Here is a 115343-nt window from a genome sequence, read left to right on the forward strand (position 1 = left end):
GGTGAGTGAGGCTTTTTTTCAGCAGAATATTGAAAACAGATTCTTAGCAAGGTACTGTACATAATTACAGTAAATGGAGATGGGATAAGAATTAATGAAAGAATCTGTTTCTTTATCTGCACAGCGAGTGTGGCAGGATACACCTTATCCGGGGATTCGTTATGCGTGGCTGCACCAGTCGGAACCCGGCCCGAATATAGCATTACTCCAACTGGAACAGGGCGCTTGTCTTCCGCGACATTTTCACCCGGGCTGGGAGCAAATCTATGTGATTTCTGGTCACATCGAAGTGAACGGGTGTCACCTGTTTGCAAACGATCATATATACATCGGAAAAGAGCAGGCACATGAAGTCATTGCCCGCAAAGCGTCACTCTATCATGCCGTTTCTGAGGTTCAGGGCGTGACGATTTGTGATACGTCACCTGCCTCGCTGAACAACTAACGTTCCATCGCTGCCAGTTTTATCCCCATCAATACAAACAGTCCGGCAAAGCTTTTCTGGATCCGACGGACAATTTTGGGTGACTGGATGATGGCATGACGGATTTTATTGGCCAGCAGGCCATAGATGACAAACACGACGAAGGTCATCAACATGAACACCAGACTCAGGATCAACATGTGCAGTATCGGAGCCGTTTGTTGCGCAGGGACAAACTGAGGCAGAAAGGCGAGAAAAAAGATCGACAGTTTCGGGTTGAGTAAGTTAATCAACACGGCTTTGGACGCAATAGCAAGATAACCCGTTTGATGCGTGTTTTCATTCTGAAGTGTCAGTGCCCCGGCGTCTTTCCACATGCCCCAAGCCAGATAAGCCAGATAAAACACGCCGACATATTTCAACAGCTGAAACAGGACTGCACTGGTATGTAAAATGGCCGCCAGCCCGAAAACGCTGGCAACCAGATGCGGAATAATACCGGCAGTACAGCCGAGCGCCGCATAGAGGCTGGCTTTGGCACCGCGGGTCAGGCCAATCGATACGGTATATAACACACCGGTACCGGGGAGCAGAACAACAATCAGTGAAGTCAGAAGAAATTCAATTGGCATAAACTATCCTTGTGCTGAGCCAGCATGATTTGAAAAGAATAAAATAAGCATATCGTAGTGGTGAAGCTTTGACCATGATTGTTTGATTTGAGGGGATAGATTGGATAGATGTGAAAGAAAGGGCTTTAAACGTTCTTAGCAACGGTGCCACATGGGCTCTCTGTCATTTGGCAACAGAATTACAATCTGACGATAAGTGATGTTCCGATGGATTACGAGGACATTCAGCTCTGTTTGTTGTGGCATAAAAGACAGATTCAGAATGCAGCGCTGAGCTGGCTTTTAGCACATTTGCAGCAAGCGATGAACGATTGATAGACCATTCATAAAAAAGCCAATCACAATGGTGTGATTGGCTATCGATATGAACAATTTGGTTCACTAACAACGTCAGTTGGCTAGGTGACCCTCGGCTTAATAAGGGTCACTAATACTATTGCACTATGTGTGCCAATTTTAAAATTGTTTTAACTAATTGATTTATTTGATTTTGATTAAATAGTAGTCAGTATTCAATACAGTCATGCTCATATCTTTATTGCAAAATGCAATTATGTTTTTATTTTGCAACAACAGGCAGCAAGAGTGAGTTTGATAATTAAAAATGGACGGGCCACTCATTAAAGTGACCCGTATTAAGTGAACACACTGGCTTAACCTAATATCTCGGCCAGCCGTTGCTATCCCAGTTGAGTGTGCTAATCAGCAGTTTAGCATTACCGTCATCAGTCGCATCATAAGCATGACGGACAATCACATCGGTGTTGGCAATATCCTGACCACCGGGGCCAATCCATCTATTGCTGCCGCCATCGAGTAAAGTCCCGCCGCCTTTCATCATGTCTTTACCACTTTTATCCAGATACGGGCCGGTAATATCGGTAGCCCGGCCATAACGGATCTGGTAGGTGCTGTCGACGCCACGACAACAGCGACCTGTGGATACAAACAGATAATAGTAACCGCGACGATAAACAATACTGGGGGCTTCAATTCCACCGGAACGACTTGCCAGGCTCGACAGATCGCCAATCGGTTTCATGGTGATTGGATTGAGGCGGACCAGCTTGATACCCGAGCCAAAAGAACCAAACGTCAGCCATGGGTCACCGTCTTTATCAATCACTAAGTCAGGATCAATGGCATTGTAGTCATTGGCAGCGGTGGTATGAATCACCATTCCGTGATCTTGCCAGTCACCGGTTGCTAAACTTGAGACTGAAGCCAAACCAATTGCCGACACGCGAGAACCAAATGTTGAAACAGCATAATAGAGCCAGACTCGGCCATTATAATATTTCACATCCGGAGCCCATACGTCATCGTTTTGCAAATCGGGTACATAGGTGTACCACCAACGTAAGCCATTCGGAAAAACGGATGGTCGCGGATTCCAATCCAAGCCGTTATCACTGACTTTGCCATAGATTCCTTTACCGGTTTGAAATTCCCACCAAGTCCCGTTTTCATAGGCAATCGTCGGATCGTGTGTTCCTAAGTTACCGCTCAGTGGCCAATGGTTGGTTATGCCATTGGTGGATGAGGTATCCACCGGCTTGCCACCAGAGGCCTGAACTAAACTCAAGTGAAACTGTTGTACATCAAGATTGTTGACCTCCCACTGATCAATATTGGCTCCGTCAGATGTGTCCCAGTCCCATAAATCCAGCGCTTTACCGCTGTTTTTATTCACCAGCACATAATAGTTGTTATTCAGATCCCGAATGTCCCACTTTTGGTTATCACTGCCCCCATACTGCCATTGTGAAACATTGTCGCCATTCGCCTTACCAGCGCTGTATACTTCCATTGCTTTGGCACTGTTAAGATTAATGATGGAGTAGTAGCCGTCATCGCGCTTGGTAATGAGCCAACGTTGTGTGTTATGGCCGTTATCCGGCCATTGACTGATGTTGGCACCATTACTTTTGTCAGCATTTGCGACTTCGACGAATTTACCACTGACCTTCGACTGAATGGTATACACACCATTTCTGACGCTTGCTTGCACAGTTCCTGCGAGCGTGATGCCCGCAAGAAATATAATGTAGAGCGTTCTCATCAGAACTCCTTCACTATAATGAGAGGTCAAATATCAACTGTTACTTGACGGTATTTGAGTCCCACAACCGTTGTAACATATCCCATTTCTCAGTTTCGAAGCCTGTCCATTCACCCCAGCCTGATGTGTTGGTCCGTGCATCGTAGGCGTGGCTGTACAAACCACCGGTGTCGTCTGATTCTGGGTTGATACTCCAGTAGCAGCCTTCAATGTTCTTGTCTGACATGTAGTCAACAAACGCATTTTGCCATTTTTTATCGTAATCAGAACGAGGGAGGTAACCCCACATATCTTGAATACGGACTGCGCCAGACTCCGGCCAGTCATAGTGACCACCGAACTCACCGATCACAATCGCATAGCCTTCATCTTTGAGGTAACCGAAGTGTTCTTCCCAGCCCTGTCTGAGCAATTCTGGGTTAATCACAATGTTACATTTTGCTTTTGCAGCATCATCTTCAGACAAGCCGGCACATTCTGGCTGAGCCGGATCCATAAACTGTTTCTGTACGGAAACAGAAGGGCCGTAAGTATGTGGTGACAGCACTAAACGATCTTTTGGAATGTCCAGTGGGTTGGTTGCCATGGAAAAGAAGTTTTCTCCCCAGTTTGGATTGGTTGCTTCATCACCGTGAGGATTTTGTGTACCGTCTGATTTGACGCTACCAATCCCTTCAACCCAGATCAGAACATTTTTGTTTTCTTCGTTGATGGCCTGATATGCATGTTCAGCCAGCGTTTTCCAATCGGTCCAAGTGTAATCCCATGGTTCGTTAAAGATATCGATCCCGAGGATGTTGTTCACTTTCAACTCATCCGCGAAACGGGCCAGTTGACGAAGGTCTTCCAGCCATTTCTGTTCGTTGTATTCTTGAACAATCACGCCAGAGCCGACATCTGTACCACAGGAGTAGCCTTCACGTTTGTAGATGTAGTTATCACGATTGGCATCTGCGTAAGGTGGGGTTGCATCCAAACGTCCGGCACGCCAACCGAGATAATTCGAACATGAGTGGATATCGAGCAGAATATCGAGTCCATTTTTGTCAGCAAGTTTGATGAAATCTTCCAACGCCTGACGCGCATTGGTTGCACGAACAGATTGGTGGTTTTTAAAGACGCGAGGCTGACCTTGAGGGTCATCTGGATCCAGTGTTTGCGGTGCGATAGGCAGACGAATCAGGTTGATGCCTTTCGCTTTGATTTCATCCATGGTTTGTTGAATCGTCCGGCCTGTTCCCTGACTGTTGTTCGCCCAGAAAGTGTTACCCATGTAGAGTTCCATCGGAGCACCATTTGGGTTGACAGAGTCGTTTGGCAGTTCATGACGGCCTTCCAGACCAAACCACGAGCCACAACGCACAGGTTTGACGACATCATCTTTGGTGATGTGACCATTTTCATTCACACGGAAGACAACTTGGTTACCTTCGCCACCACCGTTGTCGCCACCGCCGTTATCGCCGCCGCCATTGTCACCACCATCACCATTATCACCGCACAGTGAACCGGTTAGGGTTGGGACTTCAGATGTACCAGTACCTTGAAAGCCGAATGTGGTGCTGGATCCGGGCTGTAGACTACCGTTTGAGGGAGTACTGCTGGCAGTGTATGGGTTACTGCCTGACAGGACAGCGTTCCAGATATTGGTGATGTTAGCACCTTTGGTGAACTCCCAGCCCACGTTCCATGCTGATACAGCGCTGGAAGTATCATTTTTAACAGTCACGTTAGCAACGAAACCTGAGCCCCAGTCACTCTGAACTTCATAGGTACATCCTGCATACGCAGAACCGGATAAAGCAGCCAGAGCCAGACTGATCCCAATACTGAGGGTCTGTTTCTTACAACTGATGTTTTTGAAAACTTGCTGTTTTCTCATTTGTTACTCCTTTCAATTATTTTTTAAGTATTTATTTTTATTGCTGAATATGATCTGTTGTTATCCATAAATGAATGCTCATCCACCCCCTGACTCGACCCTGAGTCTATAAATTGAGATAAAAATTCATATTTGCTTGTCATTGGTGACAACTTGCAGAGCTATAGATTTGTCAGTAAAAAACTGAAAATAAACTGAAGTCAAATAGTCTCATCAAACACATTAACAATTAGCGATAGAATAACGGCCTGTCAAAACCTGAATGTGTTATCTGTGGAATTAATTATTGAACTGTTATTTTTATCGTAAAAAGTAAGCGAATAATCTATATGCCTATCATCATAAATTATTGTGTTTCAGTGTTATTTGGTTGGGTAATTAAATAAATTTTTCGTGATGTTTATCAAGTAATAAATAAAATGTCATACGTTATGTTGAAGATGGGATGAATCCATTGAATAACGGATGTTATGTGTTTTTTGGTTCGATTTTGTGAATTCGAATCTGTTTATATATATGATTTATATGTATTTTTTGTATTCGCATTGTTGATGGCGTTCATCGGTAGTGATGATGGTTGTTTTGATTTTTTTGAAATGTATCATTATGTTAAATTATTCGTAAAATATTTAATGATATTTTTGATATTGTGGGTTTATGTTATTTAACAATGGCATTGATAAATTTTGTTTTTTAAATGAAATAATATTTAAAAATGGTCGTGAAATATAAAAATGGAAGGTATATCATGTTTTTGTATGATTGAAAATTACAGGCGGGCATTCAGTTTAAAGCGGTGGTTTATCATCAACTCTCGGTGAGGAATTTAAATGATTGATCTGAATTATTTAATCAAGGACTGTATCCGTATGTATTGAAACGGCAAGTCGTTTATCATGATAAAAATTAGGCCGAAGTGATGTTGCTTCGACCATAAATTTTGTGGTTCATCAATCATGCCGATGATCAAGATTTATATTGATGTTTTATCGTAGGCTTTAATTAACACCGAAGTGTCCATCCGTCCCAGACCTCGATCCTGAAGTTTTGCGTACATGCTATCCACTTCTTTTGTCATCGGGAGCTCAATCTGGTGACGAGCCGCTTCATTCAGGCAGAAGCCTAAATCTTTTCTCATCCAGTCGATAGCAAAGCCGAAATCAAATTTATTTTGTGACATTGTCACAGCGCGATTCTCCATCTGCCAAGAGCCGGCAGCACCGTGTTTGATCACATTGACCACTTGTTCAATATCCAGATTGGCTGCTTGTGCCAGCTGTAATGCTTCACTTAGCCCTTGGAGGACTCCGGCAATACAAATCTGGTTGACCATTTTACAGCGTTGGCCCTGCCCGTGCGTACCGAGAAGCTCCGACTGTTTGGCGTAATGGGCCATAACGGGTTGGATTTGGCTGAAGACCTCAGCTTCACCGCCACACATGATTGTCAGTGTGCCATTCTCAGCGCCGGCTTGTCCTCCGGATACGGGAGCATCGACAAATGAGATGCCTTTTTCCCGACATGCCTGAGCCAGCTCAAGTGCAAGTTCAGCAGAGGTGGTGGTGTGATCGACGATAATTGCACCCGGTTTAGCTCCGGCAATAATCCCATCATCACCATACATGACGCTGCGGACATCCTGGTCGTTACCGACACAGAGAAAAATGGCTTCACAACCTTCAGCAGCAAGTTTCGGGGTTGGATAAGATTTACCGGAATAGTGTTGTTCCCAAGTTTCCGCCTTGGTATGCGTACGGTTATAGACGTGAGTTTGATAGCCTGCCTTGGCAAGATAGCCAGCCATCGGGTATCCCATTACACCTAAACCGATAAATGCAACATTGGTAATATTCATGAATGCTCCTTGTACTACAAATAATTGATATATGTCATTGCGCCTGTTTAATTCGGATAACAGATACAAGCGAATTGATATGCTTTTCTGTGAACAGTAGCGACTATAAATGATTTCATTGACATATGTCAATTGGTGTTTGTAAATGACAGCTTCTGAAATGAGTGTGGATCGTTTCATCACGGATGAACACCCAATTCAGCGATCGAGGTGGTCCGATTCCATCGTTAATGATGTGAGCGTACTCTGATGAAAAGTGGTTATGTCAAAAGCAGATAAACTGAGAGATCACTCAGTTATTTCGTGCATATGATTCAAATAATGAACACTTTTGGTATAGAATTGCACAATAATTTCCAGTCATCTCATGATGACCCTGTATAGGTTGTATTGAATTTCGTGAACTAAACTGTCATTAAGCACGAAAATAATCAGTATTATGATTGCATAGAGTCGGGAGGTTACTCGGTTGGTATTACCTAAGTACGGAAGTCGCAAACTAGGATTTTATATGGCAGAACACCCATCCGACAAGCTGCACAAGACAAGCAGAATCAGATTATACGGCTTAGTTTTGAAACAGCCGATGCAATTGATAGTTCTTACGAGCCTCTTTCTGGGCATTTTTGCGCAGATGATGATGACGACATTTCATCGTGAAGAAATGAAAAATGTGGCTCATCTTACCCTCAGTCATGCAACCCAAATTGCAACACAATTAAATCAGGCAATACAATTGCTGGCTGACAGTGATACGGTTCCATGTAGTCAGGAAGATGAACATTTGATGCAGGACATTCTGCATGTTAACCATTTTATTGCCGATATTGGCCGGATCGAAGGCGGGATGATTCAATGCCTGACACTCAAAAAGTTAGAGACGCCACTCCGGCTGCCAGAAGCACAATATATGTCGAATGGTTATTCTTTTGTAAAACGTTACCAGTTTGAATCGTTGCCGAATCATGTTCCGATTGATCTGACTTTTCGCGATAACGTCATTACGATGACCGCTCCCCGGGTCTTTGAGGGCTTTGAAATCTCGAATAATTATACGGTGGAAATTCGCAGCGCGAGCCTGAAGTATGTTTTTGAACGGTTGGGAGATACCGTGTTGCCGGAAATTCAACCGGACGGGAATTTGTCCCGCCGCTTGTCGGTTGAAAAACAGTGTAGCAATACACCGTCGCTCTGTGTGTTGGTCAGAGATAATCATCCCTTTCTCTATCATGCTTTGAATGGCCCGACCCTGAGTGCCTTTGTCGTTGTGATCTTATTTATCTTACTCAGCTATAAAACATGGGGAATGCCCGCCTCTAGGGATAAACAGCTGAAGAGTCGCTTACGTAAGGCGATTGCACATCGGCAACTCTCGTTGGTATATCAACCCAAATTTATGCTAAAAGATGAACGGATTCAAGGGTTTGAAGTGTTATGTCGCTGGCATGACCCACTGTTGGGGAACATCAGTCCAGAGGTCTTTATTCCTTTGGCGGAACAGACGAAGCAGATTCGCCAACTGACACTGTTTGTTGTCGAGCAGTCGATTCAAGATATGGCGCGAGTTTTACAAAAGTATCCGGAATACACCTTGAGCATCAACTTGGCTGTGGATGAGTACCTGACCAAGCCTTTCATTGAACGCGTGACTGAAATCGTGAACAAGTATTCAGTCAATGTGAATCAGATCATGTTTGAAATTACCGAGCGCTCGTCCTTTGGTTGTCAGGATGTTGTTTCCGTGTGTGATTCGCTCCGACTGCGTCATTTCCGAGTGTCGCTTGATGATTTCGGGACAGGATATTCGAATTTGTCGTGGCTCAGTGATATTTATACGGATGAGATTAAAATTGACCGGATGTTTACCAGTGCGTTAGGGACTGACACGATTGCTGGACGAACCGTTAACATGATGTTAGATCTGCTGGAAGGTTTTGAGGATGTCACGATTGTGTTGGAGGGGATTGAAACCCCCGAACAGGTTGATTATCTGCGTAAACGAGATATCGCGGTGATCGGGCAGGGATGGTATTACGCCAGACCGATGCCGATTGAGGAGATTAAAGCCTTTATTCATCGTCATTCGGTCAGAAACATCATTTAAGATCAACACTCAAAACCAGACCCATTCACGGTCTGGTTTTGAGTGTTATCGTATTGATTCTGTCATGTCCGACATCACTAACATGGAGGGAGGTTTGAGTGAGAGAATCCGGACAAATTGACATTTACCGGTTAGGAGAGCATAGCTATGTGCTTCAGGCACCGGATCCGGTGACGTTATCTCAGCAACAGAAAATCTGGGCAATCGCGGAACAGCTGAAAACCAGACCGGAAATGGTCGATGTTGTCCCCGGTATGAATAATCTGACGGTTCGTGTTCAGCCATACATAACCGACAACAAGCCGGATGAATATGACTCTGTATGCGAGCTGTTCCATCACTACTGGGCTGCCGACGACATGGTACAGACTGACGGACGGCAACTAGAAATTGCCGTGACATTCGGCGGCGATAATGGTCCTGATTTGGCGCATGTTGCGGATCATGCCGGATTGAGTATTGATGCGGTGATTCGTCTTTATACTGAGGCGGAATATCGCGTTTATTTTTTAGGCTTTCAGCCGGGTTTTGCTTACCTTGGCGGGTTACCTGAAGCGCTGCATACGCCCCGACATGCCTCACCCCGAACAAAAATTCCAGCGGGTTCCGTAGCGATTGGTGGTGCGCAAACCGGAGTTTACCCCAATGCATCTCCCGGAGGCTGGCAAGTGATTGGACGAACTGACGTAGTTTTGTTTGATCCACAACGTGCGCAACCTTCTTTTTGGTTACCGGGGGATAGGGTCACGTTCACCGTTGCGGAGGTTGATTGTGATTGAAGTGCGACAGACCGGCCCGCTGGTGAGTGTTCAGGATTTGGGGCGTGAGGGATTTCGTCATCAAGGGGTATCCCGTGCTGGTGCGCTCGATGCTCTGGCGCTGACGATTGCCAATCGATTAGTCGGTAATCCCGATAATACTGCCGGGTTGGAAATCATGTTCGGGACCAGTACGTTTCTCTTTCAGACGGATGTTTGTTTTGCGCTGACCGGAGCGGATTGCTTTGCCCGATGCGATGATCTCCCAGTTTATCCGGGTTGGCGTTATCGCGCCTACGCCGGACAGCAATTAAAACTCTACATGCCTAAGCGAGGATTGTGTGCTTATCTTGCGGTTCAAGGGGGGATCGATGTGCCGCTGGTGATGGGCGCTGCTGCAACCGATTTACAGGCTGGTTTCGGCGGTGTTGATGGACGGCCGTTGCGCAAAGGTGATCGGCTGCCTGTAGGAAAAAACCGCCACATCCATGATGCGGTGTCCGATGAGCACTTTGGTATTTTACTGCCGGTTCCCGATGCGATCATTCGTGTCTGTGTCGGACCGGAATTCGGACACTATTCTCTCCATGCTCAAGAACAGTTTTTCACCACCGCGTGGCAAGTGAGTCCCAATAGTAATCGGATGGGATTCCGACTCGAAGGTCCGCCGATTGAGGCGCAATCTGAGATCAAGCTAGTGTCTCATGCGGTTTTCCCTGGCGTGATTCAATTGCCACCGGATGGGCAACCGATTATTCTGGCGGCTGAAGGGCAGACGAGTGGGGGCTACCCGAGAATGGCTGTCGTCATTGACAGTGACTTGTGGCGTTTAGGTCAACTGCGACCGGGGGAGCAGGTGTATTTTCAGCTTGTCTCTCTGGCTGAAGCCCGTATGGCTACCGCAGTTCAGGCGCGTTATTTACAACGCGTGGCACTGGCCTTGGCTTCTCGCTGAACGGGAATGACAAAGGTTCAGGTTATCTACCGAATTAAGCAGTGAGGACAATATGAACAGAGTCGATCTGAATTGTGACATGGGAGAAAGCTTCGGGGTGTATTCGCTCGGCAATGATGTGGCATTGATGGATTTTGTCAGCTCTGTAAATATTGCTTGTGGCTTTCATGCCGGTGACCCGTGTGTGATGCGCGAGACAGTCAGACATGCATTAGAGAAAAGTTTATCCATTGGTGCACATCCGGGATTACCGGATCTCGCTGGATTTGGTCGTCGGATGATGGCGATTTCTCCTCAGGAAGCGTACGACATGGTCGTTTACCAGATTGGAGCGTTGCACGGGTTTGTTCGTGCTGCCGGCGGATATTTGCATCATGTGAAACCGCATGGTGCTTTATATAATATGGCTGCTCAGGATGCGTTGTTGGCTGCAGCAATTGCTCAGGCGGTGAAAGATGTTGATCCAACTTTGGTATTGTATGGATTATCCGGCAGTGCACTGATTCGTGCCGGAGAAACCGAAGGGTTGCGTGTGGCCCATGAAGTTTTCGCGGATCGCACATATCAGCCTGATGGTACGTTAACCCCACGCGACCGACCCGATGCCTTGATTCATCATGACGATGCGGCCTTGACTCAAGTGCTTGATATGGTCTGCCAAGGCAAGGTTCGGACAACCGACGGGCAGTGGATCGATATTCAAGCCGACACTATCTGTATCCACGGAGATGGTGCCCATGCACTTGAATTTGCGGCGAAGATCCGTCAGGCGTTGCAGCAGTCAGCGGTGGTTCAGTCGATGTAAATGGCGGTGTCGTGATTGTCATTCATTGATAAAGGTTCTGACAACGCGTCGAGTCAACTGAATTACCAGTTCATATGGAATTGTTCCGACTAATTTGGCAACTTGTTCGACCGGGACATGATTACCCCAAAGTTCAACACGGTCTCCAACCTGATCGGTTGCGTTCGGTCCCAGATCGACGGTTATCATATCCATGGATATCCGGCCGGCTATCGGCACAATACGGCCATTAATATAGACGGGGGTTCCATTCGGGGCCGATCTCGGATAGCCGTCACCGTAGCCCATTGCGACCACACCAATGTAAGTGTCTCGATCTGAGGTCCAATTTTCACCATAGCCGACGGGTTGGTTTGCCTGGTGCCGACGAACAGCAATTAACTTGGACTGTAATGTCATCACCGGTGTCAAATGACGTTGCTGACCAATTTCATCAATACTCGGGGCAATGCCGTACAAGGCAATCCCGGCCCGGACAGCGTCAAAGTGAGCATCTGGCCAGAACAAAATGCCGGCGGAGTTAGCCAGTGTTTTCATCCCTTGATACGCTTGTGTCTGCGCTTTAAAACGTTCAAGTTGAGCCAGTGTGGAATGTGAATTCAGGTCGTCAGCACAGCTGAAATGGCTGATAAAACCAACATCGCCTGCAATTTTTCCGCTTTTTTCCAAGCGTGTGATGTACGCACTGATCTCATCGGGCTGAACGCCGAGGCGGTGCATTCCGGTATCTAATTTTAACCAAACCGGGGTATGTTGCGTCAGTGGCGTTTGCTCGAAATCTCGTAGTTGCTCAATACAGTGGATCGTGGTGTGAAAATTGAGCTGTGCGGCCAGCTGGAGATCCTCCGGGCAGAAGCAACCTTCCAATAATAAGATGGGTTGAAGAATATCTGCCGAGCGTAATTCAATCGCTTCTTCAATCCGGGAGACAGCAAACATGTCGGCATGTGGTAGTGCGTGTGCGACTCGGATGGCGTTGTGCCCGTAAGCATCACCTTTTAAAACTGCGATCAGTTTGGTACCACTATCACAGTGGGATTTTAATAAGGTGAAATTATTCCTTAATGCATTTAAATCAATAACCGCTTCAGCAGTAATCATAATCGTTCCTGATTTGGGCAAACATAGAGATCATCTTTAATTTTCTGTTACAACAGTGTATATCGCCTGCTTGAGCAATGCATATATTAATCATTAACGTATTAATAATGCGTATCCTATCGCTTCACTCAACAAGCATGCCATCAGCAGATGAGATTTGTGTAATTTTCACTAACTTTCATCATATCCAAATAGCAAGGCAGAAGAAGCAATATGCAGGCCAGTGCTTTGAGATTACGGGAAGCTTTCTGACTGCTTATTGGGGTGAGGAAGCCCTATATGTGCGGTATGTGTTTGGGAAATGTTGTTAACGACATCAGTAATGATATGGTCTTTCATTTTATGCTGTAAAGTTTGTATTTTTTGGTTTTAAATTTCAATTCAGTGAGAGAGCAATTCTATAGGTTACCGGTCAGACACATAAGTGAACATCATGTGATTTCTATTTTGAGGATCTGTCTTGACCGACAATATATTGATATTAAGCACCAATATAGGGCAATTTGCACCATTTAAAGTCACTCCTAGAATCGGGAGCGATAGATATATACATAAATTATCATTATTTTAGTGACTATAGTCACATATTTGTAAGATTTTGTTTAGCTCACTTTAATAGTTTGAATCACTGATAAATGACCGATTCTGTAAAATTATATAAATTTGAAAAAGGAGTGTAGGCCGTGCATTTTTCTGATTCAGTCAGTGGGTTTAGAATAAGACTCTGAAAAAATACACAGGACTGGCGGTTTCTATTATATGCGTATTCTGCAATTGAGTGAATTTTTATTCTTTTATGTGTTTATTATTGAATTTTTATTCATTAATGGTGCGCAAAAATGATTTTGTTGCTCATTTCCTTTCCTTCATGTTGTCATGTATTTTGCTCTGTAAATGATGATTAACCCATAATGAACATTTTATATTTATGCTGACTTGGATGGAGTGATTGCGAGATGGAACTGAAGAAACCGTATTTATTGTTTTTAGGTGATGCAGCTGATGCATTAGCTGCGAAGGTTGCCCAAGGCATCAAGACATGGCGCCCAGAGTATTGTGTCGGACAGTTTCGTTTAGAAAACTGCAATGCCGATTGTGGCTTGCCTGATATGAGCATATCGGACGCAGTGGCAGCCGGGGCAAAAACGCTGGTGATTGGTGTTGCAAACCGAGGCGGCATTATTTCTGATGAATGGATTAATGTATTGGTTGAAGCGTTAGAAGCGGGAATGGATATTGCGTCGGGATTACATAATAAATTGACCGATATTCCCGCTTTGGTCGCGTGCGCAGAGAAACAAGGTTGTGCTTTGTTTGATGTGCGCTATCCGACTCAGGTTTATCCGGTCGCGAATGGTAAAAAACGGACGGGTAAGCGTTTGCTAACCGTAGGAACCGATTGTTCCGTAGGAAAAATGTATACGTCGCTTGCGATTGAGAAAGAAATGCGTGACCGCGGGATGGATGCCGATTTTCGGGCAACCGGTCAGACCGGGATTCTGATTTCCGGGGAGGGGGTCAGTGCTGACTGTGTGGTGTCTGACTTTATTTCTGGTGCGATTGAGACGATATCTCCTGCCAACAGCCCTGATCACTGGGATGTCATCGAAGGGCAGGGCTCTTTATTTCATGCGTCGTTTGCCGGCGTTACCACTGGATTGATTCATGGCTCTCAGGCGGATGCGCTGGTGTTGTGTCATGAGCCAACGCGTCAGCATATGCGGGGGTTGCCGGATTATGCCTTGCCGGATATTGATGCCTGTATGGCTGCCAATCTGACGACAGCGCGTTTAACTAATCCGGATGTTCAGTTTGTCGGGGTATCGATCAACACGTCTGGATTGGATGAGCAAGCGGCATTGTCTTATATGACAGCACTTGAAGAACAGCTTGGATTACCGGTGGTTGATCCTTTCCGCCAAGGCGTCGGACGTATTGTTGATCAGTTGGCGGTGTTCTCGTGAATATTCGTCTCTACCGAAAAAGCTGGCCGATTCGCGGTAGTTTCACGATTTCCCGCGGCAGTAAGACCTCCGCGGAAACAATCGTAGTTGAGATGGAAAAAAATGGTTTCATCGGGCGGGGAGAGTGTGTTCCCTATCATCGTTATGGCGAGTCTGTCGACAGCGTTATCGCACTGATTGAGGGCATTTCCCCTGAAATCAAATGTGGAATTAACCGTCAGCAACTTCAGCCCTTATTACCTGCCGGGGCGGCTCGGAATGCGGTTGATTGCGCCATGTGGGATCTGGAATGCAAGCTCAGTCAAACCACGATTTGGTCGCAGCTCCAGATAACGCCTTGTGCGCTGACAACAGCTTATACATTATCGCTCGATAAACCGCACAAGATGGAAGAGGCTGCGGTCGCGAATGCTTTTCGCCCGTTGCTCAAGTTAAAGTTGGGTGGCCCGGAGGATCTGGAGCGTGTCCGTGCTGTTCGTCGTGGTTCACCACAGGCAACGATTGTTCTTGATGCCAATGAAGCTTGGGATGTTGCAACCTATCAAGCGTTGATTCCTGAGTTAGAGCAGCTGAATGTTGCGATGATCGAGCAGCCGTTCCATGCCGATGAAGATATGGTTTTAGATCGTTTGCCTCGGCCGATACCGATTTGTGCTGACGAATCTTGCCATGATCGGCAGAGCCTGAGTCGTGTAATTGGTCGCTATGACATGATTAATATTAAGACTGATAAAACCGGTGGCTTAACCGAAGCATTGGCGTTGAAACAAGCCGCTCAGGAAGCGGGATTACAGGTTATGGTGGGTTGTATGTTGTCTTCTTCACTCAGTATGGCACCTGCATTTGTTGTTGCTCAGGGAGTTGATGTCGTCGATCTGGATGGCCCGTTATTGCTGAATCAGGATATTGAACATGGTTTTGAGTTTGAAAAAAATCAAATGCTGCCTTTTGGTTCGGAACTATGGGGATAAAGGGAAAATTATTTATGGAACGGATTGTTTATGTGAATGGGACGTATGTTCCAGAATCTGAAGCGAAAGTATCAATTTTTGACCGGGGTTTTCTGTTTGCCGATGCCGTGTATGAAGTGACATCGGTATTGGATGGCAAACTGATTGATAATGCGGGGCACATTGCTCGTCTGGAACGTTCTTGTCGTGAGCTGGGAATTAAAATGCCAGCTACTGCGGAGCAACTAACGTGCATTCAGCAAACACTGATTGAAAAAAATCATTTGGTTGAAGGGGGCATCTATTTGCAATTAACCCGGGGTAATGAAGGGGAGCGTGACTTTTCTTACCAAGATGCGATTGAGCCGACGTTAGTTTTATTTACTCAGGCAAGGCAATTGGTTGATAGCCCGAAAGTGAAGCATGGCATTAAAGTGATTTCGTTTGACGATATCCGCTGGAAACGCCGGGATATTAAAACCACCAGCCTGCTGCCAGCGTGTCTGGCAAAGCATGCAGCACACGCCGCAGGAGCTGATGATGTGTGGCTCATTGAAGATGGATACGTGACTGAAGGGGGTTCCAGCAATGCTTACATCGTGACGCAAGAAGGAACATTAGTCACAAGGCCACTCAGTCATGATATTCTGCATGGTATTACCCGTGCGGCTTTGATGAAGTTGGTTCAAGACACCGGACTGGCGGTTGAAGAACGCTTATTTACTATCGAGGAAGCCATGCAAGCCAAAGAAGCATTTATCAGTTCGGCAACTACGTTTGTCTGGCCGGTTGTTGCAATCGACGACCAGCCCGTTGGTGATGGTCAGCCGGGACCGATTGCGTTGCAGCTCAGAGATATCTATATTCAGACCGCGAGAGCACATTCCTGATTCAAATTGAGTTGTTTATGTCTTGAAACCCAATCAAAATGATTGGGTTTTTTCATTATCGTATGTCTCATCACAGATAAGTATTAGTGGTGGTCATACTCAATCTGTATAGTATTCGTTAGTATCTGCTATGAATCTTCATTGATAAATGTATTATATGAATTACTTCAGTTGCTTAAAAGTAGTCATCATTAACCACACTTTAACCCGCTAAATATCTAGAATATAGTTAGTTCTCTGTAATTTGGTTACAGTATGATTTGTGATGACTGATAAAGTGCTCCATAACCGATACTATGGATGACGATTGATGCTGCTTGATTTGTAGAATTCTTCGCGGTGGTCACTGTGAACACAATGATGACTGAATCACGTACAGAATAAGGAATGAGGTGCTGAAGTGGTGTTACTTCAGTGCCAGTAGCATAGTTTTAGGAGAGTAATGCATGATGAAAACTTTTCCCTTTTATCGCCAATCTTTGATTGCGATTGGTTTGACGCTGGCACTCACTGGATGTCAACCAGAAGCACAAAAGGTTGCGGTAAATCAGGCGCCTCAGGCTGTTGCGGTTGATACAGTTGTAATTCAGCCTCGCCCCGTTGAGCTGACGACACGACTTCCGGGACGGACGAGCGCCTATCGTGTGGCTGAAGTTCGTCCGCAAGTCGCTGGAATTATTTTAAAACGCTTCTTTGTTGAGGGAAGCATGGTTAAAAGTGGTGATGTTTTATATCAAATCGATCCTGCGACTTATGAGGCGTCTCTCGATAGTGCAAAAGCAGATCTGGCTTCAGCTAATGCAACGCTGATAAAAGCGAAATTGCAAGTTGATCGCTATAAAGGCTTGGTAAAAAAACGTGCCGTTAGTGAACAGGATTATGAAGATGCCCAGGCGACCTATCGTGCTGCTGTTGCCTCAGTTATGGCAGGGGAAGCGGCTGTGAAGTCCGCACAGATTAATCTTGATTATACTAAGATCAAAGCACCGATCTCTGGTCGTATCGGGAAATCAGCGGTGACAGAAGGCGCGCTGGTTACAGCAAATCAGACCGACTATCTGGCCACTATTCAGCAACTTGATCCTTTGTACGTCGATCTCTCCCAATCCAGTAATGAACTCCTGAAAATGAAAAAACAGACCGCTAGTAACCAGAAACTCAGCGGTATTAAGCTGAGTTTGGATGACGGTACAAAAATTGATCAGGAAGCGACGTTACAGTTTGCTGATGTGAGTGTGGATGAAAAAACAGGTACAGTAAACCTACGTGCCCTGTTACCCAATCCGAATCAAGCGTTATTACCCGGACTCTATGTTCGTGCTGATGTACCTGTTGAAAAACGGAAAAATGGCATTCTAGTTCCTCAGGCGGCTGTGAGCCGGGATGTTCAGGGGCAAGCTCATGTCATGCTTGTTGATGACAATAATAAAGTTCAAGATCAGGTGATTGTAACGAACCGAATTATAGGACCTGACTGGCTGGTTGATTCAGGGTTAAAAGCAGGTGACAAAGTCATCGTGAATGGCTTACAGAATATTCAGGTCGGACGTACAGTTACTGTAAGTCAGATTGATGCGAAGCAGGAGCAGTAATTTATGGCCCGTTTTTTTATAGACAGACCTATATTTGCATGGGTGATTGCAATCCTTATCATGCTGATAGGTGTCTTGGCTATTAAGACACTACCGATAGAACAGTATCCGAAGATCGCCCCACCTAGCGTGAGTATTAGCGGAAGTTATACTGGTGCATCAGCAAAAACCGTTGAAGAGAACGTGACGCAGGTTATCGAGCAAAATATGAACGGTCTCGATAACCTCTTATACATGACATCTTCCAGTGATTCTTCGGGGAATTTCACAACTGAATTGACGTTCGCAACTGGAACTGATCCGGATATTGCCCAGGTTCAGGTGCAGAATAAGCTTTCAGTCGTTGAATCCGTCCTACCAGATTCTGTTGTTAACCAAGGGATTACAGTAACAAAATCAACCAGTAGTTTCTTGTTGATTGTCGGTTTTGTTTCAACCGATGGCTCAATGAGTGATCATGAGTTGGCTGATTATATGGTTTCAAATGTAAAAGATCGGTTGAGCCGCGTCCAGGGCGTTGGTGAAGTGACTATATTTGGTTCGCAGCATTCGATGCGTATTTGGCTTGATCCTAATAAACTAAACAATTATAGCCTGACAACTGATGATGTTGTGAATGCAATTCAGGCCCAGAATGCGCAGGTTTCCGTTGGGCAAATTGGTGGTACACCTGCTGTCAAGGGACAGCAACTGAATGCTACGATTACTGCACAAGGCCGTCTTAGCACGGTTGATGATTTCAGCAACATCTTGCTTAAAGTGGATACCAATGGGGCGCAGATTCGATTAAGAGATATTGCACGTATTGAAATGGGGGCAGAAAGCTATAACGTAGTCAGCAAATTTAATGGCATGTACTCTACGGGGATTGCGGTGAAGCTGGCAACGGGAGCTAATGCATTAGATACAGCCACTCTCGTCCATGAAAAAGTGGATGAATTATCCAAATTCTTCCCTAAGACGCTGAAAGTGGTTTATCCGTATGACACGACACCATTTGTCAAAATATCTATTGAAGAAGTTATACATACCCTGATTGAAGCGATCGTGCTGGTCTTTTTGGTGATGTATCTGTTCCTGCAAAACTTCCGGGCGACTTTAATTCCGACGATAGCCGTCCCTGTTGTATTACTGGGTACCTTTGGGGTGATGGCTGCTTTTGATTATTCAATCAATACACTGACCATGTTTGGGCTGGTGTTGGCGATTGGGTTGCTGGTGGATGATGCGATCGTTGTTGTTGAAAACGTTGAACGGGTGATGACTGAAGAGGGCTTATCTCCCCTTGAGGCGACCCGTAAATCAATGGGACAAATTACGGGGGCTTTAGTTGGTATTGCACTGGTATTAAGTGCGGTATTTATACCGATGGCATTTTTTGGTGGTGCTTCCGGTGAAATTTATCGCCAATTTTCAGTCACAATCGTTTCAGCAATGGTGTTATCTGTTTTAGTGGCGATGATTTTGACGCCAGCTTTATGTGCAACGATTCTTCGTCCAATTAATGAAAACCACCATATCATCAAGCGAGGACCAATTGCACTCTTTAACCGACTTCTTGATAAAGGGACGATGCGTTATAAAGGGGTCGTTGAACATGGGTTGACGAGTAAACTTCGCTATTTAGTGATTTATATTTTGATCGCGGGTGGATTATGGATGATGTGGACGAAACTACCGACATCATTTCTGCCTGAAGAAGACCAAGGCTCAATTATGGTGATGGTCAAACTGCCAACGGGTGCCAGTCAGGAACGGACTTTGAGTGTCATGAAGAAGGTGAGCCAACACTTTCTTCAAGATGAAAAAGAGAATGTTGACTCCGTATTTACTATTGCTGGCTTTAGTTTTGCCGGACGCGGTCAAAATATGGGGATGGCTTTCGTCAAGTTTAAAGATTGGAGTCAGCGACAAAGTCCTGCACAGTCAGCCAATGCTGTAATTGGTCGGGCTTGGGGCGCTTTCTCTCAATTAAAAGAAGCCCAAATCTATACGTTCAATCTTCCGGTTATACCGTCATTGGGAACCGCCAGTGGTTTTGATGCCTACTTGGTTGATGAAGGAAATCTAGGTCACGATAAATTGATTCAGGCGAGGAATCAGTTACTTGGTATGGCGGCGCAGAATCCGAATCTGGCGCAAGTTCGTCCGAATGGGATGGAGGATTCACCACAGCTACGGATTGATCTCGATTATGAAAAAGCGATGGCCATGGGGATCTCGGTAGACGATATTGATTCAACATTGTCAGTAGCATGGGGCTCTTCTTATGTGAATGATTTTATTGATAATGGCCGGATTAAGAAAGTGTATGTGCAGGCGGATGCGCCATATCGGATGAATCCAAAAGATTTTGAACTTTGGCATGTTCGCAATAGTGATGGCGATATGGTTCCGTTTAGTGCCTTTGCTAAAACCTACTGGACGTATGGTTCTCCGCGTTTGGAACGGTTCAATGGGTTACCTTCTGTTAATATCCAAGGGGCTGCACCTCAGGGGAAAAGTACTGGGGAGGCAATGACCGCGATTGAAGAAATTGTCCGTCAGTTACCGAGTGGCGTTGGTGTTGAATGGGGGGGAATTTCCTATCAGGAAAAACAGTCAGGCGCAAAAGCAGGTTTGTTATATGCAATTTCGCTGTTGATTGTGTTTTTATCTCTTGCAGCATTGTATGAAAGCTGGAGTGTGCCGTTTTCAGTTATTCTGGTTGTGCCTTTGGGGATCTTTGGGGCGGTGGCTGCCACAATGCTCAAAGGGCTATCCAATGATATCTACTTCCAGGTGGGTCTGTTGACAACCGTGGGGCTCTCTGCCAAAAATGCGATTTTGATTGTTGAATTTGCCAAAGCACAATATGACGAAGGTATGGACTTGTTCAAAGCAACCGTTGAAGCGTCCCGAATGCGGTTACGCCCGATTCTGATGACATCGTTTGCATTTATTCTCGGAGTCCTCCCTCTGGCATTGAGTTCGGGAGCGGGTGCGGCAAGTCGGCATGCAATTGGATGGGGGGTTGTTGGTGGGATGGTTTCCGTAACCGTGCTTTCCATCTTTTTTGTTCCGGTATTTTTTGTCTTCGTCATGCGCTTGTTCAGAACAAAGCCGAGACAAATTGGATTTGATAACAACCAGCCGTCTGAGGAGAGCGCTGATGCAAATTAAATTATTGCCAGTTCTGGTTGCCGTCGTACTTGGTGGATGTAGTCTTGCTCCAGACTATCAACGTCCTGCTTCTCCGTCGACTGAAGGTTGGACCGGAGTCAGTACCAATACTGCACCGAGCAATGAATCGGTGCTGCCCGACTGGCGTTCATTTATGGCAGATCCACAGTTACAAAAATTGGTTGAATCTGCACTTGCTCATAATAAAGATCTGAGACAAACATTGCTTAGTGTTGCCTCTTTAAGAGCAGAATACCGGATTCAGGATAGTGAAAGATATCCGGGGCTGAATTTTAACGGAAGCGGTACCCGTGAGAGAACTTCTGATGCATTAACGGGTAACGGTACTTCTTATAGTTCGGAATATTCAGCAACCGTCGGGGTGAGCAGCTATGAACTGGATCTGTTTGGCCGACTGAAAAATCTGTCGTCACAGGCACTTGAATCTTATCTGGCTGAGGATGAAAATCGCAGAAGTGCTGTCATTTCTCTAGTTGCTGAAGTTGCATCTTCATACATTAATTTGCTGACTGAACAAGAGCTGTTGCGATTAACGGAAGATACGGTGAAAGCATACAGGGAAACACTGGAGCTAGTTCAAACTCGGTATGATTCAGGATACAGCAGCGCATTAACTCTGGCACAAAGTAAGACTGCACTTCATAGTGCAGAAGCGACGCTTGCAACATACAAGCTATCGGTTGCTCAGGAATATAATACGCTGAGACAGTTGGTGGGTGCACCGATAAGTCAGGAAATTGATGCCCATTTACCAGATGAAAAAGACCAGATGCTGACTTCATTGAAAATCGGAGTTTCTTCTGAAGTGTTACTTTCCCGACCGGACATCTTGGCTGCGGAACATTCACTCAAGGCTGCGAATGCAAATGTTGGTGCTGCCAGAGCTGCGTTTTTCCCAACAATCAGTTTAACTGCGAGTGCAGGGAGTATGAGTAGTGATCTGAATGACTTATTCAGTTCTTCCTCTGGGATGTGGCAGTTTGTTCCGAAGATATCGATACCGATTTTTGATTGGGGAAATAATCAAGCTTCTCTGGATGTTGCGAAAATAACTAAAGCGGAATCGGTTGTTACTTACCAGCAAACCATTGAAACGGCATTCAAGGAAGTGTCAGATTCATTGTTGGGGCAGCAATATTATATGGAAGAATGGAATGCTCAAAAGTTAAATCTGGAAGCAAATAAAGACTATTATGAGCTGGCAAAAATGCGCTATGAAAAAGGTAATGACAGTTATATGGACTTACTGGACGCGCAACGGTCATTATTTAGTGCCCGAGAGAGTGAACTGTCGTCGCATTTGAATTTGCTGCTGAGTCGGATCAATTTATATAAAGCACTCGGTGGTGGTTGGCGTGCCGCTGATCATCAAAAGTCTACTCAGGTTTCATCGGTTTTGGAAACAATCGAGCAATAAATGATAAGACTGAATATCACTTGTTTGTGATGGATAAGCGTGCTTTTGGCACGCTTATTTTTTTGCCTGAAGTGGTGATTTGTGTGCTATCCGTGCCTGATCATATTGATGTTGAATACTCTGGATATCGATAATATTGTCTTCGAGCCCTTACAAGGACCGCTGCTTTTTGTGTCACGGTGGGCCATGCGGGGTGAGCTGATATTCGAATTCGACATGAGGTGGTGGATGAGCAATCCGCGTTAGAAAACCATCACGTTCTAAAGTTTGCAGCGTCTGCGACAGCATCTTTTCACTAATCCCGGTAATTTTCTTCCTGAGTTCATGAGTTCACTTAATACCAAAAAAGCGATGTCGCGTGCCGTCATGCAGCAATTAATACCAAAATCCCCCAACGACCGGTGATCATGGTTTCACACTGGCTGAATTTGCGGATTATCTGTCTGAAGCTACGGGACAATCAATTGCTTATCAGAATTTGTCTGAAGCCGACTCTTGTCCACGCGTTGGAAAGTGCTGGTGTTCCAGCACCATTTTCAATGGTGTTAGGAAACGCTGAAACCGGGGCAGCCACGGGAGATCTGTTGAGTATATCAAGTGATCTCAGCTATCTTCTGAACCGTCCGGGCACCCCCGTTGATGTGACGATTAAAGAGACGCCGTCAGAGATTGCTGAGTCGCGGAATCGACAGCCTGTTATGATGATCGCTGCATCGATTAATCCCTCGGAGGCAACTTTCGGGGGATTTTTTATTTTCCCCTGACAGAACATCGAGATTTCTGTTAACAGGCGCACTGTTTTGGCCCTTCGCGTTGCTGAGAATCAGCTACACTAAACCTAACGCATTGAGAAAACAGCGTTCGTAAATATCACGTATCGTTTTTAGCTCAGTTACCATGGGGAATTATCATGGCGAACTTACAGTATTTCCAGCCGGCAAGGGTTGCAGATATGGTTGGGGAAGAGAATGTTGGTGAGATGCTTAGCGGTTATCTAACTTCACTGGACGAGTCACTGTCCCAACTGCGATCTTACTGGCAGGAAGGTGATGTACAGCATGTCAGGATGACATCTCACCGGATGAAATCATCAGCCCGCTTTATTGGTGCTGATGAGCTGGCTGAGGTCCTCCAGAAAATTGAAACGGATTCGCTTAATGAAGCGGATAATATTTGTGCGCAGACGACTCAGCTCAGTGTGGTTGAACAATGGTGTCATGAGTTGACACGAGAGATTAACCATTATTTAGAGTCTGCGAGTTAAGGATTGGACTATGGCAAGTCTTGAAGTTGTATGTGTTGATGACGATGAATTTATGTTAAAAGCCATTGGCCGTCTGGTTCGTCGTTTACGTCCCGAATGGCGGTTTCTTCTCCTCGATGAGCCGATGCGGTGGGAGGAGATCATGGCGGCTTCTGAGATTGAGCATCCAGCGATCTTTATTTCTGATTTATTGATGCCAAAGAAGCGTGGGGATGCGTTGCTCAATGAAGTCAAAATGAATTTGCCGGAGTCAATCCGGGTACTATTGACGGGAGATACAACGCAAGAATTACCTCAAAAAGCTCACGGTTATGCCCACTTTGTCTTACCTAAACCATTTACTCAGGAAGATTTTGAGCATCTGTTTCAGTGTGCCGAACGTTTACATAAAATGCCGTTTAATGCCGAATGTCGTCAGAAGTTGGGTTCTTTATCCGGTTTGCCGGTACTGCCGAATACCGTTCATGAATTGCAGGGTGTGATCGCCTCACCCAATTGTGATATGCATTTAATGGCGGATGTTATTAGTCATGAACCCTCGTTAGTCGCCCGGATCTTTCAAATTGCCAATTCATCTTACTTTGGGTTCAGAAGACATACCGATTCACTCTCTGAAGCGGTCAGCCGACTTGGAGCGACATTGATTGAAACAATTGCTGTTTCTTTATTAACTCAAATCCCTCATCACCGGGTTTCACCGAGTCAGCATAAGCAGGTCGCAGAACGAGCCTTGAAGGTTGGATCGATTGCAAGATCGATCGCAAAAGAGATGAATCTTGCCCGTCGTGAACAGGATAAAGTGTTTGTTGCCAGTCTATTAACGTCTATCGGCACTCTGCTTGTGTTGGAAGAAGGTGCGACGCTTGAAAATATCAGAACATATCTGGGGTTGCAGGAAGGTTACTATGACCACCATGTTGCGGCGGCTTACCTGCTGATTTTATGGGGATATGAGATCGATATCGGTGACATGATTCTATCTCAGAGCCATATCGATTTCCTCAGTCAGAATGAGACGGTCGTGTACGGAAGCATTGTCGGTTTGGCTTACATGATTGAGAAATTCAAAACTGAGACACAACTCAAGCAAGTCGCTGAGCAATTACCCGATTTTGTTGGTAACGCCGTGTTGGCGTTAATCCCTTTATTATTAGAAACAGCATAAGTATTAGAAATAGCATACAAAATGATAAAAAATATGATTAAAAACAATATGATGACAAATAATGTCACAACAGCGTTGATGATTTCTTGAATGTGAGGGGAGATGCCAATGGCAATCAATGTAACGATAGCAGATGATTCAAAAATGTCGCGTAAGTCAGTGATGAGAGCCTTACCTGAGCGGTGGGATGTGAATATTTATGAAGCGTCAAACGGGAAAGAGGCGATCAGCAATTATAATCAGGGACTCGCGGATGTCATGTTTCTCGATTTAACCATGCCTGAAATGGATGGTTTTCAGGTGTTGGAGCACCTGCATCAGATTGATGCTAAAAGTGTGGTGATCGTGATTAGTGCAGATATTCAGCCTTATTCTCAGGAAAGAGTCAAACAATTAGGTGCTGCGTCATTTATTCAGAAGCCGTTAGACCCGACGCAATTGGAGCATGTATTACATGGGGTAGGATTGTTATGAATACGGTTTTTTCTGCAGATCATCAAGATGCGCTTCAAGAGTTTATGAATATATCGATGGGGAGAGCAGCGAATAAGCTCGCGACCTTATTGGATCTCCATGTTACCATTTCTGTGCCAAACATTCGTTTAGCCACCGATGAAGACTTAGCCCGTTTGAAAAAATCAGAGATGGATTACTATTATACGCGACAATCATTTTTTGGTGGTATGGATGGTGAGCTGATTACCTTGATCAGCCGTCTCGGATGTCAACAGGTCGTGGCGGATCTGAACCGCGTCAAAGGGTATACTTCAGATTCAATCAATGTAGACGAAAGTATTCTCGACATCTCAAATATTTTGTCTGGGGCAAGTCTTAAAGGGTTGTGTGAACAAATCGAAGTCAAAACTAAAATTCAGCCACCAGTGCTATTTGAACCCTCGAAACAGCCTTTACCCGTGTCTGAGTGGAAACTTTCGTTGATTATGGAAATTTCGTTTCTGATTGAAAAAGATTCGTTTGCAGCGAGAACGATTATCTGTTTTGCTGACAGAGAATTAGACAGGATGCTTGAGCGCCTAGATGAATTATTATAGGAGTCAGTATGGCTAAAAGTAGGTTATTGCTGTCAGATCTATTAGACCAGCTCAATTTTGCATTGTGTATTATTCGCAATGATTACGTGATTGTTAAAGCAAATGAGTATTTTCAGTCACGAGCAATCTATGCAGGTGATACGATGCAAGGGCAAAATATTCTGACGCTTTTCCCTCAGTCTGCTGATTATCTGAAGCGAAAGATTGATACCGCATTAGTGATTGAGTCATCGAGTTTTTCATCATGGGAGCAAAAACCACACGTCTTGCCTTTCAAAAGTTCTCGCCCGGTCTCAGGTGAAGAGGAACAAATGTTCCAAAACCTGGAAGTGATCCCTATTCATAATGAAGATGGCTCTATTGAGCATGTTTGTCTTTGTATTTATGACGTGACGATTCAAGCCAGCCAGCAAGCACAGCTGCGGAAGATTTCACAACAGTTGGAAGCCGAGCATCAAGAACAAAAAACGTTGATTAAGAAACTGGAAGATACTCAAGGGCAATTAATCCAATCTGAAAAAATGGCATCTATCGGCCAGTTATCAGCGGGGATTGCTCATGAGATTAATAATCCGGTCGGTTTTATTACATCGAATATTCAGACCCTACATGATTACTTTCAACGCTTGGCTCAAGTCATTGATAAGATGAAAAAGATGATTGATGAAGCAGGTGACAGTGCGTTGGCAGAACATTGTGAGGCCGTGTTACATCAGCAGCAAGTTAACTTTATTTTGGAAGATACATCAGATTTAATTCAGGAGTCATTGGAAGGTTCATCCCGAGTGATGTCTATTGTGAAAAACCTGAAAGATTTCTCACATATTGATGGTTCGGAGTGGGGATACGCCAGCATTGTGAATGGTATTGAATCGACACTGAAAATTATTCATAACGAGATTAAATACAGTATTACGATTGAAAAAGATTACCAGGCTGATGTTCCGGATGTTTATTGTCAGCCCATGCAAATCAATCAGGTGCTGCTGAACATTTTATTGAACGCCAGTCAGGCGATTGAAGGGGAAGGGACGATTTATATCTCCGTTCATCAAGCCAATAATCACTATGTTGAAATTCGGATTCGTGATACGGGGACGGGCATTCCTCCTGAAATTCAGGATCGCATCTTTGACCCTTTCTTTACCACAAAAGCCGTTGGATCCGGCACTGGGTTGGGATTATCTGTCTCTTATGGAATTATTAAAACACATAAGGGTACAATTGCTGTCCAGAGTGAGGTCGGGGCTGGCAGTGAATTTATTATTCAGCTCCCTATCGATGAAGTGACTGCAACCGATGAAGCCGTTGAACAAGCAACAAGTTGAGTCACGTTTTCTGGTTTTGGCCTGAATACTGAAGGACCGATAATGTGGGACATTCGTCAATAGAAAACGACATTCAAGTCAAGCCAGTGATTCTCTCCGAAGCAGGGCCGTTATGTGCAGAACAAGATTTTGCTCTGGATATCCTGCGGCTGATGCTGACAACGGAGAGTCAGGACGACAGCCTCGATCTGTTTGTGGACTTCATGAGCGAGACCTTTCCGGATACAGACGTCTATCTATTTGCTATCCATGAGTTGGGTTCTCTTCGTTTGATACGCTCTCGTCCGGTATTGACCGGTCCGGTCCGAGACCACTTCTTCCCGACGTTCACTCAAGACGAGCTCTGTTTCATTGAGCAACTCGAACGATCCAGTTTCTGGACTGAACACTATGCACCTTTTTTCCCGACAATGAGCAAAGCGCTGATTGTGACGGTTCAGATTCGTTCTCGTCATTACATGATGCTCCTGACTTCCGACTCTGAAGTGCTGTGGCAGCAGAGCAGCTTAGGGACATTGCATTACATTATTGAAGTGGTGAAGGTTGCACTTACTTATATTACGTCGACCGAGATGATGTATCACAATCGGGATGTTGAACAGACCGAGAAATTTGCCTCTTTAGGGAAATTAGCGGCTGGTGTTGCTCACGAAATTAATAATCCTCTGGGATTCATCATGAGTAATTTAGGCACGTTAAGTGCCTATATGAGGCAATTTAAACAGTCCGTTTCGACACTGTCTGAGACACAAAAATCATCCGTAGAAGAGATGCTGGATGATAGTGCAGATATCATCTCAGAGACGCTTGAAGGACTCACCCGAATTCAGAATGTTGTTTCGAGTTTGAATGTCTATAACCATGTATCCGGTTCAAACGTCGGAGTGGTTGATCTACGGGATGTGATTAGTTCATCGTTGGGACTGATTCTGGGTGAGCTCAAGATGCGGGCTAAGGTTGATTATCAGACACCAGAACGCCCCATGTACGTCAAAGGGCAATCCAATAAGCTGCAACAGGCGTTTATCCACCTGCTCATGAATGCTTTCCAATCGATTACACATACTGATGGAGTCATTCGCATCCGGCTGACATATGAAACCAGTGTGCTCATGCCGAGAAAGCGTAATCTTTGTCTATCGATTCAAGACAATGGTAAAGGGATTCCCGAGGAACATTTGCAACATATTTTTGACCCGTTTTTTACCACCAAGCAAGTGGGGAGCGGTGCCGGATTAGGATTATCTGTTGCCAAAGAAATTATTGAAGAGTATTTCGGTCTCATCTCCATTGAGTCTGAGTTAGGCAAAGGGACTTTAGCTGAGATTCGCTTGCCTTGTGTTGTTAGTATGCCTTAGGCGCGATTCGTATATTGATGTTCGTATATTGGCGGGCATTTTATGAGGCTTGATCATGCGTGCTCGGTTCTAAAATTCCTGCCACAGGGAGCTCAAGATTCATTTCTGCGACTAAATCAGGATGAATATGGCAGCTTCCGGTACATTTTTTACCAATCCTTGAAAAGTATAATATAATTGAATTACTTACAGAGAAAATTCCCTTAGCGGTGATTCGGGGTTGGTAGTCCGACCTTATCAGAGTAAGCATCATATTGTTCTGATAAGCTAACAGAAGCGGGAGCGATCATCATGGAAAGTCATGCTACAGCGTCGGAACGACTGACACTGCTCTTATTGGATGATGAAAATGATATTCTGAAAGCGCTTAATCGGGTGCTTCGCCTTGATTATGATGTCGTGAGTTTTAGTGATGGGCGGGAAGCATTGACGTATTTGAAAGAGAACGAAGTCTCAATCATTATTTCCGATATGCGAATGCCCGAGATGGATGGTGCGGAGTTTTTATCTCAGGCGAAAGAAATCGCGCCTGATGCTATCCGTATTCTACTGACCGGATACAGTGATATTCAGTCCACCGTGAGAGCCGTGAATGCCGGTGGCATTCACACTTACATCAGTAAACCTTGGGATAATGAAAATTTAAAACTGATCATTGCTAAGTCTGCTGAGTTTTTCCGCTTAACCAAAGAAAAAGAGCGCTTATCGCAAGAACTCGAAGACCGTAATCAACAGCTTGAAACAATGAATCAGGCGCTGGAAGTATCCAACCAAAAGTTATCCGATTTTAATCATCAACTGGAATTACAAGTCCAAGAAAGAACTCAAGCCTTAAGCACGTCGAATACTCGGCTGGAACTGTTGTTGAAAAGCCGGAATAAAACGTTCAGAGATATTCTGGGCATGGTGACAGCGATTATTCAGCATCGGACGGGGTTCCCTGCCGATCACGCTGAACGGATTGCCAATCAGGCGAAGTCTGTTGCACAACGTCTGAAATTACCGGAGACAGAAATCGGCCATATCTATTTATGTGGACTCATGCACCAGATTGGTCTGATTGGTGCCCGGGATGCGGAAATTGAAATGACCAAAGTCGATCCGGAAAGTCAGGTGCCGATTTCACCGAGTGCCAATGCGGTTGTCGGTGCAACGATTGTCGAACGGATCAAGCGCTTTGAGCCATTAGTCGAGATTATTCGTCATCAGGATGAACTTTATAATGGCTTGGGACGACCCGATCATCTGCGAGGGCCGGAAATACCGATCGGTGCCAGAGTCATTAAAGTGGTGAAAGACTATGACTTTTATGTCGCTTCACCTTATAACCCGAAGAGAATGACCACCCGCAGTGCGCAAGGATACCTGAAGCAACAGGCGGGTGAAATGTATGATCCTAAAGTGGTAGAGGTATATCTTGAGATGCTTAAACAACCCAGTCGGGTTGAAGAAGGTGTCGAGCTTTGTATCGGGCTGAGTGAAATTAAACCGGGTATGGTGATTAAACGCGATCTCTATCTGCCCAACGGTAATCTGATGCTCACCGCAGGACACGCCATTAGTGCCGCATTATTGTCCCGACTGAAATCGATCGAGAAACAAACCAATATGCCGATTACGGTTTATATTGGTTGATTCAGGATACGTCTGAGTGATTGATGGGCGTATTGATTATTGATCGAAAGCGTGTTGATAGAAATGATGTAACGGCCCTTTCCCCCGACCCACATCCAATTGACTTGCATGAAGAATGGCACCGGAAATATAGCGCTTAGCTGCTTCGACGGCTGAAGATAGAGAATAGCCTCGGGCTAAGTAAGAGGCGATGGCTGAAGCAAGAGTACAGCCTGTACCATGCGTATTTTGTTCATCAATCCGAGGTGCGCTAAACATCGTTGTTGTTGTTGCTGTGATCAGCCAGTCTTGGCTGTAATGCGGATCATCGGCATGGCCACCTTTGAGTAAAATGGCAGGTAAACCGAGTCGCTGTAAATCTGCGATCATCCCGGGGCTCGCCCATGTCGGCTCATCGCCTGTATCATCTGTCGGATAACCCAATAGCACTGCCGCTTCCGGAAGGTTTGGCGTGACCAAATCTGCCATCGGGAGCAGTATTTCTTGCAATGGCTTTAAGGCTGCTTGACTCAATAACGCTCGACCGCTGGTTGATAACAGTACTGGGTCGATAACCAAATGGCGGGGACGGACTGCCTGAAGCTTGTTGGCTACCGCTTCTACAATTTCTGCATTGGCGAGCATCCCGATTTTAACGGCCACAATATTTAAGTCAGAGAATACCGCATCAAGCTGTTGTGTCACATGACTGACAGGGAACGGCAATACATCGAATACGCCTTGAGTGTTTTGGGCTGTGGACGCGGTAATCACTGAGCAAGCATAACTGCCCGTAGCGGAGATGGTTTTGATATCGGCCTGAATCCCCGCGCCACCACTACTATCGCTGCCTGCGATAGTCAGCACAACGGGGATCGATGATGGGAAAGACGGAATCATATCTATGTGTCCTTTTAGGTTGTGCAGTAAGAGGTGAGGCCGCTTGAGCGTGAGTGATTTTAAACATCGAATCGTTGTGATATCAACTATCTCATGCTGACAGATATAACATTATTTTGAAAATAAGAATGACTCTCATATTTGTTTATATATAATGCAGCATCTTTCGATTTTCTAAATTAAGCTGATCATCATCAGTGATTTGCGCTTCGAGTCAGATCAATGGGAAATGCTTATGATGATTGTATGGTGGGATTTTGCTGTCCGTGTTACCGATTCATGATAGAAGTTATGGCCTGCTCAAGCCATATTGTCACTGGAGTTAAAACATGCAAGTCAATTTAATGCTTGAAGCTGTTGCGAAACAGAGAGCTAATGAAAGACGGCGTTGGACGGTCATTGGTACCATTTTGGCAGTACTCGCTGTTTCGTTTATTCTCGATGTTGCCACCGGGCCGTCGATGCTTGACGTCTCTCGGGTTAGTAACGCCATACTGCAGTGGTTGGGTTTTTCCGTTTCCGTGGATCCGATGACCCAAGTCATCGTGACCAATCTCAGATTGCCGATTGCCTTGATGGCGGTGATTGTTGGTGGTTCGCTCGGTATTGGTGGCGCGGAAATGCAAACGTTGCTGAATAATTCGATGGCGAGCCCTTATACATTGGGAATGGCTGCCGCCGCCGGGTTTGGTGCAGCGTTGATGCTTTATATGGATTCTCTGGGGCTTGAATCATACATTGCCGTACCACTGGGTGCTTTTTTTTGCTGTATGCTTTCCGCTTGTTTTCTTTTTGCGTTAGCAACGATGCGTCATATTACCTCCGGACAGTTAATTCTGGCCGGGATTGCATTACTTTTCCTGTTTCAATCATTGTTATCACTGGTTCAGTTCGTTTCTTCTCCGGAATTGAGCCAGCAGATTCTGTTTTGGCTATTTGGTAGTCTTTCGAAAGCCACTTGGGTAAACCTGATTATTACCGCAGTCGTGACAGTTATCTGTTTATTGATGTTATTGAAAGACTCCTGGAAACTGACAGCGTTGCGGCTGGGAGAGGAGCGGGCCAAAAGTCTCGGTGTTCATGTTGCTCGTTTGCGCCTGAAAACCCTGTTTATCGTTGCAGTCATGACAGCTACCGCAACCAGTTTTGTCGGCATCATTGGTTTTGTCGGGATTGTCGCACCGAATATTGCCCGGATGTTGGTGGGGGAAGACCAGCGTTTCTTTCTGCCGTTATCCTTTCTGATCGGTGCTTTTTTACTGTCTAGTGCGTCGGTTCTTTCTAAAGTAATTGTCCCCGGCGCATTGTTTCCGATTGGGATTGTGACAGCGATTATTGGTGTACCGTTTTTCTTCTGGCTTATTATTGGTAAAAGGCGTTGATAATGCTGCATGTGACTGACTTAAATTTGAGTATTGATGGGCTAACCTTGGCTGATCAAATGGGTTTCAGCCTTCAGCCCGGCAAAGTAAGCGTCATCATTGGCCCGAATGGCACAGGGAAAAGCACCTTGCTGAAAACCTTGTTTGGCGATATTCGCCCCCAATCCGGAGAAATTGTTTTTGGCGACCAATTACTCCAGCCTAAGAAAATTGCAGCCTGGCGTCAGCAGTTTGGTTATATGCCACAGGATATCCGGCTTGATGTCAGCCTGACAGTGATAGAAGTGGTTTTACTCGGCCAGTTGGATGCATTGAGTTTGCGGGTTGATGATCAAATGCTGGAAGAAGCGCTGACGGCATTGAAGCAAATTGGATTATTACATCTGGCTAACCGGGATGTCCGGACGCTGAGTGGCGGGCAATGTCAGATGATTTTATTTGCGCAGGCATTGATGCGTCGCCCTGAGATTTTAATGTTAGATGAACCGGTGAGTGCATTGGATCTCCATTTTCAACATGTCTTGCTGGATCACCTAGTTGAACGGACGGAAAGTCAGCGCTGGGTGACTCTGATGGTGCTGCATGATTTGAATCTGGCCGCACAATACGCAGATCATTTGCTGGTTCTGAAACAAGGCAAGATTGTTGCGCAAGGATGTCCACAAACTGTATTAACTCCGCAATTGATTCGAGATGTGTATGGTGTGGATGCTGAAGTGACCCATGACCAGCAGGGGACTCCTTTTGTCCGGACATTACGCTCAGGGCGTGTAAATCGCGTAGCAGCATAATATACAGCTTCTTGATGAAGTTAACCGACTCTTAACCAAAATTTTATTACATTGCATGTGGATATTGACACATGTGGCCTGAGTATGCACAGAATGATAATTTGGCAGTTAGGTAAGAATTGCGGGCAAGAGGGTGGTCAGAATTTCAGATGCTGAAAGTATTACTTGTCGAAGATGATTTAGATTTGGCGACGGCTATCATCGATTACATGGCGCTTGAGGAAATTGAAGCGGATTATGCAGCCGATGGGCAGATTGGCTACAATCTTATCACCAGCCATACATATGATGTGATTGTGCTGGATTTAAACCTACCTAAAATAGAGGGGCTGATTGTTTGTGAACGGGTGCGTTCTCAAGGCATTCAATTCCCGATTCTAATGTTGACCGCAAAGGATACGCTTGACGATAAACTACGAGGATTTTCGAAAGGTGCAGATGACTATCTGGTGAAGCCGTTTGAGATGGAGGAGTTGATCGCACGGGTGAAAGTCTTATCGAAAAGAAAGAGCGGACAGGTTTCCAAACTGGTTGTTGAAGATCTGGAGTTAGATTTGGCTGGCAAAGAAGTTCGCCGGGCCGGTGAGTTACTGAAGCTTTCTCCGATCGCGACCAAAATTCTGGAAACTCTGATGCGTGACTCTCCCTCGACTGTTTCTCGGGAAAAACTTATCCAGACGGTTTGGGGCAGTGAACAACCCGATAGCAATAGTTTAAAAGTGCATATTTTCAATCTGCGCAAACAGATCAATAAAGAAGGTTTCAAACCGCTGATCCATACCGTTCCCAGTTTTGGTTTTGCTATCAAACCCGCGGAAGATTGATATGCAAATTCGTCGTAGTCTGAAAATCTATTTTTTGTTTGCTGTAATTTCAGTCGGAGCATTGATGGTGCTTGTGTTTTCTACCTTAGCTACAAGCTTCTTTATCCAAGGTTCTGATATGATCATCCGCTACAGTATGACTCAGATGGCACGAGAAATCGCGAGTTCAGAAATGCAACCGAATAACTTAAAGGGGTTTGTTGTTTATCAACGATGGGAAGATACCCCTGAGCTTGTGAGGAAGCATATCCCAAAATTGCAGACACATCAGGCTTTTGGCAAATATGTGGAGCAGGATAACTGGTTTGATATTCCGACCACAACTGCTTTTGTATTACGTTATGACGATGCATCGAAAGGGACGTTCTATCTCTCTTGGGTTTTTACCGATATCGTTTCTCATCTTCAACAAAATAATACGGATATCAATTATTATCTGCGTATTGTGATTTACGCCATTATTGCGATTACCCTCTTTGCTTTGATTATGGTGGTATTATTGCATCGGATTGCCATTCCGGTTGAGCGTCTTATCGATTGGGCTAGAAAACTCTCTTCCGGTAATCTTCATCGTGCTGCCCCTGATTTTTACTATAACGAGTTAAATAATCTGGCTGAAATTATTCATTCAAGTTTGCAGTCAGTACAAACGGCTCTGAATCGAGAGAAACAATTTTTGTCTCATGCCAGCCATGAGCTGAGAACACCTATCTCGGTGGTCCGAAGTAATAGTCAGTTGATGAAACGTCTTCTGCAAAAAGAGGGAACCGAAGAAAAGCAGCAGGAAGTGCTGGATCGGATTCTTCGGGCAGGCATGACTATGACCGAATTATGTGAAACACTGCTTTGGTTGAATCGGGGCAAGTTTGACAATCTATCGACTGAACCTGTGGATCTGGAAAAATTAGTTCATCAGATCCGTTATGAACTGGATTACCTGGTTCGTGATAAAGAGATTGATATTGTTATCGAAACTGAGCCCGCTAGTTATCAATTGCCTTTGGGTATGGTCAGAATTGTGTTGGGGAACCTGATCAGAAATGCCTTTCAGCATACTTATCATGGTCAGGTAGAAATTGTTCAGCTAGGACAGACGGTTAAAATTAGAAATTACAGTGCCATTGGTGAAACGGACGAAAGCCTCGGGTTCGGCTTAGGGTTGCAACTAACCAGCTGTATTATCGAACATTATCAGTGGCCTTATCATGTTGAAGAGCTGGCTACCGGGAGAGACGTATATATTAGTTTCACCGCTGTTGAGCAAGATAATGAGTAAGTTTGAGCAACGAGAGGCTGAAAAAAAGCCCATCAATGATGGGCTCGGGGGTAGGTGAGAGTATGTTAAGCTACAGCCTTGGCCTGCTGTTTTGCTTTATTTCTCACACCGAGAGCATAAGTTAATCCGAAAGCAGTGATAAACGAAATTACCATACCGATTATATAATAGCTGAGTTTTGCCGGATTAATGGAAATAATTCCCGGTAACCCTGCTGCTCCCAGTGCATGTGCTTTGACATGGAAAAAGGTAATGAAAGCACTGGCGATCGCTGAACCGGTGATTGCTGCAATGAAGGGATAACGCATTTTTAAGTTAACACCGAACATCGCTGGTTCTGTGATACCGAGCAGTGCTGTAATCCCCGATGGGATGGCAATTCCTTTGAGTTTTTGATCTCGGGTCATCATTCCGACAGCGAGAGATGCAGCCCCCTGAGCAACGTTGGACATCGCGGCAATTGGGAAGATAAATGTACCGCCTGTGACTGCAACATCAGCCAGAAGTTGTGTTTCGATCGCAATGAAACTGTGATGCATACCGGTAATCACGAAAGGCGCATAGATCAAGCCGAATATAGCCCCACCGATGAAACCTACTGATTCGTATAACCAGTTCAGACCATCACCTAATAAGAAACCTAAATCTCGTGTGAACGGGCCGACCACTGTAAAAGTGAGGAAGCCAGTAATAAACAGCGACAGTAGCGGTGTAAGCAGATTATCCAGAACCGAAGGAACCACCTTCCGCAGGTTAATTTCAATCTTCGCCAGAATGAATGCACACACAAGAACCGGTAGTACCGAACCTTGGTAGCCGACTTTCTGAATCTCGAAGCCTAAAATATTCCATGACGGGATTGTACCGTGGACGGATGCACTACCAAATCCCCAACCATTGAGTAAATCCGGGTGAACCATCAGCATCCCGAGTGCGGCACCGAGAAATGGGTTGCCACCGAATTTTTTGGTTGCGGAGAACGCCAGTAAGATTGGTAAATAAACAAATGGGGCATTGGCAAAAGTATTGATCATGCTGGCAAGGTCAGCCAGCCCTGGATTGGCGTCAATCAGGGACTGACCATCAATGAATAGACCCTTGGCAGTGAGGACATTAAATATCCCCATCAATAAACCACCGGCAACAATCGCAGGAATAATGGGGACGAAAATGTCAGACAGACCTTTTACGGCACGCTGGACAATATTCTGTTTTTGGGCACCGGCTTGTGCAACATCATTGGTTGACATATCAGCTATTCCGGTTGCTTCTGACATAGCTGCATACACTTGATTGACAATCCCTGAACCAAAAATGATCTGGTATTGCCCTGCGACTTTGAATTGACCTTTGACACCTTCTATTTCACTAATTGCATCTTCATTAACCACGGATTCGTCTTTAAGTGCTAATCTTAAACGAGTTGCACAATGTGCTAATGCTTGGATGTTTTGTTTGCCACCCAGATGCTCTAGCAGCTGTTTCGCGATGACTGGATAGTCCATAACTTACTCCGATTCTGTTATTGGATTATATTTCTGTGTACAGATAATTTTATGTTTTGGGAACGTTTGCAATTCGGATTTTTGTCAATAATTAACAAATGGTCAAAACCATGTGGACTATTCTGTGAGTCAGATCGCTAATGGAACGACGAATTATGATGAAAACAAGGGTAAAATCACGTTGTCACGACTGACGATGACACTTTATCCTCAGTATATCCCAGTTTTTTGTAGCCACCTGGGTATGATTGCAATTGATTCCAAAGTTATAAGGAAGCGGAATGGCGAGTTTACATGATGTCGCAAGGTTAGCTGGTGTTTCAAAATCAACAGTTTCGCGTGTGATTAATAATGAATATGGCGTGAAAGAGGCGACTAAAATCAAAGTATTAGAAGCTGTTTCTCAATGTGGTTATGTTGTCAATCAGGTCGCAAAAGATTTAAAATCCCAGAAAACGAATCTTATCGGTGTTATTGTACCGAGGGTCTCATCACACGCAGCTGCACAGGGTGTCGATGGCTTGACGGCTATTTTTGAGCCAGCAGGAAAACATGTTCTGCTGGCTAATACCCACCAGAATCATAGTAAAGAGCTTGAGTATATCCAGATTTTTAATCAGAAACGGGTTGAAGGTATTGTGTTTTTCGCGACGCATCTGGATATGCCACTGATCAAAGCCATTCAACAGTCATCCGTACCTGTGGTACTCATCGGTCAGGATGGCTCCTTATACGATATTCCCAGTATTATTCATGATGATTTTCGCGTTGGCTATGAAGCCGGACGGCGTTTAATCGCACAAGGGTGTCAGCAAATTGGGTTTATTGGCGTACAAACAGATGACCTTGCTGTAGATGAGCTCCGGTCTCAAGGCTTGAGTAAATCACTGCAAATGCATGAACTACAAGTGATTTTTCATGCCCATGGTGACTTCTCGATTGAATCCGGTTACCGGCTGGCGCGTGAATTCTTACAGACATATCCGGCAACTGACGGGCTGTTCTGTGCGACGGACAGAATCGCAGTCGGGGCGATTAAAGCCCTAAGAGAGATGGGGATCTCTGTCGGAGAGCAGGTGAAAGTGTTGGGGGTTGGTAACGATGAGTTGGCGTATATCAGTAACCCATCGCTTTCCACGTTTAATTACGCCTTCGGCAAGGCCGGAGAAAATGCAGCGAAAATGCTGTTAGACCGAATTGAAGGGCGTGGCAAAGAAATGAGCAAAGTGGTACTGACCTTCGAGAATATTGAACGTGAAACATGTTGAGTATTAAAGAGTTGTGCCAACGTTCACATAATATGAATTTGGTATGACCAATGAGTCGCGTTCTCTTGCATTTTTCGAATAGATCTATATTTTGAGAACGTTCCCAGAAATATAGGATTATCGATACATGTGCTTAGAAGACCTCATCGAGTTGGCTGGCGGAGTCAGTAATATCTACCGGGCTCTGTTGCCACAACATCATGTTTCTCTTGCTGTCCGAAATCCGGATGCAATTAAGGACTTGCCAACTGATGTCGTTCTTGAAAAAGTCTTAGAAGAATGGCATCTCACCGCTCTATCTAATGAGACCGTGAATGAAGAGGCTTTATTCCGTCTGGGAAGATCCATCGAAGCTCATCAAAGGACACAACTGATTGATTTGGCACAACCGGTTGCCTGTCATTATCGGCCGTCTTGGCATATCGCTCCCCCTCGCGGGTTATTAAATGACCCAAATGGATTTATCTTCCATGACGGGCAGTACCATTTATTTTATCAGTGGTCTCCGGTTGGTTGTGCTCATACGGATAAGTATTGGGTTCATACGCTGAGTGACGACTTACTGAATTGGCGATGGGATGATGTGGCACTGACACCGTCAGACTGGTTTGATAGTCATGGCGTTTATTCTGGCCATGCAGTCAGTCTGGATCAGGAGTTAATGGTATTTTACACGGGTAATGTCAGGCTGGGCGAAGAACGTTATCGTCAAACAATGCAGTGTGCTGCGATCTCACAAGCGGGAAAACCGCTGCATAAAATTGGTCCTGTGATTCGGGAATTACCACCGGGTGTAACTGAGCACACACGAGATCCGAAGGTGATTTACCGAAATGGTAAGTGGATGATGTTTCTCGGAACACAAACCACAGCAATGCAAGGTCGTTTAGCGGTCTACCATTCCGAAGATCTCCGTGATTGGCAGTTTGATAATCTGTATGGTCATGAACTTGGTGATTTTGGTTATATGTGGGAATGCCCGGACATTTTCAGTTTGAATGGCCAAGATTGTTTTGTCTTTGCACCGCAAGGTATTCAATCCGAAAGTGCACTGAATACAGTGCCGCACCAGAATCGAATCGCTCAGGTGTCATTCAATGAGCAAGATGAAATCTCAATTTCGAAATTGCAGGTTCTCGATTATGGTTTTGATTTTTATGCACCGCAGAGTATGGAGACGCCAGATGGCCGTCGAGTGATGTGTGGTTGGATGGGGTTACCGGATGAATTAAAGCATCCGACTTGTCGTTCTGGTTGGATTCACCAGCTCACTGCATTGCGTGAACTTGAATTCGTCGGTGGCAAGATTGTCCAGCATCCGTTACGGGAATTAGCAGACCTGCGGGGCGAATTACGTGATATCCGGTTAGACAATGATACTGTCGATCTCAATACCAAAACGTTTGAACTGTTTGCAGAACTCGAGTGGGGCAGCCGGCTTCGTTTATTTGAAGATGAGCAGTACTATGTTGAGATTTATCTTGATCCGATTAAACATCGTTTACTGCTTGATCGTACAAATACTCAGATTGAAGAGGGGGATACTGTTCGTGAAGTTGAACTATCCTCCGGTAGCGTTGCGTTGCAGATTTTGGCTGATAATTCGTCACTGGAAATATTCATCAATCATGGAGAAGCCGTGATGACGGCCCGGATCTTTACGCCCGAGTCAGCCACACGACTGTCCGTAAAAGATGCCACAGTGAATTTACAGGTTTACGAACTTCATGCGCCAGCAGCGCCTTACCGTTCATAGCATCTTGTTAGGGACGGGTGAAGCAGTAGCTTCACCCGTTTTTTATCTGAAGTACATTAACCGGTAATGAGTTCGAGTAATTTATGGCGATGAGGCAGAGCGGTCATTGCCCCTTTTTGTGTGGTTGCCAGACCTCCGCAGCAATTACCCCATGTCACCGCATCAATGATCGTTGCTCGGTTTTTCCATTGTTCAAATTCAGATAAACGGCAGAGCATACCACCAACGAATGCATCGCCCGCCCCAGTGGTATCAACGACATTGACTTGACGACTCGGTACTTTGAGTTGTTCACCTTGACTGACAACAAGTGTGCCTTCAGCACCTAATGTGATGACAATCAAAGGGATAGAGAATTCAGCCAACATTTCCAAACCGGCTTCAATCGTTTCAGTCCCCGTCAGTAAAGTCAGTTCTTCTGCGGAGAATTTGACTACATCCGCATGACGAACCACTTGCATCACGGTGGGAATCATCTCTTCAGGATTTGACCAGACTTCTTCTCTCAGATTTGGATCAAAACTGAATGAGCCGCCAGCTTGTTTGATCTGTTGAATCGCTGTGAGTGTTGAACTTCGACTGGGTTCGTTTGCCAGCGCAATAGAGCACACATGCAACCACTCATTGGGTTGAAAATGCGGGATATCATCAGTGGTTAAAAATTGATCGGCACTCGGTTTTACCATAAATGTAAAACTACGTTCACCGTGATCATCTAAATCAACGACGACTGTGGAAGTTCGCTGCGCTTTATCAAGAGATAAATAATCGGTATTGACCGATTCTTCAGTCAATGTTTGTTGCATAAATTTACCCATCGGGTCAAAACCGACGCGACCAAAAAATGCACTTTTTCCACCTAAACGAGCAATAGCAACAGCGACATTTGCTGGTGCACCTCCCGGGCATCTTAAATAATGAGATTCTCCGTCAGGGATTAAATCAACGACAGCATCTCCGGTTAACCATATCGTATTCACTGTGATGTCTCCTGTGTATTTTTCGATAATTATTTTACCTGAATATATCAATTTTATCACGTATTATTATGACAATGATATCATTATATTATTCATAATTATCAATATCTTGTAGTGGCTTTACAGTGTTGTCTGGATACCTTGTCCGCTCGTTTGTTTAGCAAATGCTCAGAGCAGTGCCAAGGTTATTTCTATGGATAGTTTAGTTGGGTTTTCTAATTGTTTAATCATTATTTTATTACTTTTATATGTGATTTTTTATTATTATCATGCCATTTTAAATCAGTATTTTTATATTTAATTGTGCTGTTTAATCTATTATTTCATGTGTTTTTAAGTGATGTGATTAATATGCTTATATGATTAATGGTTTATTTTTCATTCATATTATGGACATGTAAGCAGTCATATATTGGGTTATTCGAATTATTTGAATATGAAAGCCAGAGATGGTGAGTGTTGAATCTGGTTGTATTTTCCTATAATCCACTTACACAGAGATAAGGGGGATTTATGGGAAAGCTTATTGAAGGTACATGGCATGATGTTTGGTACGATACAAAGAGCCAGCAAGGGCGTTTTGTTCGTGAGGACGCAGGGTTTCGTCATTGGGTCAGGCATGATCCTGATGCCGCGTTTCAGCCAGAATCCGGACGTTACCATCTCTATGTCTCTCTTGCTTGCCCGTGGGCTCATCGCACCCTGATTTTCCGTCAGCTGAAAGCGTTGAATGACCATATTGATGTCACGATTGTCTGTCCGGATATGATGTCTGAAGGGTGGACATTCGGGATTCCTGAGCCGTTATTCGGTCATACCCGTCTTCATCAGATCTATACGCGGGCAAAACCGGATTATACCGGTCGGGTCACTGTTCCTGTGCTTTGGGATAAAAAGACCAATACTATTGTGAGTAATGAGTCGTCTGAGATTATCCGGATGTTTAATAGTGAATTTAACCACCTGACGGGGAATTCGCTGGATTTCTATCCTAAAGCATTACAAGCAGCGATTGATCAGTGGAATGACCGAATCTATCCGAATGTGAATAATGGTGTCTACCGCTGTGGATTTGCGACCACTCAAGATGCTTATGAAGAAGCATATGAATTGTTATTTGATGAATTGGATAAGATCGATGCACATCTTGCCGGTAGCCGTTATCTGGTTGGTAACCAATTGACCGAAGCCGATTGGCGGTTATTTACCACATTGATTCGTTTTGATGCTGTCTATGTCGGACATTTCAAATGTAATAAAAGACGCATTGCAGATTACAAGCATTTATCCGGTTATCTGAGAGAGTTGTACCAAGTACCGGGTATCCAAGACACGACAGATTTTTATCATATTAAGCGGCACTATTACTTCAGCCATACAGGGATTAATCCGACTCAGGTGGTTCCCGTTGGTCCTGAGTTGGATCTGCTTTCTCCACATGGCAGAACGCATCTCATTTAAGGGCAGCATCGATCACTGGCTCGTATGAATGTGGCATGAATGGTTATGTAAAAAGCCCTCACTTCATTTTGAAGTGAGGGCTTTTGTTTTACGAATCAGAGATTATTTCTACTCTTGGCTTGCCTGAATTGCTGTCAGAGCGATGGTGTAAACAATATCGTCTACCAGTGCACCCCGAGACAGATCGTTGACAGGTTTACGCATTCCTTGCAGCATTGGACCGATAGAGACCAGATCCGCAGAGCGCTGTACTGCTTTGTAGGTGGTATTACCGGTGTTCAGATCGGGGAAAACAAATACTGTTGCTTTACCGGCAACCGGTGAGTTCGGTGCTTTCGAGGCGGCAACGTTTTCCATGATTGCGGCATCGTACTGAAGCGGACCATCAATGATTAAATCAGGCCGTTTTTCTTGTGCGATGCGAGTTGCTTCACGAACTTTATCAACATCCGCACCCTGACCAGAAGTTCCTGTCGAGTAAGAAATCATTGCGACACGTGGCTCAATACCGAACGCAGCGGCTGAATCAGCGGATTGAATGGCAATTTCAGCCAGTTGTTCTGAATTTGGATCCGGGTTGATGGCACAGTCGCCATAAACCAGAACCTGATCCGGAAGCAACATGAAGAAAATTGAAGACACGAGCGAAGCATTCGGTGCAGTCTTAATCAACTGAAGTGGTGGGCGGATGGTATTAGCCGTTGTATGTACAGCTCCGGAAACCAAGCCGTCAACTTCACCTTTCTCCAGCATCATTGTTCCGAGAACCACAGTATCTTGCAGTTGTTCTCTGGCGACTACTTCGGTCATGCCTTTGTTCTTACGCAGTTCAACCAGACGCTCGACATACTGTTCACGCGCATCACTCGGGTTGATGATAGTGATACCTGTACCCAACTCAACACCTTGTTGGATGGCGACGCGCTTGATCTCTTCCGGGTTACCCAGCAGAACACACTCTGCAATGCCGCGCTCAGCACAAATAGATGCTGCTTTGACGGTGCGAGGTTCATCACCTTCAGGCAGCACAATGCGTTTGTTCGCACGACGTGCAAATTCGGTGAGCTGATAACGGAAAGCTGGCGGGCTGAGACGACGAATACCTTGTGTGCCTTCAGTCAGGGAATCGATCCATGGTCCGTCGATATGGCTGGCAACATGTTCATTGACGAATTCGATCCGTTCTTTGTCATCTGCCGGTACTTCGAGGCTGAAACTCTGTAAGTTCAGCGACGTTTGCCAAGTGTTACCCTGCGCTTTAAAGATCGGCAGGCCTGATTCAAATGCCGGACGACACAGATTCATGATCGTCTCTGGCATATCATAACCACCAGTCAGGAGAACAGCGCCGATATCAACCCCGTTCATGGCAGCCAATGCTGCTGCAACCATCACGTCAGGGCGATCTGCTGACGTCACCAGTAGCGAGCCGGGTTTGAAATGCTCAATCATATTCGGTAGTGAGCGGGCACAGAACGTAATACTTCTGATCCGGCGTGTGTTGATTTCACCTTCGTTAATGATTTCTGCATTCAGGTGTTTTGCCATATCAATGGCACGTGTTGCAATCAGATCAATACGCCATGGTACGCAACCCAGCACTCGAATCGGACTGGAGTTGAAGATTTGCATGACTTCAAGATTAGTCTGTTTTGCTTGGTCACTATCATCAAAAATTTCAGACAAATCTGGTCGGGTGCGGCCGTCTTCATCAACAGGAGCATTGAGTTTGTTAATGATAACACCAGAAATGTTGTTATTCTTCGTGCCACCGAAGTTTGAACAGGCGACTTCAATCCGTTCTTTCAACTGTGTTGGATTGTTTGTTCCCGGAGTGGCGACAAAGACAATTTCAGCACCAAGGGTTTTGGCAACTTCTGCATTGACTTGATTGGCGAACGGATGTTTCCGTGTTGGGACAAGACCTTCTATCAGAGTGACTTCGGAATCCTTGTTCACTTGATTGTATCTTTCCACGATGGTCTCAAGGAGAACATCCATCTGTTCACTACCAATCAGTGTCTCAACCTTTGACATCTGCATGGGTTCAGCGATTTTGATATCGCTGCTTGAACTTAAAATTGCTGAAGTCAGATCCGGTTGGTCTCCGCCGTGACGAGGCTGGGCTATTGGCTTGAAAAAAGAGACCTTAACACCTTTGCGCTCCATCGCGCGGATTACCCCAAGACTGACACTGGTTAAACCAACACCGGCACTGATAGGGATCAGCATAATAGTACGAGACATGAGTAGAGTACCTTTAGCTATCGATTGCAATACAAATGAAAATTTGCTTGCAGAAAGGAACAAAGCTTAACGGATAGAAATTGTTAAGCCCCAGAACAAAACTGGCTAACTCATCGAGTTAGCCAGTGTGTCATTACAGACCTGCGAGTTTTGCAGTGTCTTCAGCGATGACCAACTCTTCATTGGTAGAGATGACCATGGCAGGAATTCGACTATCTTCAGTCGTGATTGTACCTTCACCACCGAAGCGGGCTTTCAGGTTTGCTTCTTGGTTCACCTGAATACCGAAAATACTTAAACGATTCAACACCATCTCACGAATAGGCGCTGAGTTTTCACCGATACCACCGGTAAATACGATGGCGTCTAAACGACCATCCATACTTGCGGTGTAACCTGCAACGTATTTTGCCAGACGATGGCAGAATACATCCATTGCACGTGTTGCATCTTCTTTTGTGCCGTAGTTATCTTCAACGTAACGGCAGTCAGAAGTGACTTCAGTCAGACCTTGTAACCCGGACTCTTTCGTCAGCATGGTGTTGATATCTTTCACTGAGTAGCCGAGCGCATCATGCAAATGGAAGATAATGGCCGGGTCGATATCACCACAACGTGTGCCCATCACAAGACCTTCCAGTGGAGTCAGACCCATAGAAGTATCGACGGATTGACCGTTTTTGATCGCACAAACAGAAGCACCATTACCTAAGTGGCAGTTGATGATGTTCAGTTGATTTGTCTGTTTACCCAAACGCTCCGCAGCTTCACGCGCGATAAACAGGTGAGATGTGCCGTGCATTCCATAGCGACGGATGCCGTGCTCTTTATAGAGTTTGTATGGCAGTGCATATAAAAATGCTTCTTCCGGCATCGTCTGATGGAAAGCTGTATCAAATACGGCTACATTTTTCAGACTTGGGAATGCATGCTGTGCGGCTTTAATACCGATAACATGGGCAGGGTTATGCAGCGGTGCAAATGTAGCTGCTTCTTCAATGCCTTTTAAGACAGAATCATCAATCAAAGCAGATTGAGTAAACTGTTCACCGCCATGAACAATTCGGTGACCGATCGCTGCCAGATTGTCTGCCAGTTCAGGTTTAGACGCGAGAATGGTTTCAACGATAAAAGCTAAAGCTTCTTCATGGGCAGCACCATTTCCTAGTTGTGCTTCATGCTTACCATCCAATTTCCATTTGATTCGAGCTTCTGGGAGGTGGAGACATTCAGCAAGACCTGTGAGATGCTCATTACCATTTTCTGCATCAACGATCGCGAACTTAAGAGAAGAACTACCGCAGTTTAAAACTAAAACTAGCTTTGACATGAGTAACTACCTGTATAATCGGTTTAGATAAAAATCGGTTCCAAGAGTAATATGACAAATCGGGTCATAAACTAATCTTGGTCAAACAAACATCAACTTACGTCTACCTATCGTGATTGACTTAAAGGTTACACGTTTTATTATCGCCTAAAGTAAGTTTCAAAGTTGCTTAAATGACAAATCAAGGCAACAATGATAATAAGGCGCGCAAAGGATAGCGATGTTCGGCCATTATAACAAAAAAATTTGAACAAATATTAATTTTGGACAAGATTTTACGGGATTAGTTGAAGATTTCAATTATTCTTATAGTTTGTCTGCCAGTGAGTGAGAAATGCCAATGAGCCATAACGCAGGATTGATCCATAATCTGAGAGATGGGCAAAAGTACATGGATATCTGGCCAATGCGCAAAGAGTTAGCCCCGATGTTCCCTGAGCAACGGATCATTAAAGCGACTCGTTTTGCGGTGAAGGTCATGCCAGCAGTAGCGGCGATTAGTGTGTTGACCCAAATGGTTTTTCACAACATCGGAGCCATGCCCCAAGCGATTGTCATTGCTCTGTTTGCGATCAGTCTTCCCTTACAGGGGATATGGTGGTTAGGCAATCGAGCCAACACACGATTACCACCTTCTCTGGCTGGATGGTATCGCGAGCTACATCAAAAGATTGTCGAGACTGGTTTTGCGTTAGAGCCACTAAAAGCAAAACCCAGATATAAAGAGTTAGCACTAGTACTCAATAAAGCATTTCGCCAGTTGGATAAATCGGCGCTTGATCGCTGGTTTTAATTTCTGCCCATCGACATGTCTTCTATTTCATAGTCTTTTGTTAAAGGCTATGAAATCTATTTAATATTTGCACCCTGCCTGATTGTGATTTATGTATATATCTATCACTATTTATTCTTCTGAGTGAACGAAGGTATAAATCACGCTTCCCTTTACTGTAACTTGCTGGTAATAATGTTGTTCATTGCAGTCTGTAACGCAGTAATAACAAGTCAAATACATTAAACACAACATTAAACACAACATTAAAATTTAATGCCTTAGATTTAAGGAGTCACGATGAAAGCAGGAAAACTTGTAGCAACCGCTGTTCTGGCCGGAGCGGCGCTCATTTCCTCAACCAATATTATGGCAAAAACGGCAAAAGTCGCTGTGTCACAGATCGTTGAACACCCAGCTCTGGATGCGACCCGTCAGGGGCTTTTGGATGGATTAAAAGCGAAAGGATATATTGAAGGAAAAAATCTAGATTTTGAATATAAGACCGCACAAGGAAACCCAGCGATAGCCGTACAGATCGCCAGACAGTTCGTCGGAGAGCGTCCGGATGTTCTGGTCGGTATCGCCACCCCAACTGCTCAGGCTTTAGTTTCCGCAACCCGTTCTATTCCAATCGTTTTTACTGCGGTCACTGATCCTATTGGTGCGAAGCTGGTTAAAACCATGCAGCATCCGGGAGGAAATGTTACGGGTCTATCCGATTTATCTCCTGTCAAACAGCATGTCGAGCTGATTAAAGAATTGATGCCGAATGTCAAAACCATTGGTGTTGTCTACAATCCCGGAGAAGCGAATGCTGTCAGTTTGATCGATCTTCTCAAGCAGAGTGTCAAAGAAAATGGTCTAAAACTTGTTGAAGCAACGGCCCTGAAAAGCGCCGATGTTCAGTCTGCAACGCAAAGTATTGTTGAGAAATCTGACATTATCTATGCCTTAATCGATAATACGGTTGCCAGTGCCATTGAAGGGATGATTGTAGCTGCCAATCAGGCGAAAACGCCTGTTTTTGGCGCTGCAACCTCCTATGTTGATCGCGGCGCGATTGCAAGCCTTGGCTTTGATTACTATCAAATTGGTATGCAGACAGCTAATTATGTCGCTGAGATTCTGAACGGCAAAAAGCCGGGTGATATTGATGTCACTGTCGCAAAAGGCTCAGATCTGGTGGTGAATAAAACTGTTGCAGATAAGCTGGGCTTCAAGATTCCTCAATCTATTCTGGATCGTGCAACCAGTATTAAATAATCACAACAATAAACGGGCTGGCTGACCAGCCCGAAATGAATAAGCAGAAAGGGAGTACAGAATGTCTGCTTTTGCCTTTTTTGGAGCTCTGGAGATAGGGCTAATTTATGGATTGGTTGCACTTGGGGTTTATTTAACATTTCGAGTGCTTGATTTTCCGGATCTAAGTGTGGATGGCAGTTTTCCGATGGGAGCCGCAGTTGCTGCAACAGCGATTGTCGCAGGGATTAATCCATGGATCGCAACCGGGTTAGCGATGATTGCCGGTGCTATGACTGGTTGGGTGACCGCTTTTCTCACGGTTCGGTTCGGTATCTTAAACTTGCTGGCCTCGATCCTGACTATGATTGCCGCGTTTTCAATCAATATTCGCATTATGGGACGTCCGAATCTGGCGCTGATTGGTGAAGATACGATTTTGACACCATTTGAAGCAATGGGGGATCCCATGTATATCCGTCCGTTGGTTGTTGGTGTGTTGGTATTATTATCCGCTTTCTTTATTATTCGTCTGCTGAATAGTGATTTTGGTCTCGGTCTGCGAGCTACGGGCGTGAATGCACGGATGGTGGCAGCCCAAGGTGGCAGTACCGCATTTTATACTTATTTTGGCTTGGCGCTGTCGAATGGTTTTGTCGGTTTTGCCGGAGCATTATTCGCCCAGACCAACAGTTTTGCTGATGTTACCTCCGGTGTCGGAACCATTGTCGTTGGGTTGGCAGCTGTGATCCTGGGACAAACGTTAATTCCCGGAAGACGCATCTGGGTTGCCGTGGTCGCGGTGATTCTTGGTTCTGTGCTTTACCGTCTTGCTGTTGCATTTGCACTAAGCTCAGGCATGTTTGGTCTGCAAGCTTCGGACTTAAATCTTGTCACGGCTGTATTAGTAGCAATTGCGCTGATCATGCCGCGTATGAAGAAGAAAATGAAAGCTAACCGGGCCGGAGGTGCAGCATGATTCGGCTGGAAAATATACAAGTAACTTTCAACCCGGGAACCATTCTTGAGAACCGTGCTTTGAAAGGCGTTTCTTTGACAGTGCCTGAACATCAGTTTCTGACGGTGATTGGTTCAAATGGTGCCGGGAAATCAACGCTACTGGGCGCTGTGACGGGTGAAACACCGATGGTTGGTGGCAAGGTGTTGATTGATGATATCGATGTGACACGGCGGAGTGTTGATCAGCGTGCTAATTTCTGTGCGCGTGTGTTTCAGGATCCACTCGCGGGAACCTGTGGCTCGCTGACCATCGAGGAAAATATGGCGCTGGCTTACAAGCGCGGGAGCCGTCGCAGTTGGAAACATGCACTCTCTTCCAAACGTCGCCAGCTGTTTCAGGAGCGTATCAGTATTTTGGGATTGGGGCTGGAAGATCGTCTCGGTGACAGCATCGGTCTGTTATCCGGCGGACAGCGGCAGGCCGTGAGTCTGGTAATGGCGACGCTTGCTGAGAGTAAGTTACTCCTATTGGATGAACATACGGCTGCGCTGGATCCACGAATGGCAGCATTTATTATCGACCTAACCAATAAAATTGTGAAAGAGTTCAATCTGACGGTGATGATGGTGACCCATTCGATGAAAGATGCACTGGCTTGTGGTGACCGGACGGTGATGCTCCATCAGGGAGAGATTGTCCTCGATGTCTCCGGAGAGCAGCGGCAACATATGGATGTCCCGGATTTGCTGGATATGTTTTCAAAAGTCAGAGGTGAGACATTGGCTGATGACAGTTTACTCTTGAGTTAAGTCTGTTTTTAGCGATTTCTTAAATGAAAAAGACGTGCAGTGAGCGCGTCTTTTTTCTGTATATCACGATGATTCATCTGATTTCATATAACAAAAATCAATTCTTATTATCTTTTCATATCAAATTTTGATATAAGTCGATGATTTCGAATTTCTATAGTGCTCCTTTGTATTACGCTTAAAGGAACAACTCCACCACTTAGTGTATATCTGTGAATGAAGAAAAATTTTGCTATAAAAGGGCGACTTCTGACCCCACTCGTTTTTGCTTTAGCACTTGTAGGGGTGCTGTTTGAAGGACATATCAGGCAGTTGGAGAGAGAGCTGAGCGAAGAGTACGAAAGAATCGAACGGGAATTATTTCGCGCGTCCAAGATGTTGACCATTTTGGATTATAGTCTGAATAATTACATCAAAGTTCGTCAGTCTCTGATACTGACGCATACGACAACGATTGTAAATGGCGTATGTCATATGCGGCCGAAGTTGGCAGCAACAGATGAAGGGGAAAGCCCCGATGCTCATTTACAGGCACTTGAATACATTATTGTTGGTGATAAAACCCTGTGCGACAGAAATAGCCCGCTCCATCATGAAGTGGGATTCAAAATTGCACTGGCGCCGGTGATTTCATTGCTGCATGATTTGGATGAGTATCTGATTGGTGTTCATTATATAGATCCATCGGGTTATATCATTTCTTCTCCTGACACACTGTCGGTTAATGTGACGACAGATGTGCTCGAACAGATTCAATCTCCAAACTGGGATGTGTATCAGAATCTGGGCGAAGAACAACTGATTCAAATTCGGGGACCGATGGTACTTCAGGAACTGCAATCAATTGAACGCCTCGTTTCTTTGATGTTGCCGGTTTACTCAAATCATCAGTTCGAAGGGGTGATTTCACTGAATATCATGCTGGATAAGCTATTGAACACTAACCAGCGTCTTGCGGGTAAGCTTCATTTTATGGATACGCAGAAAGAGTCGTTACCAACAAGTGCTTTCCAGCCTTATTTGCTTCAGGATGCGGGAATCTCATTTCATCATGTTATTTATTACGATATGGATTGGGGGCATGAGCTCTATCAGTTTGTCATTCTGAAGCGAAATACATTAGTGCTTATCTCCGTGATGTACATATTAGCTGTGGTGTTCTTCCTGTTTATGAATACCCGTCATGCGAAAAGTTATTACGAAGGGCTTGCTGTGCGCGACCCATTGACCGGTCTACGCAATCGGCGTGGATTTGAAGCCTTTCTTGAACATACACCGCATCAGTCTTATGTCGCGATTGCGATGTTTGATATTGATAATTTTAAAGCGATCAATGATCACTTTGGTCATGATATTGGGGATGAGGTCATCCGCTATGTCGGTGACCAGATTCGATGCCATATCCGTGCGACCGATACGGTTGCCCGTTATGGTGGCGAAGAATTTGTTTTGTATTTAACTGCAGAACGTGAAAGTCATCTCAGAAGGACATTACTCCGCGTCAAAGAAGCTCTGAATGAAGAGTCTGAGATGGTTGTGGAAGGTGGTTTTACGATCTCTGGTGGGGTCGAGATTGTGGCTTGTGGTGAGCTGAATGAGATTGATGCAATCTTGAAATCAGCCGATGAAAAATTATACATAGCAAAAAAGAGCGGCAAGAATCAGCTGATTTTCTAAGGTTGTTGATCGTTGCAGAATCAAAGCAAGCTTACATTCATTCCTACTGCTGTTCGGATTGATAATGTTTAATCCGTTCAACAATTGGTTCTACGGCTGTCAGCGTCCGGATCTCCCGGAATAAGGCATTTGCTTGAGGGTAAGCTTGGCGTAGGTAAGAAAACCACTGTTTGACGCGGTTTGGATAGTATTTGCTTTTGTCACCATTTACCTCACAGCGAGAATAAACCAGCAAGAGCTCAACGATTTCGGACCAAGAGAGCGGGGCATGACTGTATTTGATCATGTTACCCAAATTCGGGCGATTTAATGCCCCACGACAAATCATCAGGCTTTCAACGCCTGTCACATCAATACACCGCTGTGCATCGGCCGCATCCCATATTTCACCGTTGGCAATTAATGGCAAACGGGTTTTTTGGCGAATCTGCTGGATATATTCCCACTTGATTTCACTGGCTTTGTAACCACCGGCTTTGGTACGAGCATGAACTGTTAGCTCGTTTGCTCCTGCCTGCTCTATGGCATCGACGATTTCAAAGCAGTCTTGCGGGTTTTCTAGTCCTAAGCGGATTTTTGCTGAAACGGGGATTTCCCCGGGTACGGCTTCCCGGCAGGCTTTGACGACCTGATAAATTAATTCCGGAAATTCCAGAAGTGCTGCGCCACCTTTGCTTTTGTTTACAGTTTTTGCCGGACAGCCGAAATTCAGATCGATACCATGTGCCCCGAGTTCTGCGGCAAACGCAGCATTTTCTGCCATCCAGTCCGGATCTTGTCCGAGTAATTGAATATTCACGGGAACCCCTGAACGGGTGCGGGAGCCGTGGTGTAGTTCGGGACAGAGGCGATAGTAGACGTGTTTAGGCAGCAACTGATGGACAACCCGGACAAACTCCGTCACACACAGGTCATAATCATTCATGTCTGTCAGTATTTCTCGCATCAGATGATCGAGAACACCCTCCATCGGGCCCAGAACAATACGCATAAATTTCCGCTCTTTTATCAGGACGCGCGATTGTAATTGGCTCGGTCGCAAATGTCACGCCAGAATCTTTCTGCTGCGTGTCATTGATTTACGTTCTGGGTATAATGGCCAATGACTGAAAAACAGGAACAACATATATCATGACTTATCAATTGCTGAATGTAACTGAGCTTCTGACTGACGAGTCGCCATTACTGATTGAAGGGGCAGTTCTGGCAGCCAATATGGCTTGTCAGCCGTTGGAAGCTCATTTATGGATGTCTCATCTGGTGACTGAACTCACAGACACAGCAGAGCAAGCTTTAACGGCTCATTATCAACAGCAGTATTCAGCATTACTGGCCCGGCAGTACACCGTTGGTGACTTTCTGGATGTGACTGACCGCGAAGCATTGGCTGAGTTTGCGTCAGGGTTTATGGGAGTCTGGCCTTTAGTGGAGCCCCACTGGCAACGTGTCGCTGTATCTGACGGCACACAAAGAATGTTACAAGGGTTGTTGACGACGCTGATGTTAGCGATTGATGAAGCAGAGACCCGTCAGCAGATGAAAGAGGCCGGCGTTGACGCACCGCCTTATCTGACAGATATGGTTGAACATCTGAATATGATGATTCATGAAGTGGCTTGTGCAGCGGATGAACAGCAAAGTGGTGCTCGGTCACATCGCGTCAACCCGTATAAAACAGTCGGTAGAAATGACCCTTGTCCGTGCGGCAGCGGTAAAAAATTTAAACAGTGTTGCTTGCAAATGAAGTGACTGCAATTGAGCGTGATTGGTGGTCGGTTGGATCATCGCACCGCATTTTTTCCGATTGATATATTTTTTCGACATATACATGACAAACAGCCGAAAATAATGGTCTATATCCATCAATAACAATTCACATTTGTTCAGCAACGGAGAACACATGAAAAAACTGGTTGCCTTCTTTCTATTGATATCAATGGCCTGTAGCTTTTCAGCACTGGCGGATCCGAAGGATGAATTAAGTGCGAGGCTTGCGTTAAATGAGGGATTCAGTGCTCATTTTCAACAGCAGGTTGTCAGCCCGGATGGGGAAGTGGTTTCTCAGGGAGAAGGGAAAGTGGATATTGCTCGTCCGAGTCTGTTTCGTTGGGAGACCGTCACACCGGATGAGAACCTGCTGGTCTCTGATGGTACAACCGTTTGGTATTACAATCCTTTTGTTGAGCAGGTGTCTGTCTATAATCAGTCTCAGGCAACCGAGCAGACACCGTTTGTGTTGTTGACGAGAAACCGAAAACAGGATTGGGAACATTATCGTGTTTCACAGCAAGGAGATGATTTTACACTGGTGCCGACGGCAACAGACAGCAGACAAGGCGAGTTTCATATTCGAATTGATCAACAAGGTGTTGTGAAAGGATTCGATGTGATTGAACAGGATGGACAGAAGAGTTTATTCTCGTTTCAGAATATCACACTGAAACGGCCGGACAATCATCTGTTCCAGTTCAAAATTCCTGCGGGTGTAGAAGTGGATGACCAGCGGCAGTAGTTTCAAATAAGTTGTTCCAAAAAGAACGGTAGGTTCAAAAAAGAACAGTCGCTTCAAAGCATGACGGATAAGCATCATTGTGGATAACTATAGTTTGGATTTTTCAGGGGATGAAGATTTTCGTCCGCTTGCAGCAAAGATGAGACCCCAGCGGATCGAGCAATATATTGGTCAGCAACATATTCTCGGCCCGGGAAAGCCCCTGCGCAGAGCGCTGGAAAGCGGCCATCTACACTCGATGATTCTCTGGGGACCTCCGGGAACCGGCAAGACCACATTAGCTGAATTGGCAGCAAACTATGCCAATGCGCGTGTAGAGCGAGTATCTGCAGTCACCTCCGGGGTGAAAGATATTCGCGCTGCGATTGAGCGTGCCCGGGAAAATCAACTGGCAGGTTTCCGTACCATTTTGTTCGTGGATGAAGTGCATCGGTTTAATAAATCGCAACAGGATGCTTTTTTGCCGCATATTGAAGATGGCACGATCACCTTTATCGGTGCGACGACCGAGAACCCTTCATTTGAGCTCAATAACGCACTGCTCTCCCGAGCGCGGGTGTATAAGCTGACCTCACTCAATACACAGGATATTACCGATGCCTTGCGACAGGCGGTGACTGATGAGGCGAGAGGATTTGGTGGGATTGCCGCTGATTTTAAGGATCAGGTATTAGACCGTCTGGCAGAATTGGTTCAGGGGGATGCGCGGATGGCGCTGAACTATCTGGAATTGTTATATGACATGGCCGATGAAGATACGACGGGAAGAAAGGTTATCGATTTGTCCTTGCTGGCGGAAGTGGCGGGGGAAAAAGTTGCTCGTTTCGATAATAAGGGTGACATATGGTACGACCTGATTTCTGCGGTTCATAAGTCAATTCGCGGTTCAAACCCTGATGGTGCGCTGTACTGGTCTGCACGGATGATCGCAGCTGGCTGCGATCCGCTGTATATTGCCCGTCGTTTACTGGCGATTGCCTCGGAAGATATTGGTAATGCTGATCCAAGGGCAATGCAGGTTGCTTTATCCGCATGGGATTGTTTTACGCGTGTCGGCCCGGCAGAAGGCGAAAGAGCGATAGCACAAGCCGTTGTGTATTTGGCATGTGCCCCCAAGAGCAATGCCGTGTACACCGCATGGAAGCAGGCTTTGGCGGACGCCCGTGATGAACCCGAGTATGACGTCCCGTTTCATTTACGCAATGCACCGACAAAATTGATGAAAGACATGGGCTATGGTGATGAATATCGTTATGCGCACGATGAGCCGGGCGCTTATGCTGCCGGAGAACAATATCTCCCTCCGGAAATGGCAGACACCCGCTATTATCATCCTTCAGAAAGAGGCTTGGAAGGGAAGATCAACGAGAAACTCAAATATCTGGCTGAGTTAGACGCAAAAAGCACACGAAAGCGCTATGAAAAATAGCCACTTTTCGTTAATCTCTTATACCCAAATTGCTTCAGGTTATCTGTCAGGCTATCTGTCAGGGGACTGGGCATGTCAATTTTCATGACGTTTTGTGCTGTGACCATCTGATTGGTACAGAACAGAGCGCTTTTTACAACCCATTAAGCATAGGATTAGCAATGCTGGATTCTAAATTACTTCGCACAGAGCTGGATGAAACAGCAGTAAAACTGGCGCGTCGCGGATTTACCCTCGACGTAGAGACCATTCGTCAACTTGAAGAGAAGCGTAAATCGATTCAGGTCGAAGTTGAAAATTTACAATCCACTCGCAACTCCATTTCGAAACAGATCGGTCAACTGATGTCGGCCGGTGATAAAGACGGCGCGGAAGCGATCAAACAGCAAATCGGTTCTCTGGGCAGTGATTTGGACGCCCGTAAAGTCGAACTGGATCAGGTACAGAAACAGCTGGAAGATATTGCATTGTCGGTCCCCAATATTCCTGATGATGCGGTACCGGATGGGCTGGATGAAGAGAGTAATGTTGAAATTTCCCGCTGGGGTGAGCCGAAGCAATATGATTTTGAAGTTAAGGATCATGTTGATTTAGGTGAAATGGGTGACGGCCTGGATTTTGCCAGTGCAACTAAAATTACCGGTGCCCGGTTTATCGTGATGAAAGGCCAGTTTGCTCGTCTGCACCGGGCGATTGCTCAGTTTATGCTTGACCTGCACACGGATTTGCATGGGTATACCGAAATGTATGTCCCTTATCTGGTCAATGCCGATACGCTGTATGGTACAGGGCAACTGCCTAAGTTCGGCAAAGATCTGTTTCATACGGAACCGTTGGTAGAAAAAGTCAGTGATGAAGAGCCGCGTCGCTTGTCGCTGATTCCGACTGCGGAGGTTCCGCTGACGAACTTAGTCCGTGATTCAATTCTGGATGAATCTGAACTGCCGCTGAAGATGACTGCACATACACCGTGTTTCCGCTCTGAGGCGGGCTCTTATGGTCGGGATACCCGCGGCCTGATCCGGATGCACCAGTTTGATAAAGTCGAGCTGGTACAGATTACCCGCCCTGAAGATTCAATGAATGCCTTGGAAGAACTGACGGGTCATGCGGAAAGAGTGCTTCAGTTATTAGAGCTGCCTTACCGTAAAGTGATTCTGTGTGCCGGAGATATGGGCTTTGGGGCACGTAAGACTTACGATCTGGAAGTCTGGGTGCCTGCACAGGAGACTTATCGTGAGATTTCATCTTGTTCAAACATGTGGGATTTTCAGGCACGTCGGATGCAGGCGCGTTTCCGCCGCAAAGGTGAGAAAAAAACCGAGTTGGTGCATACCCTGAATGGCTCCGGTCTTGCCGTTGGCCGGACAATGGTTGCGATTTTGGAAAATAATCAAGAAGCGGATGGGCGTATTGCGATTCCTGAGGTGCTACGCAAGTATATGGGTGGTCTGACTCACATCGGATAAGCATTATTCAACCCTAACATGAATCATAGATGAAAGCCGGGAATCAGATCCCGGCTTTTTTATGCGCTTTGTATATGCAATGAGTGCTCCGTAACAGGGGAGATTCATTGCATGTGAGTACCTGAGCGATGAGCAGGAGATGTCACAAATAGTCACAGTCAACGAAAAATAGAATGGATATACTATTCCTATATATTAATAGGTTCAGGTAATATTCGGGGTTGAGTTATTGATGTTAACTATTTGAAATAAATATAATTTCAACCGATGACTCAACGATTTCTATTCTATGATAGATACAAATATGATGGATATGATCAGCAATAAAACGATTGTTCTGGTTGAAGATGACATTGAGTTGGCCGAGCTTATGAAAGATTTCCTCAGTCGCTATAATTTTAATGTTGTGACCGTCGATAATGGGATTGATGCAGTCAAGACAATTCTTAGCATTCATCCCGATTTGGTGATTTTAGATATCTTACTTCCCGGAATGAATGGGATGGAGGTCTGTAAATCAATCCGCAATCAATACCAAGGATACATATTGATGCAGACGGCTTTAGAAGACGATATTGATCAGGTCATGGGATTGGAAGTCGGTGCCGATGACTATGTAGTGAAACAAGTACAACCGAAACTATTATTGAGCCGTATTCATGCATTATTGCGTTGTACCCAAAGAGATTATACGGCAAAACATATCATCCCAAGTGTCGTGAACAATGAATCTGAGTATCAATTCGGCCCTCTGAAAATTAGCCTTGTCAGCCGAAGCGTCACAATCAATCAGATGAGTGTTGATTTAACCAGTGCTGAATTTGAATTATTGGTTTTATTGGCTCAGTCTATCGGGAAAGTTGTTTCCAGAGACGAAATGATTCATCGACTCAGAGGATTTGAATATGATGGTATCGATCGTTCAATTGACCGCAGAATATCGAGATTAAGAAAAAAAATTCAATTGGAGAATAGTGGCGATCTGATAAAAACTGTCAGAGGGATTGGTTATCAATTGTGCGTATACAGTGAGTGAATTTCGATGATAAAGTCATTTTTAGGACTATGGTTTCTGGTCTTCGGCCCCTTATTTTTTCTACTCTACCCAAGTCCTTTGAATCCCATATTGTCGTTTAATAATTATATCGAAGGGCAGCGGTATGAACGGATCTACCAAGGAACATTTACTTTGATTGAGTCCCGGCTTGATACGATACCGATCGATACCTGGCAGCAAGATATTGATCAATTGAGTCAACATTTCGGTTTCTCGCTTCAGTTACTTGATATCAATAAGACTAACTTTGGGTCATTGAACCGAGAAGAAATCGAACGGCATCAAATTATTTTTTTCAATGAAGAACCTGAATTTTTAATTAAGAAGATTGGCAATAGTCATTTCATCCTAAAAATATTTGTTGATTCTTCAGAAGCAGAAAAAATACGGCGAGGTTCAAAGGGGACTGTGTATTTGCTTCAGGAACAGTTTGCAGCGACTGAACGAGAACATTGGCCGACGCTGTTGCGTGACATTTCAAATAACTTTCCGTTTGATTTACAAATTGTCAAAAGAAATCAGATCAAGCTCAGTCAAACCGAACAGAATCAACTCGCGACACATTCTTTTTTCTGGCGAACCAACCCAACCGATGAAATTACATTTTATATCCAACTGAGTGACGGGGACTCGTTCCTTTTAGCCAATTTAATTCCGATGTCCTCGATTAGCTCGTCAGTGATCATTGTGTTGGTACTTGTTTTCGTACTCTCAATTTCGGTGTGTATGTTTTTCTGGACTTATCCGCTATGGAGGGATTTGAAGAACCTGCTGGCGGCGACATCGCAATTCGGCAATGGTGATTTGAATAGCCGGGCGGTGGTATACAAGATTTCGATGGTGGCGACCTTAGGGAATGCTTTTAACCGCATGGCGGATAGGATCGAGCAATTGCTGAAAGGGCAGAGAACCCTCACCAATGCCATTGCACATGATTTGCGGACCCCGCTTTATCGTCTGAGATTTGCATTTGAGATGTTATCTAGCGCCACGACGGAGACAGAAAAGGAAAGGTATCAAATATCGATCTCTAAAAGCCTTGAAGACTTGGACAGTTTAATTAACCAGACCATGGTTTTATCGCGTTATAGTGGCGACAGTCAATTACTTTCCTTTGCTAAACATAATCTTGCCCAATTGATTGATGATGAATGTGTGAGTGTCTTTCAACTCTATCCGAACATCAATTATCAATTGCAGATTGCACCAGAAGCAAGCAATAAGCTGGCACTGATTGACCATACTGCGATGAAACGGGCGCTCAGTAACTTATTAATCAACGCATGTAAATATACCCGAACCACCGTGTTGGTGTGTTTATCATTTGTTGCGGAGACGGATATGTTCGTGATTGACGTCTGTGATAATGGTATCGGGATTGATGAAAGCGATTGGGAGCGGATTTTCTTACCATTCGAACAATTGGATAACGCGCGAAGTCATACTGCTTCAGGGCATGGACTTGGGTTAGCGATTGTCAAACATATCGCACAATGGCACCAAGGTTCGGTATGTGCCGGACGATCTGATTTGGGGGGCGCGCGATTTACTTTTAAGTTCCCAAGTCGGACATAAGGATTGCTCTGCTGGAAACGCATCGCTTTTTGTCGGTGTGATCCGTTTTATGATGAATTGATATGATAGGTAGGTGAAAAATGACCATTGAACGTAAATTAGCGACACTGTTTCATTTAGATGGCAACGGGTGGGACAGACATGCCAATCCGTGGAGTGTCTGGACCCGATATAGTGTTTTACCACTTTTTATTATTGCGGGTTTATTGAGAGAGTGGAGTGTCTGGTGGAGTATCTCTGTTTTGGTGATGTCGTTGGTGTGGATGTTTTTAAATCCGATCTTATTTCCGAAACCGCTCTCGTTACAAAGCTGGGCAACGAAGTCCGTGCTTGGGGAACGAATTTATTTAAACCGGGATAAAGAACCATTGCCTAAAGAGCATCAATTGCCTTTATTTATTATTCTCCATTTGACGTCAACGCTTGGGCTCATATTAGCGGGGTGGGGCGTTTATCAGTACGATATACAGCTCTGTATTTTATCGGTGCTGGTGACTTATCTTGCAAAAAGTTGGTTTTTAGATCGTATGGTCTGGCTATATTGTGATTTCAGTCGTGAACATCAGTCGGACAAATAAACGCAATCTATCTTTATCATATAAAAATCAAGGGTATAATTAGTTTTTACCTGAATTTGAAGATTGTCATTGGAATAATGCCTAAAGATAATCTAGGTGCATAAAATATTATTGACTCGCTTTATTTGTTTATTTTGGTCTTAATTTACAGACAAACTGCTACACAAAGGCCGCGCAGAATCCGTTAACTTATTCATTACGGTAAATAACGGATGGCGAGTGGAAAATGAAACAATTAATAAGAGGGAGCACAATCACTTCAATATTTATTTTAAGTGGTTGTTATCATGAAAATCATAATTTTTTTGCACAAGGAATATGGGTCTCAGAGAGTTATGGTTCTGTATTGAAAATTATGTCTGATTCGGTAACACATTATGAATTTACTTCGGATTATTGTGTATTAACAAACCAAGAGACATTAAGCAAGGCTACATTTGAAAAACATTATCAACAGGTCGATGATCAATTAGTCAGCTTTACTTATCCGGGTTTGAATGCTTATCCGACAGATTACACGATCAAGTATGTGAAACATGCTGAGTTACCTGATAGCTGTCTAACCAATCTGAGTATCGTCAATGAGATGGAAAACGATCCGATCAGAAACTTGGATATCTTTTTACAGACCTTTGATGAATATTATTACAATTTAGATATCCCTGATGTTGATTGGACTGCTATCACACTGCAGGCTCATAGTCAGATTTCGGAAAATTCAACGCGAGATGAACTTTTCGATACTATGTCAGCAGTCATCGCCCCATTACAGAACGGGCATGTGTATGTCTTAGATCAGGATAAGCTGGCTCGGTTCAGGCAATCGGATCGACCGGTTTTATTCGACAGATTACGGCAAGAATATATTGATGATAATGGCCTGGTTGCACCTTTCACCGAATCTGAAAATACGGCGATTCAAAAGTATATTGATGATAATGAGGTGCTCATTCAGTCTATTATCACCAATCAGCTTAATTTATCGGGTGCTCTAGGTGAACATATTATCTGGGGAAAGGGAAAGGATAATAATATTGGTTACTTATATATTGATGGATGGAGTGATTTTGTAGCAGGCAATGACCATGCCGAGACTTTAGCCGTGTTCAGGCAAACGATGACCCAAATTATGGATGATTTTGCATTAACCGATGGTATGGTGATTGATCTGCGCTTTAACGGCGGCGGTTATGCTTATCTTGCAAGAGCTTTAGCCGAATATTTTGTTGATCAACCAACTTTAGGATATATCAAGAGTGCCCGTGACGGCGCTGGATTCGAACCCGAGCATGACATTTATCTTGATCCACGATCCCCGGGTTATAGAAAGCCGGTTGCCGTCCTGATCAGTAACACGACAGCATCCGCTGCTGAGTTATCGACACTCATGCTCAGTGTATCGGAGCAAGTGACATTGATTGGTGAAAGAACACAGGGGATGTTATCGGGTAGCCTGGGTAAAACGCTTCCCAATGGCTTTCGTTTTGGTATTTCGAATATGAAGACTTTATCAGCCGATCGGGTATCGTATGATCAAGTGGGCATTCCCCCTGCGATCACTACGTCATTCTTTTCGAAAAATGATCGCACGAATGGCATAGATACAGGGCTTGAAGCTGCTTTTAACTGGATAAAATCTCGTTAACTGACACGGTACTGTGAGCCAGCAGGGGGACAACCATATTGATGTTGATAACAGGTAAATATCAGCAGTCACCTTTTTTAAATTGGATAGTATTTTAAATTGGATAGTACTCCCATGATTGAACCGGTTATTCTGGCAGAATCGTTGGCGAAAAAACTAAAACAGCCCTCAACATTGAATAAGTAGGCTCATTTGATGGATTTCATTGAATGATAAAAGGAAGTGAATATGAACACTGATTTTATAATTAAAGCGCTTGATGAGAAATATTTTTCTCAGTATTTGCAGATGGACGAAGAACAACTGGCCGAGGTGAATGGCTGTTGGCTTACTGCTGATGAAAAACCGGGTTATCCTTGTCGAGTGACGCTGCAAGAAGCTGAAGTTGGTGAGAAAATCCTTTTAATTCACTATCCGTATCATGATGTCAAATCACCTTATCGCGCAACGGGGCCTATTTTCGTTCGGGCGAATAAACCAATGGTTGAACTGGCGATTAACGAAATTCCTGAAATATTGCAGACTCGATTATTATCGGTGAGAGCTTATGATGTGAACAGTATGATGGTTCATGCTGAGACGGTGCAAGGCCCCGCTCTGGAAGAAGTTATCCGCAATAATTTTAAAAACGATCAGGTGCACTATCTACAAATTCATAACGGCAATCCCGGTTGTTTTAATTGTAGTGTCTTTAGGGCTTAAGCAATTATTTTTAATTTGATATATGACTGAATGAAGGGCAATGAGTCATCAATTGCCCTTTATTTTTTAACCTTCATTTTTAAATATATAATCCCTTCTTTGAACATCAATCTGCTCAGACCATCTGCCTTTTCATTATTTTTTATATGGAATTGAATTGAAAACCGCGATCAATTGATATGATATGAAATCAATTCAATAATAAGTGTCAGTTTTTATCACTGGGTTGCATATCAATTAAAAATTTTCGAGAGAGATTAAACAATATTGATACTTCAGATTGTGCTATAGAGATGATTTTGTTATCTATTTATTCCGTGATCTATGACGAAAAATTCAATATGATCGAGTGATTGAATATGTATCTTCGATCAATAAGGTCGGTTCGAATATGTATTTTTGGAGAGATAATGAAATTTACCCATTACGATCTTAATATTTGTGAGCGGGGGCAGAAAATAGAAGTGACATTGAAAAATAATACAGCCAATGTACTTCTGCTCGATGATGACAATTTTCAAAAATACAAGCAACGTCGCAATTATAAATATAATGGCGGCCATATGACGGACACGGTGAGTATGTTTCTGGTGCCTTATTCAGGGCATTGGCATGTAGTTGTGGATCGGGGGGGTTATGCGGGGACAGTCCAGTCGAGTGTGCGGGTGATTCAAATGTAAAATAGTTGGCTGAGCAGGAGATCCGCGGCACTCACGTCCCGATTCCCCATATCCAGCCAATCTGAGTTTGACTAGCCGATCAGACCTTGTTTCGCCAGATATTCATCGTAAGTACCGTGGAAATCATGCACGCCATCTTTGGTAATTTCGATAATGCGGGTTGCGATTGAGGAAACAAATTGACGGTCATGAGAGACAAATAACAGCGTCCCCGGGTAGTTTTCGAGTGCTAAGTTCAGGGCCTCAATCGATTCCATATCCATGTGGTTGGTCGGCTCATCCATCAGTAGAATATTTGGTTTTTGCATGATCAGCTTACCGAACAACATGCGACCTTGTTCTCCACCGGAGATGACCTTCACTGACTTCTTAATCTCATTTTGTGAAAATAGCATCCGACCCAGAATACTGCGCACGGTTTGCTCGTCATCGCCTTCTTTTTTCCACTGTCCCATCCAATCCATTAAACTAAGGTCTTCACTGAATTCATGGGCATGATCCTGCGCGTAGAAACCAATATTATTGTTTTCTGACCATTTGATCTCACCGGACATCGGAGCAATAACACCTGCCAGTGTATTCAACAGCGTTGATTTCCCGATCCCGTTTTCCCCGATAATGGCAATCCGTTCACCGACTTCGACCATTAGATTGACATCGCTAAACAGAATGTTGTCACCATACCCTTGTTTGAGGGCGTTGACCTCGAGCGCATTACGAAACAGCGGTTTCTCCTGCTCGAATCGAATAAACGGTGACTGACGGCTGGAAGGTTTGACCTCTTCAAGCTGAATTTTTTCAAGCTGTTTCTGGCGTGATGTGGCTTGTTTGGCTTTTGATGCATTTGCTGAGAAACGGCTGACAAAGGTTTGCAATTCCGCTATTTGTGCTTTTTTCTTGGCATTGTCAGCATGGAGACGTTCTCTGCTCTGTTCTGCGGCAATCATATATTCATCGTAGTTACCGTGGAACAAGCGAAGCTCACCATAGTCCAGATCGGCCATATGGGTACAGACGGTATTCAGAAAATGGCGGTCATGCGAGATGATAATCATGGTACAGTTGCGAGCCAGCAGCGTCTGCTCTAACCAAGAGATCGTATGCATGTCCAGGTTGTTGGTTGGTTCGTCGAGCAGCATGATTTCCGGTTCGGCAAATAAAACCTGAGCCAGCAACACCCGCAGTTTCAGGCCCGGGGCGATTTCACTCATCAGCCCAAAGTGTTGTGCTTCCGGGATTCCCAGTCCGAGCAACAGTTCTCCGGCACGGGCTTCGGCTGAGTAGCCGTCCATTTCGGCAAATTCTGTTTCCAGATCACCAACTCGCATGCCGTCTTCATCTGACATTTCAGGCAATGCATAAATGCGGTCGCGTTCTTCTTTGACTTCCCACAACTCTTTATGGCCCATAATCACGGTGTCGATGACGGAGAACGCTTCGAATGCAAACTGGTCTTGTCCCAGCTTGGTCATCCGTTCATTGGGATCAGTTGCAACACTCCCGACGGAAGGTTCTAGTTCACCACTCAGAATTTTCATAAAGGTGGATTTACCGCAACCGTTCGCGCCGATAAGACCATAACGGTTACCGTGACCAAATTTAATGGAGATGTTTTCAAATAATGGCTTATCGCCAAATTGCATGGTGATGTTTGCAGTTGATAGCACAGGAAATTCCAGATTGAGTGGTGAATATGAAAAAAGCTGGCCTTGCGGCCAACTTAATAGATAAGCGTCATATTAACAGATTTTGTGATAGACATCACCCCTCATGTGGCACACGACTACGATGGTGTTACCGCGCTGTGGTGAGCACACTGCCATGGTTGATGTTGTGCTTTTCCTTGCCACACTTTCTCGTGGAAGTAATAGGCGCAGGTATTGATGCTAGGCTCAATCAGAGCCATGACGCCACCGATCAGCCAGCTACCGGTCAGTAGATAAGCTACATTAAAGGCGACACTGAAATGGATCACCGCGAAACTGGCCGTTTTAATATGTGGTGCGGAAGCATAACGCTGTAGCGGTGCATATTGAGACCATACTTTTTCATGAAAATAGAATGCCACGGTATTGATCATGGGCTCTAACATGGCAATTAAACTTCCCAGAATCACATCGCCAGTCAAGATATAGGCAACGGTAAACGCAATACTGAAGTGAATGGCTGCAAAACTAATGGTCTTTTTCATGGGGTGTCCAACCTGAATCATCTGCTTCGATATGATTATTATTGATAATTATTATCATTTAGTAAATTCGATTATATCTATCTATGGCATAGGTAAAACCTCATATAAATAAATGGCGAGAGGATGAATGACGATCAATTCGCCTGATTGTGATCCTGCTAACTCACTCGCTCCTTTATTTTCCTGTAAAGTAAAACGTCGTTTCAATTTTAAAAAATAGATCGAGTGTATGCGGTTCAGCGCTCTTTTCCGTTTAAGGATAGTCAAATGAATCAGTTGATGAAAACCATACTTATAACGAGCATGATCACGCTGACCAGCTCAGCCGTATTTGCTCATAGTCATCATGCCCCGACAGGGCCGGATTACGTTACGCAAGAAATTGATTCACCGGATAATAGCTTTCCGCTGTTTTATGAGAAATTGAAAGCGGCGCGGATGCCGTACCAACTTGCTTGGCATGACGGATACAATCCAGAGGTGTGGCACAGTATCGCAAAGGCAAAAGCACAGGAAATTATTTTACCTTATCGGGATGACACGCCGTTTAATCCGCTGGTGATTGACCAGATCGATCGAGGCAGCTATATCGCCCAGAAAGTTGTGTTCAATATCAGTTATGAGAGTCGGGTGCTGGCATTGATGTTAACCCCAAAGGGAGACGGGCCTTTCCCTGCCGCTCTATTTTTACATGATCACGGTGCGCGGTTTGATATCGGTAAAGAGAAGTTTGTTGAGACTTGGGGAGATGATGCCCGTTTATCGTCATCACGCGAATGGGCGCATCGCTATTTTACCGATCGTTTTCCCGGTGATGAATTGGCAAAACGTGGTTACGTGGTTTTATCTATCGATGCGCTGGGGTGGGGGGATCGCTCCGTTGAAGGATTTAGAACCGACTCACAACAGGCGCTGGCCTCGAACTTATTTAATTTAGGCAGTTCGTTTGCGGGGATTATTGCGCTGGATGATTTGCGGGCCGCGAAGTTTCTGGCGAGTCGGCCGCAAGTCGATAAGTCACGAGTCGCATCCGTCGGTTTCTCCATGGGGGCATTCCGCTCTTGGCAAGTGGCAGCGTTATCGGAAGACATCACCGCGAGTATCGTTGATTCATGGATGGGGACGATGAAAGGGTTGATGGTGCCCGGTAATAATCAGCTCAAAGGGCAGTCTGCATTTACGATGTTACACCCATATATGGCTCGTTATCTGGATTATCCCGATGTTGCTGCCATTGCAGCACCGAAGCCGATGTTGGTGTTTGCCGGAGGATTAGATCCATTGTTTCCCGTCGATTCTGTCCAACAAGCATTCGATAAACTGCATCAGGTGTGGCGGGCCAATGGGGCAGAGGATAAGCTCAATACGCGAATCTGGCCTGATAAGGGACATATTTTTACCGAAGATATGCAGGAAGCCGCGTTCAACTGGTTGGATCAACAGTTTGAGATGAATTAGGTAAAAACGTATTTGTCACGGTGTAGTGAAAAGCGCGGGCTTACATTTCGCAATGAGAATGCCCGCGTAATTTATGCTAAAGCGTGATTTATACTAAAGAATATAACCCACCCGTTTATACACCTGTATCAGTACCAAAGAGAAAGCCATGGACAGCAGCACACATCCAATTGCCATAGGCGTATTTTCCCACGGATGAATTTTCGTCAGAACACTTAGACCGAATGGATGGATCAAATAAATGGCCGTCGAAAAATGGGTCAGATGCTTGTTGTTGGTGGTGCGCTGAGAACGCATGACCAGCAGAAATAATGCCGGGCAGACCCATATCAGCGAAAGATAGTTATCAAACACCCCGGTACGAGCCGGCTGATGAAGGTTGTACCAGCTTTCTCCCAATAGGAGTCCGATGCCGATTAGGGCTGCAAGGAAGAGTGTACTCGTCGATGTTTGGGCAAACAGTTGATGTTTGCGGATGAAGAAACCGAGATAAAAGAACGGGAAGCCTAACAATAAAAAATTGCGATGGGTGAAACCAATGTTGAAGATCTCATCGGCAAATGTCGAAGGCATCAGATGGTAATTGCCGATGTACTGCACCATCACACCCAACACAAAACAGAGTAACGCAAGCTGTATGCCTGTTCGTGTCTGTTCTCTGAACACATAGGTCATTAGCCCTGCGCCAAGCATGCCAATTAAATACCATAAATGGTGATAGCCACCGATGAGTGTTTCAACCACGCTCATCATCCCGACGAAATTTAGCGTGAGTGGTTTGAGCCAAAAATAAGCATAGAAGATGGTCCAGAACAGATAGAGGATTGCGACTCTTTTGCTCCATTGGAGCAACTTGTCTGTAGAGGCTATGGAGATAAAGTAATAACCATTGATAATGAAGAAAATCGGAACCGCAATTCTGAAAATACCGGCGGTAATGAGGTAGTACCCTTCAGTGGTCAGTTCACTGAGAAAATTGCTGTGGATACCGATGACCATGAGAGCCAAGACGATTTTGAAAATATCGAGCGTTAAATTTCTGTTGTACATAAGTCCGAATAAACTGATTGTGGTAGAGTCAAATGTACCATTCTGAGCAATGGATAGCGTTTCAATTGTGTCATTTCTCTGAAATAAGACACCTATGGCCAACCACTATCCATGGTTGTACGTTGATAAGTTGCGTGCTGATAAAATAAGGATAACTTGGTGTAATGCTCTGACAGTTAAATGTTGCCCGATACCTGATGGGCCTCTCTGCGTGCTTTGTGCAGATAATAAATGTTGGCAACGGTAATAAACAGGTTGGCAAGTGTCACGGGCCATGAATCAATAATCAGACCGTAAGTGACGAATAGCAGGCAGCCGATGCAGTTGACGATTCGTAGTTTGACGATATCTTTCATTGTAAATGACAGTGCCACCATCAGTGAGGCGGCGTAACCAATGATTTCTACTGTATTTGCATTCATTTTGTGACCCTTGTCTGGTTCATTGGCGGGCACTATAGCAGCAGAAAATATCGGTTCAATCCCTTGCCAAAAGATTTGGGAAGGTGAACGATAACGCAATCGTTTGACCACCCTAAATAAATATTTGCCTTGGCCCTGACATCCGCGGAGAATAAGCGCCATATTGCATTCACGTCAGTTTAGAGCGTATTCATGTCCCTTATTATCAGATCATTACAAATAGTGAAAAAATACTGGTTAATCATCACGGGATTGATCCTTGTCGCTATCACGGTTTTGTCATTGTGGCCGCTTGCCACCTTACCGAGTGTTCCGGGGACAGACAAAACCCACCATTTGATCGGTTATGCCGTTTTAATGTTTCCGGTGGCATTGCGGCAACCCCGGTGTTGGGGATGGATCGGTGTCGCTTTATTGGTCTACAGTGGCGGGATTGAGCTGGTTCAACCTTACGTCAATCGTTACGGAGAGTGGCTGGATTTGGCAGCCAATGCTGGAGGGTTGTTTTGCGGCTGGCTGTTGGCAATGGTGTTGAATTGCTTTGATTCACGAAGATTATCAGCACAAGATCGATAGTCGTAGACATGGGCGAGGCGTATCGCCCAGCCCACTAAATGATCATTCATCCGTTCGGAGTTCTGAAAAATGAATCACTGAAAAAATAGTGCCGGTTGTTGCAAGGCCTGTTCAATGGCTTGCACCAACTGAGCCAAATCATCAGCGGTCGAGAGGTAAGGCGGCATCAGGTAAATTAATCGGCCAAAGGGACGAATCCACACCCCCTGACTGACAAAATGAGCTTGAATAGCTTCTATGCTGACAGCCTGATGGGTTTCTATAACGCCGATGGCACCGAGCCAACGGACATCTTTCACCATCCCGTACTGTTGCAGCGGTGGCAGATGAGTGGCAAAAAAATGCTCGATTTGCTGCACCTGGGTTTGCCAATCGCCCGTTTCAATCAGACTCAAGCTCGCTTCGGCAACTGCGCAGGCTAACGGATTGCCCATAAATGTCGGGCCGTGCATAAAACATTGCGCTTCTCCGGAACAGACGGTTTGGGCAATGTGCTGAGTGGTCAAAGTGGCTGACAACGTCATATAACCACCGGTTAATGCCTTACCGATACAGAGGATATCCGGCTCGATCTGCGCGTGTTCACACGCGAACAGTTTCCCCGTTCGGCCAAATCCGGTGGCGATCTCATCGACAATCAGCAAGACATTGAACTGATCACACAGCTTTCTGACTTCTTGTAAGTAGCGAGGATGGTAAATCCGCATGCCGCCTGCGCCCTGAACAATCGGCTCGAGGATGACCGCTGCAATGGTTTGGTGATGTTGTTCGAGCTGAGACTGAAAATCGTCGATATCCTGTGGATTCCACGGCTCATAAAAGCCGGTCTGTGGCGAGGTTGCAAACAGATGCTCCGGCAGAAACCCCCGATAGAGACGATGCATCGAATTGTCCGGATCTGTGACTGACATGGCCGCAAAAGTATCACCGTGATAGCCGTGACGAAGGGTTAAAAAGCGCGGCCGGGATTCTCCGCGACTATGCCAGTATTGCAGCGCCATTTTCAAAGCCACTTCAACAGCAACCGATCCTGAATCTGCAAGAAAGACATGCTGGAGTGAAGGGGGAACCATTTGCAGTAATTTTTGACACAAACTCACGGCCGGCTGATGAGTCAGACCGCCAAACATCACATGCGACATGCGTGACAACTGTTCGGTGACGGCGGTGTTCAGCCGGGGATGGTTGTAACCGTGAATGGCGGCCCACCAAGAAGACATCCCATCGATCAACACTTCACCACTTTCCAGATGAATTCGATTCCCTGCAGCATGACTGACCGGATAGCAATTGAGAGGTGAGATAGTTGATGTATAGGGATGCCAGATGTGATTTCGGTCGAAATTCAAATTTATTGTGTTCATATTTAAATCAGTTGTAAATCTATTGGTTTTTATTTTGTTGACAGTGTAGCGCTTCTGTTTAGACTAGCCAACAAAAGTCTCTCTGATAAGAAGAAGGAATACACGTGGAAGTTCGTCATGATTGGACGGTTGCAGAAGTGCAATCTTTGCTCAATAAACCTTTCATGGATTTATTGTTTGAAGCCCAGCAAGTACATCGTCAGTATCAACCGCATAACTATGTTCAGGTCAGCACACTCCTTTCAATTAAAACCGGTGCATGTCCTGAGGATTGTAAATATTGTCCGCAAAGTGCTCATTATCGCACCGATGTTGATAAAGAACGTCTGATGGAGGTTGAGCGAGTGTTGGATGCCGCCCAAAAAGCAAAAGCGTCCGGCTCGACCCGTTTTTGTATGGGAGCTGCATGGAAGAACCCGAAAGCGCGTGATATGCCGCTGTTAAAAGAGATGATTTCCGGTGTGAAAGATATGGGACTGGAAACCTGTATGACATTAGGAATGCTCACCGCTGAGCAAGCTCAGGAACTGGCTCATGCCGGACTGGATTACTACAACCACAATCTTGATACCTCTCCTGAGTTTTACGGCAACATTATCACCACTCGAACTTATCAGGATCGTCTTGATACTCTGGCACATGTCCGGGATGCGGGGATGAAGATCTGCTCCGGTGGCATTATCGGGATGGGCGAAAGCACTGATGACCGCGCCGGATTGCTGGTTGAGCTGGCAAACCTGCCGACCCAACCGGAGAGTGTGCCGATCAATATGTTGGTGAAAGTTAAAGGGACGCCGCTGGAATCCGCCGAAGATGTGGATCCATTTGATTTTATTCGTCTGATTGCGGTTGCCCGAATTATGATGCCTCAGTCTGCCGTGCGTTTGTCTGCCGGACGGGAACAAATGAACGAGCAAATGCAGACGCTATGTTTTATGGCGGGCGCAAATTCTATTTTCTATGGCTGTAAATTACTGACGACGCCGAATCCGGCGGAAGACAGCGACATGCAACTGTTCCGTAAACTGGGGATTAATCGTCAGCAAGTGGTACAGAAACCGGACGAAATTCAGGAAAACGAGTTACTTGATCGAGTCGTCGAACGTGTCGCGGCGCGTCCCGGGAAAGATGACCTGTTCTATGAAGCCGGCATTTAAACAACGGCTGAAGAGCGCATTAGCTGAGCGCGCCTCGCGAGGATTGACGCGGGAGCTGGTACCTCTTACACGCCAGAATGGGGCGCAGTTCGTTCATCAAGGACAGACCTATCTTAATTTTTCCAGTAACGATTATCTGGGGCTTGCCACTGATCCGGCCCTGATTGCTGCATGGCAGGAAGGTCTCAGTCGTTATGGGTGTGGCAGCGGTGCCTCACCGTTAGTGACGGGGTTTCACCAGACGCACCAAACGCTCGAAGCGATGTTGTGCGAATGGCTGGGATATGAACGGGCGATTCTGTTTAATTCAGGGTTTAGCGCCAATCAAGCGGTTTTGTTTACCTTATTACAACGGGGTGACTTACTGCTTCAGGATCGGTTGAACCACGCGTCTCTGATGGAAGCCGGAACACTTTCGGCAGCCACGATGAAGCGCTTCCGCCACAATGATGTGGACCATCTCTCGGCATTGCTTTCCACCGATCAAACCAATGTCGTGGTGACCGAAGGTGTGTTCAGTATGGATGGCGATTGTGCACCATTAACTGAATTGAGTGCTTGCGTGCAGCATCGGGCGATATTGATGGTTGATGATGCCCATGGTATCGGAGTACTGGGACGAGATGGGGCGGGGAGTTGCGCAGCTGCGGAAATTCACCCTGATCTGCTGGTGGTCACCTTCGGTAAAGCATTCGGCCTCTCCGGGGCTGCGGTCTTGTGTGATCGGGACACTGGTGATTATCTCACCCAGTTTGCCAGACATCATGTCTATTCGACAGCAATCCCACCAGCACAAGCTTATGCGCTGAGCCGGGCAATTGAAATGATTCAGCGGGAGCAGTGGCGGCGAGACAAACTCCGGCAACTTCAGGAGATATATCATACTCATCTCCCTTGGGTTGCGGCTGCGTCGCTGTCACAAACTCCGATTCAGCCGCTGATTATTGGCAGTAGCGAACGTACTTTACGGTTTGCGACAGCCTTGCGGGAACGGGGAATTTGGGTGAGTGCGATTCGTCCGCCAACGGTGCCGGAAGGCACAGCAAGATTAAGAGTTACCCTGACGGCCGGGCATAGTGAGGCTCAGGTTCGTCAACTGGCAATGACATTGCAGCAAGTTATGGAGGTTATCGGTGAATATTGAAATGATCCAGCAACCCTTATCATCGACCGTTTCCCAGAGAAAAGCGCGTATTGCTGCAGCATTTGGTAAAGCAGCGCAAAGCTATGATCGCCATGCGGCGTTTCAGCGTGAAGTCGGACAGCAACTTCTCGATGAGCTACCGCCGGATTTACACGGCTGTGTTGTTTTGGATCTTGGCTGTGGAACAGGGTTCTTTTCGGAACAAATGCGTCAGCGTGGCGCTGAGGTGATTTGTGCCGATTTGTCGCAGAGTATGCTGGAGCAGGCCAGACAGCGTTGCGGTACGTCCGGATTTGAATACTGTCACTGTGATGCTGAGGCTTTACCCTTGGCCGATCACAGTGTTGATTTTGTGTTCTCTAGTTTAGCACTGCAATGGTGTGAGTCGTTGTCGGTCTCATTCCGGGAAATCAAACGGGTTCTCAAACCCGCAGGAAAGGGCTGCTTCTCTATTTTAGTTGCAGGCTCTCTTGTCGAACTGGAACAGGCCTGGGCGAAAGTTGATTCAGCCCAACATGTAAACCGCTTTATCTCTGGGAATGCGGTAAAAATTGCGTTAGCGCAAGCTGGCTGCACACCGTATCAGATAGACTTATGTTCGTTCGGGCTTTGGTACGACTCAGCAATGCATCTAATGAAAGATCTAAAAGGTATTGGTGCAACACATATTGACGAGCGTACGAATCGGCTAATCAGTCACCGGATGCTTGCTCAGGTTGAGGCGGCATATCAAACATTTGCCAACCGAGATGGGCTAGTTCCTGCTACTTATCAGGTTTGTTTTGGGGTTATTCAGCAATGATCGACGCACTATTTATTGCAGGTACAGATACGGATGTCGGTAAAACGGTCGCATCAAAAGCGATCTTACAGGCACTTGCTGCCAAGGATTTGAAAACGATAGGTTATAAACCCGTGGCATCAGGGTGTGAGAAAACTGAATCCGGTTTTCGTAATTCCGATGCTTTACATCTCATTAAGGTTTCTACCTGTCAGAGTGATTATGACAATATTAATCCTTATGCATTGGAATTGCCGACGTCACCACATATTGCAGCTAAACATGCGGGTGTTGCGATCGATTTTTCGGTATTAAGTGACAAGTTAGCGCAGCATAAAGCCAATACAGATATTGTTTTGATTGAAGGCGCAGGCGGTTGGCGTGTACCGGTATCAGACACGGTGTTTTTGTCTGACTGGGTGAAACAGGAACAGGTGCCGGTGGTATTGGTCGTCGGTATCCAACTGGGATGTCTGAATCATGCCATGCTGACCGCTGAAAGCATTCGGGCGGACGGTTTGGAGATTATCGGCTGGGTCGCCAACCGGATCAATCCGGGAACTGAGCATTATGCCGATATTATTGAAATGCTGGAACAGAAAATGAACGCACCGAAGCTGGGAGAGATCCCTTATGTACCCAGTGCGAAGCGTCAGGAATTGGGACGGTTTATTAATGTAGAACCGCTACTGGTTTAAATCGATTCATCACGACTCAATGACGATAAAAATGCCGAGATTTTCTCGGCATTTTTATTGAGTGTGGATTACGGAGGAGATTGTACTCTCTCCTCACGTTGAACCACCGCTCTGTTAGCCTCCCCAGCTGCGGCTGGAAGAACCGAAGCTGCGGCTTGATGAACTACCCCAGCTTGATTTCGCCGATGATGTCGAGCCAAAACCACCGCGGGAGATTGTCCGGGTCACGGTTGGTTTGGGTTTCATTTGATCGCGATGAATCTTAACCGGATTGGTTCTATAGCTTGAGCTGCCGTAATGATTCCCGCTTGCGCTGCGCCACTGATGGTAATAAGGGCTGTTAGGGTAATTGGAATAGAACATCGGCTGTGAATAGTAAGACCGGGGGCCGTCTAACATTCTGGCAAACATGAACCCAGCCATTGCGGGCATAAACCAACTGTGATTATTCGGATCCGCACGACACATATCGACACCGAAATCGGCAATACAGTCATTGAGTGAATTGTAGCGGGGTGCTGTCCGGGTAGATTCAGACACAGCGTTTTGGTAAGCAGCCTTACATTCAGTGGTATAGCTCGGGTTATCGTTGATACAATCATCAACGCTCTTATAGATGACGGCATCCTTACCGCTGTCACCACAACCGGACAGTGCAAGACCGGCGATAACAACGGTAATCGGGGCATAAGCGGCACAACGCCAGTCTTTCTTCATGTGTGCCAGGACGACTTGTTTACTTCTCTTCATCATCCGGCTCCTAGTAGGTCATACAGGCCGAATTTAACAGACCGACAGAGATAGACATCGCTGCCATCAAAATGGCTGCGGGGATTTCTCCGGCTTCGATTCGCTCTGCAAGTTTTGGCATAAAACCAAAGCGAACTACCAGAAAAGCGACAACTTGGGCAATCAGTGCGACCAAACTCCAGACACAAAAGTCAACGAGGTTCACCGAGTTGCTGGCAGCACCGGCGAGCGCCAGAGAAAAGCCGATCATCGAACCGGATAAGGCAATTCCGGCTGCGGTATTTTTATCATCTTTGACCAGTTTCCACTCATCATAAGGGGTGATTCGCACATAGATCAGCTTAAACAGAATCAGAAAGACCAGCGATATCACAAAGTAAAGTGAAAAGTTACCTAGTCCAAGGAGTGAATGACGTATAAGTTCCATAAATATTTCCTAATACAGCAATGATTATCCAATGATTTTAAAATCGGTCGGGGTGAGTTCAAAATAGGTACTTAATACCAGACAGTGTTCAGCGTTGTACTGATTGATCACTTCTTCTCCAGCTACCATCAGGCCTTCAAAATAACCAGACTCAGTTTCTCGTTCGTAAACCATGACGAACTGATCGGTCTCTGTGATCGAACCGTCTTTGTGCCAGGTTTTTTCTGTCATTGCGACGGGCACGATATTGTCCCAGGCTTTTTGAAATTGATGATCTTCCAATGACCACTCTGTTTTGACGATGCCACTTTCAAGAAGCGTTTGCCATTGATTCTCGGTGTCGATCGGTGACGTGTCATAGTAATAAAACATTTTGACTTCACGGACATCCGCGTCTTGCGTCCCTTCTTGTAAGACCTGTACATAACCGTCGTCATCGGTGTAAAAACGCAGTAAGCGGGTTTGTGCGTCCAGTTGGATCTCTCCCACAGCCTGAATCAGTTGTGTGGATGAGACACCTTCGATAATCAGTTCCGGTTCGATTAATTTAAGTTTGAGCGCATCAAACTCAAAGGCACCTCCCAGACGGAAACCGAGCACTTCAGGCGCTGTCGGCTCAGATGTTTGTGAATCGGTTACTTTGTTCTTCAGCCAGCTAAACATGGTATCACCTTGGTTAAAGTCATGACGACGAGCTGAATAACGGACGCTTATTTAAGCGACGTTACACAGACCACCGAAATTGATGAATGCGTTTTTCAGCGATATAAAATAGTTTGTCACCACCGGTTATCGATGTATTCAGTGGTGGGTTGAGTTCAATTCCTTGTCCACGATCTACCGCAATCAGAATAGCCTCATATTGCTGCTTGAATTGCAGGAATAATGCTTCAAGCGATGTTTGGCCCTGTCCGGTCGGATAGATGACTGAATATTGGGTCATGCCCTTCTCTGAACTGAGCAATTCATGGTGAAGTGTACTTGACCCCGGGTCAACCGCTGCTTTCGCGAGCATTTCGACAGAAACGGAAGGAATGCATTCGACATTCGGACAGTGGTGTTTCAGGAGAATGCTGAGCCCTTCATCATTAAAATAAGCCAGAATATGAGCATTCGGATTTTGGCCTGAACAGAATAAAGCGGCAGAGAGGGTAATATCATCTTCAGGATTATCAATGATGATACAGCTTGCATTTTGAACACCGGCTCGGTTCATACCGGCCTGATCGGTGAAGCTGGTCACGCGGACGAATTCTATTTCTCCGGGACGAGGATTTTCGATTTCCGGGCGGACACACAGCACAATCGGACGTGGTGTATCTTGTTCGTGTTGTAGCATATTGAGCAGGTGAAGGGTGCGTTGTTCGTTCCAGCCCAATACTAAAATATGGTCATTCACTTTAATTTTCCGTTTGCCAAGTAAACTACGTTTCCAGTATAGGATGAACAGCGTGGCGATACGGCCGAGCGTCAGGGCAAAGATCCCCAGTCCGACCGGAATGATAAACAATGCGACAAACCATTTACCCGCATCGGTTGCTGGTGAAAAATCACCATAACCGACCGTTGAAGAAGTCACTACGAGGTAGTAGACGAAATCGGTAAATGATTGGGTAATCGCTGTCTCGCCTATAGCATTCAGTCCTAGCCAGCTAATCAGCAGATAACCACCAAATGCGAGAATAATATTCTTCTCGCTCATCTGGTTTATTTGTGTATATATCCAACGTCTTAATTGAATAAAGATAGGCATAATCGTTTAATTCTGTTGCAATGAGGATCACTTTGCATGTGGCAGTTGTTCAACACAACTGCCAACCTGTCAAAAGCGTGACCTTATGACTGACCACCTTTGAGGATACGCTCAAGTTCATCACTGGCTGAACTTGTTCCGCCGGGAGTAATGCCGGCTTCTGCCAGTTTGCGATCCAAACTTTGGTTACTACTCTCTTCAGCCATTTCTGCGGCAGCTTCTAATTGAGCGCTCCGTTCAGCCTGACGTTTCTTAATCCGCTCCAGTGACTCAACGGCAGTATGCATTTTGGCATTGGCACCGACATTCGTCGCTGAAACCGCACTCTGTGCTTTTTGCACCGCTTCATTGGCTTTGACCACATCAATCTGCTGTTCCAACTGGCGGAGCTTACTTTTCGCCTGCGTGATATTGGTCCGCATCACTTGCTCAGATTTTTTGAACTCTTCAAGATAGTTATTTTCCATTGAAGATTCATTTCTGAGATCGGCAACCTTTTGGGCACATTCAAGAGCGAGCTCTTGAGCACCTTTTTCCATGGCATTGCGAGCATGTAATTCGTATTCCGTAATCCCTTGTTCCAGCGAGGCAATTTTTTGTTCGGACAGCTTACGTTTCGCAACAATGCCGACCAGCGCTTCATCTGAACGTTTCAACTCTGCTTTCGCTTCGCGAATTTCTTGATCCAAAATACGCAGTGCTTGTTGATCGACAATTGCTTCTGCGGTTTCGTTGGCACCGCCTTTAATCGCGGTGAATAATTTTTTCCAGACACTCATCATATTACTCCGTGATTAACTCTTCCTGATACAACTCGATAAATGCTTCAACATTACGAAACAGGGTTTCAACCTCAATGAGGATGCTTTCTGCTTTGGACTGAGATGACAATGCACCGAAAGCCACGTAATAATCTGCCTGATTAATCTCGTTAATCGCAATGGTTGAAAGGGGAAACATCTTGTGCGTTTTTAGAATCAGTGCATTGAGTTGTGCCTGATCTTTGACATGTGTGGCTGGAAATAACACCACTTCAGCAAGGATCTGTTCACCTGCAACCGCAATATAAGCTTGAATTCCGTCAGCATTGGTCACAATCAGAGCATCTCCCTGAGTTTGAACTTGCCAATCGTCGTTGTGTTGAAGAATGGGCATCATTTCATGAATTTGCCACATAGGTTTCTCCTTGTATCTGAAAGAACAATCAACTAAAAGTCAGGCTGTGATTGACAGCCTGAAAGACTGGAGTGTTGATGCATTTCATCTTGTTATCTATGGTTGAATGCTACCTTGTCACTATCAAAGGTAAACAACAACCCCTACATCGTTTTTATTGGTCAAAAGGGTTATGATACTCGCAGCTTGACGGTTATATGTGTCAGTCAATAATGATATGTGGCACATAGCGCGACATATCTTGTGTGACCCGCGAAACATCTTCCCGGATAGAAATTCCCGCTGCTTCTTGGTTAACCAACCAACTTCCGACCAAGGTATACTGCTGTCCGAATTTCGGTAAAGGATGATAGGCCTGATAGATCACGCCCTCATCGCCATATGGGCCTTCGGTTCTGAGCGTCTGACGGCCATTCTGGACGATGGTAATATTCGCCCCTTCTCGGGCAAAAATCGGTTTAATGACATAATCTTTCAGCGTGCCCAGATCTTTGTCATCGGCAAAGTAAGCCGGTAAGAGATTCGGATGGTTGGGAAACATTTTCCATAACAAAGGTAGCAGCGCTTTGTTACTGATAATTGACTTCCACATGGGTTCTAACCAGTTGACCGAAGCCGCCTGAATATTGGCTGCATATTCTTCCCGAAACATGAATTCCCAAGGATAGAGTTTAAATATCCAATGAACCGGTTTATCGGTTAAATCGGTAAATTGACCTTGAGTGTTCAGCCCAATATCTTCGACATAAACAAAGGCTGTCGATAGTCCAGCCTCTCTCGCACAATCTTCTAAATATTGAACGGTACCGCGATCCTCTACGGAGTCCTTACAACAACAGAGATGAAGTGTTTGACCGGGCTGATAGGTTGCCAACTGTTGAAAGCGGCTGATCAACAGTTCTTGCAGTAAATTACATTGATCGGCATCGCGGCGGATTTTTCCGTGGTTCACCATATCTTCAAGCCATAACCACTGCCAGAATGCCGTTTCATAAAGACTGGTTGGTGTATCTGCATTATTTTCATACAACTTGGCAGGTTGCTTACCGTTATATGCAAAATCGACACGAGAATACAGGGAAGGTTCGCGTTTCTGCCATGAATCATACAATCCTTGCCACATGGGTTCCGGGATTTGGAATTTCCGGAGCCAGTATTCATTCCCGACCACGGTATCCACAACTTCCAGACACATTTGATGGATGTCTTCGGTTGGTTTCTCTAAGTCATCTTCGATTTGTTTGAGTGTAAACTGGTAATAGGCCGTTTCGTCCCAGTAAGGTTCACCATAAGCGGTATGAAAACCAAAGCCGAATTTTTTAGCTAAATCCCGCCAGTGTGGCCGTTCCTCGGCATTTAATCGAAGCATTGTTCTGTCGCTATGATCCGTTGTAGTTGGCAAAACTGTCCGAATAATGAGCACCCGGATAGATAAAATATCTAAAATTCAAATAATTATATGAGCTTTACTGATTATGGTTCAAGTGATTTATTGGATCGGAATGAAAAATATCAGTAGATATCGAAATTGTCTTTTTAGATGAGGCTTGACTGGTCGGAAAATGTTCCACAGAAAATGTGATCAACAAGTCGATGGAAGAACCACAAAAACCAAAGCCGTCATCTGGAGTGATGACGGCTTTTGTAGAGAAAAACACTAACTAGTGGGTTGCCGGATAAGTATATTGAGCAGACTTAGCATGTGATTGATTTTGTTTTTTCTGCTCATATACCGGTTGGTCTATACCGAGCTGTTGTTTCGCTTCTTCTTCGGACAGACCCAAATGACAACGTAATAAATCAATAGCCATTTGATAGTTGTTAGCTTCTGACATGACGGTTTCCTTTTTTATCATGTATGGAACGACATCGTACACGATAAAAGTAGATGTCTTTCCGTGAATTGACAATAAGACTAAAGTCTAATTTATAGGGCTGTTTTTATCGCTGAATGGTGACCGTTCAGATGTACGAAGATTGTCAGAGGCGTTGTCATCAAATGTTGCAATTTACCGCTTCACCTTGTTTTTGAAATAGACGACCATACTTTATGGATATATGGGTCAGTGCGCTTTATTGACGAAGAATAAAAGTGGCGGCTGGCTCTGTATAAGAATTAAATAATAGATCGTGACGGCGTGAATTCAACGAACGGTCAACTTGTGTATGTTTCTCATGGGAGAGTGAGTCATGAAACGCATTTTGTTATTTTTGGCAACCAACCTTGCAGTCATACTGGTGCTCAGTATCGTCTTAAATGTGGTTTATGCCGTGACAGGGATCAGAGCGGGGAGCTTGTCCGGTTTGCTGGTTCTGGCCGCGGTGTTTGGTTTCGGCGGGTCATTGATTTCATTATTGATGTCCAAAGGCATTGCGTTACGCTCTGTCGGTGGCATGGTTATTGAGAATCCACGCAATGAAACCGAGCATTGGTTATTTGAGACCGTGAAACGTCAGGCGAAACAGGTGGGGGTCGGTATGCCGACGGTTGCAATTTATGATTCACCCGATATGAATGCATTTGCAACCGGAGCAAAGCGGAACGATTCGTTAGTTGCGGTTTCAACGGGGCTGTTACACAACATGACCCGGGATGAAGCGGAAGCGGTGCTGGCACACGAGATGAGCCATATTGCTAACGGTGATATGGTGACTATGACGCTGCTTCAAGGGGTCGTGAATACATTCGTTATCTTTATGGCGCGCTTTATTGCCGGGATTGTCTCTTCTCGTGATTCCGATGAAGGAGAGAGTGGTAATCCGATGGTTTACTTTTTGGTATCCATAGTTTTGGAACTCGTATTTGGTATTTTGGCCAGTGTCATTACGATGTGGTATAGCCGCCGTCGAGAGTTCTATGCGGATGCAGGCGCGGCACAACTGGTCGGTAAACAGAAAATGATTGCGGCTTTAGAACGTTTGAGAATGAGCCATGAATCTCAGTTGGAAGGTTCCATGATGGCATTTGGTATCAATGGCAAGCGTTCTCTGACCGAACTCTTGATGAGCCATCCTCCACTGGAAAAAAGAATCGCTGCATTACGTCAGCTATAAATAATATGAGGGCGAGATTTTCTTCGACCTTCAATTCAAACGTAAAAAAGGCTTCCAAACGGAAGCCTTTTTCAAATTCAGAAAGAAGTTAATAACTTAGAGCTTATCTGTGAGTTCGATAGCCTGACCGATATAACTTGCTGGCGTCATCTGTTTCAGACGTGCTTTTTCTGCTTCAGGAATGTCGAGCCCCTCAATAAACTGGCGCATTGCTTGTCCGTCAACGCGTTTGCCGCGAGTCAGTTCTTTCAGTTTTTCATAAGGTTTTTCAATACCGTAGCGACGCATAACAGTCTGGACAGGTTCAGCGAGAACTTCCCAGTTTTGGTCTAACTCGGCCAGCAATGCTTCACGATTGAGTTCAAGTTTGCTGATACCTTTCAATGTTGAACCATACGCAATCACCGCATAGCCGACACCCACACCGAGATTACGCAGGACGGTTGAGTCGGTTAGGTCACGCTGCCAGCGTGAAATTGGTAGTTTTTGTGCCAAATGCGTGAATACGGCATTGGCTAATCCAAGGTTACCTTCTGAGTTTTCAAAATCAATTGGGTTCACTTTGTGTGGCATCGTCGAAGAACCAATTTCACCCGCGATGGTTTTTTGTTTGAAATGACCCAGAGCAATATAACCCCAGACATCACGATCAAAATCAATCAAGATGGTGTTGAAACGGGCAATCGCATCGAATAGTTCTGCGATATAATCGTGCGGCTCGATCTGCGTTGTATATGGGTTCCATGTAACGCCAAGAGACTCTGTGATGAACGATTCACTGAACTGATGCCAGTCCAATTCAGGGTAAGCCGATAAATGTGCGTTGTAGTTACCCACGGCACCATTAATTTTTGCCAAGATTTCAATATTTGCAATTTGTCGGTACTGACGTTCCATACGATAGGCGACGTTCGCCATCTCTTTGCCCATTGTGCTTGGTGATGCCGGTTGACCATGTGTCCGGGAGAGGAGGGGAATATCGCGGTATTTTTCTGCAAGCACTCGAATTGCATCGATAATTTTGCGAATTTCAGGGAGAATCACGGTCTCTCTGGCTTCTTTCAGCATCAGCGCATGAGATGTGTTGTTGATATCCTCGGAAGTACACGCGAAATGGATAAACTCGCTCACAGCATTCAATTCAGGATGTGCCGATACTTTCTCTTTCAGAAAATACTCAACCGCTTTGACATCATGGTTAGTCGTGCGCTCAATCTCTTTGATTCTTTCTGCATCCGCTTCACTGAAGTTGGCAGCGATCTCATTCAGAATATGATTTGCTTCTTGACTGAAGGCAGGGACTTCTTGAATGCCGGGGGTGTTGGATAGCTTCTGTAACCAACGGATTTCAACGATGGTTCGATACTTTAGGAGGCCATATTCACTAAAGATACTGCGTAACGCAATCGTTTTACTTCCGTAACGGCCATCTACCGGTGAAACAGCAGTCAGTGCTGACAGTTCCATGTTTTTCTCCTGAATATTGATATTGAGTTAGATTTGAGAGTGAATTTAGTTCGCCTGAACGCGAGATATTTTAAATTCGGGCTAAAAGAATTCTAGCCTGTTCGACCATTTTCTTCCGACCAAAAATAAGATGACGGCGTTTACCACCGACTTGACGCCATAAAACTGCGCTTCTGATCCCGGCAAGGAGCAAAGCTCGGACTTTATGTTGATTCGCGGTTTGTTGTAACACGGACGGTGTGCCAGTGACTTGAATTCGTGGCCCGATCGGACTGATGACATCCAGATAGACACTCGCAATATTACTCATCATCTGCTCATCTAGAATTTCAAAATGAGCCGACTGGCGCTCGAGCATTTCGAGGCGATCGCCGAGTTGCGACATAGCATCCCGACGACTGTTCAGTTTACGTTCCAAGGCCATCAGGCTAATAATATAGCGTGTCAGTTCACTACCGGATGGCGTGCTGTCCAGCCCATTCGTCAGGCATTCAAGCCCGACCTTGAGATTTTCTTCGTGTCCGAACACATCAATGGTACTGGCCGGATTCATGTTCAGAATCGCTTTGATTGAAGTTTCAAAGGCGTCAGAATCACAGTAACCGTTTTTCGCAACCTGTTGTACCAGAAATGCTGCCTGACAAATTCCTGCAAAAGCGATTGTGCGGTCATAGTTTGTGTTCGCCACGTAAAACTCCTGAATCTTATAATACAGTGTATGGAATTCGTGTTTCGATGACCCCGCCACCGAGACAGACATCACCGAGATAGAATACAGCGGACTGTCCTGGTGTCACAGCGATTTGAGGCTCATCAAAAATGACTTTCAGTTTATCATTATCGGCTGGGATGATGGTACATGGGATATCCGTTTGACGATAGCGAGTTTTCACGGTGCATTGAAACGGACTTTCCGGTACGAGACGATCCACCCAGTGTAGTTGTGAGGCAACCAATCCTTCTGATTTTAACAGCGGATGATCGGAACCCTGTACTGCAATCAGCACATTGCGTTGTAAATCTTTTTCGGCCACATACCAAGGCTGTTCACTACTCTCTTTGAGCCCACCGATATGGAGACCTTTGCGTTGCCCCAGCGTATGGTACATCAACCCTTGATGCTCACCGATGACCTTACCTTCAGGGGTTTCTATTTTACCCGGTTGAGCAGGAAGATAACGCGACAAGAAATCGGTAAATTTTCTTTCTCCGATAAAGCAGATACCTGTGGAATCTTTCTTCTTCGCGGTAATCAAACCTTGTTCTTCAGCGATCTGACGGACTTGTGGTTTTTCCAGCTCACCGACCGGAAACAGGCTTTTGGCAATCTGTTCATGGCTTAAGGTGTAGAGGAAGTAACTCTGGTCTTTATTGTTGTCTAAGCCTCTTAACATTTGCGGTTTGTCATGACCTGACGGGAATGTCCGACGGACATAATGTCCCATGGCAATGTAGTCGGCATCCAGAATCTCTTCAGCAAATTCTAAAAAGGCTTTGAACTTGATTTCTTTGTTACACAAAATATCGGGATTCGGTGTTCTTCCTGCCTTATATTCAGCAAGAAAATATTCAAATACATTATCCCAGTATTCAGCAGCAAAATTGATCGTATGAAGATAAATACCTAACTTATCGCAAACAGCCTGAGCATCAGCCAGATCTTCGGCTGCTGTACAGTATTCTTCGTTATCATCTTCTTCCCAATTTTTCATGAACAGACCTTCAACTTGATAGCCCTGTTGCTGGAGAAGAAAAGCTGAAACGGATGAATCAACCCCGCCAGACATGCCGACGATAACTTTTTTCTGTGCGTTTGCTTCTCGGTTTTCTAACATCTCTCAATACCACTTGTTCTGTTGAGGCTGCTGATTCTATCAGAAAGAATGTGACGGTTACAGCTTCATCTGGAGCAGTCATCTTGAGGGATTGAGGTCAATCTGAACTGGATGTATTTCACTCAGAATCGAACCATTGCATTGGACGAATTGCACTCGGATATGACAGGAAAGTTATCAGTATTCGATAAAAATAAATGGGACAGAGATATTGATATACAAAATGTGATTTTTTTTGTAAGAATTTTTGTCGTTATGATATGAGTCGATATTCTTAGTTATAAAAAAGCAGTTACGAAACAGTAGTTACAAAATACATAAAAAACAGTCATCGAATGAGTCCAAAATATATGTAATTGTTATAAAAATAGTTGTTTAGAACGGGCATGATTTTTTTGTTATTCAATATGCATTGATGATTTATTTGTCAAGTTTGTCTTGGGCTAGAAATACTGAAAAATTTGGAACGGATATAATGGTTTTATAAAATTAATTTTTATTGCATCCATATTCACGCGCTAGATTTCATATGTTGCTGTTAAGCATATCTTAATTTTTGATTTGAAATCGATTACTGTTGTTCGAGCCATTGCCGGAGACTATATTGGCGGCTAAACTTACGCAGTCTTTTAATTCACGATAATTTACATATGAAGTTTCCCGGCCAGCGTAAGTCAAAACATTATTTTCCTGTCGATGAACGAGATTTGCTCATTTTACGGAGCTCCCAACGAAAAACTTCTCCCCAGACTCATGTTATTGGTATTGACCAAGTAATTGTTGATATTGAAGCGATCGTCGATGAGGATCTAATTCAACGGTATGGGTTAAGTCTTGGGCATTCTTTAGTTATTCAGGATGAAACCGCAGAGTTACTTTATTCTGAATTGGTTGAAAAGCATCTGATGACTAATGAGTATGCTGGTGGCACAATCGGTAATACTTTGCATAACTATTCTGTATTGGCTGATGACCGTTCTATCTTATTAGGCGTCATGTGCAAGAATATTGGGATCGGTAGTTATGGTTATCGTTATTTGTGTAATACGTCCAGCCGGGTAGATTTGAACCATTTACAGGGGATTGATGGTGCTATTGGACGTTGCTTTACATTGATTACTTCAAGTGGCGAACGAACTTTTGCTATTAGCGAAGGTCAAATGAATCAACTCCGGGCAGAAAGTATTCCGGAGCATATTTTTCAATCGGCTTCTGCTTTGGTTTTAACGGCATATTTAATTCGTTGTCAACCGGGTGATCCGATGCCCCAAGCAACGATGAAGGCGATAGAATATGCGAAAAAATATCATGTTCCGGTGGTATTAACGCTGGGGACAAAACATGTCATTGAACAGGATCCAGCTTTTTGGCAAGACTTTTTGAAGCAGAACGTTACGGTAGTTGCGATGAATGAAGATGAAGGACACGCTTTAACCGGAGAAACCGATCCGTTGATGGCTGCAAATAAGGCTCTTGAATGGGTAGATTTGGTATTGTGTACAGCAGGACCGCTCGGTTTATTTATGGCTGGATATACAGAAGATGACGCTAAACGCCAAACCAGTTTGCCTTTATTGCCGGGCAGTATTCCTGAATTTAACCGTTACGAATTTAGCCGGCCGATGATGAAGCAGTGTTGCACTCATCCGATCCGAGTGTACTCACACATTGCGCCTTATATGGGGGGGCCTGAAGTGATTAAAAACACCAATGGTGCCGGTGATGCCGCATTATCTGCTTTATTACATGACATGGCGGCAAATAGATATCATAAAATGAATGTACCGAATTCAATTAAGCATCAATATGATTCTATTACTTATTCATCGTTCTCCCAAGTCTGTAAGTATTCTAATAGAGCAAGCTATGAAGTTTTAAGTCAACATTCACCAAGATTATCAAAAGGCTTACCGGAAAAAGAAGATAGTTTGGAAGAAGCATATTGGGAACGATAACAAAAAGAATTCAGCGCGGGAAAAGCGGGTAAAATGTTTCGCAAAGAATAATTGGTTTCGTACAAAGGTTCATATAATTATCCTGAGTAAGAGACAATAAAAAAGGCTCCATGAGGAGCCTTTTATTTTTTACGTTTCTGGAATTAGATCGCAAAATCATCCAGAGACTTGCCTTCATCAAGGGCTTTTTGAATTACTGATGGTGTACGACCTTGACCTGTCCAGGTTTTTTCTGCACCGTTTTCATCGATATATTTATATTTCGCTGGGCGTGGTGCACGTTTACCTTTTGTCTTACCTTCGGTGGAAAGTGCAGAAATTAACGCGTCTACATCGATACCATCTTGTGCAATTTGTTCAGCAATTTGAGCTAGCTTTTCTTCTTGCTTTTCTCTTTCTGCCCGTTCTTTTTCTTCTGATTCTCGACGTTCTTCAACGACAGAGGTCAGTTTTTCTAAAGCTTCTTCTAACTGAACGAGTGTTAAATTACGTGCATAAGCGCGTAAGCTACGAATATTCAGTAGAGTTTTAGTTAGTTCCGACATTTTGTTATTCCCACAACTTTATTTAAACACAACGGAATAATAAACGCAGATATTTATTATGACAACATTAGCGAACTAATAATATATAAAAAAACTGGCAGAATCGTAAATTATTGTAAATGCTTGTGTCAAATTATCATTAATTACGATGAATATCATATATGAGCTTGATTTGTTAACTTGAGTTATTCATTGAGATTAATACGAAGCCTATTGCTTGACTGAGCTTTTTGATTTAAAGCAAAGATAAACCTATTGCAAATGGTTCCGGTATTTGTACAATGGGCGCGTTCTAATTCGGTCATCAACATATACTGCCGTTACTCTGTCGAAGTAGTGGTGAATTGTTCTAGTCCGTGTAGAGGTGCAATTAAGATAAGTAAATCAGGGTAGGGTGATGCCTATGACCTTGGTTGAAAGGCTTTTTTGCCGAAGTGAACGTGTTTATCAGAGGCCGTTTGCTGGGGTTGTTCCCGAATAGGGGCAACACTGCCATAGTCTATTTATTTGTATAACTATGGAGCGCTACTGTAGGACTGGGTGAAACTAGATGGTTTTTCACTTAGTTCATCTTTGAATGACGCAGACAGGTTATTCATATAATTACAATGCAGTAGGTCTCTTACCATATTTAATCATTGGTTATTGAAGATCATGACATTAGTTGATTTTTCCTCCTCCTTAATATCTCTTTTTCCACCGATTGTTGCGCTGGGTATGGCGATCCTGACCAGACGCGTGCTGCTTTCTTTAGGCGTTGGCATCTTGTTAGGTGCTTGCCTGTTGAACGATTATTCTTTGTTTTCTTCATTTGATTACATTCAAGGCAAAGTTTATGCACTGGTGATTGAAGATGGCGCAATTAACAGTTGGAACATGAGCATTATCGGTTTTCTCCTCCTGCTAGGGATGATGACTGCAATATTGACGCTTTCCGGTGGTACACGGGCATTTGCATTGTGGGCCGATAAAAAAGTGAAGGGCAATAAAGGTGCTCAGTTGCTTGCTGCTTTTTTGGGTGTTTTCATTTTTGTCGATGACTATTTTAACAGTCTGGCGGTTGGCTCGATTTCCCGCCCGGTGACTGACCGGTTTGGTGTTTCACGCGCAAAACTCGCGTATATTCTTGATTCAACTGCGGCACCTATGTGTATCATCATGCCCGCTTCCAGCTGGGGCGCGTATATTATGACCATTATCGGTGGTATTTTAGTTTCCCACGGTATGACAGAATACACGCCGTTAAATGCATATGTTGAGTTAATTCCGATGAATTTCTACGCCATTTTTGCTTTATTAATGGTGTTTGCGATGATCGTTTTTCAATTGGATATCGGTCCGATGAAGCATCACGAACATCGTGTTGCATCCGGAATCGGGCGCAATGATCAGGCCGCAGAACTCAAAGAGGAGCTCGATATTCAAGAAAGTGAATCAGGACGAGTGCGTGACTTAATTGTGCCGATAGTGGCATTGGTGATTGCTACCGTCGCTGCAATGCTCTTTACCGGTTGGCAGTCGCTGACGGCTGCAGGTGAAACATTTAGTATTTTAGGGGCGTTTGAAAATACGAATGTGGGAATGTCTTTGATTGACGGTGGTTTAGTCGGACTATTGATGGCGCTGTTTTCGGTATTGAGACAACGAATGCCACCGGTTACCATCTTGAAAACGCTGCTAATCGGTATGAAGTCAATGTTCGGGGCTATCTTAGTGCTGTTTTTCGCCTGGACGATTGGTGCGGTGATTAAAGATATGCAGACCGGGCTTTATCTCTCGTCGATGGCTCAAGGTAACATTCCGGTACACTGGTTGCCGGCTATTCTGTTTGTGTTGTCGGGGCTTATGGCATTCGCGACCGGTACATCGTGGGGAACGTTTGGCATCATGTTACCGATTGCCGGGGATATTGCTGGCGCAACCGAACTGGCGCTGATGATGCCAATGTTAGCGGCGGTACTTGCAGGCTCCGTCTTTGGTGATCACTGTTCTCCGATTTCTGACACAACAATCTTGTCGTCTACCGGGGCGCGGTGTAACCATATTGATCATGTTTCGACACAGCTTCCTTATGCTCTGTTAGTGGCGTTTATCTCGCTGATTGGTTATATCGTTTTAGGGCTGAGTGATTCCGTTAGCTTGTCGCTGCTGGTTACATTTGCTGTGTTTGCTATTATCTGTTTTGGTTTCCGTATTCGACAGCAATCCCAAGATCGGCTTTCTGAGCATGCCTGATGATGACTCAGTTTTATCGGGTACGATTTGTCTTATGAAGATTATTTGCATAAAAAGTCAAAAGAGGGGTTGCAAAACCCCTCAAGCTTGTATAGTGTGAAGAAAACTTGATAGGCAAGTTAAAGATTTTTCCAAGTATGCGCAGTTTTATTATGAGAAGCTTTATGAAAAACAGTTTCGTTATGAACATTCACCACCATCATCATCCCTAAGTTATCTTTCGGGAGATGAGCGCATACCCGGGAGATAAGATTCTCCCGGTGGTGAAATGAAAAAATTCAATCAACCCTCGGGAGTAATTCCGAGGGTTTTTTTATATGCTTTACATTAAGAAACAGCTGACATTCAAAAGCTGAATGGATACTGAAAAGAACAACAATGATTGACAAGGAATTATTTATGCAAGCACAACAACGCCTGAGAATTGCAGTCCAAAAGAAAGGTCGCCTGAGCAAGGAATGTATGGCACTCCTGAAGCAGTGTGGTGTGAAGTTTAATGTGATGGGGGAACGTTTGGTCGTTCACTCACTGAATATGCCGATTGATTTACTGTTAGTCCGTGATGACGATATCCCGGGATTGATTATGGACGGGGTCGTGGATTTGGGGTTTGTCGGTGAAAACGTACTTGAAGAAGTCCGTTTGGATCGTCTGGCGCTAAATGAACCGAATGAATTCGTTTCTTTAAGACGTCTGGAGTTCGGTGGGTGTCGTTTGTCGATTGCGATTGATAAAGATAAGAGTTACAACGGCCCACAAGATTTGAATGGGATGAGAATTGCGACAACGTATCCTCATCTGCTAAAAGCTTATATGGATCGTCAGGATATTCCTTTTACCACGTGTATGTTGACAGGCTCGGTTGAAGTTGCCCCCAGAGCAGGACTTGCTGATGCAATTGCTGATTTAGTTTCAACCGGTGCAACACTGGAAGCCAATGGCCTGAAAGAAGTCGAAGTGATTTTCCAGTCTAAAGCGACGCTGATTCAGCGCCGTGGTGATTTTGCCGCGGATAAGGTTGCTTTAATCGATAAGCTACTGACTCGGATGCACGGTGTTCAGCAGGCGAAAGAGTCGAAATATATTATGCTCCATGCCCCCGTGGATAAACTGGCAGAAATTAAGCAATTACTGCCCGGAGCGGAAGATCCGACGGTATTACCACTGTCAGCCGACAAATCAAAAGTTGCGGTGCATCTGGTGAGTTCAGAGAACCTGTTCTGGGAAACAATGGAACATTTGAAAGCCTTGGGGGCCAGCTCGATTCTGGTTCTGCCGATTGAAAAAATGATGGAGTGATCATAATGAGAACGGTTGTATGGCAATCTTTAAACAAAGACCAGCAAGCTTCGATTCTGGAGCGTCCAGCGATCATTGAAGGTGCAAGTGTCACGGCTGCTGTCGCTGCGGTGATTGAACAAGTTCGCCAGAATGGTGATCAGGCGCTCCGAGAGCTGACTGAGAAATTCGATCATGTGATCCCTGAGAATATTCGAGTCTCAGCAGAGGAAATTCAAGCTGCTTCAGCGCGTCTTTCCGAAGAGATGAAACAGGCACTTGATCAGGCTTACACGAATATTACCAAATTTCATAAAGCACAAATTCCCCAGCCGATTCAAGTTGAAACGATGCCCGGGGTGGTTTGTGAACAGATAACACGTTCGATTAATACCGTCGGTTTATATATCCCGGGCGGGAGTGCGCCGCTTCCTTCAACGGTTTTGATGTTAGGCGTACCGGCTCGAATTGCGGGTTGCCGGAAAGTCGTTTTGTGTTCTCCGCCACCGATTGCCGACGAAATTCTCTATGTCGCCAAATTGTGTCAGATTGATGAAGTTTATAATGTCGGAGGCGGACAGGCGATTGCAGCGATGGCTTATGGCACAGAATCTGTTGCCAAAGTCGATAAGATTTTTGGGCCGGGCAATGCTTATGTGACGGAAGCCAAACGTCAGGTGAGTAACGATTTTCGTGGTGCAGCGATCGATATGCCCGCCGGTCCTTCTGAAGTCATGGTCATTGCCGATGAGACCGCTGACCCAGAGTTTATTGCCGCCGACTTACTCAGTCAGGCCGAGCATGGCCCCGATTCTCAAGTTGTTCTTGTGACACCATCACCGATTATTGCTGATCAGGTTACTGATGCGGTGAAGTCTCAACTCAGCGTTCTTTCCCGCGCGGCGACGGCCGAAAAAGCACTGGCATCGAGTCTGGTGATTATTTCCGAATCGATGACACAGGCAGTTTCGATTTCTAATATCTATGGCCCGGAACATTTGATCGTGCAGACGAAAAATCCGCGAGAATTACTGCCATTACTCGACAATGCCGGCTCAATCTTTTTAGGCCGCTGGTCTCCGGAATCTGCCGGTGATTATGCATCCGGAACCAATCACGTTTTACCGACCTATGGCTACACCAGAACTTATTCCAGCCTTGGGTTGGCTGACTTTAGTAAGCGCATGACGGTTCAGGAGCTTTCAGCCGATGGGTTGCGTCAACTGGCACCGACAGTGGTGACAATGGCTGAAGCCGAAGGATTGGATGCGCACAAACGCGCTGTGACGCTTCGTATTGAAAAATTAAATAAGGCGGAATCGTAATGAAAAAACTGGCCAGACAACAGGTTCAACAATTAACCCCTTATCTTTCTGCCCGACGCATCGGCGGTAGTGGGGATGTGTGGCTCAATGCCAACGAATCGCCTTTTGATAATACCTATCAACTGAATTTGTCCGGATTGAATCGTTATCCTTCCTGTCAGCCGGAAGGGATGCTCTCTGCTTATGCCGCTTATGCCGGTGTTCAACCGGAGCAAGTTTTGACGACGCGGGGCGCAGATGAAGGCATTGAGCTGGTCATTCGTGCTTTTTGTGAGCCGGGTGAAGATGCGATTCTTTACTGCCCGCCCACCTACGGCATGTATGCCATCAGTGCTGAGACGATTGGTGTCGCAAGAAAAGTGGTGCCGCTAACTTCCGACTGGCAACTGGATTTGCCAGCTATCGAAGCTAATTTAGATGGCGTCAAAGTGGTGTTTGTGTGTAGTCCGAATAATCCGACCGGGAATTTAGTCGCTCGGGAAGACATTGTAGCACTGCTGGAGCTGACCAAAGACCGCGCCATTGTGGTGATGGATGAAGCTTATATCGATTTTTGCCCACAGGCTTCGACGGTTGATCTGTTGGAACAGTACGAGCATCTGGCTATTTTGCGCACGTTGTCGAAGGCATTCGCGTTAGCGGGCTTACGTTGCGGATATACACTGGCCAATGCCGAATTAATTCAAGTATTACTCAAAGTCATTGCCCCTTATCCTGTTCCTTATCCGGTTTCTGAAATTGCTCAGCAAGCGCTGTCAGAAAGTGGTTTGGCGCGGATGAAATACCAGACCTTGGAGATTAACGCCAATCGCGCTTACCTTCAGGCAGGGCTCTCTGCTATTCCTGGGGTGACGGTATTCGATGGCTGGGGAAATGGTCTGTTGGTTGAGTTTCCTGATGGTGATGCATTATTTCAAGCCGCATGGGATAACGGGATGATTTTACGCAATTCACCGATTGAAAATTGTGTCCGGATTAGTGCCGGCAGCCGGGAAGAGTGTGAAAAAACCTTAGCGTTTATTCGCCGCTTTTATCAGTAACGAATGGATCAGTAATGGACAGTTTGACCGATAATAAAAGGATGTCTCTGTGAGCAAACAACAAAAGATTTTATTTATTGACCGGGATGGCACGTTAATCGTTGAACCACCGATTGATTTTCAGGTGGATCGCCTCGATAAACTCAAGCTTGAACCAGATGTCATTCCCAGTCTCTTGTCACTCCAGAATGCCGGATATCGTTTGGTGATGGTGACCAACCAAGATGGTCTCGGAACAGAGAGTTATCCCCAAGCTGATTTCGATGCCCCGCACCAAATGATGATGGATATTTTTACCTCACAAGGGGTGATATTCGATGATGTGCTGATCTGTCCGCATTTTGAAGCGGATAATTGTAGCTGTCGTAAGCCTAAACTTGGTTTGGTCAAACCGTATTTACAGGAAGGACGGGTGGATTTTCAGCGTTCCGCAGTGATTGGTGACCGAGCCACCGATTTGCAGCTCGCTGAAAATATGGCAATTCGCGGTATTCAATACAATCCACAGACAATGGGATGGAAGGCGATTGTTAAACAGCTGACTACAGCGCCAAGAACGGCAGAAGTGGTTCGTCGGACTAAAGAAACGGATATCGTCATTACCGTTAATCTCGATGAAGCGGGTAACAATCAAATCGCAACCGGGCTCGGGTTCTTCGATCACATGCTCGATCAGATTGCTACTCATGGTGGATTCAGTCTCTCGGCTCAGGTTCAAGGCGATCTACACATTGATGATCATCATACGGTGGAAGATACCGCACTAGCTTTAGGACAGGCGATCAAAGAAGCGCTGGGAGACAAACGGGGTATTGGTCGTTTTGGTTTTACGCTGCCAATGGATGAGTGTTTGGCACAATGTGCTCTGGATCTGTCCGGCCGTCCTTATTTCAAATTTGACGCCCAGTTCTCTCGTGAGCAAGTCGGTGACTTTTCAACGGAAATGACTTACCACTTCTTCCGCTCGCTGACTGATACACTGGCTTGTACACTGCATCTCTCTTCTGTGGGGGACAATGATCATCATATTATTGAGAGCCTGTTTAAAGTGTTTGGTCGGACACTCCGTCAAGCGATCAAAATAGAAGGCAATGAATTACCCAGCAGTAAAGGAGTTTTGTAATGACGAAGGAAAAAGTTGTCATTATTGATACGGGTTGTGCCAATGTGTCGTCCTTACGGTTTGCTGTCGAACGACTCGGTCATTCGGTCACAATTTCAAAGCAACCGGAAGTGGTGTTAGCCGCGGATAAACTGTTTTTGCCCGGTGTTGGTACAGCGAAAGAAGCGATGAAAAACCTCAGAGAACGAGACTTGGTCGGCTTAGTTAAACAGGTCGAGAAACCTTTGTTAGGTATCTGTCTGGGAATGCAACTACTTGGCACACACTCCGAAGAAAAAGTCATGGATGACAGTGATACTATTATCGAATGTCTCGGTCTCTGTGAAGGCATCGTGAAACGGATGGATAGTGGTGCGTTACCGTTGCCACATATGGGGTGGAATACCGTCACTGCAACGGGCAATCCGCTATTTAAAGGGATTGAACGTGGCCATTATTTCTATTTTGTTCACAGTTATGCGATGCCGGTCGGGGACTACACTATTGCCGAGTGTGATTATGGCCAGCCATTCAGTGCTGCCATTCAGCGCGGCAATTATTACGGGGTTCAGTTCCACCCGGAACGTTCCAGTAAAGCCGGTGCGAAATTGATTCAGAACTTCTTAGAACTCTGAGCAGCAGACAAGGGATATTGTTGTGATTATACCTGCATTAGATTTAATTGATGGTCAGGTTGTCCGCCTGTTTCAAGGGGATTACGGACAAGTGACTGAGTATAAAGTTGACCCGGTTGAGCAGTTCAATCGTTACCATCAGGCTGGTGCTGACTGGTTGCATCTGGTCGATTTGACCGGCGCGAAAGATACATCAGCCCGCCAGTTAGACTTGATTGCCCGTTTACTGGCTGGTACCCCGGCAAACATTCAGATCGGGGGAGGCGTTCGAACCGAGCAAGATATGGTGGATCTGCTTCAGGCCGGAGCACAACGGGTTGTGGTGGGTTCGACAGCTGTCAAGCAGCCTGAATTGGTCAAGACATTGATGCAACAGTACGGCCCGGAAAAAATTGTACTGGCGCTGGATATTAATATTGACGCTAACGGGCAACGTCGGGTGGCAATCTCGGGGTGGCAGGAAGATTCCGGGGCCACGATTGAGTCTTTAATTGAAGATTATCTGACCGTCGGCTTGAAACATGTATTGTGTACCGATATTTCACGTGATGGCACATTGAGTGGTTCGAATGTCGATCTGTACATTGACCTTTGTCGTCAATATCCGCAAATTGCATTTCAGTCTTCCGGGGGAATTGGCTCTCTGGATGATATTCAAGCGTTAAAAGGTTCTGGGGTGGCAGGTGTGATTGTTGGCCGGGCACTATTGGATGGTAAGTTTACCGCAGAGGAGGCATTTGCATGTTGGCAAAGCGAATAATCCCATGTCTTGATGTCAGAGATGGTCAGGTGGTCAAGGGCGTACAGTTTCGTAATCACGAGATTATCGGTGATATCGTGCCTCTGGCACAGCGCTATGCTGAAGAAGGTGCCGATGAGCTGGTCTTTTATGATATTACCGCATCCAGTGATGGCCGCGTGGTGGATAAAAGCTGGGTTCAGCGGGTATCCGAAGTGATCGATATTCCGTTTTGCGTTGCTGGAGGCATTCGAAGCGCTGAAGATGCGGCCCGTATTCTAGAGTTTGGTGCGGATAAGGTGTCGATCAATTCACCTGCTTTAGCCGATCCACAGTTGATTACCACCCTTGCAGATCGATTTGGTGTGCAGTGTATTGTGGTCGGGATCGATTCCTACTTTGATCAGCAAACCGGTCAATATCAGGTGTATCAGTTTACCGGAGATGAGCACCGCACCAAAGCAACTCAATGGCAAACCAAAGATTGGGTACAGGAAGTACAGCGACGCGGTGCCGGTGAGATTGTACTGAATATGATGAATCAGGATGGGGTGCGTCAGGGATATGATATTCAGCAACTGAATATGGTCCGTGAAGTTTGCAATGTGCCCTTGATAGCTTCCGGTGGTGCGGGTGAAATGGTGCATTTTGCTCAGGCATTTTTACAGGCCAATGTTGACGGTGCATTAGCGGCGTCGGTATTCCATAAACAGATCATTGATATTGCTGAACTTAAACAGTATTTAAAATCAGAAGGGATCGAGGTGAGATTATGAGTAGTAGTGAAACACTGGCATCCCTTTCCGAGCGGATTGATTGGGACAAAGTTGAGGGGTTGGTTCCTGCGATCATACAGGATTTTCAGTCAGGTCAGGTGTTGATGATGGGGTATATGAATGACTCTGCACTGGAAAAAACCGTATTGACTGAACAGGTCACGTTTTTTTCGCGGACGAAACAGCGCTTATGGACCAAAGGAGAAACCTCCGGCAATGTGTTACAGCTGAAAAATATTGCACTGGATTGTGACAATGACACGTTGCTGGTTAAAGTCGATCCGGTCGGGCCGACCTGCCACACCGGGACAACCAGTTGTTGGGACTCAGAGCAGCAAGAAGAGTCACAAATGGTGTGGCTTCACCAGCTGGAGCAGCTTTTGGGCGAGCGTAAACAAGCCAATCCCGAATCTTCCTACACTGCCAGTCTGTACGCCCGTGGCACCAAGCGTATTTCGCAAAAAGTGGGCGAAGAAGGCGTTGAAGTCGCGCTTGCAGCGACGTCGGGCGATAAGGCGGAACTAGTCTGCGAGTCTGCCGATCTCATCTATCATCTGTTGGTGTTGTTGCAAGATCAGGGGTTATCGATGAACGATGTCATCAATAAACTCAAAGAGCGTCATCGATAGCCGAATTGCGTTATCAACGAAATTAGCGCCTTAAAAAGCGCTGATTTCTTGCCATTCTCCGGGTTGCAACGATCCTAATGTCATATCACCGATTGAATAACGAATCAGGCGCAGTGTCGGGTAGCCGATATGTGCAGTCATTCGTCGAACCTGACGGTTGCGTCCTTCAATGATTGTGATCGCTAGCCAAGTGGTTGGAATGGCGGCACGAAAGCGGACCGGTGGTGTGCGCGGCCATATCTGAGGTTCAGGAATGATTTCGGCCATTGCAGGAAGTGTCGGGCCATCTTTGAGTGTTACGCCATGTCTGAGTTGCTCAAGATCTGATTCTGCAGGTGCTCCTTCAACCTGTACCCAGTAAGTTTTGGGCGATTTGGACTTCGGTTGTGTCAGCTTAGCCTGCAACTGACCATCATTGGTTAACACCATCAAACCTTCACTATCTCGATCCAATCGGCCTGCGGCATAGATATCCTTGATTGGAATAAAATCAGCCAGTGTTTGGCGACCATCACTGTCTGTAAACTGGCTCAGCGTATCATAGGGTTTATTGAACAAGATGATCTTTCTCTCTTCAGGCATAGACAAGGGACGTGATTTTTTCTGTCCTGAATGCTTGGAATGATGTGGAAAACGCTGAGAAAGTTTTGCGTTTTTTGACCGCTGATTCGTTGAGCGACGCAACGAGGAGGGATTGCGTGACGGGAAAGACATGTTAACTTCCTTGCAAATTTGTAAATGAACTGTATTTCTGAGTTTTCACAATGTTGAGTTTAAGCTATTATTTGCGCGCTCTGATACGATAATGAAGTGTGGATGATAGACTATTTCTTCAGTTTCGTTTAATTATACTCAATCAGCCTGTCATTCGATAGGCCGTAATATACCCGGATTGCTTTTGGTACGATAATGCTCAGCGAATCGTACAGAGTGAACAGAAAAACACCACACGATGCTCCGAAGTCGTTTGGGTATGGCAATCATTCACTCACGAATCCGTATCGGATATTTGCGAAGGGCTTTCGATACGGCATGAGTGATTCATTAAGAGTGGCCTGAACAATCACTCAGGACATCTCAGATATTCACATAACTAACTGCCACAATCACATGGGGTTGTTAAGAACAGATAGGGAAAGTTCATGCCTACAGACAAACCTACTATTATTTATACGATTACGGACGAAGCACCCGCTCTTGCAACTTATTCTTTATTGCCCATTATCAAATCTTTTACCGCATCGTCAGGGATTAACGTTGAAACACGGGATATTTCTCTGGCTGGGCGTATTATCGCTAATTTTCCTGAATGCCTGACTGAAGCACAGCGTATTGGCGATGCTTTAAGTGAACTGGGTGATTTAGCTCAAACGCCGGAAGCCAACATTATCAAGTTACCCAACATTTCAGCGTCGATTCCTCAGTTGAGAGCTGCTATCAAAGAATTACAGGAAAAAGGGTATAACCTGCCGGATTATCCTGCAGAACCAAGCAATGATGCAGAAGCTGCGGTGAAAGCGACATACGACAAGATCAAAGGTAGTGCGGTGAATCCTGTATTGCGTGAAGGTAACTCTGATCGTCGGGCCCCTTTGTCTGTGAAGAATTATGCGAAGAAGAACCCACACTCAATGGGTGCATGGTCAGCCAATTCCAAATCACATGTTGCATCGATGGAAACGCAGGATTTCTTTGGTACTGAAAAGTCTGTGACGATTCAGGGGGACACCGAAGTTTCCATTGAATTTGTTGCCAAAGATGGTCAGACCAAGGTACTGAAAAAGCCATTTGCGCTGCTCGATAAAGAGATTATCGATACCTCGATCATGAGTAAAAAAGCCCTGAATGCATTTTTTGAGCAGGAAATCGAAGCTGCCAAAGCGCAAGATGTTCTGTTCTCTCTGCATATGAAAGCCACCATGATGAAAGTCTCTGACCCGGTGATTTTTGGAGAAGCGGTCAAGGTCTTCTATAAAGACGTTTTTGCTCAATATGGTGAGTTGTTTGAGCAGTTAGGTGTTGATGTCAACAACGGTTTTGGCGATGTTTACGCGAAAATTCAATCATTGCCGGCCGAGCAGAAAGCAGAAATTGAAGCCAGTATTCAGGCTGTTTACCAGAGCCGCCCTGAACTGGCGATGGTTGATTCTGATCGGGGCATCACCAACTTGCATGTGCCGAGTGATGTGATTGTTGATGCGTCGATGCCTGCGATGATTCGCGCTTCCGGACAGATGTGGGGACCGGATGGTCAGCAGAAAGATACCAAAGCTGTGATTCCGGATCGTTGTTATGCCGGTGTTTATCAGACCGTGATTGATTTCTGTAAAGAACACGGTGCGTTTGACCCTTCCACGATGGGCAGTGTACCAAACGTTGGTCTGATGGCTCAGAAAGCGGAAGAATACGGTTCACATGATAAGACATTTGTCATCGATGATGACGGTGTTGTCCGAGTGGTTGACCGTACCGGTCATACATTGTTGGAACAAACGGTTGAAGCCGGTGATATCTTCCGGATGTGCCAGGCTAAAGATGCACCGATCCAAGATTGGGTCAAACTGGCCGTTACTCGTGCACGTTTATCCCAGACACCAGCAATTTTCTGGTTGGATCCAGAGCGTGCTCATGACGCTGAGTTGATTAAGAAAGTTGAGCAATATTTACCGGAACATGATACCTCTGGACTTGATATTAAAATCATGTCGCCAGTAGAAGCGACTCAATACACCCTTGTTCGGATGAAAGACGGTCAGGATACAATTTCTGTGACTGGTAATGTGCTGCGTGATTATCTGACGGATCTATTCCCGATTTTAGAATTGGGCACTTCGGCAAAAATGCTGTCTATCGTTCCGCTGATGAATGGCGGTGGCCTGTTTGAAACGGGTGCCGGCGGTTCAGCACCGAAACATGTACAGCAAGTGCAAAAAGAGAATCACTTACGTTGGGATTCGCTGGGCGAATTTTTGGCATTGGCGGCATCGTTAGAGCATCTCAGCGTGACGATGAACAACAAGAAAGCTCAGATCCTTGCTGATGCGTTGGATAAAGCAACTGGCGTATTCTTGGATGAAAACAAGTCACCTTCACGTAAAGTCGGTGAACTGGATAACCGGGGCAGCCACTATTATCTGGCGAAATATTGGGCTGAGGCACTGGCTGCACAGACCGATGATGCTGATCTTGCCGCTGAATTTGCGCCTATTGCACAACAGTTGTCGGCTGAAGAAGAGAAAATTATTACTGAGTTAAATCAGGTTCAGGGTGTTGCCGGAGATTTAGGCGGATACTACCTGCCTGATTTTAGCAAGGCTGTGCAGGTGATGCGTCCGAGCCAAACGTTGAACGCAATTATTGGCCACTAAACGGGTTGTCTTGTCGGTCAATGGACGCAATCGACCGACAAGCGTAAATAATGAAACCCGCCAAAGGCGGGTTTATTACAACCATGTATAGACATGTTTGGCAGCGACAATGATTACTACTATGCTATTTGGCTTGTTGAGCCTCGATTGGTACAACGGAGCTAGCGTGGAAGCCTTTTGGTCCCTGTTCAATCTCATATGACACATGTTGACCTGCTTTTAAGGTACGATAACCATCCATCTGGATCGTAGAGTAGTGAGCAAAAATATCTCCTTCTCCTCCTTCAGAGCAGATAAAACCAAATCCCTTGGCATTATTGAACCATTTTACTTTACCGGTAGCCATGCTTTACATCCCTCATGCATTTTGTTACTGATGTTGTCGACAAGAAAACGTTACTGTTTTTTACAATTTTGTTTTCACTGCTGTGAGCTTTAATTCAGCGCTGCTGCCAAATTAACCAGTCACTAATTGACCAATTTAAACAATCATTGGTGACAGTCAATAGAAAAAGTGTGTAAACATCGACATCTTTGCAACAAATTGCGTTATTGTTTACATTTCTATAACTACAATAAACAGACATCTGTCGTGAAAAAGTAGTTAGCATCGATATCGTGATTCGAATTAGCAATCTTTTATTTGCAGCGATACAATTGGTGCATTAGTCTCTAAGTATGAGATGTTTTCGCTTCGGCGCTCGGAACTTCATATCAGTTGGCTAACAAACATAGTTCTATTGCTAGAAGCCTAAATAATTAATCTAAATGGAAAACTCTCTGATTCACAACCGTTATGAGTAAAAATTTTGAATGGGTGGCTCCAGACTCAGAATTACTGGAGAAAGAAAAAACAGCAGTGAAGCCCCCATCTATGTATAACGTGATTCTGATGAATGACGACTATACACCGATGGATTTCGTGATTGAGATACTGGAGCGTTTTTTCGCGATGGATATCGATCAAGCGACTCAAGTCATGCTGAAGGTGCATTACGAAGGGAAGGCGATTTGTGGAACATACACTGCTGAGGTTGCTGAGATGAAAGTGACGCAAGTGTCACTCTATTCGAAGAAACATGAACACCCATTGCTTTGTATCATGGAGCGAGCTTAGTACTTGCCGAACAACAAGGTTGTTCCTTAAGGGGGTCCCAATGCTTAACAAAGAACTAGAGTCTAGTTTGAACAATGCTTTTGCCCGAGCCCGGGATAAAAGACATGAGTATATGACTGTCGAGCATCTGTTGCTTGCATTGTTAGAGAATGGAGCAGCGAAAGAAGCATTAATCGCTTGTCGAGCGGATCTGGATGCTTTGCGTTCAGAGTTAGATGTGTTTATCGACAAAACAACACCCCTGATTCCGGAAAGTGACGAAACGCGGGAAACACAGCCAACACTGAGTTTTCAGCGGGTATTGCAACGCGCGGTATTTCACGTTCAGTCTTCCGGACGAAATGAAGTCACTGGCGCGAATGTTCTGGTTGCAATTTTTAGTGAACAAGAATCTCAAGCAGCTTATCTGTTGAAAAAACACGATATTAGCCGTCTGGATATCGTCAATTACATTTCTCATGGTATTACCAAAACTTCAGGATCCAGTGATGAATCAGCCCCCGATTCTTTCGGCTCGGACAGTGCAGAGGATACACCTTCTGAAGAACGGCTCGAAAATTTTGCGAGCAATCTGAACCAGTTAGCGAAAAATGGTCAAATTGACCCATTAATTGGCCGGGACTACGAACTGGAACGAACCGTACAGGTTCTATGTCGTCGCCGTAAGAATAATCCGTTACTGGTTGGTGAAGCCGGCGTCGGTAAAACTGCAATTGCTGAAGGACTTGCCTGGCGAATTGTCGAAGGGCAGGTACCGGAAATCATCAAAGATAGCGTGATCTATTCATTGGATATCGGTTCTCTGCTGGCAGGGACAAAATACCGCGGTGATTTTGAAAAACGCTTCAAAAATATCCTGAAACAGCTGGAAAAAGAAAAAGACGCGATTCTGTTCATTGATGAGATTCATACCATCATTGGTGCCGGTGCTGCGTCGGGCGGACAGGTTGACGCCGCGAATTTAATTAAGCCACTTCTGAGTAGCGGTAAGTTACGCTGCATCGGCTCTACCACTTATCAGGAATACAGTAATATTTTTGAAAAAGAGCGCGCGCTTTCTCGTCGTTTCCAAAAAATTGATATTACGGAGCCATCTTTGGATGACACCACGAAGATTTTGATGGGACTGAAAGCGAAATATGAAGCTCACCATGAAGTGCGCTACACCAATAAAGCGCTTCGGGCTGCGGTCGAATTGTCGGCGAAATATATCAATGAGCGTCACTTACCTGATAAAGCGATTGATGTGATTGATGAGGCTGGAGCAAGAGCACGTTTGATGCCGGCGAGCCGGCGGAAGAAAACTGTCGGTGTTTCGGACATTGAAACTATGGTTGCGAAGATGGCCCGAATTCCGGAGAAATCACTGTCTTCTTCTGATAAGGATGTTTTACAAAGCCTCGATCAGAAAATGAAGATGTTGGTATTCGGTCAGGATACCGCAATTGACGCACTGAGCGAAGCGATCAAATTGTCGCGAGCCGGGTTAGGTGCCGAAAACAAACCTGTCGGCTCATTCCTGTTCGCAGGCCCGACAGGCGTAGGTAAAACCGAAGTGACCATTCAGCTGTCGAAGCTGATGGGAATTGAGCTACTGCGGTTTGATATGTCTGAATATGGTGAACGCCACTCCGTCAGCCGCCTAATCGGTGCTCCTCCGGGTTATGTCGGATACGATCAAGGGGGATTATTGACGGACGCTGTCATTAAACATCCTCATGCAGTGGTATTGCTTGATGAGATTGAGAAAGCGCATCCGGATATCTTCAATCTGTTATTGCAAGTGATGGATAATGGTACCCTGACGGATAACAACGGACGTAAAGCGGACTTTCGTAATGTCATTATGGTCATGACGACTAATGCTGGCGTTGCTGAGACCGTGAAGAAATCGATTGGTTTGATTCAGCAGGATCATAGCCATGATGCCATGTCTGAGATTAAGAAGGTCTTCAGTCCAGAGTTTAGAAACCGTTTAGATAATATTATCTGGTTTAATGCGCTGGATGAGCGTGTCATTCATCAGGTTGTCGATAAGTTCGTGGTTGAATTGCAAGCCCAACTGGATGCTCGCGGGGTGTCGCTGGAGGTTTCTGAAGAAGCAAGAGACTGGCTGGCACTGAAAGGTTACGATAAAGAGATGGGTGCACGTCCGATGGCACGAGTTATTCAGGAAAAACTGAAAAAACCACTGGCAAACGAATTACTGTTCGGTGCTTTAGTGGATGGCGGTACAGTGAAAGTTTCTCTGAAAGATGATGAGCCTGTGTTCGAGTACATCGGGGCAAAAGAAGCCGCAGTGCATTAATTATCGATGAATCGGAGTCATAAAAAACGGAGCATTTTTGCTCCGTTTTCTTTGGCAGACTACTTGAGGGATTAACGGGCGCGGAAGACGATACGGCCTTTAGATAAATCGTAAGGTGTCATTTCAACCGTGACTTTGTCTCCGGTAAGAATACGAATGTAATTCTTACGCATTTTTCCTGAAATATGTGCAGTAACGACGTGACCGTTTTCCAGTTCAACACGGAACATTGTGTTAGGTAATGTATCAAGGACTGTTCCTTGCATCTCAATTACGTCTTCTTTAGCCATTTAATCCTCTTCAAAATGTGGCGAAAAATCCGGCATGTATTTTGCCGTCATCTCTGAAAATAGTAAAGTTGCGCGTATTCTACCCTTGCCAACGTTGATTTACTAGCCTTTGATGCGGTTGAAAGCGTGTTTTATAATTCATTGCCGGACATTCATCGATCTGATAGCCCAGATATAGCCAAGCTTTTTGTTGTTGGTGGCAATATTGAGCCTGCAATAGGACAGCGAGTGTTCCCAGTGAAAGCTTTTCATCAGGGTCATAAAACGTATAGAAAGCACTTGCACTATGAGGTAGGAGATCGGTGACGGCAATCGCAACGAGTCGTTCTGACTTATAAATGTGCAGGTAGACGGTTTTGAGCCAACTACAGGAAGAAAACTGGGCAAAGTCTCCCCGATTGGGAGGATACATAGTGCCATTGCGGTGACGTTGATTGATGTAGCGTTTGTATAGGGAGTACCAGTCTGGATCGAGACTTTCTTTGACTTCCCAGCGAAACTGATTCGACTTATTTAAGAGGCGTTTTTGACTTCTGCTGAGGTGAAATGCGGTGATCGACACTCGAATCGCCTGACAAAGCTGACAGCTATCACAATGAGGTTTATAGATCGTATCACCACTTCTTCTGAATCCGTTGGCGAGTAACATTTCATATTGTGCCGGTGTATGTAGATCGCCATCCATGGCAATGGCGACACGCTCTTGTCGATCCGGTAAATAGCTGCATGGATGGTTATGGCTTAATCCAATTCGTATATTTTGCATAAAATTCGATTAGTCTGCTGATAAGTCCAATGATATCCACTGTGTCGAATAACAGTTGGGATCTATCTCTTTATATTTAAGTTTGGATAATGTTTTTATAAATTGGTCACGTTCAAGCTCTTCAGCGCCCAAAGATGCCAAATGAGGATTCATGACCTGACAATCGATAAGCTGCCCGCCATACCGGGAAAAATGCTGACAGAAGGCCCATAGCCCGATTTTAGATGCATTGGTTTTTAAACTGAACATCGATTCACCGCAAAAGAGCTGCCCGACTTGAATCCCATATAAACCACCAATAATTTCTGCATCCTGCCAGACCTCAATGGAGTGACAGTAGCCTAAGCGAGACAGACGTTGGTAAGCCGATTTCATTTCAGGCGTTAGCCACGTCTCTGAAGGGGAGCGGGTTTTAGCACATAATTCTATAATTCTATCAGTACATTGATTCATACTGATGGCATAGTTCGCTTTTCTCTGAAATTTACGGAGACTTTTGGCTGGTTTAAATGTCTTAGGTGAGATAATCGCTCTTGGTGAAGGACTCCACCACAGAATCGGTTCTCCGGGACTATACCAGGGAAAGATGCCAGAATGGTATGCGGCAAGAAGCCGATTCGGATGGAGATCCCCACCAAAGGCAAGTAACCCGTTTGGTTCGTCCAGTGCTTGATTGAGCGGTGGGAATGAATATTCATCCATGGCCAGCTCTGGGAGATAGATTGTCATATTAATTCAGTTCATCGGAGATCTATTTATGCGCTTGTTAATACTGATCTTATTGGTTTTTCCTCTGATTGCAAATGCTGCTTATGAAAGAAATGTTGCGCGTCCAGTAAATCAGGTGGTTTTGGGGCAGATCGAATCGGTCCGTTATTTTTCTCAGACAGAGGTGGTCCATGCGCGCGAAAATGGCTGGGAAACTTTCATCGGTGCCGTGGCTGGCGGCATCATTGGTCACCAGTTTGGCGGTGGGCACGGTAAGTCATTGGCGACGATTGTTGGTTCGATTGCTGGCGGAGGGATTGCCCGACATCATGCGACTCGCCCTTATCAAAGAGAGGATAAGGCGGTTGAGTTATTGATCAAAGTTGAAGGGGATCGGTATATCGACGTGATTCAGGAGGTTGATCCCAACATGATTTTTACCCGGGATGATCAGGTTCGTATTCTTTACTTCAATGATGGCGTTCGTGTCGATAAAGTCTATTAATCTCAGAAGATAGATGTTAACGGGATGGTTTTTCTGCCGAATTGACGTTTTTGATACTAGTTTTCACTCAGGAATTTCGATAGTCTCACTGTACGAAAAATTTTCACTGCTCATCAAAATGAACTCGAGTGGTGCAAGGAAAACAATCTTTAAATGGAAAGCCTTACATTACAACCGATCAAAACTATTCAGGGTGAAGTCAATTTACCCGGTTCAAAAAGTGTATCCAACCGAGCGTTACTTTTAGCAGCCTTAGCCAAAGGAACAACACGTCTCACGAATCTGCTCGATAGTGATGATATTCGCCATATGTTGAATGCATTGAAATCACTGGGTGTATCCTATCGTCTTTCCGAGGATAAAACGGTTTGTGAAGTGGATGGATTGGGACATGCTTTCCAATCAGAAAGTGATGTTCTGGAACTGTTTCTCGGTAATGCAGGTACAGCGATGCGTCCTTTAGCTGCAGCTTTGTGTCTGGGAACCGGAACCTATACGCTGACGGGTGAGCCACGCATGAAAGAGCGGCCGATCGGCCATTTGGTGGATGCGTTGCGTCAGGCCGGTGCAGATATTCAGTATCTGGAGAATGAGAACTTTCCGCCCCTCCGGATTTGCGGCACAGGTTTAAAAGGTGGAACTGTCCACATTGACGGCTCTATTTCCAGCCAGTTTTTGACGGCATTTCTGATGTCAGCACCGCTTGCTGAGCGTGAAACACACATTGAGATCGTCGGCGAATTAGTCTCGAAACCGTATATCGATATTACGCTGCACATGATGGCTACGTTCGGTGTCTCAGTTACCAATAACGATTATCGGGAATTTATCATTCAGGGTGGACAATCTTATGTGTCGCCCGGTGATTTCCTCGTTGAAGGCGATGCCTCGTCGGCCTCTTATTTTCTTGCCGCCGCTGCGATTCAAGGTGGCGCGGTGAAAGTCACAGGGATCGGAAAAAATAGTATTCAGGGTGATATTCATTTTGCGGATGCGCTAGAAAAAATGGGCGCTAAAATTGAGTGGGGAGATGACTACATCTGTGCTCATCGCGGTACGTTGAAGGCTATCGATATGGACTTCAATCATATTCCTGATGCAGCCATGACGATCGCAACCACTGCACTGTTTGCCGAAGGAACGACTGCCATCCGTAATGTGTATAACTGGCGGGTGAAAGAAACCGATCGTCTGACTGCGATGGCAACGGAACTTCGCAAAGTCGGCGCTCAGGTTGAAGAAGGGGAAGATTATATCATTATTACCCCACCGGCGGTTTTGCAACATGCGGCAATTGATACCTATGATGACCATCGTATGGCGATGTGTTTTTCACTGGTTGCTTTGAGTGAGACACCGGTGACGATTAATGATCCGGGTTGTACGTCAAAGACGTTTCCTGATTATTTTGAGCGTTTGCAAGGTTTAAGTCGTCCATGATGACAAAACCAGCAGCGATGTCAGGTGTATCCGCAAGAGCCGCTTACTTGATGTAAGCGGCATAAATTGACGATATTCAAGCTTCTATCGTGTTTCGCTGGTTTCATCTTGAAGCGTAAATTCTTTAGACAGTTGATGAGCCAAATATTTGAACATATTAAATACGGCAGTTGTTTTTGCAGTTGGCAAGCCTTGTTCATCGAAAAAATAATTGCCTTTAAATACTAGGACACCATCTTTTTCTTCAACGGATTCTGCGCGCATTCCTTCAATATAATGTTCGTGTTCCTGAATCAATTGATTGGCAATCATCAGCAGATCTGAAGCGGAAATGTTTTTTTTATCGTTCATTCGTCCTCCTTTCATCCAAGTCGGCTCATTTTATACCGAAATGGCTCTGATATGCAGTTTTTGTGAGAAAATGCTCGTTCAGAAGCCAGAATTATTGTGGTCATCATGGTTTATTCTGTGACTTATCCCATAGAACAGTGGATTTTTTTCGAGAGATGCCGAGAGTCCATTTAGTATACGCAGGCAGTTTGAGGTAGCCGCTTGAGAATGTGTACCATCATAATGCAAGACGGTATCCTGAGTAAGATGACCTGAGTGTATCTGGGTTTTAGACTAAGCTAAAATTCGATTCGGACAATTGTCGAGCAATTAAGTATCAATTTGCAAAAACAGGTTGATCTTCTGGTTATCTCGCTCGATAGTAAAAAGAAGTCTAATTTTAAGTGTAATTGCGGCCAAGTTCGCATTTGTATTAAGGACATTTGAGTCAATTATGGGTAAATCACTGGTTATAGTGGAGTCTCCTGCCAAAGCTAAAACGATTAATAAATATCTTGGCCGAGACTATATTGTGAAGTCTAGTGTCGGTCATGTCCGAGATCTTCCTACCTCTGGTCAAGCAAGTTCAACCAAAAAATCAACGCCTGTTTCAACGAAACATTTAAGTGCAGAAGAAAAAGAACGTTTAAAAAAAGAGAAAGAACGCAATGCACTGATTAAAAAAATGGGGGTTGATCCTTACCATGGTTGGGAAGCGAATTATCAGGTGCTTCCGGGCAAGGAAAAAGTCGTTTCTGAACTTCAGAAGTTAGCAAAAGATGCTGACTGCGTTTACCTCGCAACGGATTTGGACCGAGAGGGGGAAGCGATCGCATGGCATCTGCGCGAGATTATCGGTGGTGAAGAGGACCGCTACAAGCGAGTTGTCTTTAATGAAATCACCAAAAATGCAATCCAACAGGCTTTCCATGAGCCCGGAGAGCTGAATATGGATGGCGTGAATGCTCAGCAAGCACGTCGTTTTATGGATCGTGTTGTGGGGTTCATGGTTTCTCCGCTGTTATGGAAGAAAGTTGCTCGCGGTCTGTCCGCTGGCCGGGTTCAGTCCGTTGCGGTCAAGCTACTGGTTGAAAAAGAGCGAGAAATTAAAGCATTCGTGCCGGAAGAGTTCTGGGATATTCATGCCGATACCCAAACACCGGATGGGAAAGCTCTACGGCTGTTGGTCGCGCAAAAAGATGGTGTGGCATTTAAGCCACTGAATGAGCAGGATGCGAAAGCTGCGGTCAGCGTGCTTGAATCGGCACAATATGAAGTATGTAAGCGGGAAGATCGTCCTACATCGAGCAAGCCTTCTGCGCCATTTATTACCTCGACACTGCAACAAGCCGCAAGTACGCGCTTGGGATATGGTGTGAAGAAAACCATGATGCTCGCGCAACGTTTGTATGAAGCGGGTTATATCACTTATATGCGGACTGATTCGACCAATTTGAGTACCGAAGCGGTCGATGCTGTGCGAGATTATGTGCAAACCAATTTCGGGAAAGCATATTTACCCGACAGTCCCAATGTGTATGGCAGTAAAGCGGGGGCACAAGAGGCCCATGAAGCAATTCGTCCTTCGGATGTCAACGTTTTGGCTGATGCGCTGGAAGGGATGGATGCAGATGCCCATAAACTATACACATTAATCTGGAATCAGTTTGTTTCTTGTCAGATGACGCCTGTTCGCTATGATTCAACCACGGTTAGTGTAAAAGCTGCCGAATATACCCTAAAAGCCAAAGGGCGTATTCTGAAGTTTGATGGTTGGACTCGTGTTCAGAGACCTCTGGGTAAGAATGAAGATCAAATTCTGCCGGGTGTGCAAATCGGTGAAAAGCTCTCTTTAGATGCATTGGATCCGAAGCAACACTTTACCAAGCCACCGGCAAGATATACCGAAGCCGCACTGGTGAAAGAGCTTGAGAAACGAGGGATCGGTCGTCCATCGACTTATGCGTCGATTATCTCCACTATCCAAGATCGCGGCTATGCAAAAATTGAACAACGACGTTTCTACGCTGAAAAAATGGGTGAGATTGTCACGGATCGTTTAGATGATAGTTTCAATGATCTGATGAACTATGATTTCACTGCCCGAATGGAAGAGAAGCTGGACCAGATTGCTGAAGGGCAGGTGAAATGGAAAGGTGTCCTTGATAACTTCTTCAGCGATTTTTCTGTTTCTCTGGAACAAGCCGAGAAGCAGGAAGAAGAAGGCGGTATGAAACCGAATCATATTGTTCTGACGGATATCGAGTGCCCGACATGCTCTCGGCCGATGGGTATTCGCACGGCCTCTACAGGTGTGTTCCTCGGATGCTCTGGATATGCTTTACCACCGAAAGAGCGTTGTAAGACGACGATTAATCTGGGTGATGAGGATGGGATCATTAATGTCCTTGAAGAGGATGTTGAGACTGCTGCCCTGCGGGCAAAGAAGCGTTGTCCTATTTGTGAAACAGCAATGGATGCTTATCTGATTGATGATAAGCGGAAATTACATGTCTGTGGTAACAATCCGAATTGTGACGGTTATATTGTTGAGCATGGTGAATTTAAGGTTAAAGGATACGACGGGCCCGTTGTTGAATGTGACAAATGTGGCGCAGATATGGTGCTGAAAAACGGTCGTTTCGGCAAATACATGGGATGCACCAATGAGTCATGTAAAAATACCCGGAAAATTCTGAAAAATGGTGAGATAGCTCCACCGAAGGAAGAACCGGTGCATTTCCCTGAGTTACCATGTGAAAAATCGGATGCTTATTTTGTCTTGCGTGATGGTGCATCCGGACTGTTTATGGCCGCCAGTAACTTCCCGAAATCGAGAGAAACCCGGGCACCGTTAGTTGAAGAATTTGCGCGTTTTGAAGAGCGAATTCCTGATAAGTTTAAATATCTTGCTTCAGCGCCAAGCCATGACCCCGATGGTGTCCCTGCAGTCATTCGGTTTAGCCGTAAATCGAAAGAGCATTATGTGCGTACGGAAATTGACGGTAAACCCACCGGCTGGACCGTTCTGTATGTCGATGGTCAGTGGGAAGTCACAGATAAGAGAAAAAAGTAAAATCATAATGAACTAAGGCAGCAAATCGCTGCCTTTTTTATATCATCACTCATTTATTTGTATTGTTATATTATTTGGGATGTTCCGGCAGTATCGAGATCGGTAGGGAGGCTTGGTGATGATTTCATATAATCCCTTGGTCTGCGCTGTAGCATGATGCTCATAATATTCTTACTTTTTTTGCTTTCTGTGAACTAGATTGGGAGTTCGAGACGCTAACCGATAGGTGCTTCACTAGTTTGGTGTTTGAATTTTGTATTCTGTGATAATCCCGATAAGTTATAAACAACGCGTTGCATTAATTTTTTGTGACATAAAAAAGTAAGTATCGGCCTATGGCACTAGGTCGCAGCAGATTATAAAAGGTAATATGGAGTTTCAATCATGGCTGGTGTATTGAGTATGATCTTAGCTGGTGGTGAAGGATCTCGGCTGAGACCTTTAACTGAAGGCAGAAGTAAACCCGCAGTTCCGTTTGGAGGAAGCTATCGGTTGATTGATTTTGCTCTGAACAACTTTGTCAATGCGGATTTAATGCGTATTTACGTATTGACCCAATTTAAGTCTCAATCACTCTATGTCCACCTGAAAAAAGGTTGGAATGTGTCTGGTATTACGGATCGATTCATTGATGTTATCCCTGCTCAGATGAGAGATGGAAAACGTTGGTATGAAGGAACCGCTGATGCCATTTATCAAAATGTTCGTTTCATTGAACTTGCCTCACCTGATTATGTTTGTATCTTCGGCTCTGATCATATCTATAAAATGGATGTTCGTCAGATGCTGGATTTTCATAAACAAACAGAAGCCCATCTGACCGTCTCTGCATTACGAATGCCAATCAAGGAAGCATCTCAGTTTGGTGTGATTGAAGTGGACAGTAATGGAAAGATGATCGGCTTTGAAGAAAAACCGGACAAGCCTAAGCCAATTCCCGGAGAACCGGAGTGGGCGTTAATTTCGATGGGAAACTATATTTTTGATGCGGACGTTCTTTGTGATGAATTGAAAAAAGATGCAGTCAACGAGCATTCCAGTCATGACTTTGGGAAAGATATTATTCCGAAACTTTTTCCTGAAGGGCATGTTTACGTTTACGACTTTTCGACCAATAAAATCAAAGGTGAAAGAAAAGCCACCTATTGGCGAGATGTCGGAACTATCGATTCTTATTGGGCCGCCAACATGGATTTGCTGAATAATGATCCCTTGTTTTCACTGTACAATCGAAGTTGGCCACTGCATACCTATTATCCACCATTACCTCCGGCAACGTTTGTGGATGCCGATGATCGCCGCGTCAAGATTACGGATAGTCTGGTGTCGGGCGGTAGTTATATTCAAGGGGCGACAATTTTTAAATCAATTCTTGGTTATCGGAGTAATATTGCTGCTGGTTCTCATATCAGTGAATCTGTTATTTTAGGTGATGGAAAGATTGGTGCCGGTTGTACGATAAAGCGGACTATTATTGATAAGCATGTTGAAATTGCACCCGGCACCGTGATTGGTGAAGACTTAGAATTGGATAGGAAACGGTTCTATGTCTCTGAAGGGGGAATTGTCGTGATTGCAAAAGGAATGAAAGTTGGATTCTAACATGGAACAAATCGATGTATGGTTTACCGTTTCAGAAGTTGAAGGGATTGTAAAAAGTGGTGGCTTGGCTGACGTTGCAAAAGCGCTTCCGACGGTTTTGAGTGGCATGGGGCATCGTGTAAGAATTGTGTTGCCGGGTTATCGTCTCGTGCCGGATAAAGCTGACACAGCTGTGATTTTGGAGACTGAACTGTCTCATTGGCCCCATACAGCGTATCAAGTTCGTAAGTTTGACCGGGACGGTGTTGAAATTTACTTGATTGACTGTGATAAATATTTTGATCGGCCAGAGCTGTATTCTGAACATAATCGGGCCTATGCCGATAATGGGGAACGCTTTGGATTCTTTTCTGCCGCGGCACTGGATGTTTTGCCCAAATTGGGGATTCAGCCCGATATCATTCATACCAATGACTGGCATACCGGATTTGTCCCTTTTCTATTAAAAACACGTTATGCCAACGATCCCTATTTTCAGCGGATGAAGAGCATATTGACGATCCATAATGCCCTGTTTAAGGGGGTATTTTCTTATGATGAATTAGAGATTATCCCTGAATTGCATTTAAGCGGTATGACATCCCTACAGTATGGTCACGGTTATGTGAGTATGCTCAGAGTCGGCATTGCGTATGCAGATAAGATCAATGCCGTTAGTCCTCACTATGCTGCGGAGTTATTGACACCACTTGGTGCTCACGGATTAGTCGATGATTTTGTCCGCCGTGAAAGAGATCTGTTCGGTATTATTAATGGCTGTGACTATTCGGAGTGGAATCCGCGCATTGACAGTTATATTCCACGCAATTACACCAACGAGCCTGATTCGTTAAAAGAAGGGAAAGCAACCTGCAAACGTCAGCTACAGGAAGAGTTGTTATTGCCAATCCGGGATGTCCCCGTGTTTGGGATGGTCTGTCGTTTGACCTATCAAAAAGGGTTCCACTATCTACTACCGATTCTGGAACAGTTTCTGCGCAATGACGTACAACTGGTGATTGTCGGGACTGGGGAGCCGGAGATTGCGAATCGTCTACACCAGATCTCTGCGACGTCATCACAGAAATTTGCGTTTGTTGATGCTTACAGTAACCGTTTTGCTCATTTGGTTGAAGCTGCTGCGGATTTCTTTCTGATGCCATCTGAGTTTGAAGCGTGTGGATTAAATCAGATCTATAGCATGGCTTATGGCACGTTACCGATCGTTCGAGAGGTAGGCGGCCTGAAAGACACGGTTTTTGACTATGACCATTTCCCGGATAAAGCGACGGGGTTCAGTTTTATGGAACCGACTCCGGAAGCATTACTCATCTGTATGCAACGTGCATTACTGTTCTACTTACAGCATCCAGAGAAAAAGCTAAATATACAGTTGCGTGCGATGCAGCAAGATTTCCGTTGGGAAGATTCTGCTCAGCAGTATGTTCGGATGTATGAAGCCGCGTTGATGGGCTACTAAACGTATGCATTGAATCTCATTCTCTTGAGAAACAACAAATGATAAAAAACAACAAAGCACCGTTAACGGTGCTTTGTTGTTCAGGCTCAATGACCAAATGGGAGTGTATACTTTGGGGCATGTATACGATAGGGGGAAGCTTGTTCAACAAATTAAATTTGCCGAGCCAGCTCATCGCGTCTTGCCTGAGAAATCACTGACCAGTGCTTTCCTTCAATCGCACCTTCTAATGCCCATAAGAGCTCTAGCGGTGGTTGTGTAGAAGGATGAGAGTTCAAAATCGCTTTATATGCACTGAGAGAACCTCTCTGATGAAGTTCTTCAACGGAATGAATACCTGCTTTGCGTAGCATCCGTTCGGTTGCCAGGCGAAGATTCGGTAGATCTTTCAATCGTTGCGGTTTTGTCTCTACATGAGTCGTTTTTTCATCTTTTGCATTCAAATAGGCTTGTTTGGCGATATTAAGAATCGTATTGACATCATCCCAATAGTCAGCGGGAAGTGCAAAATACTTAGTCACAACAGGAAAACCGCGCTTTGTATACACATAAGGTTCAAAACCTTTTGCTTTAAACGTTTCCAGTGAGTGACTGTCTGCTCGTATATGTAGTTTGTCTTGAACGACAAGTGCAAACATTATGTCGTTTACGAAAATACCAAACCCGCCGAACATTGAGCGTGATTTGACACGGCCCAGTTGTTCAAAAAGCCGCATTGAATCTCTAAGAATTGGTTTATCCATGCTTTACGTCTCGGTGTATTTTTAAATGAATACGCCACCAAAGTCAGGTCCGAGAATTTAGCAAAAGAATGCAGGAAGTATGTTAACAAAACGTCAAATGATTGACGAACATGAAATGCATTTTTGCCATCGGTAACCCCGCTACCTATCATCTTCATGGTTTAGGCCGGAGGCTTTGCGTCCCATCTTTTCAGATGGTTTGCCCTGTGCGTGACACTTTTCCAGTACGGAATTATGAAGTAACTATCCTAATAATCACTCCACAATGTGTGATTCTAGTCCAATTAATAAAGGTTATCAATAGAAAGAAAGTGGTTGGAGGAATGACCTCCCTCCAACAAAATGTCAATCAGGTGTTAATTTTTGTTTAAATCTTTAACGGTATTGCGTTCCACAATTTCAGGATGCATTTCAAACGTACGGCGCTCATGTTCTTTACTTTTGATCCGTTCCAATAAGATTTCAAAAGCATTTTTTCCGACCCGACGTTTCGGTTGGTGAATGGTTGTCAGTGGCGGAGAAAAATATTCAGAGATCTCAATATTGTCGTAACCGATTACCGAGATATCTTCAGGAACCTTGATGCCTCTTTGTTGTAAACGGCTCATCAGTCCCAAAGCCATCGTGTCATTGAAGCAAAAAACCGCAGTGGGTTGTTCATCCATCGCAATAATTTTATCAGCCGCCAAAACCGCAGTATCACACTCAAAGTTGCCTTCCAGAATCCAGTCTTCATTGGGCGTCAAACCCACTTCAGCCATCGCTCTGCGGAAGCCCTGAATCCGCTCCAGACAAGCTGCTTTTGACAACTGTCCACTCAAACAAGCGATCTTGCGGTGACCTTTATCAAGCAGATATTTAGTTGCAAGATAGCCGCCTTCTT

103 protein-coding genes, 2 riboswitches and 1 other annotated feature (1 of these 106 running past the window's edge) are annotated in these 115343 nt (G+C 45.0%); of the genes, 66 read left to right on the forward strand and 37 right to left on the reverse strand.

What is annotated here, in order from left to right; translation table 11 throughout:
• The first annotated feature begins 94 nt into the window (after positions 1–94).
• The gene (locus AC55NX_RS05330; RefSeq protein ID WP_496994803.1) at positions 95–445 is read left to right on the forward strand and encodes a cupin domain-containing protein; all 351 of its coding nucleotides are present in this window, start codon (positions 95–97) and stop codon (positions 443–445) included.
• On the opposite strand, the gene AC55NX_RS05335 is transcribed toward AC55NX_RS05330, so the two are convergent.
• The 4 genes from AC55NX_RS05335 to AC55NX_RS05350 all read right to left on the reverse strand — a co-directional run bounded on the left by AC55NX_RS05335 (position 442) and on the right by AC55NX_RS05350 (position 6855).
• Positions 442–1056: a LysE family translocator gene (locus AC55NX_RS05335; protein ID WP_496994804.1), complete on the reverse strand. Its 615-nt coding sequence runs from the start codon at positions 1054–1056 to the stop codon at positions 442–444. The two genes, AC55NX_RS05330 and AC55NX_RS05335, sit on opposite strands and share 4 nt — an antisense overlap.
• Before the next feature lie 658 nt (positions 1057–1714).
• Positions 1715–3118, reverse strand: a complete 1404-nt coding sequence (locus AC55NX_RS05340; RefSeq protein ID WP_496994805.1) for an RICIN domain-containing protein — start codon at positions 3116–3118, stop codon at positions 1715–1717.
• Positions 3119–3158: 40 nt separating this feature from the next.
• Entirely contained in the window at positions 3159–5000 is a 1842-nt protein-coding gene (locus AC55NX_RS05345) for a cellulase family glycosylhydrolase (RefSeq protein WP_496994806.1), read from the reverse strand.
• Between the two features lie 973 nt (positions 5001–5973).
• Positions 5974–6855 carry an NAD(P)-dependent oxidoreductase gene (locus tag AC55NX_RS05350; protein ID WP_496994807.1) on the reverse strand — a complete coding sequence of 294 codons (882 nt, stop codon included), beginning with the start codon at positions 6853–6855 and terminating at the stop codon, positions 5974–5976.
• 586 nt (positions 6856–7441) lie between these two features.
• On the opposite strand from AC55NX_RS05350, the gene AC55NX_RS05355 reads away from it, so the two are divergent.
• The 4 genes from AC55NX_RS05355 (at position 7442) to AC55NX_RS05370 (ending at position 11477) form a co-directional block, all read left to right on the forward strand.
• Positions 7442–8959 (forward strand): EAL domain-containing protein, encoded by a 1518-nt coding sequence (locus AC55NX_RS05355; protein ID WP_496994808.1) that lies wholly within the window; start codon positions 7442–7444, stop codon positions 8957–8959.
• A 98-nt stretch (positions 8960–9057) separates the two neighbouring features.
• The gene (gene pxpB, locus AC55NX_RS05360; protein WP_496994809.1) at positions 9058–9738 is read left to right on the forward strand and encodes a 5-oxoprolinase subunit PxpB; all 681 of its coding nucleotides are present in this window, start codon (positions 9058–9060) and stop codon (positions 9736–9738) included.
• Positions 9731–10672, forward strand: a complete 942-nt coding sequence (locus AC55NX_RS05365; protein WP_496994810.1) for a 5-oxoprolinase subunit C family protein — start codon at positions 9731–9733, stop codon at positions 10670–10672. The genes pxpB and AC55NX_RS05365 overlap by 8 nt, the downstream gene beginning before the upstream one ends.
• Before the next feature lie 52 nt (positions 10673–10724).
• Positions 10725–11477, forward strand: a complete 753-nt coding sequence (locus AC55NX_RS05370; RefSeq protein WP_496994811.1) for a LamB/YcsF family protein — start codon at positions 10725–10727, stop codon at positions 11475–11477.
• A gap of 18 nt (positions 11478–11495) precedes the next feature.
• Here the strand turns inward: AC55NX_RS05370 and alr are convergent, their stop codons facing one another.
• On the reverse strand, positions 11496–12578 hold the full coding sequence (alr, locus tag AC55NX_RS05375) for an alanine racemase (protein ID WP_496994812.1): 1083 nt from the start codon (positions 12576–12578) through the stop codon (positions 11496–11498).
• Between the two features lie 956 nt (positions 12579–13534).
• Between alr and dgcN the strand changes: the two genes are divergently transcribed.
• From dgcN to AC55NX_RS05405, 6 genes are all read left to right on the forward strand, one after another.
• Positions 13535–14542 carry an N-acetyltransferase DgcN gene (dgcN, locus tag AC55NX_RS05380; protein WP_496994813.1) on the forward strand — a complete coding sequence of 336 codons (1008 nt, stop codon included), beginning with the start codon at positions 13535–13537 and terminating at the stop codon, positions 14540–14542.
• Positions 14539–15513, forward strand: coding sequence for an N-acetyl-D-Glu racemase DgcA (gene dgcA, locus AC55NX_RS05385; RefSeq protein WP_496994814.1), 975 nt, complete (start codon positions 14539–14541; stop codon positions 15511–15513). The genes dgcN and dgcA overlap by 4 nt, the downstream gene beginning before the upstream one ends.
• A gap of 14 nt (positions 15514–15527) precedes the next feature.
• On the forward strand, positions 15528–16382 hold the full coding sequence (locus AC55NX_RS05390; RefSeq protein WP_496994815.1) for a D-amino-acid transaminase: 855 nt from the start codon (positions 15528–15530) through the stop codon (positions 16380–16382).
• A gap of 446 nt (positions 16383–16828) precedes the next feature.
• Positions 16829–17974: an efflux RND transporter periplasmic adaptor subunit gene (locus tag AC55NX_RS05395; protein WP_496994816.1), complete on the forward strand. Its 1146-nt coding sequence runs from the start codon at positions 16829–16831 to the stop codon at positions 17972–17974.
• Between the two features lie 3 nt (positions 17975–17977).
• Positions 17978–21136 carry an efflux RND transporter permease subunit gene (locus tag AC55NX_RS05400; protein ID WP_496994817.1) on the forward strand — a complete coding sequence of 1053 codons (3159 nt, stop codon included), beginning with the start codon at positions 17978–17980 and terminating at the stop codon, positions 21134–21136.
• Positions 21126–22574 carry an efflux transporter outer membrane subunit gene (locus tag AC55NX_RS05405; protein WP_496994818.1) on the forward strand — a complete coding sequence of 483 codons (1449 nt, stop codon included), beginning with the start codon at positions 21126–21128 and terminating at the stop codon, positions 22572–22574. Before AC55NX_RS05400 ends, AC55NX_RS05405 begins: the two co-directional genes overlap by 11 nt.
• 174 nt (positions 22575–22748) lie before the next feature.
• On the opposite strand, the gene AC55NX_RS05410 is transcribed toward AC55NX_RS05405, so the two are convergent.
• A complete protein-coding gene (locus AC55NX_RS05410; RefSeq protein WP_496994819.1) occupies positions 22749–22862 on the reverse strand; it encodes a winged helix-turn-helix transcriptional regulator in 114 nt (37 codons plus the stop codon).
• A 119-nt stretch (positions 22863–22981) separates the two neighbouring features.
• Between AC55NX_RS05410 and AC55NX_RS05415 the strand changes: the two genes are divergently transcribed.
• The 8 genes from AC55NX_RS05415 to AC55NX_RS05450 all read left to right on the forward strand — a co-directional run bounded on the left by AC55NX_RS05415 (position 22982) and on the right by AC55NX_RS05450 (position 30376).
• Positions 22982–23338, forward strand: coding sequence for a hypothetical protein (locus tag AC55NX_RS05415; RefSeq protein ID WP_496994820.1), 357 nt, complete (start codon positions 22982–22984; stop codon positions 23336–23338).
• 146 nt (positions 23339–23484) lie between these two features.
• The gene (locus AC55NX_RS05420) at positions 23485–23838 is read left to right on the forward strand and encodes an Hpt domain-containing protein (RefSeq protein WP_496994821.1); all 354 of its coding nucleotides are present in this window, start codon (positions 23485–23487) and stop codon (positions 23836–23838) included.
• A gap of 10 nt (positions 23839–23848) precedes the next feature.
• Positions 23849–25003, forward strand: coding sequence for an HDOD domain-containing protein (locus AC55NX_RS05425; protein ID WP_496994822.1), 1155 nt, complete (start codon positions 23849–23851; stop codon positions 25001–25003).
• A 108-nt stretch (positions 25004–25111) separates the two neighbouring features.
• Positions 25112–25477, forward strand: a complete 366-nt coding sequence (locus tag AC55NX_RS05430; RefSeq protein WP_496994823.1) for a response regulator — start codon at positions 25112–25114, stop codon at positions 25475–25477.
• Positions 25474–26055, forward strand: coding sequence for a chemotaxis protein CheC (locus AC55NX_RS05435; protein ID WP_496994824.1), 582 nt, complete (start codon positions 25474–25476; stop codon positions 26053–26055). Before AC55NX_RS05430 ends, AC55NX_RS05435 begins: the two co-directional genes overlap by 4 nt.
• 8 nt (positions 26056–26063) lie before the next feature.
• Positions 26064–27383, forward strand: a complete 1320-nt coding sequence (locus tag AC55NX_RS05440) for a sensor histidine kinase (protein ID WP_496994825.1) — start codon at positions 26064–26066, stop codon at positions 27381–27383.
• A 44-nt stretch (positions 27384–27427) separates the two neighbouring features.
• Positions 27428–28741 (forward strand): sensor histidine kinase, encoded by a 1314-nt coding sequence (locus AC55NX_RS05445; protein WP_496994826.1) that lies wholly within the window; start codon positions 27428–27430, stop codon positions 28739–28741.
• A gap of 291 nt (positions 28742–29032) precedes the next feature.
• Positions 29033–30376 (forward strand): response regulator, encoded by a 1344-nt coding sequence (locus AC55NX_RS05450; RefSeq protein ID WP_496994827.1) that lies wholly within the window; start codon positions 29033–29035, stop codon positions 30374–30376.
• A gap of 36 nt (positions 30377–30412) precedes the next feature.
• Here the strand turns inward: AC55NX_RS05450 and thiD are convergent, their stop codons facing one another.
• Entirely contained in the window at positions 30413–31255 is an 843-nt protein-coding gene (thiD, locus tag AC55NX_RS05455; RefSeq protein ID WP_496994828.1) for a bifunctional hydroxymethylpyrimidine kinase/phosphomethylpyrimidine kinase, read from the reverse strand.
• 329 nt (positions 31256–31584) lie between these two features.
• On the opposite strand from thiD, the gene AC55NX_RS05460 reads away from it, so the two are divergent.
• From AC55NX_RS05460 to AC55NX_RS05475, 4 genes are all read left to right on the forward strand, one after another.
• On the forward strand, positions 31585–32637 hold the full coding sequence (locus tag AC55NX_RS05460; protein WP_496994829.1) for a FecCD family ABC transporter permease: 1053 nt from the start codon (positions 31585–31587) through the stop codon (positions 32635–32637).
• A gap of 2 nt (positions 32638–32639) precedes the next feature.
• A complete protein-coding gene (locus AC55NX_RS05465; RefSeq protein WP_496994830.1) occupies positions 32640–33428 on the forward strand; it encodes an ABC transporter ATP-binding protein in 789 nt (262 codons plus the stop codon).
• A 149-nt stretch (positions 33429–33577) separates the two neighbouring features.
• A complete protein-coding gene (locus AC55NX_RS05470) occupies positions 33578–34252 on the forward strand; it encodes a response regulator transcription factor (RefSeq protein ID WP_496994831.1) in 675 nt (224 codons plus the stop codon).
• Position 34253: 1 nt separating this feature from the next.
• A complete protein-coding gene (locus AC55NX_RS05475) occupies positions 34254–35528 on the forward strand; it encodes a sensor histidine kinase (RefSeq protein WP_496994832.1) in 1275 nt (424 codons plus the stop codon).
• A 65-nt stretch (positions 35529–35593) separates the two neighbouring features.
• Here the strand turns inward: AC55NX_RS05475 and AC55NX_RS05480 are convergent, their stop codons facing one another.
• A complete protein-coding gene (locus AC55NX_RS05480) occupies positions 35594–37033 on the reverse strand; it encodes a sucrose-specific PTS transporter subunit IIBC (RefSeq protein ID WP_496994833.1) in 1440 nt (479 codons plus the stop codon).
• Positions 37034–37314: 281 nt separating this feature from the next.
• Here AC55NX_RS05480 and AC55NX_RS05485 point away from each other — a divergent pair, with 281 nt between their 5' ends.
• Positions 37315–38301 carry a LacI family DNA-binding transcriptional regulator gene (locus AC55NX_RS05485; RefSeq protein WP_496994834.1) on the forward strand — a complete coding sequence of 329 codons (987 nt, stop codon included), beginning with the start codon at positions 37315–37317 and terminating at the stop codon, positions 38299–38301.
• A gap of 127 nt (positions 38302–38428) precedes the next feature.
• On the forward strand, positions 38429–40057 hold the full coding sequence (locus tag AC55NX_RS05490; RefSeq protein WP_496994835.1) for a glycoside hydrolase family 32 protein: 1629 nt from the start codon (positions 38429–38431) through the stop codon (positions 40055–40057).
• 56 nt (positions 40058–40113) lie between these two features.
• On the opposite strand, the gene cscK is transcribed toward AC55NX_RS05490, so the two are convergent.
• A complete protein-coding gene (cscK, locus tag AC55NX_RS05495; protein ID WP_496994836.1) occupies positions 40114–41037 on the reverse strand; it encodes a fructokinase in 924 nt (307 codons plus the stop codon).
• A 513-nt stretch (positions 41038–41550) separates the two neighbouring features.
• Between cscK and AC55NX_RS05500 the strand changes: the two genes are divergently transcribed.
• Positions 41551–42498 carry a glutathione S-transferase family protein gene (locus AC55NX_RS05500; protein ID WP_496994837.1) on the forward strand — a complete coding sequence of 316 codons (948 nt, stop codon included), beginning with the start codon at positions 41551–41553 and terminating at the stop codon, positions 42496–42498.
• Positions 42499–42606: 108 nt separating this feature from the next.
• On the opposite strand, the gene pta is transcribed toward AC55NX_RS05500, so the two are convergent.
• Entirely contained in the window at positions 42607–44745 is a 2139-nt protein-coding gene (gene pta / locus AC55NX_RS05505) for a phosphate acetyltransferase (protein ID WP_496994838.1), read from the reverse strand.
• A 133-nt stretch (positions 44746–44878) separates the two neighbouring features.
• Positions 44879–46075: an acetate kinase gene (locus AC55NX_RS05510; RefSeq protein ID WP_496994839.1), complete on the reverse strand. Its 1197-nt coding sequence runs from the start codon at positions 46073–46075 to the stop codon at positions 44879–44881.
• Between the two features lie 340 nt (positions 46076–46415).
• On the opposite strand from AC55NX_RS05510, the gene yfbV reads away from it, so the two are divergent.
• From yfbV to AC55NX_RS05535, 5 genes are all read left to right on the forward strand, one after another.
• On the forward strand, positions 46416–46868 hold the full coding sequence (yfbV, locus tag AC55NX_RS05515; RefSeq protein ID WP_038179652.1) for a terminus macrodomain insulation protein YfbV: 453 nt from the start codon (positions 46416–46418) through the stop codon (positions 46866–46868).
• Between the two features lie 279 nt (positions 46869–47147).
• Positions 47148–48113 carry an ABC transporter substrate-binding protein gene (locus tag AC55NX_RS05520; protein WP_496994840.1) on the forward strand — a complete coding sequence of 322 codons (966 nt, stop codon included), beginning with the start codon at positions 47148–47150 and terminating at the stop codon, positions 48111–48113.
• Between the two features lie 61 nt (positions 48114–48174).
• Entirely contained in the window at positions 48175–49071 is an 897-nt protein-coding gene (locus AC55NX_RS05525) for an ABC transporter permease (protein WP_077333599.1), read from the forward strand.
• Positions 49068–49862 carry an ABC transporter ATP-binding protein gene (locus tag AC55NX_RS05530; protein WP_077333601.1) on the forward strand — a complete coding sequence of 265 codons (795 nt, stop codon included), beginning with the start codon at positions 49068–49070 and terminating at the stop codon, positions 49860–49862. Before AC55NX_RS05525 ends, AC55NX_RS05530 begins: the two co-directional genes overlap by 4 nt.
• A gap of 216 nt (positions 49863–50078) precedes the next feature.
• Complete coding sequence (locus AC55NX_RS05535; RefSeq protein ID WP_496994841.1) at positions 50079–51539, forward strand: GGDEF domain-containing protein; 1461 nt, start codon at positions 50079–50081, stop codon at positions 51537–51539.
• A gap of 43 nt (positions 51540–51582) precedes the next feature.
• Here the strand turns inward: AC55NX_RS05535 and dusC are convergent, their stop codons facing one another.
• Positions 51583–52530 (reverse strand): tRNA dihydrouridine(16) synthase DusC, encoded by a 948-nt coding sequence (gene dusC / locus AC55NX_RS05540; protein WP_496994842.1) that lies wholly within the window; start codon positions 52528–52530, stop codon positions 51583–51585.
• A 140-nt stretch (positions 52531–52670) separates the two neighbouring features.
• Between dusC and AC55NX_RS05545 the strand changes: the two genes are divergently transcribed.
• From AC55NX_RS05545 to AC55NX_RS05590, 10 genes are all read left to right on the forward strand, one after another.
• Entirely contained in the window at positions 52671–53288 is a 618-nt protein-coding gene (locus AC55NX_RS05545) for a YecA family protein (protein ID WP_496994843.1), read from the forward strand.
• A 151-nt stretch (positions 53289–53439) separates the two neighbouring features.
• On the forward strand, positions 53440–54051 hold the full coding sequence (gene lolA, locus AC55NX_RS05550) for an outer membrane lipoprotein periplasmic chaperone LolA (RefSeq protein ID WP_496994844.1): 612 nt from the start codon (positions 53440–53442) through the stop codon (positions 54049–54051).
• 79 nt (positions 54052–54130) lie between these two features.
• Positions 54131–55480: a replication-associated recombination protein A gene (locus AC55NX_RS05555; RefSeq protein ID WP_496994845.1), complete on the forward strand. Its 1350-nt coding sequence runs from the start codon at positions 54131–54133 to the stop codon at positions 55478–55480.
• A gap of 161 nt (positions 55481–55641) precedes the next feature.
• On the forward strand, positions 55642–56949 hold the full coding sequence (gene serS / locus AC55NX_RS05560; protein ID WP_496994846.1) for a serine--tRNA ligase: 1308 nt from the start codon (positions 55642–55644) through the stop codon (positions 56947–56949).
• Between the two features lie 307 nt (positions 56950–57256).
• On the forward strand, positions 57257–57985 hold the full coding sequence (locus AC55NX_RS05565) for a response regulator (protein ID WP_496994946.1): 729 nt from the start codon (positions 57257–57259) through the stop codon (positions 57983–57985).
• 6 nt (positions 57986–57991) lie between these two features.
• Positions 57992–59581: an ATP-binding protein gene (locus tag AC55NX_RS05570; RefSeq protein ID WP_496994847.1), complete on the forward strand. Its 1590-nt coding sequence runs from the start codon at positions 57992–57994 to the stop codon at positions 59579–59581.
• 80 nt (positions 59582–59661) lie between these two features.
• Complete coding sequence (locus AC55NX_RS05575) at positions 59662–60159, forward strand: DUF6653 family protein (protein ID WP_496994848.1); 498 nt, start codon at positions 59662–59664, stop codon at positions 60157–60159.
• A 355-nt stretch (positions 60160–60514) separates the two neighbouring features.
• On the forward strand, positions 60515–61804 hold the full coding sequence (locus AC55NX_RS05580; protein WP_496994849.1) for a S41 family peptidase: 1290 nt from the start codon (positions 60515–60517) through the stop codon (positions 61802–61804).
• A gap of 228 nt (positions 61805–62032) precedes the next feature.
• On the forward strand, positions 62033–62506 hold the full coding sequence (locus AC55NX_RS05585; RefSeq protein WP_496994850.1) for a DUF1203 domain-containing protein: 474 nt from the start codon (positions 62033–62035) through the stop codon (positions 62504–62506).
• 410 nt (positions 62507–62916) lie between these two features.
• On the forward strand, positions 62917–63186 hold the full coding sequence (locus tag AC55NX_RS05590) for a DUF1883 domain-containing protein (RefSeq protein ID WP_496994851.1): 270 nt from the start codon (positions 62917–62919) through the stop codon (positions 63184–63186).
• Between the two features lie 71 nt (positions 63187–63257).
• On the opposite strand, the gene AC55NX_RS05595 is transcribed toward AC55NX_RS05590, so the two are convergent.
• Positions 63258–64853, reverse strand: a complete 1596-nt coding sequence (locus tag AC55NX_RS05595; RefSeq protein WP_059121011.1) for an ABC-F family ATPase — start codon at positions 64851–64853, stop codon at positions 63258–63260.
• 116 nt (positions 64854–64969) lie between these two features.
• Entirely contained in the window at positions 64970–65377 is a 408-nt protein-coding gene (locus AC55NX_RS05600) for a DUF2061 domain-containing protein (RefSeq protein WP_496994852.1), read from the reverse strand.
• Positions 65378–65656: 279 nt separating this feature from the next.
• Between AC55NX_RS05600 and AC55NX_RS05605 the strand changes: the two genes are divergently transcribed.
• Positions 65657–66835, forward strand: coding sequence for a dienelactone hydrolase family protein (locus AC55NX_RS05605; protein ID WP_496994853.1), 1179 nt, complete (start codon positions 65657–65659; stop codon positions 66833–66835).
• A gap of 93 nt (positions 66836–66928) precedes the next feature.
• Here the strand turns inward: AC55NX_RS05605 and AC55NX_RS05610 are convergent, their stop codons facing one another.
• Positions 66929–67885, reverse strand: coding sequence for an acyltransferase family protein (locus tag AC55NX_RS05610; protein ID WP_496994854.1), 957 nt, complete (start codon positions 67883–67885; stop codon positions 66929–66931).
• A gap of 176 nt (positions 67886–68061) precedes the next feature.
• Positions 68062–68307, reverse strand: a complete 246-nt coding sequence (locus AC55NX_RS05615) for a YgjV family protein (RefSeq protein WP_496994947.1) — start codon at positions 68305–68307, stop codon at positions 68062–68064.
• Positions 68308–68499: 192 nt separating this feature from the next.
• Here AC55NX_RS05615 and AC55NX_RS05620 point away from each other — a divergent pair, with 192 nt between their 5' ends.
• Positions 68500–68883, forward strand: coding sequence for a VanZ family protein (locus AC55NX_RS05620; RefSeq protein WP_496994855.1), 384 nt, complete (start codon positions 68500–68502; stop codon positions 68881–68883).
• Between the two features lie 74 nt (positions 68884–68957).
• Here the strand turns inward: AC55NX_RS05620 and bioA are convergent, their stop codons facing one another.
• Positions 68958–70238 carry an adenosylmethionine--8-amino-7-oxononanoate transaminase gene (gene bioA, locus AC55NX_RS05625; protein WP_496994948.1) on the reverse strand — a complete coding sequence of 427 codons (1281 nt, stop codon included), beginning with the start codon at positions 70236–70238 and terminating at the stop codon, positions 68958–68960.
• 113 nt (positions 70239–70351) lie between these two features.
• On the opposite strand from bioA, the gene bioB reads away from it, so the two are divergent.
• The 4 genes from bioB to bioD are packed head-to-tail and all read left to right on the forward strand — an operon-like array spanning position 70352 to position 74027.
• Positions 70352–71404, forward strand: a complete 1053-nt coding sequence (gene bioB / locus AC55NX_RS05630) for a biotin synthase BioB (protein WP_059121005.1) — start codon at positions 70352–70354, stop codon at positions 71402–71404.
• Positions 71388–72548 carry an 8-amino-7-oxononanoate synthase gene (gene bioF, locus AC55NX_RS05635; RefSeq protein ID WP_496994856.1) on the forward strand — a complete coding sequence of 387 codons (1161 nt, stop codon included), beginning with the start codon at positions 71388–71390 and terminating at the stop codon, positions 72546–72548. The genes bioB and bioF overlap by 17 nt, the downstream gene beginning before the upstream one ends.
• 1 nt (position 72549) lies before the next feature.
• Positions 72550–73350 (forward strand): malonyl-ACP O-methyltransferase BioC, encoded by an 801-nt coding sequence (bioC, locus tag AC55NX_RS05640; protein ID WP_496994949.1) that lies wholly within the window; start codon positions 72550–72552, stop codon positions 73348–73350.
• Positions 73347–74027 carry a dethiobiotin synthase gene (gene bioD, locus AC55NX_RS05645; protein WP_496994857.1) on the forward strand — a complete coding sequence of 227 codons (681 nt, stop codon included), beginning with the start codon at positions 73347–73349 and terminating at the stop codon, positions 74025–74027. The genes bioC and bioD overlap by 4 nt, the downstream gene beginning before the upstream one ends.
• 114 nt (positions 74028–74141) lie before the next feature.
• Here the strand turns inward: bioD and AC55NX_RS05650 are convergent, their stop codons facing one another.
• The 8 genes from AC55NX_RS05650 to AC55NX_RS05685 all read right to left on the reverse strand — a co-directional run bounded on the left by AC55NX_RS05650 (position 74142) and on the right by AC55NX_RS05685 (position 79968).
• A complete protein-coding gene (locus AC55NX_RS05650) occupies positions 74142–74780 on the reverse strand; it encodes a DUF1190 family protein (protein WP_496994858.1) in 639 nt (212 codons plus the stop codon).
• Positions 74781–74787: 7 nt separating this feature from the next.
• Positions 74788–75204 (reverse strand): DUF350 domain-containing protein, encoded by a 417-nt coding sequence (locus tag AC55NX_RS05655; RefSeq protein WP_496994859.1) that lies wholly within the window; start codon positions 75202–75204, stop codon positions 74788–74790.
• A 24-nt stretch (positions 75205–75228) separates the two neighbouring features.
• On the reverse strand, positions 75229–75867 hold the full coding sequence (locus AC55NX_RS05660; RefSeq protein ID WP_496994860.1) for a YjfK family protein: 639 nt from the start codon (positions 75865–75867) through the stop codon (positions 75229–75231).
• A 61-nt stretch (positions 75868–75928) separates the two neighbouring features.
• Entirely contained in the window at positions 75929–76957 is a 1029-nt protein-coding gene (locus tag AC55NX_RS05665; RefSeq protein WP_059120999.1) for a potassium channel family protein, read from the reverse strand.
• Positions 76958–77040: 83 nt separating this feature from the next.
• Complete coding sequence (locus AC55NX_RS05670; RefSeq protein WP_496994861.1) at positions 77041–77736, reverse strand: PspA/IM30 family protein; 696 nt, start codon at positions 77734–77736, stop codon at positions 77041–77043.
• Between the two features lie 4 nt (positions 77737–77740).
• Entirely contained in the window at positions 77741–78115 is a 375-nt protein-coding gene (locus AC55NX_RS05675) for a DUF2170 family protein (RefSeq protein ID WP_231735808.1), read from the reverse strand.
• A gap of 220 nt (positions 78116–78335) precedes the next feature.
• The gene (locus AC55NX_RS05680; protein WP_496994862.1) at positions 78336–79502 is read right to left on the reverse strand and encodes a glutathionylspermidine synthase family protein; all 1167 of its coding nucleotides are present in this window, start codon (positions 79500–79502) and stop codon (positions 78336–78338) included.
• Between the two features lie 292 nt (positions 79503–79794).
• Positions 79795–79968 (reverse strand): hypothetical protein, encoded by a 174-nt coding sequence (locus AC55NX_RS05685; protein WP_197413084.1) that lies wholly within the window; start codon positions 79966–79968, stop codon positions 79795–79797.
• 355 nt (positions 79969–80323) lie between these two features.
• On the opposite strand from AC55NX_RS05685, the gene htpX reads away from it, so the two are divergent.
• On the forward strand, positions 80324–81187 hold the full coding sequence (htpX, locus tag AC55NX_RS05690) for a protease HtpX (RefSeq protein WP_496994863.1): 864 nt from the start codon (positions 80324–80326) through the stop codon (positions 81185–81187).
• A gap of 96 nt (positions 81188–81283) precedes the next feature.
• Here the strand turns inward: htpX and purB are convergent, their stop codons facing one another.
• From purB to mnmA, 3 genes are all read right to left on the reverse strand, one after another.
• Entirely contained in the window at positions 81284–82654 is a 1371-nt protein-coding gene (gene purB / locus AC55NX_RS05695) for an adenylosuccinate lyase (protein ID WP_059120995.1), read from the reverse strand.
• A gap of 70 nt (positions 82655–82724) precedes the next feature.
• The gene (hflD, locus tag AC55NX_RS05700) at positions 82725–83342 is read right to left on the reverse strand and encodes a high frequency lysogenization protein HflD (RefSeq protein ID WP_496994864.1); all 618 of its coding nucleotides are present in this window, start codon (positions 83340–83342) and stop codon (positions 82725–82727) included.
• 16 nt (positions 83343–83358) lie between these two features.
• A complete protein-coding gene (mnmA, locus tag AC55NX_RS05705; RefSeq protein ID WP_496994865.1) occupies positions 83359–84489 on the reverse strand; it encodes a tRNA 2-thiouridine(34) synthase MnmA in 1131 nt (376 codons plus the stop codon).
• Between the two features lie 650 nt (positions 84490–85139).
• On the opposite strand from mnmA, the gene AC55NX_RS05710 reads away from it, so the two are divergent.
• Entirely contained in the window at positions 85140–86444 is a 1305-nt protein-coding gene (locus AC55NX_RS05710) for an inosine/guanosine kinase (protein ID WP_496994866.1), read from the forward strand.
• A 143-nt stretch (positions 86445–86587) separates the two neighbouring features.
• Here AC55NX_RS05710 and AC55NX_RS05715 read toward each other — a convergent pair whose 3' ends face one another.
• A complete protein-coding gene (locus AC55NX_RS05715; RefSeq protein WP_496994867.1) occupies positions 86588–86989 on the reverse strand; it encodes an H-NS family histone-like protein in 402 nt (133 codons plus the stop codon).
• A gap of 351 nt (positions 86990–87340) precedes the next feature.
• Positions 87341–87525, forward strand: a riboswitch (Lysine riboswitch).
• Positions 87526–87643: 118 nt separating this feature from the next.
• Here AC55NX_RS05715 and AC55NX_RS05720 point away from each other — a divergent pair.
• The 9 genes from AC55NX_RS05720 (at position 87644) to hisIE (ending at position 96748) form a co-directional block, all read left to right on the forward strand.
• Positions 87644–89224: a Na+/H+ antiporter NhaC family protein gene (locus AC55NX_RS05720; protein WP_496994868.1), complete on the forward strand. Its 1581-nt coding sequence runs from the start codon at positions 87644–87646 to the stop codon at positions 89222–89224.
• Between the two features lie 190 nt (positions 89225–89414).
• Positions 89415–89541 (forward strand) — a sequence feature (His leader region).
• Positions 89542–89623: 82 nt separating this feature from the next.
• Positions 89624–90523 (forward strand): ATP phosphoribosyltransferase, encoded by a 900-nt coding sequence (hisG, locus tag AC55NX_RS05725; RefSeq protein ID WP_496994869.1) that lies wholly within the window; start codon positions 89624–89626, stop codon positions 90521–90523.
• Between the two features lie 5 nt (positions 90524–90528).
• Positions 90529–91827: a histidinol dehydrogenase gene (gene hisD, locus AC55NX_RS05730; protein ID WP_496994870.1), complete on the forward strand. Its 1299-nt coding sequence runs from the start codon at positions 90529–90531 to the stop codon at positions 91825–91827.
• Positions 91827–92867 carry a histidinol-phosphate transaminase gene (gene hisC, locus AC55NX_RS05735; RefSeq protein WP_496994871.1) on the forward strand — a complete coding sequence of 347 codons (1041 nt, stop codon included), beginning with the start codon at positions 91827–91829 and terminating at the stop codon, positions 92865–92867. Before hisD ends, hisC begins: the two co-directional genes overlap by 1 nt.
• A gap of 49 nt (positions 92868–92916) precedes the next feature.
• Positions 92917–93990, forward strand: coding sequence for a bifunctional histidinol-phosphatase/imidazoleglycerol-phosphate dehydratase HisB (gene hisB / locus AC55NX_RS05740; RefSeq protein WP_496994872.1), 1074 nt, complete (start codon positions 92917–92919; stop codon positions 93988–93990).
• Positions 93990–94604 carry an imidazole glycerol phosphate synthase subunit HisH gene (gene hisH, locus AC55NX_RS05745; protein WP_496994873.1) on the forward strand — a complete coding sequence of 205 codons (615 nt, stop codon included), beginning with the start codon at positions 93990–93992 and terminating at the stop codon, positions 94602–94604. The genes hisB and hisH overlap by 1 nt, the downstream gene beginning before the upstream one ends.
• Positions 94605–94626: 22 nt before the next feature.
• Positions 94627–95364 (forward strand): 1-(5-phosphoribosyl)-5-[(5-phosphoribosylamino)methylideneamino]imidazole-4-carboxamide isomerase, encoded by a 738-nt coding sequence (hisA, locus tag AC55NX_RS05750; protein ID WP_496994874.1) that lies wholly within the window; start codon positions 94627–94629, stop codon positions 95362–95364.
• Positions 95346–96119 carry an imidazole glycerol phosphate synthase subunit HisF gene (hisF, locus tag AC55NX_RS05755; protein ID WP_496994875.1) on the forward strand — a complete coding sequence of 258 codons (774 nt, stop codon included), beginning with the start codon at positions 95346–95348 and terminating at the stop codon, positions 96117–96119. Before hisA ends, hisF begins: the two co-directional genes overlap by 19 nt.
• Positions 96116–96748 (forward strand): bifunctional phosphoribosyl-AMP cyclohydrolase/phosphoribosyl-ATP diphosphatase HisIE, encoded by a 633-nt coding sequence (gene hisIE, locus AC55NX_RS05760; RefSeq protein WP_496994876.1) that lies wholly within the window; start codon positions 96116–96118, stop codon positions 96746–96748. Before hisF ends, hisIE begins: the two co-directional genes overlap by 4 nt.
• Positions 96749–96778: 30 nt before the next feature.
• On the opposite strand, the gene AC55NX_RS05765 is transcribed toward hisIE, so the two are convergent.
• On the reverse strand, positions 96779–97462 hold the full coding sequence (locus AC55NX_RS05765; protein ID WP_496994877.1) for a pseudouridine synthase: 684 nt from the start codon (positions 97460–97462) through the stop codon (positions 96779–96781).
• Between the two features lie 428 nt (positions 97463–97890).
• Between AC55NX_RS05765 and AC55NX_RS05770 the strand changes: the two genes are divergently transcribed.
• Positions 97891–100116: an NADP-dependent isocitrate dehydrogenase gene (locus AC55NX_RS05770; RefSeq protein WP_496994878.1), complete on the forward strand. Its 2226-nt coding sequence runs from the start codon at positions 97891–97893 to the stop codon at positions 100114–100116.
• Positions 100117–100240: 124 nt separating this feature from the next.
• Here AC55NX_RS05770 and cspD read toward each other — a convergent pair whose 3' ends face one another.
• On the reverse strand, positions 100241–100462 hold the full coding sequence (gene cspD, locus AC55NX_RS05775; protein WP_059120979.1) for a cold shock domain-containing protein CspD: 222 nt from the start codon (positions 100460–100462) through the stop codon (positions 100241–100243).
• A gap of 450 nt (positions 100463–100912) precedes the next feature.
• Here cspD and clpS point away from each other — a divergent pair, with 450 nt between their 5' ends.
• On the forward strand, positions 100913–101233 hold the full coding sequence (gene clpS / locus AC55NX_RS05780; protein WP_059120978.1) for an ATP-dependent Clp protease adapter ClpS: 321 nt from the start codon (positions 100913–100915) through the stop codon (positions 101231–101233).
• 40 nt (positions 101234–101273) lie between these two features.
• A complete protein-coding gene (gene clpA / locus AC55NX_RS05785) occupies positions 101274–103541 on the forward strand; it encodes an ATP-dependent Clp protease ATP-binding subunit ClpA (RefSeq protein WP_496994879.1) in 2268 nt (755 codons plus the stop codon).
• A gap of 71 nt (positions 103542–103612) precedes the next feature.
• On the opposite strand, the gene infA is transcribed toward clpA, so the two are convergent.
• The 3 genes from infA to aat all read right to left on the reverse strand — a co-directional run bounded on the left by infA (position 103613) and on the right by aat (position 105326).
• Positions 103613–103831: a translation initiation factor IF-1 gene (gene infA / locus AC55NX_RS05790; protein ID WP_001040192.1), complete on the reverse strand. Its 219-nt coding sequence runs from the start codon at positions 103829–103831 to the stop codon at positions 103613–103615.
• Positions 103832–103910: 79 nt separating this feature from the next.
• Positions 103911–104597, reverse strand: coding sequence for an arginyltransferase (locus AC55NX_RS05795; protein ID WP_496994880.1), 687 nt, complete (start codon positions 104595–104597; stop codon positions 103911–103913).
• 9 nt (positions 104598–104606) lie between these two features.
• Positions 104607–105326, reverse strand: coding sequence for a leucyl/phenylalanyl-tRNA--protein transferase (gene aat / locus AC55NX_RS05800; protein ID WP_496994881.1), 720 nt, complete (start codon positions 105324–105326; stop codon positions 104607–104609).
• A 28-nt stretch (positions 105327–105354) separates the two neighbouring features.
• Between aat and AC55NX_RS05805 the strand changes: the two genes are divergently transcribed.
• Together AC55NX_RS05805 and aroA are read left to right on the forward strand one after the other, a co-directional pair.
• Positions 105355–105810 (forward strand): outer membrane lipoprotein, encoded by a 456-nt coding sequence (locus tag AC55NX_RS05805; RefSeq protein ID WP_496994882.1) that lies wholly within the window; start codon positions 105355–105357, stop codon positions 105808–105810.
• A 153-nt stretch (positions 105811–105963) separates the two neighbouring features.
• The gene (gene aroA / locus AC55NX_RS05810) at positions 105964–107250 is read left to right on the forward strand and encodes a 3-phosphoshikimate 1-carboxyvinyltransferase (RefSeq protein WP_496994883.1); all 1287 of its coding nucleotides are present in this window, start codon (positions 105964–105966) and stop codon (positions 107248–107250) included.
• A gap of 84 nt (positions 107251–107334) precedes the next feature.
• Here the strand turns inward: aroA and AC55NX_RS05815 are convergent, their stop codons facing one another.
• Positions 107335–107601, reverse strand: a complete 267-nt coding sequence (locus AC55NX_RS05815; protein WP_496994884.1) for a YciN family protein — start codon at positions 107599–107601, stop codon at positions 107335–107337.
• A 433-nt stretch (positions 107602–108034) separates the two neighbouring features.
• Here AC55NX_RS05815 and topA point away from each other — a divergent pair, with 433 nt between their 5' ends.
• From topA to glgA, 3 genes are all read left to right on the forward strand, one after another.
• Complete coding sequence (gene topA / locus AC55NX_RS05820; RefSeq protein ID WP_496994885.1) at positions 108035–110656, forward strand: type I DNA topoisomerase; 2622 nt, start codon at positions 108035–108037, stop codon at positions 110654–110656.
• Between the two features lie 384 nt (positions 110657–111040).
• Positions 111041–112258, forward strand: a complete 1218-nt coding sequence (gene glgC / locus AC55NX_RS05825; protein ID WP_496994886.1) for a glucose-1-phosphate adenylyltransferase — start codon at positions 111041–111043, stop codon at positions 112256–112258.
• Position 112259: 1 nt separating this feature from the next.
• Positions 112260–113717 carry a glycogen synthase GlgA gene (glgA, locus tag AC55NX_RS05830; protein ID WP_496994887.1) on the forward strand — a complete coding sequence of 486 codons (1458 nt, stop codon included), beginning with the start codon at positions 112260–112262 and terminating at the stop codon, positions 113715–113717.
• A 152-nt stretch (positions 113718–113869) separates the two neighbouring features.
• Here glgA and AC55NX_RS05835 read toward each other — a convergent pair whose 3' ends face one another.
• Both AC55NX_RS05835 and purR read right to left on the reverse strand, forming a co-directional pair.
• The gene (locus tag AC55NX_RS05835) at positions 113870–114460 is read right to left on the reverse strand and encodes a TfoX/Sxy family DNA transformation protein (protein ID WP_496994888.1); all 591 of its coding nucleotides are present in this window, start codon (positions 114458–114460) and stop codon (positions 113870–113872) included.
• Positions 114461–114588: 128 nt separating this feature from the next.
• A riboswitch (cyclic di-GMP riboswitch) is annotated at positions 114589–114674 on the reverse strand.
• 142 nt (positions 114675–114816) lie between these two features.
• A protein-coding gene (gene purR / locus AC55NX_RS05840; RefSeq protein WP_496994889.1) for an HTH-type transcriptional repressor PurR crosses the window boundary here: on the reverse strand, positions 114817–115343 show its 3' portion. It continues 484 nt past the right edge of the window; only the last 527 of its 1011 coding nucleotides appear in the window; the start codon falls outside the window, past its right edge; its stop codon occupies positions 114817–114819.

It is taken from the genome of Vibrio rubrogenes, assembly GCF_059641415.1.

Coding starts and splice junctions, on each gene's coding strand:
- hisF (WP_496994875.1), top strand. CDS start 95,346: ATGTTGGCAAAGCGAATAATCCCATGTCTTGATGTCAGAGATGGTCAG.
- AC55NX_RS05345 (WP_496994806.1), bottom strand. CDS start 5,000: ATGAGAAAACAGCAAGTTTTCAAAAACATCAGTTGTAAGAAACAGACC.
- dgcN (WP_496994813.1), top strand. CDS start 13,535: ATGGAACTGAAGAAACCGTATTTATTGTTTTTAGGTGATGCAGCTGAT.
- cspD (WP_059120979.1), bottom strand. CDS start 100,462: ATGGCTACCGGTAAAGTAAAATGGTTCAATAATGCCAAGGGATTTGGT.
- AC55NX_RS05350 (WP_496994807.1), bottom strand. CDS start 6,855: ATGAATATTACCAATGTTGCATTTATCGGTTTAGGTGTAATGGGATAC.
- AC55NX_RS05465 (WP_496994830.1), top strand. CDS start 32,640: ATGCTGCATGTGACTGACTTAAATTTGAGTATTGATGGGCTAACCTTG.
- serS (WP_496994846.1), top strand. CDS start 55,642: ATGCTGGATTCTAAATTACTTCGCACAGAGCTGGATGAAACAGCAGTA.
- glgC (WP_496994886.1), top strand. CDS start 111,041: ATGGCTGGTGTATTGAGTATGATCTTAGCTGGTGGTGAAGGATCTCGG.
- dusC (WP_496994842.1), bottom strand. CDS start 52,530: ATGCGTATTGTTCTGGGCCCGATGGAGGGTGTTCTCGATCATCTGATG.
- thiD (WP_496994828.1), bottom strand. CDS start 31,255: ATGATTCCGTCTTTCCCATCATCGATCCCCGTTGTGCTGACTATCGCA.
- hisD (WP_496994870.1), top strand. CDS start 90,529: ATGAGAACGGTTGTATGGCAATCTTTAAACAAAGACCAGCAAGCTTCG.
- AC55NX_RS05405 (WP_496994818.1), top strand. CDS start 21,126: ATGCAAATTAAATTATTGCCAGTTCTGGTTGCCGTCGTACTTGGTGGA.
- alr (WP_496994812.1), bottom strand. CDS start 12,578: ATGATTACTGCTGAAGCGGTTATTGATTTAAATGCATTAAGGAATAAT.
- topA (WP_496994885.1), top strand. CDS start 108,035: ATGGGTAAATCACTGGTTATAGTGGAGTCTCCTGCCAAAGCTAAAACG.
- AC55NX_RS05440 (WP_496994825.1), top strand. CDS start 26,064: ATGGCTAAAAGTAGGTTATTGCTGTCAGATCTATTAGACCAGCTCAAT.
- AC55NX_RS05565 (WP_496994946.1), top strand. CDS start 57,257: ATGGATATGATCAGCAATAAAACGATTGTTCTGGTTGAAGATGACATT.
- AC55NX_RS05500 (WP_496994837.1), top strand. CDS start 41,551: ATGGGAAAGCTTATTGAAGGTACATGGCATGATGTTTGGTACGATACA.
- AC55NX_RS05460 (WP_496994829.1), top strand. CDS start 31,585: ATGCAAGTCAATTTAATGCTTGAAGCTGTTGCGAAACAGAGAGCTAAT.
- AC55NX_RS05425 (WP_496994822.1), top strand. CDS start 23,849: ATGGCAAGTCTTGAAGTTGTATGTGTTGATGACGATGAATTTATGTTA.
- AC55NX_RS05395 (WP_496994816.1), top strand. CDS start 16,829: ATGATGAAAACTTTTCCCTTTTATCGCCAATCTTTGATTGCGATTGGT.
- AC55NX_RS05355 (WP_496994808.1), top strand. CDS start 7,442: ATGCAATTGATAGTTCTTACGAGCCTCTTTCTGGGCATTTTTGCGCAG.
- AC55NX_RS05435 (WP_496994824.1), top strand. CDS start 25,474: ATGAATACGGTTTTTTCTGCAGATCATCAAGATGCGCTTCAAGAGTTT.
- AC55NX_RS05340 (WP_496994805.1), bottom strand. CDS start 3,118: ATGAGAACGCTCTACATTATATTTCTTGCGGGCATCACGCTCGCAGGA.
- AC55NX_RS05400 (WP_496994817.1), top strand. CDS start 17,978: ATGGCCCGTTTTTTTATAGACAGACCTATATTTGCATGGGTGATTGCA.
- glgA (WP_496994887.1), top strand. CDS start 112,260: ATGGAACAAATCGATGTATGGTTTACCGTTTCAGAAGTTGAAGGGATT.
- AC55NX_RS05410 (WP_496994819.1), bottom strand. CDS start 22,862: ATGCTGTCGCAGACGCTGCAAACTTTAGAACGTGATGGTTTTCTAACG.
- AC55NX_RS05770 (WP_496994878.1), top strand. CDS start 97,891: ATGCCTACAGACAAACCTACTATTATTTATACGATTACGGACGAAGCA.
- purB (WP_059120995.1), bottom strand. CDS start 82,654: ATGGAACTGTCAGCACTGACTGCTGTTTCACCGGTAGATGGCCGTTAC.
- AC55NX_RS05615 (WP_496994947.1), bottom strand. CDS start 68,307: ATGAATGCAAATACAGTAGAAATCATTGGTTACGCCGCCTCACTGATG.
- AC55NX_RS05620 (WP_496994855.1), top strand. CDS start 68,500: ATGTCCCTTATTATCAGATCATTACAAATAGTGAAAAAATACTGGTTA.
- AC55NX_RS05585 (WP_496994850.1), top strand. CDS start 62,033: ATGAACACTGATTTTATAATTAAAGCGCTTGATGAGAAATATTTTTCT.
- AC55NX_RS05650 (WP_496994858.1), bottom strand. CDS start 74,780: ATGATGAAGAGAAGTAAACAAGTCGTCCTGGCACACATGAAGAAAGAC.
- AC55NX_RS05490 (WP_496994835.1), top strand. CDS start 38,429: ATGTGCTTAGAAGACCTCATCGAGTTGGCTGGCGGAGTCAGTAATATC.
- AC55NX_RS05795 (WP_496994880.1), bottom strand. CDS start 104,597: ATGCAAAATATACGAATTGGATTAAGCCATAACCATCCATGCAGCTAT.
- AC55NX_RS05530 (WP_077333601.1), top strand. CDS start 49,068: ATGATTCGGCTGGAAAATATACAAGTAACTTTCAACCCGGGAACCATT.
- AC55NX_RS05715 (WP_496994867.1), bottom strand. CDS start 86,989: ATGTCGGAACTAACTAAAACTCTACTGAATATTCGTAGCTTACGCGCT.
- AC55NX_RS05420 (WP_496994821.1), top strand. CDS start 23,485: ATGGCGAACTTACAGTATTTCCAGCCGGCAAGGGTTGCAGATATGGTT.
- AC55NX_RS05660 (WP_496994860.1), bottom strand. CDS start 75,867: ATGTTTAGCTGGCTGAAGAACAAAGTAACCGATTCACAAACATCTGAG.
- hisH (WP_496994873.1), top strand. CDS start 93,990: ATGACGAAGGAAAAAGTTGTCATTATTGATACGGGTTGTGCCAATGTG.
- AC55NX_RS05415 (WP_496994820.1), top strand. CDS start 22,982: ATGGTTTCACACTGGCTGAATTTGCGGATTATCTGTCTGAAGCTACGG.
- AC55NX_RS05570 (WP_496994847.1), top strand. CDS start 57,992: ATGATAAAGTCATTTTTAGGACTATGGTTTCTGGTCTTCGGCCCCTTA.
- AC55NX_RS05525 (WP_077333599.1), top strand. CDS start 48,175: ATGTCTGCTTTTGCCTTTTTTGGAGCTCTGGAGATAGGGCTAATTTAT.
- AC55NX_RS05335 (WP_496994804.1), bottom strand. CDS start 1,056: ATGCCAATTGAATTTCTTCTGACTTCACTGATTGTTGTTCTGCTCCCC.
- AC55NX_RS05805 (WP_496994882.1), top strand. CDS start 105,355: ATGCGCTTGTTAATACTGATCTTATTGGTTTTTCCTCTGATTGCAAAT.
- AC55NX_RS05720 (WP_496994868.1), top strand. CDS start 87,644: ATGACATTAGTTGATTTTTCCTCCTCCTTAATATCTCTTTTTCCACCG.
- AC55NX_RS05670 (WP_496994861.1), bottom strand. CDS start 77,736: ATGAGTGTCTGGAAAAAATTATTCACCGCGATTAAAGGCGGTGCCAAC.
- AC55NX_RS05390 (WP_496994815.1), top strand. CDS start 15,528: ATGGAACGGATTGTTTATGTGAATGGGACGTATGTTCCAGAATCTGAA.
- clpS (WP_059120978.1), top strand. CDS start 100,913: ATGAGTAAAAATTTTGAATGGGTGGCTCCAGACTCAGAATTACTGGAG.
- AC55NX_RS05675 (WP_231735808.1), bottom strand. CDS start 78,115: ATGATGCCCATTCTTCAACACAACGACGATTGGCAAGTTCAAACTCAG.
- AC55NX_RS05450 (WP_496994827.1), top strand. CDS start 29,033: ATGGAAAGTCATGCTACAGCGTCGGAACGACTGACACTGCTCTTATTG.
- AC55NX_RS05370 (WP_496994811.1), top strand. CDS start 10,725: ATGAACAGAGTCGATCTGAATTGTGACATGGGAGAAAGCTTCGGGGTG.
- hisIE (WP_496994876.1), top strand. CDS start 96,116: ATGAGTAGTAGTGAAACACTGGCATCCCTTTCCGAGCGGATTGATTGG.
- hisC (WP_496994871.1), top strand. CDS start 91,827: ATGAAAAAACTGGCCAGACAACAGGTTCAACAATTAACCCCTTATCTT.
- hisG (WP_496994869.1), top strand. CDS start 89,624: ATGCAAGCACAACAACGCCTGAGAATTGCAGTCCAAAAGAAAGGTCGC.
- AC55NX_RS05610 (WP_496994854.1), bottom strand. CDS start 67,885: ATGTACAACAGAAATTTAACGCTCGATATTTTCAAAATCGTCTTGGCT.
- AC55NX_RS05685 (WP_197413084.1), bottom strand. CDS start 79,968: ATGTCAGAAGCTAACAACTATCAAATGGCTATTGATTTATTACGTTGT.
- AC55NX_RS05710 (WP_496994866.1), top strand. CDS start 85,140: ATGAAGTTTCCCGGCCAGCGTAAGTCAAAACATTATTTTCCTGTCGAT.
- bioF (WP_496994856.1), top strand. CDS start 71,388: ATGAAGCCGGCATTTAAACAACGGCTGAAGAGCGCATTAGCTGAGCGC.
- mnmA (WP_496994865.1), bottom strand. CDS start 84,489: ATGTTAGAAAACCGAGAAGCAAACGCACAGAAAAAAGTTATCGTCGGC.
- AC55NX_RS05430 (WP_496994823.1), top strand. CDS start 25,112: ATGGCAATCAATGTAACGATAGCAGATGATTCAAAAATGTCGCGTAAG.
- infA (WP_001040192.1), bottom strand. CDS start 103,831: ATGGCTAAAGAAGACGTAATTGAGATGCAAGGAACAGTCCTTGATACA.
- AC55NX_RS05815 (WP_496994884.1), bottom strand. CDS start 107,601: ATGAACGATAAAAAAAACATTTCCGCTTCAGATCTGCTGATGATTGCC.
- AC55NX_RS05605 (WP_496994853.1), top strand. CDS start 65,657: ATGAAAACCATACTTATAACGAGCATGATCACGCTGACCAGCTCAGCC.
- AC55NX_RS05485 (WP_496994834.1), top strand. CDS start 37,315: ATGGCGAGTTTACATGATGTCGCAAGGTTAGCTGGTGTTTCAAAATCA.
- AC55NX_RS05510 (WP_496994839.1), bottom strand. CDS start 46,075: ATGTCAAAGCTAGTTTTAGTTTTAAACTGCGGTAGTTCTTCTCTTAAG.
- AC55NX_RS05665 (WP_059120999.1), bottom strand. CDS start 76,957: ATGCCTATCTTTATTCAATTAAGACGTTGGATATATACACAAATAAAC.
- AC55NX_RS05520 (WP_496994840.1), top strand. CDS start 47,148: ATGAAAGCAGGAAAACTTGTAGCAACCGCTGTTCTGGCCGGAGCGGCG.
- AC55NX_RS05535 (WP_496994841.1), top strand. CDS start 50,079: ATGAAGAAAAATTTTGCTATAAAAGGGCGACTTCTGACCCCACTCGTT.
- AC55NX_RS05590 (WP_496994851.1), top strand. CDS start 62,917: ATGAAATTTACCCATTACGATCTTAATATTTGTGAGCGGGGGCAGAAA.
- bioC (WP_496994949.1), top strand. CDS start 72,550: ATGATCCAGCAACCCTTATCATCGACCGTTTCCCAGAGAAAAGCGCGT.
- AC55NX_RS05575 (WP_496994848.1), top strand. CDS start 59,662: ATGACCATTGAACGTAAATTAGCGACACTGTTTCATTTAGATGGCAAC.
- AC55NX_RS05470 (WP_496994831.1), top strand. CDS start 33,578: ATGCTGAAAGTATTACTTGTCGAAGATGATTTAGATTTGGCGACGGCT.
- AC55NX_RS05680 (WP_496994862.1), bottom strand. CDS start 79,502: ATGCTTCGATTAAATGCCGAGGAACGGCCACACTGGCGGGATTTAGCT.
- AC55NX_RS05545 (WP_496994843.1), top strand. CDS start 52,671: ATGACTTATCAATTGCTGAATGTAACTGAGCTTCTGACTGACGAGTCG.
- AC55NX_RS05475 (WP_496994832.1), top strand. CDS start 34,254: ATGCAAATTCGTCGTAGTCTGAAAATCTATTTTTTGTTTGCTGTAATT.
- aat (WP_496994881.1), bottom strand. CDS start 105,326: ATGACAATCTATCTCCCAGAGCTGGCCATGGATGAATATTCATTCCCA.
- clpA (WP_496994879.1), top strand. CDS start 101,274: ATGCTTAACAAAGAACTAGAGTCTAGTTTGAACAATGCTTTTGCCCGA.
- AC55NX_RS05765 (WP_496994877.1), bottom strand. CDS start 97,462: ATGTCTTTCCCGTCACGCAATCCCTCCTCGTTGCGTCGCTCAACGAAT.
- AC55NX_RS05480 (WP_496994833.1), bottom strand. CDS start 37,033: ATGGACTATCCAGTCATCGCGAAACAGCTGCTAGAGCATCTGGGTGGC.
- yfbV (WP_038179652.1), top strand. CDS start 46,416: ATGAGCCATAACGCAGGATTGATCCATAATCTGAGAGATGGGCAAAAG.
- AC55NX_RS05330 (WP_496994803.1), top strand. CDS start 95: ATGAAAGAATCTGTTTCTTTATCTGCACAGCGAGTGTGGCAGGATACA.
- AC55NX_RS05835 (WP_496994888.1), bottom strand. CDS start 114,460: ATGGATAAACCAATTCTTAGAGATTCAATGCGGCTTTTTGAACAACTG.
- pta (WP_496994838.1), bottom strand. CDS start 44,745: ATGTCTCGTACTATTATGCTGATCCCTATCAGTGCCGGTGTTGGTTTA.
- AC55NX_RS05580 (WP_496994849.1), top strand. CDS start 60,515: ATGTCTGATTCGGTAACACATTATGAATTTACTTCGGATTATTGTGTA.
- htpX (WP_496994863.1), top strand. CDS start 80,324: ATGAAACGCATTTTGTTATTTTTGGCAACCAACCTTGCAGTCATACTG.
- aroA (WP_496994883.1), top strand. CDS start 105,964: ATGGAAAGCCTTACATTACAACCGATCAAAACTATTCAGGGTGAAGTC.
- AC55NX_RS05655 (WP_496994859.1), bottom strand. CDS start 75,204: ATGGAACTTATACGTCATTCACTCCTTGGACTAGGTAACTTTTCACTT.
- AC55NX_RS05600 (WP_496994852.1), bottom strand. CDS start 65,377: ATGAAAAAGACCATTAGTTTTGCAGCCATTCACTTCAGTATTGCGTTT.
- bioD (WP_496994857.1), top strand. CDS start 73,347: ATGATCGACGCACTATTTATTGCAGGTACAGATACGGATGTCGGTAAA.
- lolA (WP_496994844.1), top strand. CDS start 53,440: ATGAAAAAACTGGTTGCCTTCTTTCTATTGATATCAATGGCCTGTAGC.